The sequence below is a fragment of the Bacillus cereus group sp. MYBK222-1 genome (assembly GCF_051916425.1).
GTDB lineage: Bacteria > Bacillota > Bacilli > Bacillales > Bacillaceae_G > Bacillus_A > Bacillus_A paranthracis.
Genome location: NZ_JBQAGP010000006.1, coordinates 57672 through 173014 on the forward strand (window position 1 = coordinate 57672; position 115343 = coordinate 173014).

The window sequence follows — 115343 nt, forward strand, 5'->3', positions numbered from 1 at the left end:
AAGTGATCTGTTTGATAAAATTACGGAAACAACAGATGATTTATTTTCCAAGTTATTTATAAGTTATCCAGCTGCTAGTTAAATGCTAGCAGCTGTTTTTTTAGGGAAAGAATATATCTCTAAAGTATTGTTTAAACTTATAACTGTATATGTATACGGCATCATTGGTATTTCTTACATTGTTACATTATTGTCGAATAATAAATGATTGCTGCTTATTTTAAAGGAGTATAATAAAAATAGAGTGATAGATAATGAGATGGAACAACGAGGCTAATAGAATCAATGTTTTATATATTTACACTATTCTAAATATATAAACTTTAAAAATATGGTATGTTAGCGTTTTCATAACTTTTAAGTTATGCTAGAATAAGGACATAAGTTATTAATTATTACAAAAAGAAAAAAGACTTTCTTTTTTCTGTTAATTATAAGGGGGCATTTCATTATGCGTATTGGGGTACCAGCAGAAATTAAAAACAACGAAAACCGTGTGGCAATGACACCAGCAGGTGTTGTACATTTAATTCGTAACAATCACGAAGTATTCATTCAAAAGGGTGCAGGTTTAGGATCTGGTTTCACAGATGCTCAGTATGTTGAAGCGGGAGCGAAAATTGTTGATACAGCTGAAGAAGCTTGGAACATGGAAATGGTTATGAAAGTTAAGGAACCAATTGAAAGCGAATACAAACACTTCAGCGAAGGTTTAATTTTATTCACATACTTACACTTAGCTCCAGAACCAGAATTAACAAAAGCATTAATCGAAAAGAAAGTTGTTTCTATTGCATATGAAACAGTACAATTAGAAAACCGTTCTCTACCATTACTTGCACCTATGAGTGAAGTAGCTGGTCGTATGGCTGCACAAATTGGTGCACAATTCCTTGAGAAGAACAAAGGCGGTAAAGGAATTTTACTTGCAGGTGTTCCAGGGGTTAAACGTGGTAAAGTAACAATCATCGGTGGTGGACAAGCTGGTACAAATGCTGCTAAAATTGCAGTTGGACTAGGTGCGGATGTAACAATCATCGACTTAAGTGCAGAACGTCTTCGTCAATTAGATGACATTTTCGGAAACCAAGTAAAAACTTTAATGTCTAATCCGTACAATATTGCAGAAGCTGTAAAAGAGTCTGATCTTGTAATCGGTGCAGTATTAATCCCAGGTGCAAAAGCGCCAAAACTTGTAACAGAAGAAATGATTAAATCAATGGAACCAGGTTCTGTTGTTGTAGATATCGCGATTGACCAAGGTGGTATTTTCGAAACAACTGACCGTATTACAACTCATGATAACCCAACTTACGAAAAACACGGCGTTGTTCATTATGCAGTTGCAAACATGCCAGGTGCGGTTCCACGTACATCAACTCTTGCATTAACAAACGTAACAGTACCATACGCAGTACAAATTGCTAACAAAGGCTACAAAGAAGCTTGCTTAGGCAACTCTGCATTACTAAAAGGTATTAACACATTAGATGGCTATGTAACATTCGAAGCAGTTGCAGAAGCTCACGGTGTAGAGTACAAAGGTGCTAAAGAATTATTAGAAGCAGAAACAGTATCTTGCTAATACAAGCATTATACAAAACAAAATCGAACAATATATAAACCAACATGATAAGAGCTAAGAGTGAATATCTCTTAGCTCTTCTTGGCAAAAGGGGGCATACATCGTGGCCAACCTATTTAAAAAGAAATCCGTTACGCAATTGTTAGGGGAAAGTAAAAGTAAAACTTTAACGAAAACGCTAGGGGCATTTGACCTAACAATGCTAGGGATTGGTGCGATAATTGGTACAGGAGTACTAGTATTAACAGGATTAGTAGCAGCAAGAGATGCTGGTCCAGCAGTTATCTTTTCATTCATGATTGCAGCGATTGTTTGTGGATTTGCAGCGTTGTGTTATGCAGAAGTTGCATCTACACTTCCGGTTTCAGGTAGTGTGTACACATATTCATATGCGACAATTGGTGAGTTTATTGCCCATCTAATGGGATGGACATTACTATCTGTATATGTCGTAACAACTGCCGCAGTAGCTGGTGGATGGACAGGTTATTTTAATAACTTAGTGAGTGGATTCGGATTAGAAATTCCAACAGAGTTGTTAAAGATTCCATCACAAGGTGGGATCGTGAATTTACCAGCAGTAGTCATTACATTAGTTTTAACTTGGTTACTATCAAGAGGTACGAAAGAAAGTAAGCGTGTGAATAACATAATGGTATTAATTAAAATTGGTATTGTTATTTTATTCATTGCAGTTGGTGCGTTTTACGTACAACCAGAAAACTGGACACCATTTGCACCATACGGTATTAGCGGAATCTTTGCCGGCGGAGCAGCAGTATTCTTTGCTTTCTTAGGATTTGATGCATTAGCAACTTCTGCTGAAGAAGTAAAAAATCCACAACGTGATTTACCGATTGGTATTATTGCTTCATTAGTTATTTGTACAATTATTTATGTTGTAGTATGTCTCGTTATGACAGGTATGGTTTCTTATAAAGAATTAGATGTACCAGAAGCTATGGCATATGTATTAGAAGTTGTAGGACAAGATAAAGTAGCGGGTGTAATCGCAGTTGGAGCTGTAATTGGTATTATGGCTGTAATCTTTGCTTACATTTATGCAACGACACGTGTATTCTTCGCGATGAGCCGTGACGGTTTATTACCAAAATCATTTGCGAAAATTAATAAGAAAACAGAAGCGCCAGTATTCTCAACTTGGTTAACAGGTATTGGTAGTGCTTTAATTGCTGGATTTATCGATTTAAAAGAATTGTCGAATTTAGCGAATATTGGAGCATTGTTAACATTTGCGATGGTAGGTGTGTCAGTTATTATTCTTCGTAAAACACATCCGAACTTAAAACGTGGCTTTATGGTACCACTTGTACCAACGCTACCGCTTATTTCAATCGCATGTTGTCTATTCTTAATGTTTAACCTACCATTAACAACATGGATCTACTTCGGTATTTGGTTAGCAATTGGAGTAGTTGTATACTTTGTTTATTCGAAAAAACATAGTCATTTAAAAGACGATGGAAGTTCGCAGGATAATTTAGAACAAGCTAATTAAAAGCTTAGTTAAAAGGGATATAAGTATAGTAAGCCTTGTGCGTCTAGGGAACGCGCAAGGCTTTTTCTTTTGTGTAAAGTGTATATTCTTTTTTGTATGAGAATGTAATGGATGCGGAAAATATGTGTAGATCTTTTTAAAATGTGAACGAAATGTTCAAAAAAATGTATGAGATTTCATTGACACATATGAATGGACGCTCATATAATAAAGGTATAAGATATATGAATGATTGTTCATATGTTCAAATAAAGAGGTGAGCTATAATGGCTGGAAATAAAGTAGAAACACCACAAGAGACATGTTCTCAAACGATAATTCATGAAGAAGTTGTTGATCAAGTAAAACAAACAATTCCAACGGATGAAAGTTTAAGTAAAGTAGCAGAATTATTTAAAGTATTAGGTGATCGTACACGTACAAGAATATTACATGCGTTATTTGAAGCTGAAATGTGTGTTTGTGATTTAGCGTATTTATTAGGAATGACACAATCATCTATTTCACATCAGCTTCGTGTGTTAAAGCAAGCGAAACTTGTAAAGAATCGTAAAGAAGGAAAGGTCGTTTATTATTCGTTAGCTGACCAACACGTAATTCATATCTTCGAGCAAGCGTTTGAACACGTAAACGAGGAAGAATAAATAGAACGCGAGGAGGGAGAACGATGGCTGAAGCATTAGTGAAAAAGAAACTGATGTTAGAAGGTTTAGATTGTGCAAACTGTGCAATGAAAATTGAAAAAGGCGTTGGGAATATAGAAGGAGTAAATTCTTGCTCTGTAAATTTCGCGACAAAAACAATGGTTTTAGAAACAGCGCAAAATAAAGAAAGCGAAGTTGTTACAGAAGCAAAACAACTCGTTACAAAATTAGAACCGCACATTAAAGTGCAAGAAGAAAAAAACACAAAAATGGCAAAAGAAGTGTTTATATTAGAAGGTTTAGATTGCGCAAATTGTGCGATGAAGATTGAAAATAAAGTTAAGGAAATGCCGACGGTTTCAGCAGCAACTGTTGATTTCGTATCAAAGAAATTACGAATTGAAGTAGCGAATAAAAGAGAATTAGAAACGACTGTAGCCAATATAACAAATGTCGTTCAAAAGTTAGAACCAGATGTGAAAGTTGTTCGTGAAGAAAAGGGTGGTCATGACCATGGACATAGTCACGATCATGGAGAAGCAAATGTGAAAAAAATGGTAGGACGATTAGTGGTTGGAGGAATTTTGACAGCAATTGCTGCATTAGCTGGCTTACCACAAATGATCACAATTCCGTTATTCGTCCTTGCGTATGTATTAATTGGTGGAGATATCGTTTGGAGAGCAGTAAGAAACATAACTCGTGGCCAAGTGTTTGATGAGAACTTCTTAATGGCAATTGCAACACTAGGAGCTTTCGCAATTCAACAATACCCAGAAGCGGTTGCAGTAATGTTATTCTATCAAGTAGGAGAACTATTCCAAAGTATTGCGGTAAACCGTTCTCGAAAATCAATTACTTCATTAATGGATATTCGTCCTGATTACGCGAATGTAAAGATTGGAAATGAAACGAAACAAGTATCACCAGAAGATGTACAAATCGGCGATTATATTATCGTGAAACCTGGTGAGAAAGTACCGTTAGACGGAAAAGTAGTTGAAGGAACATCAATGGTAGATACTTCAGCATTGACTGGTGAATCTGTACCACGTGAAGTTGAAATTGGAAATGATGTATTAAGTGGTTTTGTGAACCAAAATGGTGTATTAACAATTGAAGTTACAAAAGAATTTGGTGAATCAACTGTATCAAAAATTTTAGATTTAGTTCAAAATGCAAGCAGTAAAAAAGCGCCAACAGAAAACTTTATTACGAAGTTCGCGCGTTACTACACTCCAGTTGTAGTAATTACAGCAGCGATCATGGCGTTTATTCCACCACTTATTTTAGAAGGAGCTACATTCTCGGATTGGATTTATCGAGCTTTAGTGTTCTTAGTAATTTCTTGTCCGTGTGCGTTAGTTGTATCTATTCCTCTTGGATTCTTTGGAGGTATCGGTGGTGCATCTAAAAGTGGTGTGTTAGTAAAAGGGAGTAACTATTTAGAAGCTTTAAATGATGTGAAATATATTGTTTTTGATAAAACAGGCACATTAACAAAAGGTGTCTTCAAAGTTACAAAAATGGAACCGAGCGAAGGTATTACAAATGAAGAATTATTAGAGTATGCAGCATTTGCTGAAGTGTATTCTAACCATCCAATTGCACAATCGATTCGAAATGCATATGGAAAATCAGTTGATGAAAAAATAATCGATGATTATAACGAAATTTCTGGTCACGGTACAGTCGTAAAAGTACAAGGAAAAGAAATTTTTGCAGGTAATGCTAAATTAATGAGAAAAGAGAACATTACATTTAAGCAACCAGAAACAGTAGGTACATTAGTTCACGTTGCTGTAGATGGAAAATATGCAGGTTATATCGTTATCTCTGATGAAGTAAAAGAAGATTCAAAACAAGCAATTCAAAAATTAAAAGAACTAGGTATTAAGAAAACAGTCATGTTAACTGGTGATGCAAAACCAGTTGGTGAAGCTGTTGGTAAAGAGTTAGGTTTAGATGAAGTTCACGCAGAACTATTACCGCAACAAAAAGTAGAAGAGATTGAAAAAATTGATGCAGCAAAGCATGGAAAAGAAAAAGTTGCTTTCGTTGGTGATGGTATTAATGATACACCGGTATTAGCAAGAGCCGATGTTGGTATTGCAATGGGTGGTTTAGGATCAGATGCAGCAATTGAAGCAGCAGATATCGTTATTATGACTGATGAGCCTTCAAAAATTGCAACAGCTGTAAACATTGCAAAACGTACAAGACGCATTGTATGGCAAAATATTATCTTTGCATTAGGGGTAAAAGGATTAGTTTTACTACTTGGTGCTTTCGGTATTGCAACAATGTGGGAAGCGGTTTTCTCAGATGTTGGTGTGACACTACTGGCAGTGTTAAATGCAATGCGTGTACTACGAGTGAAAGATTTATAAAGTGAAACCTTAATCAGTGGGGGGCTTCATCCCCCGCTGATTATTAGCCTTCACCAATCGGGCTTTTACGGACAGTTGATCCCCCATCTAACGCCCTTGCTTTTGCTGAATTTTGGGGGTCTTACTGCCCGTTAATGCGGGATAAAAAAGAGGACGCAACCTGCGTCCTCTTTTTTAGGTTATTCTGTTGAAATTGACTCAATAAAATAATAACAAATATTATTTTAGAAATAAATAACGTAATATTAAAATTTACAAATAAAAAATATTTGTCTTGTTATTTTAATATATTTTTTACAAAGATATATAGCATTGAAGAAAACAGAGAAGGAGCAGCTTCTCTGTTTTATTTTTGTATATTTTTTTCAACTTGTTCTCGAACAGTTTGAATGTAATTCATTTTATGATCCCAGCATTCTTGACTTAAATCGACAGGGTACTCTTCAGGATTTAAAGTTCGCATATACTCTTCCCAAAATAACGCGAGACTCTGTTCATTGTATTTTTGAATATCCAATATGTCAGGTAGTTCATATGTTCTTTCACCGTTAACGAAAATGTCTTTATGCAGTTCGCGCGCTTCAAAGTTTGTTACAAATTTACTTATATACGTGTGAACAGGGTGAAACATTTTTAAGCGTTCTTCTTTTCCTGGTTCTTCACAATCTAATGCAATATAATCGCCTTCTGCATGATCATTAACTCGGTTGATAATGCGATAAATTCGTTTCAGTCCTGGAGTAGTAATTTTTTCAGGGTTAGATGAAATTTTAATTGTATCATTTAACTTTCCATCAGTATCTTCAATCGCAACGAGTTTATAAACAGCTCCTAAAGCTGGTTGCTCAAAGGACGTAATCAATTTTGTTCCAACGCCCCATACATCAATTTTTGCTCCTTGAGATTTTAAATGCATAATGGTGTATTCATCTAAATCGCTAGAAGCAATAATTTTTGTATTTGTAAACCCGGCTTCATCTAGTAGTTTTCTTGCCTTTTTAGATAAATAAGCCATATCACCACTATCGAGGCGAATGCCATAAAAATCGATGCGATCCCCGAACTCTTTTGCCACGCGAATTGCATTTGGAACACCAGATTTTAATGTGTCATATGTATCAACGAGAAAGACACACTTTTTATGAGTTTCAGCGTATTTCTTAAAAGCAACATATTCATCGCGATAAGCTTGAACAAAAGAGTGCGCATGTGTGCCGGCTACAGGTATCCCAAAGCGTTTTCCAGCCCGTACGTTACTCGTAGATGAGAAACCACCGATAAAGGCAGCACGTGTACCCCAAAGGGCTGCATCGAACTCGTGGGCACGTCTTGTTCCGAACTCTAAAAGTTCATCGTTATTTGCAGCGTGCTTCATACGAGCTGCTTTCGTTGCAATTAATGTTTGGTAATTCACAATGTTTAACAGGGCGGTTTCAATAATTTGTGCTTCCCCGAGCGGTGCATCGACACGTAATAAAGGCTCGTTATTAAAGACAACTTCACCTTCTTGCATACTTCGAATCGTCCCGGTGAATTTCATATTTTGTAAATACTGAAGAAATTCTTCTTCAAATTGTAATTCTGCTAAATAAGCGATATCGCTTTCGGTAAAGCTGAAGTTTTCTATGTACTCTACAATTTTTTCAAGGCCAGCAAAAACAGCATAACCGTTCTCGAATGGAAGTTTTCGAAAGTATAAATCAAACACCGAGCGGCGGTTATGAATACCATCTTTCCAATATGTATAAGCCATATTAATTTGATATAAATCTGTATGTAAGGCATAGCTATCGTCTTTATAATAAGTCATCGCGAAAACACCTCCATAATTTGGTTATAGTATACCAATTTTTCACGGATCGTAGCAAAGAATAGATATGAAAGTATAGTCAAGAGGGAAAAAAATGAAATATTGCATATTTTTTAGAAAATTAACATTTATCAATTTATATTTCTCAAGATTTTATGTATTATTAAAGTAATGGGGGTAAATGAGAATGGAGGAGGACAATGCAACAAACATTAGAAAAAATAGGCAAACAAGTCTTTTACAAACGGCTACAGCAAAAAATGACACAAGAAGAATTATGTCAGGGCATTTGTTCTGTCTCATACTTAAGTAAAATCGAAAATGGAAAAATCGAAGCATCAGAAGAGATTCTACAATTGCTCTGCGCAAGATTAGAAATTGCCGTGACGGATTTGAGAGATGTAGAAGAAGATGTGAAGGGGAAGCTGGATGAATGGTTAAATGCATTAGTTCATTTGGACAAGCCACAAGTAGAACGCATATATGAAGAATTACAAGGTGAAATGAAGCATGTTTTGGATTTTGAAATTATAAATTATTATAAACTGCTTTATACGCGTTATTTAATTATGAAAAGGGATATTGCTACACTTGAAGAAGAATTAGATAGATTGAAGAAGGTATATAAAAAGTATTCTCCATTTCAGAAGTTATTATATATGTATAGTAGAGGGTTATTGTGCTGTTTGCAATATAGATGGAAGGAGGGGCTAGATTACTTATTAAAAACAGAAGTAATGGCCAAGGAACAAGGTTATCATGAAACAGGCCTATATTATAATATAGCGCTTGTATATACTCATTTAGATATTCATCATCTTGCAATCCATTTTGTAAATATAGCATTAGAAGGCTTTCGTAGTGAATATAAGTTTAGAAACATAATTAACTGCCAAATACTTATTGCGGTAAGTTATACAGAAAAAGGTCAGTATGAAGAAGCTTTAAAAATGTATGAGAGTATTTTGAGAGAGTCCGCATCTTTTGCTGATAAGGATGTACTTTTAGCTATTACTTTAAGTAATATGGGAAGCATCTATTATAAAAAAGGCAAATATCAGCAAGCAAAAAAATATTATTTAGATAGTCTACAACTTCAAAAACAAATAGATTTAAATTATTTAGATACAATATATGAAATGGCAGTAGTATGCATTAAATTAGAAGAGTTAGAGGAGGCAAAGGCATTAATTGATAAGGGAATTGATGCAGCAAAACAAGAAGAGAGATTTAATGCAAAATTATACTTGCTTTTAATGCTTAGATATAAATATTTTGAAGAAGCGAAAGATTATAAAGCATTTTTGGAAAATGAGGCTATCCCATTGTATAAATCTGCGGGAAATAAAATAGAATTAAAGAAAGTATACATTGAACTAGCAGAACATTTTTCCAGTTTATCGAGATTTGAAGAAAGTAATCGATATTATAGGTTAGTTATTGATTTAATGAATGATAAGGAGGAATAAAAATGAAAAAGATGGTATTTGGAGCATTAGCATTTATAGTGACTCTTACAGTTGTTGGAGGAATACATCAGTATAGCAGTAAACCTGATATTGTTGGTCAAGAAGCTAAAACAGTTCAACAAATTAATTCATAATTAAAAACCCCTTTCCAACCGGAAAGGGGTTTTTTCAATATTTGTTCCTCAAAATTCTACAAAACTTGAGAAAAAAATTAATTGAATTTTTAGTATATTAATAGTGGAAACATAATGCTAATATGAAACTACTCTTTTTCAAAAAATAATTTATTAGGGGGAAGGTTCATGAAAAAGAAAAGTTTAGCATTAGTGTTAGCGACAGGAATGGCAGTTACAACGTTCGGAGGGACAGGCTCTGCATTTGCAGATTCTAAAAATGTGCTCTCTACGAAGAAGTACAATGAGACAGTACAGTCACCGGAGTTTGTTTCTGGGGATCTAACTGGGGCAACTGGTAAGAAAGCAGAATCTGTTGTGTTTGATTACTTAAACGCAGCAAAAGGTGATTACAAGTTAGGGGAAAAGAGTGCGCAAGATTCTTTCAAAGTGAAACAAGTGAAGAAAGATGCTGTAACTGATTCAACAGTATTACGTTTGCAACAAGTATATGAAGGAGTACCTGTATGGGGGTCTACGCAAGTAGCTCACGTAAGTAAAGATGGTTCTTTAAAAGTATTGTCTGGAACAGTTGCGCCTGATTTAGACAAAAAAGAAAAATTGAAAAATAAAAATAAGATCGAAGGCGCAAAAGCAATTGAAATTGCGCAAAAAGATTTAGGGATTACACCTAAATATGAGGTAGAACCAAAAGCGGACTTATATGTATATCAAAACGGTGAAGAAACAACATATGCATACGTTGTAAATTTAAACTTCTTAGACCCGAGTCCAGGAAACTACTACTATTTCATTGAAGCAGACAGCGGTAAAGTGTTAAATAAATATAATAAACTTGATCATGTAGCAAATGAAGATAAATCACCAGTTAAGCAAGAGGCACCTAAACAGGAAGCGAAACCAGCTGTAAAGCCTGTAACAGGAACAAATGCAGTGGGTACTGGTAAAGGTGTATTAGGAGATACGAAGTCGCTTAATACAACGTTATCTGGCTCATCTTACTACTTACAAGATAATACGCGCGGAGCAACGATTTTCACATATGATGCGAAAAATCGTACTACATTGCCAGGAACATTATGGGTAGATGCAGATAATGTTTTCAATGCAGCGTATGATGCAGCAGCGGTAGATGCTCATTACTATGCGGGTAAAACATATGATTACTATAAAGCTACTTTTAATAGAAACTCTATTAATGATGCAGGAGCGCCATTAAAATCAACAGTTCATTATGGAAGTAGATATAATAATGCGTTCTGGAATGGCTCTCAAATGGTATACGGAGATGGTGATGGTGTAACATTCACTTCATTGTCTGGTGGAATTGATGTAATTGGCCATGAATTAACGCATGCTGTTACAGAGTATAGCTCAGATTTAATCTATCAAAATGAATCAGGGGCATTAAATGAAGCTATTTCAGATGTTTTTGGTACTTTAGTAGAATTCTATGATAACCGTAACCCAGATTGGGAAATTGGTGAAGATATTTATACGCCTGGTAAAGCAGGAGATGCGCTTCGCTCTATGAGTGATCCAACGAAATATGGTGATCCAGATCATTATTCTAAGCGTTACACTGGTACTAGTGATAACGGTGGGGTTCATACGAACAGTGGTATTATTAACAAACAAGCTTATTTATTAGCAAATGGAGGTACGCATTACGGTGTAACTGTAACTGGTATTGGTAAAGATAAGCTAGGTGCAATTTATTACCGTGCAAACACACAATATTTCACGCAATCTACTACATTTAGTCAAGCGCGTGCTGGTGCAGTACAAGCTGCAGCTGATTTATATGGTGCGAACTCTGCTGAAGTAAATGCAGTTAAGCAATCATTTAGTGCTGTTGGTATTAACTAACGATCTAAAGGATAGCTATTAATAAAATACCTCAAAAATAAAGAAGGAGCATAGGCTCCTTCTTTATTTTTTTCTCCATTTTTTCCACAAATAAAACAATCCAATAGCGCCCGCGATTGTTACAATCCACTTCGCTTCATTTGTTCCGTTCATGACATGATAAGCAGAATATACCTCGATTAATAATGCCGGTATTTTACCTATTGTACTGGCAATACTGAAGGATAGTAATGACATTTTGCCTAGAGCTGCAAATAAAGTCACGATACTAGACGGAATGAAAGGAATGAGGCGGAACGATAGGACGAGTAGAAAGGCCTCTCTACCTTCTACATAAAGTAGGCGTTCTACCTTTGGATACTTATTTACTTTGCTGTGAGTGAATTTCTGAAGGCCTATACGATAAATATAAAACGAGATAATAGCCCCTAATGCCTCACCTGCGATCGAAATAAGGGTTCCGTTTGTTACACCAAAGAGCTGTATGTTAATAGCGGTCAAAAAAATACTAGGGATAACACCTAAAAGGCTAATGACTATGTTGATTAAGATACTAAGTGGAATTGCGATTGAATAATAGTCTGTTAAGAAGTTTTGAATTGTTTCAGCCATTGTTTAAAATCCTTTATCTTTTTTTTGCATTACACCATATTTCCATTGTGTAGGCAAGTACAAATTTACATAATGTAGAAAAACGTTAAAAAACACCATTATTATACCTTATATGGGTATTAGGTATATGAAGTAAGGGGTATATTTTACTTTTTAAAAAAATACAAATAAAACCTTTATTTAAAAGGTTAATAGATGATTTTAGGGGGAGGTTTAACTCGGGAAATAATCATAAAAACATAGGGGTATATTTATGTAAGGGCGAAAATAGCGGTTTTATGAAAAACGGGTGGTAATTTGGCAAAATAGATGAGGAATTTGAAAAATGTGTATGTTTTTTCGATGTGAAATTGACTTTTAGTGAAGTTACGATAATAATCATGAAAGAGGTGATATGATGAAACGAATAAGTAGTCTTTTCGTGAGTAGTTTATTGGCACTCATGCTGATCTTAAGTGGATGTGCAGGAAAAGAACAAAAAACAGAGAAACAAACAGGGAATCAATCGGCATCAGTAGAAAAAATTAGTGATAATATTTTAGACGAAATGGAAGGACCACCTAAAAATGGTCATACGATTGAAAGACATGTAGGCAAATCAGAAGAAGATTTGAAGAATCGCTTGAAGACAGATAAAGTATCAGCAGCAAGTACATACTATGACAAGGAAACGGCAACGAAAGCTGTAAAAGATAGTTTGAAGCAGCATGATAAGGAAATTCAAGATTGGTTAAAAAATTCTAAAGAGGCTCGTCTCGTATTAAATACAACACATTCATTCCCGGTTGGAAAAACGGTAATAAAGAAAAATATGAATGTAAAAGACAAGTTAGTCAAAACTGTTACTGTTTTAGCGAGAGATAAGTCAGGGGATTTAGGATATAAGATCATTACTTCTTATCCATCTGATAAATAAGAAGGGGGAGTAAATATGTATACGACATTACAATATTTTTTCAAATCGTATTGTACGTTAAGTATCCATGAAGATGAAATAGTAGGCGTGATGGAAGAGTTTATAGAGCAAGAAGACGAAGAAATTGTTTTGAAATTACGCGATGAATTATTATATATGAAGAAAAAGGATGCTTGGGAAGAGGCGTGCGTACTAGCTGCGAAGCAAGGAAATCGTATGTGGTCGTTAGAAGAAACGAAAGACCATCTTGCAACCTTTTTATTATTATTGCAAAAGAAAAAGGCGTGAGTAGATCACGCCTTTTTGTTTGATAGTGTCTTATTGTTTTGGAGCGCTTTTATATACGCTTTTTGAAATTTGTCCATTAGATATTACTTCACCGTTTTGTGTAACTTTTTTATATGTAACTGCTGTTATTTTATCATTAGTCCTACTAATTACTTGAGAAGAAACTTCAACATTTTTACCAGTATTTGTGCCGAAAATACGTGTAGTAATACTACCTCCATTTGAAAATGCTTGAATATAAATATGATTGCCTGTATTATTTTTAAATTTTAAATCTGGACCATAATCTGCTACTGCTGCATCTTGCCCAAGTGGTAAATAATTTACGGGCATAGAATGGTTGCTTCGAGAAACAATTCCTAAATCTGCTCTTAAAGCTGCGCTATATAAAGTACTACTCACTTGGCAAACGCCTCCGCCTGCACTTTGTATAACTTTCCCTTGTGAATATACAGCTGCGGATTTATAACCATGAGCAGCATCCGTTACGCCAACGCGGCCATTAAAACTAAATGTTTCATCAGGTGCGACAATCACTCCACTTAAAGTATTAGCTGACTTATTTACGTTAAAGGATTGATTCCCATTACGGCCAGCCATTGGAGTTGAATATTCAGCAATTACTTCTTTAATCCCCATTTTCTGTATATCTTCTGTAGAACGTTCAGGCTTTAATAGTGTAACGGGTAATGTAACATCAGATGTGCCAGAAGTAATGGCTTGCCGCGTTAAATCAGTTAACTTTTCTTTATCGATTTTTTCTCCATTTTGGCTCTGGCTAATATTTACTGTAGTGCCTTCAATACTTAATTCTGCATTAACAGGATTTTTTAATGTTTCATTATATTTATCCTTCATAAAGCTTTCATAAGCAGTTGTATTTAATTGAGGTGTTAATTTATAGTCACGTTTTAATTCGCCGTTCTCAGCTTGTTTCCGCATTTTGTAACGATTTATTGCGTTGCCTTCTTGTTCTTTAAAGATTTTGTCGATAATATCTTTTTCTTTATAATTTATCCCTAAATCTTTCCATGTGTAAGTTTGTTTATCGTTTTGGAATATGTACGTAAGTGATTTTTGATCTAATTCAGTGATTTTTTGATTAATAATAGCTTGAATATCTTTTTTATTTTTTCCATCGAGAGAAATACCTTCAAATGTAGTATTGGGTAATGCAGTAGTATCTAATTGATTATTTAGTTTGGATACATATTGATATCCGCCAACACCGCCAACACAAAGTAATATGCCTCCAGCAATTGCAGAACCGATCAGTATTTTACTTAGCTTCATTTATTTCCCCCCAGAAATTTTTGTATAAATATATGTATTACATTTTTTGTATAAAAATGATGAAAATAACATTATGTACGTACTAGTATACTATTATTTTCACTGTATGTGTAATGTTTTTATAAAATATGTTACACTGTTGTAATAATTGTCTCTTTTTGTCACAATGTGTACGAGAAATATGTTGAAAATTATAATAAAAAGGCTGTCTAGAAAGTTCTAGCAGCCTTTTTATTATAATTTTTTATGTTCATTTTTATTCGTAACACCGAGATGTTCTTGTAGTGTTGTCGAAATATTATCGACGCTTTTTTCGTTTGGAACGTAATAATAAATACCACCTATATATTTATCAGTACCTTCTACTTGCAATTTGTCCATTTTTAAGTTTGAACCCATTGAATTTTTCGCAATTGTCATCATATCATCAAAAGTTAAATTTGTTTTTAAGTCTTTATCAACAGCGTCTAATAAACCACCGATTTTATTAATGGAATTCAGAGATAATGCCTTTTCAGCAATAGCTTCTAAAACAAGCTGTTGTCGTTGACCGCGCATATAATCACTATCGATATGACGAGTTCTTGCTAGTGCCAGTGCTTCTTCTCCATTTAAATGTTGACGTCCCTTTTTAAGGTGAACTGCATCTGCTTCATCTTTACTATTTTGTTCTGTGAACTCCACTGGAACATCTACAGTAATGCCACCAAGGGAATCAACAATTTTGATAAAGGATTTAAAGTTGAATTTTACATAGTAATCAACTGGAACATCTAAAAATTTCTCAACTGTATCAATCGTGCTGTCTACACCACCGAATACGTGCGCATGTGTAATTTTATCGTATTTATCACGTGATTTAATATAGACACGTGAATCACGTGGAATACTGACAAGCTTAACAGATTTATCGTTTTTATTAATGGTTGCAAGTAATAGTGCATCTGTACGAGTTGCTTTCCCATAATTTTTGTCCCTAATATCACTTTCATCAACACCCATAATAAGTACGGAAATGTTGTCAGTCATAGGTTTAACGGCTTTTTCACGTTTGCTGGATTTGTCTCCGCGACCAAGTTCAGAATAGGCATTACTTAGAATTGATTTTGCTTTACTGTATATATGGAAGGAGTAGCCTCCTGCTCCAAGTGCTATAATCAGTAATGGAATAAGAAGGAACCAAAGTAGACGTTTTTTCTTTGAGCGTCCCTTTTTGGCTCGAGTATCTTTGTGCATATCGGATTTCATCATTTTTTCTCCTTTAAAACTATCAAAGTATATACATCTAGAAGCGCATTTAAACACATAAAAAATATTGTACGCTAAATAAAAGCGATTGTACATGTATAAAAAATAGATGTCTTGATTATTTATAAAGACATCTATTCGTTATTGTATACAAAAGATAGGGATAAGAAAATGATAAAATTTTACCTAATTACAACATAATGCTTACGATAATTGCAGATAAAATGCTAACGAGAGTCGCTCCGTATAGTAATTTAAGGCCAAATCTGGCAACGACGTTTCCTTGTTCTTCGTTTAATCCTTTTACCGCACCTGAAATAATGCCGATAGAAGAAAAGTTGGCAAAAGAGACGAGGAAGACAGAAATAATACCAACTGTACGAGGAGAAAGGCTATTAGAAATTTTACTAAGATCCATCATTGCTACAAATTCATTCGTTACAAGCTTCGTTGCCATAATGCTACCAGCCGCGACAATTTCAGAACTTGGTACACCAATAAGAAATGCAATTGGTGCAAAGACGTAGCCGATTAATTGCTGGAAAGTAATGCCGAATATAATGAGGAATAGATCATTAATGCAGCTCATTAATGCGACGAATCCGATAAGCATAGCACCGACAACGATAGCTACTCGAAAGCCATCTAGAATGTATTCTCCAAGCATTTCAAAAAAGCTTTGCTTTTCGCCTTTTATTTCTAAAATATCTTCATCATCTTTCACGTCGTAGGGGTTAATAATCAGTACGATAATAAAACCGCTAAATAAATTGAGAACGAGTGCGGTTACTACATATTTAGGTTCGATCATTGTCATATAGGCACCTACGATAGACATAGATACAGTTGACATAGCAGATGCGCAAAGTGTATAAAGACGGTGTTTTGGAATTTGAGCTAATTGTTTTTTGACCGTAATAAAAACTTCTGATTGGCCGACAATGGCAGATGCGATAGCATTGTAAGATTCTAATTTCCCAAGACCATTTATTTTACTGAGGAAGTAACCGATCCAACGAATGAAAAATGGTAGTATTTTGAAATGTTGCAGTATACCGATCAAGACGGAAATGAAGACAATTGGTAATAAGACAGTAAGGAAAAAGGGCATTTCACCTTTATTGGCAAGGCCGCCAAATACGAAGTTTATACCATCAGCAGCATACTCGAGTAGCTTTGTAAACAAACTGGAGATGAACCGAATAAGTATGAGACCGATTTCTGTATTCAATAATAAATAGGTTAAAATTAACTGTATAAGAAGCATGATGAAAATAGGTTTAAATTTAATATGCTTCTTATTGTTACTAGCGATATAAGCAAGGAAGAAGACGACGATAAGTCCTAAGAAAAAGGTAATAAATTTCATAGTAAGCCCCCTAAAAGAGATATTCTGCTATATATGTTTTTCATTTCAAGGGAGAATATGCATCTTTGGTAAAGAAAGGAATAGAGAGAGTATGAATATATGTAGAGTACACCACGTTGCAATTATTTGTTCAAATTATGATGTGTCAAAAGATTTTTATACTAGGATATTAGGTTTTGAAGAGGTAAAAGAGGTATATAGAAAGGAACGAGATTCTTATAAGTTAGATTTATGTGTAGGGGGAGAGTATCAAATTGAATTATTTTCATTCCCAAGTCCGCCTGAGCGCCCGAGTTTTCCAGAAGCGTCTGGACTTAGGCATTTAGCATTTGCTGTTACAAATATAGAAGAAGCCGTGCAACATTTAAGTCAATGTGGTGTTGAAACTGAGGCGATACGTATTGATGAGATAACCGGGAAAAAATTTGTTTTTTTCCAAGATCCGGATGGTTTACCTTTAGAATTGTATGAGGTTTGAAATTGGTGAATTTTATATAGGGTTGCTTTTGAGTAAATGAAGAAACTAAAGTGAAACTTCTTTTTTAAAGGAGGTGTCACTTTAGCTAAGAAAGCTAAAGGATATATGTGGATATTTTAAAATTACTGATGGTAGTCATTCTTATTGCATTAACAGGTTTTTTTGTAGCTGTTGAGTTTGCAATTATTAAGGTGCGTAGCAGTCGTATTGACCAACTCGTTAGTGAGAAACGACGAGGAGCATTGGCAGCAAAAAAAGTAACTTCAAATTTAGATGAATATTTATCAGCATGTCAGTTAGGTATTACCATTACCGCTTTAGGGCTTGGGTGGTTAGGCGAGCCGACTATAAAACATTTACTAGAGCCGTTGTTTTTAAAACTACACCTATCTTCTGCAATTGCAAGTACCGTTTCATTTATTATTGCTTTTGCAGTTATTACGTTTTTACATGTTGTTATTGGTGAACTTGCTCCTAAGACGTTCGCCATACAAAGAGCAGAGCAAGTTAGCTTATTATTATCGAAACCACTTATTTATTTTTACCGAGTAATGTATCCGTTTATTTGGGCTTTAAATGGTTCAGCAAGGCTTGTAACAGGGTTATTCGGATTACATCCGGCTTCTGAACATGAAGTTGCTCATTCGGAAGAAGAATTACGATTAATCTTATCTGAGAGTTATGAGAGCGGAGAGATTAATCAAAGGGAATTTAAATATGTAAATAATATTTTTGAATTTGATAATAGAGTGGCAAAGGAAATTATGGTGCCTCGTACGGAAGTTGTAGGTTTATATGAGGACGAACCATTTGAAACACATATTAAAATAATCGCACAAGAAAAATATACGAGGTATCCTGTATTTGGTGAAGATAAAGATGAAATCATTGGAATGGTTAATGTAAAGGATTTATTTATTCGTTATATGGATGGTAATCGGGACGAGGAGTGCTCGATTATGCCATATACAAGGCCGGTCATTGAAGTGCTAGAAAATATTCCAATTCATGATTTACTATTACAAATGCAAAGAAAACACATTCCATTAGCTGTGTTGTATGATGAATATGGTGGTACAGCTGGGATTGTTACATTAGAAGATATTTTAGAAGAAATTGTTGGGGAAATTCGAGATGAATACGATGAAGATGAACACCCGCCTATAGAGCATATAAGTGAAGGGTGTAAAATTGTAGAGGGGAAAGTGCTTATTAGTGAAGTAAATGATTTATTTGGCATACACTTAATCGCTGATGATGTAGATACAATTGGTGGATGGATTATGGTACAAAAGCAAATCGTTGCTGAAGGAGATATTATTGAAAAACACGGCTTTTCTTTTAAAGTTCTGGAAAAAGATATGCATCAAATTAAACGAGTGGAAATAAAGAAGGGAGAAGAATGATTTTCTATAAAAGGTATATATAGAAAATTAAATGTTTGCGCTTTCAAAAAAGGTACTATATAGTGAAGGTGGACACTGAAAAATTCTTCTGAATGATACTCGTATTTTTAGAGGGCGAATTTTTTAAATAGGGATTTAGAATGAAAAGTATAGGTGATGAAAATGATAGCAACGAAGGATATACGTATAGAAAAAGATTTTTTAGGTGAAAAGGAAGTACCAAGTAGAGCTTATTACGGTGTACAAACATTACGTGCGGTAGAAAACTTCCCGATTACAGGATATCGCATCCATCCGTCACTCATTACGGCAATGGCAATTGTGAAAAAAGCGGCGGCACTTGCAAATATCGATACTGGTTACTTGGCGAAAGACATTGGACATGAAATTGCGGAGGCAGCGCAAGAAATTGTTGATGGGAAATTCCATGATCAATTTATCGTAGATCCAATTCAGGGCGGTGCTGGAACTTCTATTAATATGAATACAAACGAAGTAATTGCTAATCGAGCGTTAGAACGTATGGGATATGAAAAAGGCGAGTATGCAAAAATTAGCCCAAATACGCATGTAAACATGGCTCAGTCAACGAATGATGCGTTCCCAACGGGAATTCATATTGCAACTCTTATGATGTTAGAAGAACTTCTTATTACAATGGAAGAACTTCATGCTGCTTTCCGTGCAAAAGCAAACGAGTTCGATCACGTCATTAAAATGGGACGTACGCATTTACAAGATGCTGTTCCGATTCGTCTTGGACAAGAATTTGAAGCGTATAGCAGAGTGCTTGCGCGTGATATAAAAAGAATTAAACAATCTCGCCAACATTTATATGAAGTGAATATGGGGGCGACAGCTGTTGGTACGGGATTAAATGCAAACCCTACCTACATTGAACAAGTGGTTAAACACTTACGAACATTTAGCGGATTCCCACTTGTTGGTGCAGAGCATTTAGTTGATGCAACACAAAATACAGATGCATACACAGAAGTATCTGCAGCGTTAAAAGTATGTATGATGAATATGTCTAAAATTGCGAACGACCTTCGTATTATGGCATCTGGTCCACGTGTTGGATTGGCGGAAATTCAATTACCAGCTCGTCAGCCAGGTTCATCTATTATGCCAGGTAAAGTAAATCCTGTTATGGCAGAAGTAATTAATCAAGTCGCTTTCCAAGTAATTGGTAATGATCATACAATTTGCTTAGCGTCAGAAGCAGGACAACTGGAGCTCAACGTAATGGAGCCTGTGCTTGTATTTAATTTAATTCAATCTATTAGTATTATGAATAACGGATTCCGTGTATTCCGTGAATATTGTATTAAAGGAATTACAGCAAATGAAGAACTGCTGAAACAATATGTTGAGAAAAGTGTTGGAATTATTACAGCAGTTAACCCTCATATTGGTTATGAAGCAGCATCACGTATTGCACGTGAAGCAATTGAAACAGGAAAATCTGTTCGGGAGTTATGTTTAGAACATGGTGTACTGACAGAAGAAGAATTGGATATTATTTTAGATCCATTCGAAATGACGCATCCTGAAATTGCTGGAGCTTCTTTACTAAAGAATAAGAAGATGTAATGTAAGAAACACCGATCCATTTGGATCGGTGTTTTATTTTAAAAGATATTAAATACAGCGTTTAATTGAAGTAAGCTAATGATAGCTAAGAAGATTAGACTGTATTTCATTGCTGTTTTAAATAAGGCAGATTCTTTACCAACTAGTCCAACTGCTGCACAAGCAACTGCTACAGATTGAGGTGAAACCATTTTTGCCATTGTACCACCTACTACGTTTAAGGCAACAAGAGTAGAAGGAACGATGTTTAATTGATCTGCAGTTACTGCTTGAAGCGGTGCGAATAATGAACCACTTGATACTACTGATCCTGTAATGAATACGCCGATCCATCCTAAGATTGGAGAAAGAATTGGGAATGCATTACCAGTAGAAGAGAATGCAAGTCCAAGTGTAGATGACATACCAGAGTAGTTTTCTACGTAAGCTAACGCGATAACGCTACAGATTGTATATACTGGAGCTTTTAGCTCTTTCATTGTTTCAACCATTAATTCTTTAACCATTTTACCTTTAACGCGGTACACGATAAGTGAAACGATAATTGCTAATACAATTGCAGTAGTTGTAGATGAGAATACATCAAATTTGAAAACAGCTGCGAAAGGTGTATCAGCTTTTGTAATTGGTGTAGTTTTCATAACAGCATTATGAAGACCAGGGAATTGAATGTTAAATACTAAGTTTGCTAGTGCACCATCCGGAGCAAATAACGCTTTAATTGGTTTTAAATTAAAGATTGTTACGAATGCAGTTAAGAATACGAATGGAGACCAAGCATATAAAATTTGATTGAATGTATGAGCTTCTTTTTCTTCTGGTTTTTCTTCTTTAGTAGAAGATTTTGGCTGCCAAACACGTAAGAATAATGCAAGAGAGATCATACTTACAACGGCTGCGAAAATATTAGTAAGTTCTGCACCTAAGAAGTAAGTTACAACGAACTGAGTAATTGCGAAAGAAATACCACTTACAAGAATACCTTGCCAAGTTTCTTTAATACCTTTAATTCCATCGACCATTGAAACAAGTAAGAAAGGTAATACAATACTAATGAATGGTAGAATAAGAACAGTTTGACGACCGATAGTTAATGCATCAAGTTCAGTTAATTGTGCTGGTACTGTAACTGGGATACCCATAGCACCCATAGCACCACCAGCGATGTTTGCTACTAAACAAATACCTGCTGCTTTTAATGGGTTAAAGCCCATACCTACAAGTAGTGCAGCTGTAATAGCAACTGGAACCCCTAGACCAGCTGCGCCTTCTAAGAAAGCACCGAAAGAATAAGCGATTAATAATACTTGTAAGCGTTGATCATTTGTAATGCTTGAAATGCTATCACGAATGATGTTGAATTGCTCTGTTTTAACAGTTAATTTGTAAAGGAAAATTGCTGCGATAACAATAGTACAAATTGGATAAAATCCAGATAAAATACCGAATCCGGCAGATGCTACAGCTACTGTTGCTGGCATTTTATAAACGAATATAGCAAGAATAATAGCGACAATCACACTGTAAAGACCAGCGATATAACTTTTCATTTTCAGTCCCATTAAACAAATGATGAAGCAAAAAATTGGAAGTGCTGCGATTAGAGCAGATAACCAAATATTGTTTAATGGGTCATAAATTTGTGTCCAAGTACTCATAATAATGACAACTCCTATCTATTTTATGTGAAGAAATTCACATTATTTGTGAAACTATTCACAATCAACTTACATGCTTAGTATATTCTCCTTCAACACTATTGTCAACGTAAAAAAGTATAATTATTCCATAATAGTGTTAAAAGAAATGCTTTGTTCATAAAGTAGACAAAAAGCCCACCCAAATCTATTTGAGTGGGTGAGATAAATTATTTGCATATTCTTTTCTTTCAGTTGTTTATACATTATTGATACTACAGCTCTATAGTAGAGACCGTCTTTGTATCGAATATAGAGCTGCAGAATGTACCGTTTGTCCTATTTGATCAAGTCAGGGGTGGGACAGTAAATGTACTTAATAGGAAGTGTTCCATCATAGTTCAAGCGATTGAATATTAATTAAAAAGCAATAAGTTAAAATTTAATGTTATGATATCTCTTTTTACTGAAAATTCCTTTTAGCATAACAAAGAGGTTAAATATAACCCCAAAACGTTACGATAGGTTATCAATTATAGACGGTATTTTACAATATAATTACTGTACGTTGCAATGAGGTGAAAATATAACAAAAAGCTTGATAAAACAACGTTTGTAAGCAAAGTATTCATAGTCCTTACTTTTGCTTTTTCGTTATATCATATAGTATAATATTCAAAATCAGCAAGGAATTTTTCCTGAATTCTTTCCTGATAAAGGTGGAAAAATTTTTCAGCTTTATAGGTTGATAAAGTTATGTCGTAACAGGAAATATAAGAACAGATATATAAATAAATAAAAAGAAAATAAAAACGAAAATGAGGGGAACTTTATGAGCCAAAATCAATTCGAATGTCATATTTCAGAAGAAGATGTACAAATGTTAAGAGCGTTAGCGCATCCGTTACGTCTACGTCTAGTAATGGAACTAATGCAACGTGGAACATGTAATGTAACACAATTACAGGAAGTGCTAGAAATTCCACAATCAACAGTTTCGCAACATTTAACAAAATTAAAACAAAATAAAGTAGTACGCTTTGAAAGACGAGGATTAGAAGTGTATTATCAAATTCATAATGATAAAGTAAGTGAAGTTGTAAAAACATTATTTTCTTAAAATTTGAATATTATGGAAAAAGACGTGTGGGACCTACGTCTTTTTTTATTTGTTAGAAGGTGATATGAGAAAGAATGTTAATATGTAAGGAAAAAAGGCTAACCATTAAAATGTTGCTATATGGAATATATTCTAAAAGGAAAAGAAAAGATAGAAAGGAGTGTAATAAGTCAAAGGAGGGATAGTAGAATGGATGTAAAACGTGTGAAACAAATTTTATCTTCTTCAAGTAGAATCGACGTTACATATGAAGGTGTACCAGTATGGATTGAGAGCTGTGACGAGCAGAGTGGGGTTGCTCAAGTGTATGATGTATCTAATCCTGGAGAAAGCGTCCACGTGAACGTGACGGCTTTAGAGGAGAAGTAATAGAAAAGACGCTTCTGATTTTAGAAGCGTCTGTTTTTGTATTATTCCATCATACTCGCAACTTTTTTAGAGAAGAGAAGGAGTACAAGTCCTAAGACGATAACGATAATGCCAATACTTGCAAATACTTCAAGGTATCCTAATGATTGTGTAAAGGAAGCAAGTTTACCAGCTAACCAGTTAGCCATACCTGAACCAGCTAACCATACACCCATTAGTAATGATGCTAATTTAACAGGTGCAATTGCACTTACCATTGATAGACCGATTGGTGATAAGAATAGTTCTCCAATTGTATGGAACATATAAGTGATAACGATGAATAATAAGTTTGCTTTAACAGTTATATCAGCTTCACTACTTCCAGTTTTTAGAACCGCTAATGTTAAAACAAGGTAACCTATACCTAGTAAAATCATACCAAATGCCATTTTTGTTGGTATTTTTAAATCGCCACGCTTTGATTTAGAAAGTTTTAACCATAGCATAGATACGAATGGTGCAAGTAGTACGATGAACGCTGGATTAACGGATTGGAACCAAGATGTTGGGATTTCCCATCCAAAAATTGTACGATCAACAAATTTATCTGTATAAAGTGTTAAAGAACTACCAGCTTGTTCAAAGCCTGCCCAGAAGAATACTACGAAACAAGTTAAAATTACAATTGCCCAAGTGCGGTTTTTTTCTTGTTTTGTTAAAGGTTTCTTTTCGACTGCAGGTTGATTTTTTGTTTTTTTACCAACAACTGTTGTTCCTGCTGTACCAAGATAGCGAGGAGCTAATAAGTTGAAAACAATTTGTCCAATAATCATACCGATACAAGCTGCTAAGAATCCGTATTTATATCCCATAACCATAACGCCATCAACGCTTGTTTTAAAGAAATCTTCTGCTAAAAATCCACAAATAAGTGGAGCGAAGAAAGCACCTACGTTAATACCCATATAGAAGATAGTAAATGCACTGTCACGACGTGAATCATTTTCACTATACAATTCACCTAACAGTGTAGAAATATTTGGTTTGAAGAACCCATTACCAATAACTAATAGTATTAATCCTAGAAATAGTCCTGTTTTTGTATTCATTGAGAATAGTACAAAGTTGCCGATTGCCATAATAATTCCGCCGAGAGTAATGGCATGACGTCTTGTAATATAATGATCCGTTAGCCATCCACCTATAATTGGCATGAAATATACTGCCGCTGTAAAAGTACCATATAATTGCACTGCAAACGCCTTATCAAATCCTAACCCGCCACTAACCGCAGCAGTCGTTAAGTAAAGAACTAAAAGGCCACGCATTCCATAATAACTAAATCTTTCCCACATTTCTGTTAAGAACAACAAGTACAATCCTGGTGGATGTTTTTTTGGTGATTGTTGCTCTCCAGCTTTGTCTAATTTTAAAGCTGCATCCATTTTTGTTTCCCCCTAATCCTGTATAACGGATATTTATGTAATCATTTTAATTTACAAAATATTTAGAAGTCAATAGAATTATATGGAAATAGAAAGAAAATTTCTAAAAAAGTTCTATTTTACTTCGACCGTTACTGTATTTTGCCCTGAAAACAAGATGATAAGCGTTTTCAAATGTAATAATTGAATTCTAAAAGAAAATAAAATAGTGATTAATCAGAAAATTTAGATTAAAATATTTATTCTGATATAGAGAAAATATATTCTATTTACTTTTATAATATAACATATTGGGAATAAAAATACAAAATGAAATAATGTGACATTTAAGTGAATTGAAAAATAACCAGCTCCATAGAAGGGGAGCTGGTTAGGGAAATACTATTTAACAAAGCGTTTTTCGATATCATCTAATAGTAGGTTAGCAGCCATTACACCGCCAGCAGTATTCCAAATCACATCGTCAACTTTGTATGCTTTATTATTTTTCACTGCATTTAAATTTTTAAATAGTGGATCATTGATATATTCTTTTTCTAATTCAGAGCCTTTTTTCTCATTTCCTTTATCGAATGTGAAGTAGAACAATACATCGCCATCCATTGCAGAAATACGTTCTTTAGATACGTTACGCTCTGCGAAGTCATCTTTATTTTGATCGCCAGGACGTTTAAATCCAAGTTCTTTTAAAATAACACCAGAGAATGTATCACCATGATAAATACGAACATCACCAGGCATGAAGCGAACCATAGAGATTTCTTGATTTACTTTATCACCTAGTTTGGCTTTTAAATCTTTCATACGTTTATCGTAATCAGCTAAAACCTTTTGTCCTTCTTTTTCTTTATTTAATGCTTTCGCATAAAACTTGAAGTTATCTTTCCATTCACCACGTAATGTTTCAGAGAACACAGTAGGTGCAATTGCTTTTAGTTGCTCGTACACTTTTTCGTGACGCATTTTGTTACCTATAATTAAGTCTGGTTTTAAAGAAGCGATTGTTTCTACGTTCACTTGTCCTTCATCACCAACAACTTTTACATCTTTCATTTTATCTTTAATATGTGGATACCATGGATCACCAGTCCAAGATTTTACAGCCCCAACTGGTTTAACACCTAATTCAAGTAAAGCTTCAGTACCTTCATTTGTTAAAATGACTACACGTTTTGGATTAGCAGGAACTTCTGTTTTACCCATTGCATGTTCCACAGGAATCATTTCTTTTTTCGTACCTTCTTTTGATTCTTCTTTCGTATTTGATTTTCCACAAGCACTTAAAAGTAGTGAAAAGGCTAATAAAAATACAAATACTGTAAACGATTTCTTTCGCATGAAATTCATTATGTACCCCCTACATAGTGAGAATTTTTTTCAATAGCAAGCATGATATTAAGCCTTTATCTTTAGATTGTCAATACATACGGTTGAAAATAATTCTCATTTCCGTTGACAATGAGAATTAAGTTGAAATACACTTACAACGTATCATTATACATTGAAGGGGAAACGCTGCATGTTATTAAAAACAAATCGAGCAAAATGGATTGGATTATTTGTTGGGATCATTGCAGTCATTACTTGTATTTGGGGCAGTATTATTTTCGGATATACAAATACGAGTTGGAAATTAGCGTTAGATGCTTTTTTCCATTTTAATGGGTCCAATGAACATATTATTATTCAAAATGTGCGTCTACCAAGGGCATTAATTGCAGCGAGTGTTGGTGCTAGTTTAGCCATTGCAGGTTGTCTTATGCAAACTTTAACGAAAAATCCACTTGCTTCTCCAGATTTTATTGGATTAAATTCAGGTGCTGCTTTCTTCATAGTTGTAGCAATTGTTATTTTTTCCGTGACATCATTATCAGCTTTCACGTGGATTGCCTTCTTAGGGGCAGCAATTGCAGCTGTACTTGTATTTGCTTCTAGCTCTTTAGGAAAAGAGGGGACAACGCCTCTTAAATTAACGTTAGCAGGAGTGGCAATTAGTGCGTTATTTTCATCATTAACACAAGGATTACTTGTTTTAAATGAAAAGGCGCTTGAAGAAGTATTATTTTGGCTTGCCGGATCTGTGCAAGGAAGAAAGTTAGAAATGTTACAATCAGTATTCCCGTATTTATTAATAGGCTGGATTGCATCTATTATGATGGCAGGGAAAGTAAATACATTGATGATGGGAGAAGACGTTGCAAAAGGACTTGGTCAAAGAACGATTTTAATGAAATCATTCGTACTACTTATTATTGTCCTGTTATCCGGTGGTTCAGTTGCGGTCGCAGGTCCTATTGGGTTTATTGGTATTGTTACCCCGCATTTTGCCAGATTTCTTGTTGGAGTAGATCATAGGTGGAGAGTACCGTATAGCGGCTTATTAGGTGCAATACTATTGATCTTAGCTGATATCGCAGCAAGATATGTCATTATGCCACAAGAAGTACCAGTAGGGGTTATGACAGCATTTATTGGTGCGCCGTTCTTTATTTATATTGCACGTAAGAGAGGGCTTAGCAAATGAAGAAGTATATTCCGTTTCGTATAGGAAAAGGCGGGCTCTCGTTTTTAATGTACAAACGAGCTTGTCTCGTCTTATTCAGTTTACTAGTTGTTTTAATAGGATTGTTTTTTGCGAGTGCAGGTATGGGAGACATGAAAATTGCTCCTTATGATGTATGGCAAGCGATTACTGGAAATGGCGATGCGATGTCTAATATGGTTGTAAATAAGTTTCGTATGCCTCGTATTTTAATTGCTATCCTTGTAGGAATCGCACTTGCTGTAGCAGGATGTATTTTACAAGGGCTCGTTCGAAATCCACTTGCTTCTCCGGATATCATCGGGATTACAGGTGGTGCAAGTGTTGCAGTGGTATTATTTTTAGCTATATTTAGTGATAAAAATAATGCGCTAACTGTAAGCATTCATTATATGCCGTTAGCAGCTTTTATTGGGGCAACGATTGTAGCACTTTTTGTATATTTATTTGCATGGAGAAATGACGGATTATCACCGATTAGTCTTGTTTTAATTGGTGTTGGTTTTTGGGCATTAACGAAAGCGGCAACGACTTTGTTTATGTTGTTAGCGCCAATTTACCAAGCGAGTCAAGCGAATGTATGGATTACAGGCACTGTTTACGGGTCTTCATGGCAAAACGTCATGGTACTTGCGCCGTGGGTTCTTATTTTAACGGTAATATCATTTATAGCTGCTAGACATTTAAATGCGCAAGAGCTAGGGGATGATATTGCGGTAGGGCTTGGTGTTCCTTTAACAAAGTCACGCATATTTATGTTATTACTTAGTACAGCTTTAATTGGTGGAGCAGTTGCCTTTGCTGGTGGAATTGGATTTGTCGGTTTAATGGCACCTCATATTTCACGAAGACTAGTTGGTTCTTTATACGGTGCATTACTCCCGGTTGCGGCTATTGTCGGTGCGATTTTAGTACTTGCTGCAGATTTAATTGGGCGTACAGTTTTCACCCCACTTGAAATTCCAGCAGGGGTATTTACATCAGCAATTGGTGCACCTTATTTTATTTATTTACTTTATAAAAGTCGGAATTCATAAAGGAAGATGAATATGCAAAAAGCATTGGAGACGAAACGTTTGACGTTGTCTTACGGTGAAACAATTATTATTGATGAGTTAAATTTAGAAATTCCAAAAGGTGAAATTACCATCTTTATCGGTTCTAACGGTTGCGGGAAATCGACCTTATTACGTTCACTAGCTAGATTATTAAAACCAACAGCTGGTGACATTTTGTTAGATAATCAAGCCATTCAAAATATGCAAACGAAGCAAATCGCTCGTCAAATGGCAATTTTACCGCAAGGACCGCAAGCGCCAGAAGGGCTTACAGTATTGCAACTTGTAAAGCAAGGACGTTATCCGTATCAAACATGGCTGAAGCAATGGTCAGAAAAAGATGAGGAAATGGTACAGAAAGCACTTGCAGCAACAGGTATGACAGAATTTGCTGAGCGTGATGTGCATGCTCTTTCAGGTGGACAACGACAACGTGCTTGGATTGCAATGACGCTTGCGCAAGATACAGATATTATTTTATTGGATGAGCCTACTACCTATTTAGATATGACTCACCAAATTGAAGTGCTAGATTTATTATTCGAATTAAATGAAACAGAACAAAGAACAATTGTTATGGTACTACACGATTTAAATTTGGCCTGCCGTTATGCAGACAATATTGTAGCCATTCAAGATAAACAAATATATGCACAAGGTAAGCCAGAAGAAGTAGTAGATGAGAAGCTAGTACGTGATGTATTCCGAATGGAATGTCAAATTAGTACGGATCCGTTATTTGGGACGCCACTTTGTATTCCGCATGGAAAAGGAAGACGTGTACGTAAAGAAGTTGCTCATGCAATGAGATAAAGAAAAAGACGATGAGGAAATCATCGTCTTTTTTATTTTCGGCAAGAGAATAAGAGAAAGAGGGGAATACGTAAACGACGTTCATATTCTTCCGCGCTTTGAAAATAAGTTTGATCTGGTGTAGCTTCTTTTAAATTTGTAATTGTAAATCCAGCTTGTTGTAATAGTGTAAAATATTCTTCCGTTGTACGATGATATTTAATAACTTCTTGATCAATCCAAGGTTCAACCCGTTTGCCTAGTTTAAAGTAATCATCGACAAGCCAACTCGTTCTTTTTCCGCTCGTTTGCAAGCTTTCAAATGAAGAGGTAATAATAGGGTGTTGAACGCTAAAAGTAAAGGTTCCATTTGTCTTTAAAGTTTCGTACACATTTTGAAAAATGATAGTAAGATGTTCGATATAATGTAAGGCGAGTCTAGATGTTACTAAATCAAAAGTAGAAGGAGGGTATGTGTAGTCTTTGAGGTTTAAAAAATGAACGGCGCCATTTTTGTTCTCTAGTTGTTTTTTAGCTTTTTCATACATAAGTTCGGAGCCTTCAATACCGGTGTAAGAGTGGCAGTCTTTTTCTAATAATTCCTTGCCAAATTTTGCGTCCCCACAGCCTAAATCGAGAATTTTCTTTCCTTTCACATCACCAATGAGTTGAAAGAAGGCTGGTTTTTCAAGTGATTCATTTGGGCTATTTTCTCGGTATCTTCGTTTCATATATTGTTCAAAAAACGCTTCGTTATCATATACATCAGATTCAGTAAATGCCATGATTGAAGCCCCCTTACATATTTTTTTTATTCTACCAAATATGAAAAGTAAATGATAGATTTCTTGTAATGAATCATATATAATCTAGAATTGTAAGCGGTTACTTTAAACTATTTTTCTATAATAAATTCTGAAAACGTGTTAAGCTAGTAGAGGGATTATTAGAACTATTAAGACAATAATTCGCTTACATGAACGATGGGAGGCTTCACGATGTCTAGTAAAACACTTGCGAAATTTTTAGAAGAAAATTTAGAGGATTTAAAATCAAAGGGGCTTTATAACGTAATTGATCCGCTCGAAAGTTCAAATGGACCGATCATTACAATTGGCGGAAAAGAATATATTAACTTATCTTCAAACAACTATCTTGGATTAGCAACAGATAGCCGTTTGCAAGAAGCTGCAATTGGTGCAATTCATAAGTACGGCGTTGGAGCAGGAGCGGTTCGTACAATTAACGGTACTTTAGATTTGCATATTAAATTAGAAGAAACAATTGCAAAGTTTAAACATACAGAAGCAGCAATTGCTTATCAATCAGGATTTAATTGTAATATGGCAGCGATTTCAGCTGTTATGGATAAAAATGATGCGATTCTTTCAGACGAGTTAAACCATGCTTCTATTATTGATGGTAGTCGTCTATCAAAAGCAAAAATTATTGTTTATAAACATTCTGATATGGAAGATTTACGCCAAAAAGCAATCGCAGCGAAAGAATCAGGACTTTACAATAAATTAATGGTAATTACAGACGGTGTCTTTTCAATGGATGGAGATGTTGCAAAACTACCAGAAATTGTTGAGATTGCGGAAGAATTAGATTTAATGACATACGTAGATGATGCACACGGTTCAGGTGTACTTGGTAAAGGGGCAGGAACTGTAAAGCACTTTGGTCTGTCTGATAAAGTTGATTTCCAAATTGGTACATTATCAAAAGCAATTGGGGTAATTGGTGGATATGTAGCAGGGAAACAAAACTTAATTGACTGGTTAAAAGTTCGTTCACGTCCATTCTTATTCTCTACAGCATTAACACCAGCTGATGCTGCAGCTTGCATGAGATCAATTGAAATCTTAATGGAAAGCACAGAGTTGCACGATCGTTTATGGGAAAATGGTCGCTATTTAAAACAAGGGTTAAAAGAACTTGGCTTTAACATCGGAGAAAGTGAAACGCCAATTACACCTTGTATTATTGGTGACGAAGTATTAACACAAGAATTTAGTAAACGTCTAAATGAAGAAGGCGTATATGCAAAATCTATCGTGTTCCCAACTGTAGCTAAAGGAACAGGACGTGTTCGTAATATGCCAACAGCAGCTCATACGAAAGAAATGTTAGATGAAGCAATTCGTAAGTATGAAAAAGTAGGGAAAGAAATGGGCATCATTTAAGTAACGACATCTTTTGAATAGCTTGCAAATGAGGAGTGGGGAAAATGAAAAAAATTCTAGTAACCGGTTCTTTAGGGCAAATTGGTTCTGAACTAGTAATGAAACTTCGTGATGTATACGGCGCATCAAATGTTATTGCAACAGATATTCGTGAAACAGATAGTGAAGTAGTAACGTCTGGTCCATTTGAAACGTTAGATGTAACAGATGGACAAAAACTACATGATATCGCAAAGCGCAATGAAGTAGATACAATTATTCATTTAGCAGCTTTACTTTCAGCAACAGCAGAAAAAAATCCGTTATTTGCATGGAATTTAAATATGGGCGGACTTGTAAATGCATTAGAAGCAGCTCGTGAATTAAACTGTAAGTTTTTCACGCCAAGTTCTATCGGTGCATTCGGTCCATCAACACCGAAAGATAATACACCACAAGATACAATTCAACGTCCTACTACGATGTATGGGGTAAACAAAGTAGCAGGGGAATTATTATGTGATTATTATCATCAAAAATTTGGCGTTGATACGCGCGGTGTACGTTTCCCAGGTTTAATTTCTTACGTAGCTCCTCCAGGAGGCGGAACAACTGACTATGCAGTTGAAATTTATTATGAGGCGATTAAAAAAGGCACATACACCTCATACATTGCAGAAGGAACATACATGGATATGATGTACATGCCAGATGCTTTACAAGCGATCATTTCATTAATGGAAGCTGATCCAAGTAAGTTAGTGCATAGAAATGCATTTAATATTACAGCAATGAGCTTTGAGCCAGAGCAAATCGCAGCATCAATTCGTAAACACATTCCGACGTTTACAATGGACTACGCTGTAGATCCAGCTCGTCAAACAATCGCTGATAGTTGGCCAAACTCTATTGATGCAACAGCAGCAATGAAAGAGTGGGGCTTTAAAGCAGAATACGATTTAGACAAAATGACAACGGACATGTTGGCTAAGTTAAAAAAAAAGCTCACAGCTGAGTTAGTGATGAATTAATAGGAAGAGTCGATTCTTAGGAATCGACTCTTTTTATTTGTATTTTAGGAATATACAAATAATTACAAGTGTGATAGAATGAGTTAATTTGTGTGTAAAGGGGAGACAGGGAATGGAGAAATGGGAGTTAGCAAAGGAAATTTACAATACGTCACGTTTAACGGGAACATTTAAACTTCGATCAGGACAAGTATCAAATCAATACTTTGATAAGTACTTATTTGAATCTAATCCAGCATTGTTAGTAGAAATTGCTAAGCAATTGAAAGAGCTCATTCCTCCTGAGACAGAAGTGCTGGCAGGTTTAGAGATGGGAGGAATCCCAGTAGCAACAGCATTATCTTTACAAACGGGTATACCAGTTGTATTTGTAAGAAAAGAAGCGAAGAAGTACGGTACATGTAAGTTAGCAGAAGGCGTTAATATTACTGAGAAAAATGTTTGTGTTGTTGAAGATGTTATTACGACAGGTGGTCAAATATTATTAAGCACGAAAGATTTAAGAGAACTAGGTGCGAAGGTACATCATGTTTTAGGCGTAATTGAACGAACAAAAGAGGGAAGAGAAAACTTATTAGAAGATGGCTTACAGCTACATTCTTTATTTACAATGGATGAGTTAATTGAAGGAGAAAAGGAACATGCAAAGGGTTGATGTCGTATACGCACTAATACATGACGAAGAAACAGATAAAATATTAATGGTACATAATGTAGAACAAAATGTTTGGTCATTGCCGGGTGGGGCTGTTGAAAAGGGTGAAACGTTAGAGGAAGCTTTAGTAAGGGAAGTAAAAGAAGAGACAGGTTTAACTGCTGTGGCAGGTGGACTTGTTGCGATTAATGAAAAATTCTTTGAAGAGCCAGGGAATCATGCGCTATTATTTACATTTCGAGCGCATGTAGTAAAAGGTGAACTTGTTGCAGCAGATGAAGGAGAAATTTCCGCAATGGAGTGGGTGGACAGAGCAATTGCAAATGAACGATTCCCATTCTACGATGGAGGATTCGATTCATTATTAGAAGTAGCCATTCCATATAAGTTTCAACCAGAAACAAAGTGATTGAATAGAAAAAACAGGAGCGCAAAGCTCCTGTTTTTCTATTCAATCGTCTTCAGTAATAACTTTTTCAATAGTGGTTTAATCTTCAGACGTAAATCTTCAGCGTGATTTGCAACTAAGAAGTGATGGTTATAAATGTTCTTCATTAATTGATAAGTTGCTTCTTTCGCTTCGCCTTCTTCGATGAAAATTCCGATTACTTCCATACCACTTTTACGAGCAAGTTTGACAGCTTCATGCGTATCTAAAATACCGTCTTGTTGGTAGTCTAGCGCAGAAGGTTCACCGTCTGTGAAGACAAGTAAGAATTTATGCTTTTCTGGTCTTTTTGCAAGTTTTTCAGAAACGATCCGAATGATATATCCATCGCGATTATCTTCTTCTTCGCGAAGCTGCATAATTTCGGGACCAACGTTTGGTAACGTTGAGTTTTTATACGTTACAACTTCATGGATAACGTTCGGTTTATCTTCAGGTTTCGCACTAGAAGCATCTTCCCAAAATCCGCTAATAGCGTGCGGGATTTTTAAAGATTTTAACGCTTCATGGAATAGAACCACACTCTTTTTCGTTTCTTCCATCTTGTTATACATAGAACCAGAACAGTCTACTAACAGTTGGAATGCAACGTCAAGCTCTTGTGATTCTTGTCCTTTTTTATAAAACATGCGAGGCTGCTTTTCAGTATAAATACGAAGGAATTTCTTACGAAGTCTTCCGTAATATTTATCACTATTTGCATTCGTTTTATTTTCAATCGTTTTTTCGATAATTTTCTTTAATTCTTTTACATCTTTATTAACGACTGATTTGATAGCTTGGTAATCCTTTTTCTCATCAGGATTTGGTTTACGTGCTTCTTTAAATGTATGAGAAGCGCCAGTGTTATATTTACCATATGCACCATCATTTTGACTAGAAGCGTGAGAAGCTCTTGCTTCTTTTGTGTCAGCACCATCAAAGTTAGATTGTGTACTTTTTTGAGAAGTACCTTGTACAGAGCCAAGTGCTTGGTCGCCATCTTCTGATTCGCGAGCAGTGTCACCCATCATATTTGTTTTTGTTCCGCTTTCTAATTCAAAGCGTAAAAAGTTCTCGTTTTCATTGTTTTTATTTTCACGGTGCCATGTTGAGAAGCTTTCATCCATTTTGTTTTTATTTTCATCGTCATCTATGAGCTGCGTATCATCGTTTGCTAAATCTTCGACGCGACAGTTTTTTTCATCTGCAATGACAGATAAATAAAGCGGTGCATGCCCGAAATAGTTGTTCAGCATATCACTTTCAAGAAGCTCCTCTAAGCGATAGCGAATTTTCTCAACGATATACATAATATCTTCCGTATTACGAGCTTGGAATGTTTCATGCAAAATAGCTTCAATTTGCTCGAAATATTCATTATTAAACATTTCATATTTATCGCTCGTTAATGAAAGATAGCATAGACAAAATAGACGATCACCGTGATAGTTACGAACACGATTGATTTCATTTTGTGAGCTAAAGTAATTGCGATACATTTCTTTTCTTCTTTTAAAAACATGCTTTGTGCCAGGGCGTAAGTTTTTTACGATTTCCTCAACACGTAAATCTTCTAATAGAACAAATAATTGTGTTAAAAACTTTTTTAAGGGTGATTCTTGCAATTCAATTGCATAAGAACGAATTAAAGTCATGTCCGAGTAATGTTTATTACCAAGTGCTTTTAAAAACACTTCGCTTTTTAATCCGATTACTGTATCCTCTTCTTTTCGATCATCCCAAAAGTGACTAATGACAACCTTTTTTTCAATTTCGTCGTAGTATGCTTTATAGCCATACTCAAGGTAGGCATCATCTTCTTTGAGAAGGGCATACATTAAGTTTTCCATTTGTAGAAACAGCGACGCATCAATTTTTTTGTCACTAAAAATTTGTCTCATAAATTACCCCTCAAAGAAATAACTTTCTGCTAATTCACGGACAGTCATTTGTTCTGTTTCATCGTTTAATTTTGCGATAATACTACGTTCAATTGCACGCATAACGGGAATATATACACCTAAATCACATGCATCGATAATGCCACGAATACTTGCTGCTTCTTCACTTACGCGGCCATCACGAGCTAAAGGCATAAGATCGCTTGCAAATGCAACGAACTTTTCAATTGTTGCAGTGTCTTTTAGTTTTGATTCTGCTAATAATAGTTCTTTTAATGTATCACCTTGGATGTAGGGAACTTCAATAATAACGAAACGGTTTTTTAACGCTTCGTTTAGTTCACTTGTTCCAACGTAGCCTTCATTAATTGCTGCGATTACACGATACTCATCATCACCGTATACAACTTCTTGTGTAAACGGGTTTGTAATCATTTTACGGTAATCTAATGCACCGTGAAGAAGTGGTAACGTTTCAGGTTTTGCCATATTGATTTCATCAATATATAGGAAATGACCGTTCTTCATTGCTTTCATAAGAGGACCGTTAACGAATGTAACTTCAGATGCGCCATCTTTCGTTTGTAGTGTGTTGTATCCTAAAATACCTTCTACATCTAAATCGACAGAACAGTTAATGCTATGCATTGGTTTTTGGAATAAAGAAGAAAGAGTTTCAGCTAGTACGGTTTTACCACTACCAGTCGGCCCTTTTAATAGAATATTTTTGCCAAGAAGAAGTGCTGTAATGGCATCTTCGATAATGCTATTATCAGATGCTTTATATACTTTTGTACCGATTAAATGTGCATTTTCACCAGCTTCTTGTTTATTCTTTTCGTGAATTGTAGAAAGTTGCTGTTTTAAATCAGCATGTATATGAAATTGTTCTAACATGTATGTCCCACCTAACATTATTTTCATAAAGTAATACATCTTATGATAACTTGTTTTAATATGGTATGCAAAGAAAAGGAGAGGGGACAAATATAAAAGAAAAAGCAATCAATAGTACATTGATTGCTTATAGTAAAGGAGAAATGAGCCTCATAAAAGACTCTAATATTCGTTTTTTGATACTTCTCTTTTGGAAAGCGTTCCATTTAATTTCAGTAGAATGCTTAAAGTCATCTTCAAAATCACGTTTAATATCATGAACAGTTTCTGATTCATACAGTACGCTAATAATTTCGTAATTCAATTCAAAGCTGCGTACGTCCATATTTGCTGTTCCGATTGTTGCAATTTTATCATCAACAAGTACAATTTTTGCATGCATAAAGCCATCTTTATAACTATAAATGGAGGCACCAGCTTTTAAAAGTGGAGTGAAGTAGGACTGAGATGCTTGGTCACTAATAATACTATCACTTTTACCAGGATATAAAATGCGTACATCTATGCCAGATATTGCACTTAAACGTAATAATGTTAAAGTTTCTTGATCTGGAATAAAGTATGGTGTAGCAATCCAAATAGATTTTTTTGCCGAGCCCATAACAGCTAATAATGTATTGCGAATGCTCTTATCATCTGAGCTTGGCCCGCTTGCTACAATTTGCACGGCACCTTCTGCACTTGAAATTTCTTTACCTGGGAAGTATTGTCTATTCATAAATTGATCCCAAGAATAGGTTTTCAAACCACTAGATGCATAGAGCCAGTCCTCTAGAAAAATTGCTTGTAATTTATATAACGCTTTTCCTTCGATTTTTAAATGACTATCACGCCAAACGGGAAACTTTTTTGAACGGCCAAGATATTCATCACCGACGTTAAGTCCTCCAGTAAAACCGATTTCTCCATCTACAATGACGATTTTACGGTGGTTACGATAATTGACGGTTTCAAGTAACCAAGCTGAAAAAATAGGATCAAATTCAACAATTTCAATCCCAGCTTCTTTCATAGGTTTTAAAAAGCGTCTTCTTAACGTATTACTTCCTAATCCATCATAAAGGAAGCGTACAATAACACCAGCTTTTGCTTTGTTTATTAAAGCATCCCGAACTTTTGTACCAATCTCATCAGATTTATAAATATAGTATTGAATATGTATATGATGTTTTGCTTGCTCGATCGCTTGCAAAATTGCTGAAAATGTTTGATCTCCGTTTGTTAAAAGTTTTGTAGTTGTTCTATCTGCGGCAGGCCCGCCTCCAAATTTTTGTACAACTTCTGTTAAATGGGTAGAGCGTTCACTTAATGGGACTTTGAGTGATAACTCTAGTCGTTTTCCTTCTAATATTTCACGGAATAATTTTCTTTGTTCTTCTGAACGATGGAGATGCTTTTTTCTTCTCCAACGGCTACGCCCGAAAATAGAGTATAAAAGTACACCTACAACGGGAAGAAGTGCTAATACTAAAAACCACGCTAAGGTACTTTGCGGAGACCTATTTTCGATAAAAATAACGAATGAAATTCCTACAATTGTGATGGACCAGAGAACGCCGACAAATGTATATAACGAAATATACGATGTATTTAATAGGAAAAGAACGATAGATACAATTGTAAATATTAATAGTAATTGGACAATAGGTTTCTTCATTTCTATATAATTCCTCTAATCTTTCTTCAATATAGACTTCCTAAATAGCGGATGTAATGTGACATTTTTATCCCACTTTAATGGGCAGTAAGCCCCCCACTGATTAAAGTTTCACTTTATTATAAAGTGTTTTCTGTTTTTTACAAAATGTAGGTATTTCCCCCATACTTTCCGCATTTGTCCTACATACAGTGTATTGTTACGTTTTTAAAGAGAAAAGGAAGGTGAATAAAATGTATGGTCGTCCAATTGGAGGATTTGGTCACGGAGGTTTTCATGGTGGTTTTGGACATTCACCATTTTTTGGTGGAGGTTTCTTTCCAGGGTTTGTAGCAGGAGCATTACTCAGCCCTGGATTTGGTTATGGCGGATATGGTTATCCGTATTACTCGGATTATTCTTATTATACAGGTTACCAACAAGATCCATATTATTCTTACAATACCTATTAAGATGAGAAAATGGAAAAGGAGAGGGGAAATATGAATTATATAGAAAATAACGGATTGTATTATCGTAATCATCATCATGGAGGGCACCATCATAACGGCGGACATCACCACCATGGTGGGCACAATCACCATGATCATCATCACCATCACGGAGGTGGATGGGGCTGGGGTGGCGGCTCATGGGGCGGTGGATTTTTCCCTGGAAGTTTTGCTGGAGGTGTGTTAGGTGGGCTTACAGCTGGCGCATTAACGGGTGCAGCAGGTGGAGGCTACTATCCAGCACCATACCCAGTAACTTATCCAGCGCCATATCCAGTACCATATCCAGCACCGTACCCAGTAACTTATTCAGCGCCATATCCAACACCATATCCGTATTAAACAAAAAAGAGGATATCCTCTTTTTTGTTTAATACAGTATTTATTTATAAAATTCTTCCAAAATCAAGGTGAAAATATGTTAATATTTTGTTATTATAATTCAAAAACTACTATTTATAATCGAAACGGTATTATATTGCTTTTTATTACAAATAATATTATGTTATTTTAATCGACATATTTCAAAACGTGATGTATGTAAAGAACGATTATTAGGAAATGAAATATCTCTATTTCTATGAAAAGAAACAAGTTGTGTTTTAGTCAGATAGGAAGCAAGGAGAGATGCGCATGCTAGAACAAAGAGGTCATGCATTATATGAATCTTCATTGCGAGATTTAAAGTTAGCATTAGATGAGTCTTCAATTGTTGCGATTACAGACCGAAAGGGTCTTATTACATATGTAAATGATAAGTTTTGTGAAATCTCCAAATATACACGAGAAGAGTTAATAGGGAAAGATCATCGTATTTTAAATTCAGGACATCATCCGAAAACATTTTTTCAAATGCTATGGAAGCGTATTTTGAGCGGAAAAGTATGGAGAGGGGAGATTCGAAATCAAGCAAAAGATGGTACATATTATTGGGTTAAAACAACAATTGTTCCATTTTTAAATGAAAAAGGAGAGCCATATCAATTTATTGCGATCCGAAATGATATTAGTAGTAGGAAAGAAGCAGAACAGAGGTTACGGTTAAGCGAAAGTCGTTATAGGGAGCTTGCGTATCATGATGCTTTAACGAGTTTACCGAACCGTTTACAATTAATAACGACTGTTAACGAATTAATTGCAGATAAAAGAGAGTTTGGTATGATTTATTTTGATTTGGATCGTTTTAAATTAGTAAACGATACGCTAGGTCATATGATAGGAGATTTACTTTTAAGCGAAGTTGCTTCACGGTTGCATTATGTGCTAGGAGAGAAAGATGTTCTGGCTAGGCTGGGTGGCGACGAATTTGTGTTGTTAACAAAAAATCATACACAAGATGAGATGAGGCAGCTAGCGACATCTGTGTTGTCATGCTTTCAGGCGCCATTTATACTTGAAGGTCATGAAGTATACATTTCAGCTAGTCTAGGACTGTGCTCATATCCGCAAGATGGACAAGATGTAGAAACTCTATTGAAGAATTCAGATTTAGCTATGTATAGTGCGAAAGAACAAGGAAGAAATGCAGCGTGTTTCTTTACAGATGAGTTACGTGCGAAAATAAATCGTAGAATGAAAATTGAATTTGCTTTGCAAAAGGCAATTCGTGATGAAGAGTTAGATGTGGCACTGCAGCCTATTATTGATTTGAAAACGAAGAAATATACTGGTATTGAAGCTTTAGCGCGTTGTTCGACAGAAGAAGGACCTATTTCGCCAGACGAATTTATTCCAGTAGCTGAAGAATCTGGACTTATTATAAAATTAGGAGACTGGGTATTAGAAAAGTCATGTCGCTTGTTTAAAACATTGCCAGAGTATGAAGAAGGACTAAAGTTATCTGTGAATTTATCCATACAACAATTAATGCAAAAGCGTTTTATTTTATCTGTACGTAGCATTTTAAGGAGAACTGGATTTCCTGCAAATCGTTTAATTTTAGAAATAACGGAAAGCATTGCTGTTCGTCATTTTGATTATATTATTGCTACATTACAAGAATTAAGAAATATGGGTATTTTAATTGCTTTAGATGATTTCGGAACGGGTTATTCTTCCTTATATTATTTAAAACAACTACCGCTGGATATAGTAAAAATTGATCGTAATTTTATTCGTGAATTTCATTATGATCATGCACAGCCAGAGCGAACGATTGTAAAATCTGTTATTGAAATTGCCCATAGCTTACATTTAGCAGTAGTTGCTGAAGGGGTAGAGACAGTAGAGCAAGAAAGCTTATTAAAATCGATGGGCTGTGATTATGTACAAGGATTTTATTATGCAAAACCTTTATCTGTAGCAGAGTTAAAGGAAAAGTTAATTATAGACTTCTAATAAAAAAGAGAAGCCAGAAGCTTCTCCTTTTTTAATTCATTTTTTGTGAGTCTTTCATTAGTACAGGATAAAGAATAAGACCTAATACGAACAATCCGATTCCTAAGAAGAACGTTTTTAAATCAGCAGTTCCCGTTTTGATAACCCAAATAGAATATATGAATGCTAATGTAGTAATGATGCCGTCCTTTATTCGAGAGCCAGGCATTATATCATACGTTTCTCCTGTAATAACTAATTTGAATTGGTACAGTGTAGAAACAAGGTATGGAATTAAATAAGCTAATGTTGCTACAACGATAGCGAAATTATAAGCTTCTGATACGGTACCAGAAATCGTTGAGAATAAGAAAATTTGCGTCATCACATTTGTAATAAATAATGATTTTGAAGGACTACCTTTTTTATTTGTTTTCGCGAAAAATTTAGGGAAAAGCCCATTTTTTGCTGCCTGATAAGGAACCTCTGAACTAACAACGATCCAGCCAACTGTAGATCCAAATAAAGATACAAGTGCAAGTAAAGCCATTATATATGCGCCTTTATTGCCAATTGCTAAATTTAATGCGTCTACTAATGGTTTTTGAGACTCTTTTAAAGCATCTTGCGGGAGAGCGCCCATTGTAAGTAGAGTAATTGACATGTAAATAAGAAGAGCGATAATTAATCCGAAAATAGTCGCTTTTTTTACATCGCGCTGAGATTTTGCACGATTAGAAAGCATGACAGCCGATTCAATACCGATAAATGCCCAAAGTGTTGCAATAGCAGCTGAATTGATTTGTCCACCTAACGAAATTGATTGTCCTGCTTCATTCATAAATGTTTGCCCGTCTCCGAAATTAGAGGCATTGAAAATGAATAATGTGATTACAATAAACATTGTAAATCCGATAATTTTTGCAATAGTAGCAAGAAGATTCATATTTCCAGCACGATCAATATTTTGAGAAAGAATATATTGAATTCCCCATAACATAAGGCTACATACGAGGAACGTTAACCCTTTTCCAAGTTCTAGTGAAAATCCGTTCGTTGAAAAGAGAATTTGCTTACTTTGTAAAACTGGAAAGAATGTTGATAAATATCCAGCAAAGGAAATAATAACAGATGCTGTTGCAGCCCAGTTCGCAGCCCAATATCCCCATGCCATACTATAGCCTGCAACTTTACCCGCTTTTTTTGAAGGGAACATCGCTTGAGCATAGCTTTGTGGTCCCGCTTTTAATTCTGGTTTTCGGATTGCTAAATTTCCAAATACGAGTGCAATCATAAATACGCCAAGTCCTGTAATACTCCATGCAAGTGTAGAACCCATTGGACCTGATACTTGTGCTAAATTTGCTGGGAGCATAAATACGCCACCGCCAACCATATTCCCGATAACAAAAGCTGTTAAAACCCATAATCCCCATTTTTTCGTTTCCATTTTTGTTAACTCCTTTGTAGTAATATTTGCTTAAACATCATTTTTTACTAGCTTTTTGGCAATAAAAAAAGAGCCATGTAGATAAAAAATACCTACATGGCTCTTCGCCAAAGCGTAGGTACAACGGGAATAACCCTTGTACCTACGCGTAATTTTTCCGCTAGGTTTCAAGGGTTACGTATGATGATGATGTTTTTGTGCAAATGTAACTACAATTGTTGTATAAGTAAGCATAGTTCTTTGCTCCCTTTCTCCTCTGATTTTGAAGTTAGTATACTACATGTTTTTTTGAATGAAAAGAAAAATATAAAAATTTTTATAAAAATACGTTTTAGAGATTAAATATTTACCTTTATTTTTCCTATACTGGAAAATAAGTGAGAGATTGGCAGAAGAGTGTAGCATGGTATAATACATATAGAACTAGAAGGTGACAAGGGGCTATTGTAGATGATGAGTAAGTATGAACAAATTTATACAGAAATCAGTAATTCTATTGATAATAGGCAATTAAAAGAGGGATGCAAAATCCCATCAGAAACTGAATTAATGAAGCAATATGAAGCGAGCCGCGGTACTGTAAGAAAAGCTGTAGATTTATTACAAGAACGTGGATATGTTCAAAAAATACATGGAAAAGGTGTTTTTGTTTTAAAGCGAAAAAATATTGAATTCAACTTTGGTGGTATTGTAAGTTTCCAAGAAGAAAATGAACGTTTAGGACGCCATTGTATTACAGAAGTCGTGGAAATGGAGAAAGTAAAAGCGACAAAAGAGGTTGCAAAGCTATTAAATGTGAAAGAGAAAACAGACATAGATCATATTAAACGCGTACGAAATATTGATGGAGAAAAAGTAATTTTGGATATTAATCATTTTGTATCGGAATATATTCCTGGATTAACGAGTGAGATTGCAGCGGGGTCCATTTATAAATATATTGAGAAAGAACTAGGTCTTCATATTAGTTACTCACAGAGAGTAATTGAAGTGCAACCATGTACAGAGGACGATAGAAAGTATTTAGATTTAAATGGAACAGATTATGTTGTTGTCGTGAAAAACTTTACGCATTTGTATGATGGAAGTCAGTTCGAATATACAGAATCCCGCCACCGCTTAGATATTTTTCATTTTTCGGATGTGGCGCGGAGAAAATAAGGAGATGGAACGTAATGTTTCATCTCTTTTTTTATAAAAAAATGACAAACTCGTATATACGAGTGTTGACTAACTTATATATACGAGTTAATATGTAATTGTAAACGGTATCAAAAAAGAAAAGAGGGACGGGAATATGGGGAAAGACTATCGTAAAACAGCAGAGGAAGTGTTGCAGTATATTGGCGGGAAAGACAATATTGAACAAGCTGCGCACTGTGTAACGAGACTCCGTATCGCTTTAAAGGATGAAAGTAATATAGATAACGATAAATTGCAGTCTGTTTCATTAGTGAAGGGAGCGTTTCATAACGCTGGGGTATTTCAAATTGTAATTGGTCCAGGAGATGTTGATCGAGTATATGCTGAATTGATAACGCTTGCAGGTATGAAGGAAGCGACAGTAGCTGATGTAAAAGATTCTGGAAACCAAAAGTTAAATCCAGCTCAAAAGTTTGTAAAAGTATTTTCAGATGTATTTATGCCGATATTACCAGCAATCGTAACAGCTGGTTTATTAATGGGTATTAATAATCTATTAGGCGCAAAGGACTTATTTTTTGATGGAAAAAATTTATTAGATGTGTATCCAAACTTAGGCGGGCTTTGGGATTTAATTAATATGATGGCGAATACAGCATTCGTATTCTTACCGGCACTTGTCGGGTGGTCAGCAACAAAACGTTTTGGTGGTAGTCCAATACTAGGGATTGTTATGGGATTAATGCTTGTGCATCCGGCCTTATTAAATGCCTGGGACTATGGAAAAGCAGCGACTGGTTTAGATGGTCAAAAGATTGAGTACTTCAATATTTTAGGGCTGTTCCAAATTGAGAAGGTAGGATATCAAGGACAAATTTTACCTGTTTTAGTAGCAGCATTTGTATTAAGTAAAGTAGAAATCTTTTTAAAGAAACATGTACCAAATGCAATTCAATTATTAGTTGTACCAATTACAACAATCGTTGTGACAGGTGTATTAGCATTAGGGATTATTGGTCCGGTTACACGTCATATTGGAGATTTATTAACAGTAGGATTAGTAGGTGTATATGAAACAGTACCAGTAGTTGGAGCAGTATTATTTGGAGCATTGTATGCACCACTTGTAATTACAGGTATGCATCATATGTTTATTGCTATTGATTTACAATTAATTGCACAACACGGTGGTACATTCATTTGGCCGATGATTGCTCTTTCTAACATTGCGCAAGGTAGTGCGGCACTTGCGATGTTCTGGATTTCTAAAAATCAAAATGATAAAAGTATGGCATCGACATCAGCAATCTCGGCATATTTCGGTATTACAGAGCCAGCTATGTTTGGTGTAAACTTACGAAATAAATTCCCGTTCTATGCAGCGATTATCGGATCGGCTGTGGCGGCGATATTCATTACATTAAATGGTGTATTAGCACCTGCTATCGGAATTGGTGGATTACCAGCATTTATTTCTATCATTCCGAAATCGATTCCAATGTTTATTGTCGGAATGGTTATCGCAATTGTAATTCCATTTACGTTAACGTGGTTATTTGCAAAACGAGTAAAACAGAAGTAGGAGGAAGTTAAACATGAAGGATTGGCATAAAAGTGTAGTTTATCAAATTTATCCGAAGAGCTTTAATAGCTATTACAATAAAGAAACCGGTGATATAAAAGGGGTTACAGAAAAACTAGATTACTTAAAAGAACTCGGAGTAGATTATATTTGGTTAACACCGATATACCAATCGCCACAAAATGATAATGGATACGATGTAAGTGATTACTACAATATTGATCCATCTTACGGAACGATGGAAGAGTTTGAAGAGCTTTTAGAAGAAGCAAAAGCACGTAACATTGAAATTATGCTTGATATCGTTGTAAATCATAGTTCGACGGAGCATAAGTGGTTTAAAGAAGCGAAGGAAGATAAAAATAGTCCATATCGTAATTACTATATTTGGCGTGATGAAAAAAATAATTGGCAATCTAAGTTTGGTGGGTCTGCTTGGAAATATGATGAGAAGACAGAGCAATATTATTTACATCTATTTGATGAGACACAAGCAGATTTAAACTGGGAAAATGAAAAACTTCGTGAAGAAGTATATGATATGATGCGCTTTTGGCTTGATAAAGGGGTAACTGGATTCCGATTAGATGTTATTAATTTAATTTCAAAAGATCAACAGTTTTTAAATGATAATGGAAGTACGGCGACAAGCGATGGCCGTAAATATTATACAGATGGCCCACGTGTTCATGAATATTTACAAGAAATGAACCGAAATGTTTTTGAAGGGAAAGATGTAATTACAGTTGGAGAAATGTCATCTACGACAATTGATAATTGTATTAAATATTCAAACCCTGAGCGTAATGAATTAAGTATGACGTTTAGTTTCCATCATTTAAAAGTTGATTATCCGAATGGTGATAAGTGGACGAAGGCTGATTTTGATTTTATTAAATTAAAAGAGATTATGTCTAATTGGCAAATTGAAATGCAAAAGGGCGGGGGATGGAATGCGTTATTCTGGTGTAATCATGACCAGCCTCGTATTGTGTCACGCTTCGGTAATGATGAGAAGTATAGAAATGAATCTGCAAAAATGTTAGCAACGGCTATGCATATGTTGCAAGGAACGCCTTATATTTATCAAGGCGAAGAAATCGGTATGACGAATCCTAATTTTGAGTCTATTGAACAATATCGTGATGTGGAATCGTTAAATATATATGATATAAAGTTGGAAGAAGGATTATCAAAAGAAGAGATTATCGGGATTTTAAAACAAAAATCTCGTGACAACTCCCGTACTCCAATGCAGTGGAATGAAGAGATGAACAGTGGCTTTACAACAAGTACACCTTGGATTTCAGTGGCTGAAAACTTTAAAGAAATAAACGTAGAGAAGGCATTAGAAGATAAAGAGTCTGTATTTTATCATTATAAAGAGTTAATAGAACTTAGAAAAACGTATGATGTAATTACAGAAGGAGAATATGCTATTTTGGATGAAAATGATCCTAAAATTTGGGCATATACTCGTACTACAGAAAGTGAAGTGCTACTTGTTATCAATAACTTCTATGGAGAGGAAATAACGTACTCTGTACCAGCGCACGTTCAATTAGATGGAATGCAACAAGAAGTATTACTGTCGAATTATAAAGATTCCAGCAAGGATATTACAAACCTTGACTTAAGACCATATGAATCAATTGTATATCGATATACGAAATAAAAGGTTGTATGCCTGCGTGGCATACAACCTTTTATTTTAAGACACCACTATACAAAATGCTTACTTCTACCTCAGGCTTAAATTTTACTTTTGCATAATCTTTATTCCAATTTTTTTTCTTCCATAGGTCAGGATGATAAGCGATAAGATGTCTACCAATTCCGAAAGCATCACAATTTGCCTTTTGTAACTTTTTCGTTATTTTTTTCGCTTCTTTCGTGAGCTGTTTGGATAGTTCCTTATTTAGTTTTTTTCTTTCATCCATTTTGTAAAGATTATCTCTCGGAGCTTCAAGGGCTATAACTTTTAATTGAAGCTTAATGTGGGCATAAACATTTCCTTTTTTATCTGTTGTTATTTTTAAGTCTCGTTTTAATTTCCGATTGCTCACTTCCATTGTTAAATAGTCAGATGTCTTCTCGGATTCATCGCTAGTAAGTTTTTGGGTTATACGGGCACTTGTTCCCATTTTTCCAGTTAATAATACGAATAAAACAGATTGTTTTAAAGGTAAATGCCCGGTCAATTTATCATTGTTAAATAAAGCTAATCCGTTTGTAATTACTTCTTTTCCTTTTATTTTTATAGAAGGGAGGGTAAAGTCTTTACCCGGATCTAACATTTTTGTAGCAGCTGTTTCTAAAGTTTCTTTTGGAAATACACTCATATCTTCTAAGCTTTTCACTTTTTTCTTTAGAAAATCTCCAATTAGTAAATTTCCTACTTTCTTTTTTTCTAGTATCTCGGATGTTTCACCATCTACTGCAATAAGTTTTACTAAAGCAGTTGGGTTTGTTGGGTCCCGAAAGCTGACATCTAAATAAGGTAGTATACCTTTTTTTAAAATTTTGGTTCCTAGTAATTGAACACCATATTTAAAATAACGAATATTTCCAGTCACATTTTTTTTCAGTGCATCGCTTGTATCTCTTATGTTATGCCCGGTTGCTGAATGTATTTCATTCTCGAATGAAGATTGTTCGCCGCTTGAACTTTTTACGAGCTCAATTGTTTGCTGGAGTTGATTCTCTTCCGTAATATCAGATCCAATACTATAAGCTAACCTTGCTTCCCTTAATGGTTCTTGATCCCAACAGCCAGCAAGGAATGCACTAGTGCATAATACAAAAAGTAATTTAACTCTTTTTTTGAACATACTGTTCTCCTTTCTTATTTCTTATTACTGAATAAAGTAGAAATAAAAGAGGGAGGACAACGATGAAAATATAGGTGAACTTATCTGTGAAAGTTGCAATCACTTTTAATTCTTCAGGTGTATCGATAAATAGGGCTATACTAAAAGCAATAATACCAACGATTGGGACAGCCTTTTTATGATTACCAAGATTGAATATATGTCCAATTCCTATAGAAGCAGCGCAGTAATAACTAGCGATAGAAGCTACAACTGTTATCATCCAAATTGGTATGAATAGTAAATCAGTTCGGTCTATAATCCCGATATGCAAGGATCGTAATAAGTAAGCAACTGGTTCTGGAATAAGCTCAATTTGTTTTGGACTAAATACGATAAAGCAAATCCAAACAGTAAAAGTATAAAAAAGGGTTACAAATCCATTCGCGATAGAAATTGCCTTTAGTTTTGCGACAGAACTGCCATTTACTTTTGGAAAAGCGATAAGAATGATTTCAAAACCATACATGGCTGTAATTGTTTCCTTGGATGCTTGAATTATATTCCACCAGCCGGCTTCTGTAATGGGAAAAATATAAGAGAAATCAGCTCGGGAAAGCCCTAGGGCAATTAAAAGAGCCATTGGTAAAATGAGAATAGAGGCCATGACATAAAATCGTACGATGACTTTAAAAGTGTTATAAGCTACATAACAACAAGCTATTGTAAATAGTATGAGAATGGCATACCAAGGAGTTGCTTGTAATATCCACACTTTAATGACATTACAAGCATTCAACATAACCGTCATACCAATAAGGGTAAAATAAAAAACATAAGCAAAACCTAATAGTTTTCCAAACTTATTCCCAAATAGCATACAAACACTTTCATACATATCTGCATCAGGGAATCGTTTTAAGAAAAGCCACATAAGTAAAATAATAAGCTGAATCGCAAGCCCGGCGATGAGCGCGGAAATCCACCCACCGCCTTTTGCTATTGGGTGAAGACGGTTAGGCAGGGAAAGTATACCCACTCCAATTTGGCATTGAATAACGAAAAAGGTAAATTGAACTAGCGAAATTTTACTTTGCGTGTTTGTCACCGTCCTCATCCTCTCTCGTTACATGTTGGCGCTGCATTTTTTTCGGTTTTGGATCATGTGGTCGTTCCCAAAATGACCAAATTGGTAGTCTGACAAAAGAATCTTTCATATCTTTAATCCGCATTGGTGCAACAGGAGAAAGATATGGTGTATGAAAAGAATGAAGCTGACATAAATGAACGAAAGTTATAATGAGACCGAACGATATTCCTACATATCCGAATAGGGCAGCAAGGAGCATTAATGGAAATCGAAGAATCCGAACTGCTGAACTCATATCGTTTGATGGAACGAGAAAAGATGAGATTGCAGTTAAAGCTACAACGATAATCATTGTGTAAGAAACGAGTCCGGCTTTTACAATTGCATCACCAATTACTAAACCGCCTACAATACCGATTGTTTGTCCAACTCTGCTCGGCAAGCGAATACCAGCTTCCCGTAATAACTCGAAAATTAGCTCCATTAAGAGAGCTTCAAAAATAGGAGGAAGTGGTACTTTCTCTAATGAAGCTTTAATTGTATACACAAGTTCGAGTGGCAATACATCAGGATGAAAGGCTACGGTTGCGATATATATAGCTGGTAAGAGAAAAGCAATCAAGAAACTCACTAATCGAATCATTCGGACGAAAGAACCGACAATCCAGCGGTTATTATAATCATCTGGTGATTGATAGAAAGCGAATAATGTAACAGGAACGATGAGCGCTGTTGGATCTCCATCAGATAAAATAGCAACTCGTCCTTCCATTAAATTTGCTGCGACTCTATCTGGACGCTCTGTATTTAATTGCTGCGGAAATGGTGAGAAAGACGTATCCTCTATAAATTCTTGTATATATCCCGGAGGCATAAGTGCATCTGTCTTAATCGTTTCTAACCTTCTTTTTACTTCTGTAACTAAATCGTCATTCGCTATGTTTTGCATATAAGCAATTGCCACTTTCGTATGCATTTCTTCACCAAGTGTGAAATATTTAACGACGATATTTGGACTTTTTATGAGTTTACGAATGGAAGCTAAATTGGTTGCTAAATCTTCTACAAAACCAGTATGTGGTCCACGTACAATGCCTTCATTATCAGGCTCTGCTATATCTCTCTTTAAAGATAAAGCTGTTTCGAAAATACAAAAACTGTCGACTTGTTCATGAAAATATAATGATTTGCCTTGTAATAAAAGTTGCACACCGTAATTTAAATTTGTTTCTTTCTTCATACTTAATGTGGCAAAAGCTTTATCTAAAGACAAATCCGACCGAGTTAATAAAGGCTCAAGAGCTAATTGGTGAATTAAATTTAAATCTGCTAAAGATTCGATATATAAGATTGTTCCTTTTCCGTTTTGAAATGGGACATCTAATTTTTTTATATCATCTGAGTGACATAGCTTATTTTCAATGTAATTAATATTTTCCGGAAGTGATGGAAACATATGCTTTTTGTTATTATCTTGTTGTGAGTGCTTCTGTTCGGTCATAATTTCCATCTCCTTTACATTGAAATTATTTCTGTTAATTTTTGTTTTTTGTGAGAAAATTATGCTTGGATTTTTTAGAAAAGTAGGGAAATGGAAAGAACGTATATATTTGCGATATTAATATATATCTTTTGTACTATAGGAGAGTAAATCTAGCGGGATGCATAATTACATCATTTGATGAATAGGAAATTTAAGAAAAACGATTTATAATACTAGTATTGTGTCTTGCCTTTTTAGGTACAGTACACAGCCGGTGATTGGCTAGTGGATGTTCTTCCATTTTGCCAGTGCCGGTTTTTTATTGGATAATAGGGAAAATGAAGTTTTTATAAAGAAAGAAGGGGTTGTTTTGAAGGATGTAAATTCTATCTTTATGAGAGAAAAGATTGCTAGTTCTTATCTTTATTTTATTTCTTTTCTTGGTTTGGTTACTATAACTATATCTTTACTTGAAATTAAAATCCCTTCTCATCCAACAATACTAATAATGTTGTTACTATTTATGGGGATTGCAGAGTATTTTCCTGTAAGATTTTGGAGAGGAACTAGCTCGCTTACTTTTCCGATCATTTACGCTATGAGTTGGCAGTTTGGAATCCATATAACTATTACTGCTATTGTATTCGTAACGCTAATTATTCACCTGCATCGTCGTTCACCGATACAAAGAATGTTATTTAATAGTACTCAGCATGCACTTAGTTTGATTTTGGCCGAATGGTTTTCAAACAAATGTATGTCCTTATTACTTAATAAGATAGTTATGCCAGTTCTATATGAAAATTTAATATCTTTGTTATTATTTTGCGTGTTTTTTTGTTTTTTCAACAATCGTTTTTACGATTTGTTGATGATACTTCTTCCACAGCCATATTCAATATATCAGTGGTATAAAAAAACTGTAACGGTATTTCTTTGCGAAACTTTTGGTTTCTCTTATGCGGCCCTGATGCATGTATTAATTAGTATATATAGTGTGGAAATAAACGAGATTACAGTACTGTTTTTCTTTTTTCCACTTGTAGCAGCTTCAGTTATTAGTTCTTTTTCTGTACGGATAAGGATGGAGAAGGAACGATTATATGAGTTATTTCTTATTACGACCGAAATTAGTCGAGGATTAACTGGAGGAAACTTGAAACATATTAAACAAGCACTTAAAGGTTTTTTTGGCATACAAGCATATGTAATATGGACAAAAGATGATGGGAACTGGAGTATTCTATTAAAAGATGGGAAAGTGCGCTCTTATATTTCTGATGATTCAGAAATATCAAGGGCGTTTGAGGAACTTTCTAAAAATCTTGTATTTAATGATTGGAAAATTGGTACGGCTCCTGGAGATGAAATATTTGATAGTGTTATACGCTCACTTGTATATTTTCCTCTTATAGTAAATGATGAATTAGTCGGAATGTTTGTTGCAGGGAAAAGTAGAAATGCGGGTTTCTTTCCGGAAGATGTACAGTCGTTAGCTACATTTTCTAACCAATTAGCTAACGTTGTTAAAACAAGGATATTGATTTCTGAACAGAAAAAAAGAATGATTTTAGAAGAAAGAAATAGAATTGCCCGTGAAATTCACGATGGTATTGCGCAAACATTAGCGGGGGTAATATTCCAACTAGAATCCGCACGGAAAAAATACCATGATAAACCAAAAGATATGCAGCAAGTAGTTGAGAAAAGCATAAAAGATTTAAGAGGAAGTCTAGGAGAAGTTCGCTATTCTATTTATGCTTTAAAACCATATCCGACACAACAATTAGGTCTTAAGCAGGCAATAGCAAGTAAAATAAAATCTTTAAAACGAGAATATGAATTAGACATTACCTATCATGAAAGAGGTCATGCACGTGCGCTTAGTTTTTCAAAAGAAAGAGTTATATTTGATACATTACAAGAGAGTTTGCAAAACATTGTAAAACATGCACAAGCAAAAAAGGCTGATGTTTTACTCAGTTATCAAAGTGAACACGTTCTTTTAAGGATTAAGGATAATGGAGTTGGCTTTTCACTATTTGAGTCTATGGTTAAAACAAAGAATGAGCCACATTATGGTATATTACATATGAATGAACAAGCTGACCAATTAGGGGCTAGTTTACAGATTGATAGTTCTATAGGAAAGGGGACAGAAATTACACTGTTAATTCCAGATTCACAAACAAGGGGTGCGTAAAATGATTAAAATATTAGTAGTAGATGATCATGCTTTTTTACGGGATGCAATTCGGAGCATACTAGAAGATGAATCTGATATGAAAGTGGTTGGAGAAGCTAGCTCTGGGGATGAAGTATTGGGAAAAGTAGAAGAATGCGGACCAGATTGTATTTTGATGGATATTAACCTGCCAGGGAAAAATGGGATTGAAGCTACAGAGTTAGTGAAAAAAATTTATCCGAGTTGCCGAGTACTTGTGTTTACAATGTATGAACATGATGAGTATTTAATGGATGCACTTCAGGCCGGTGCTGATGGTTATTTATTGAAGGATTCCTCATCAGAGCAGGTAGTAGCAGCAATTCGAATGTTATATCGAGGTGATTCAGTTATTCATCCGCGTATGACTAAAAAATTAATTACATATCATCAGCAAAAAATGAAAGTAGAATCAAATGAAAATGAACTGACGGAACGTGAAAAGGAAATTCTCTTTGAACTAGTAAAAGGACTTAGTAATAAAGAAATTGCTGAAGTTTTATATATTAGTGATAAAACAGTTAAAATACACATCAATAAAATTTTTAAAAAACTAAATGTGAAAAGTCGATCGCAAGCAGTGATTTATGCAGTTCGAAATCAATTGGTTCCGCTAGATTAAATAAGAAATTTATCAAAGAACTATCGTGTCGATTTATTCTGTATCACAAAGAATAAATGACAAGATAGTTCTTTTGTACTATGTAGGCATAGAATAATTAGAGAAAAGATACTCCTTTTGTTTAATTTTCAGAATAATCAAAATGTGAAATAATAAAAATAGAATTATATTTTAATATTGTTAATAATTCATTTCATGAAAATCTTTTGTTGGAAATAAATGATGGGGGGCTCTTATAAAAAGAGTAAAGTGAGTGGTTAGCTATATGAGGTATGGGGATGGTAGTAGTGTTGGAATCTTTCATGATACAAAAGATTAAGATTGATAGAGTTTCCGATGCTACATGGGAATGTAAGAATCAATTTGTTTCAAAAATAATATGAATAATGGGGAGATGCAATATGAAACGAGGGAAATTTGGAAAGGTTCTTATTGGAACGTTAACAGTTGGAATGTTATTGTCTCAAGGGATTCCATATAACGTATTAGCGGAAGAGGTAAATACATCTACTTTAACTGGAATTGATGATGCAGATGCTATCTTAAAAGGCCTTACAAAGGAACAACGTAATGCCTTAAAAACGTTAGATACAAAACCAGGTTTTGTTATTTCGCCAGGTATCAATACAGCAAGTCCTAATAATGTAAATGTGATTATAGAATTTAAGCAAGCGCCTAGCAAAATTGAGGTATTAAAACAAGCGGCTAAAGGGAAAAAGATAGCTCTTTCAAATGCGGAACAAAAGGTAGAGGCATCACATAAAGGATTTAAAGCAGAGTTTGAACAGCTTCAAAAGAATAAAGAGAAAGGGACAAATGTAAAATCTGCAAAAATAACAAGAGAGTATAAGAATGCTTTTAATGGTGTAGCGATTTCTTTACCAGCAAATATGATCGAAGACTTAGTTCGTACCGGTATCGTTAAGCGCGTATGGGAAGATCATGAGGTTAAAATTGATTTGCCGAAAGAAACAGCTAAGACTGCTGTTGAACCAAAAATGGTAGATAGTGTACCGCAAATTGGTGTGGACAAGCTGCATGATGAAAAAATAACAGGTAAAGGAATTAAGGTAGGTGTACTGGACACAGGTATTGATTACAACCACCCGGATTTGAAAGATGCATATAAAGGATATCGTGCAAAACAAGGTGAAGATCCAAGTAAAGTAGATCCGAACTCAATAAAAGGATGGGACTTTGTGAATAATGATGCTGATCCAATGGAGACAACGTATAAGGATTGGCAAAATTCTGGAGGATATCCTGAAATTTATGAGGGAAGTGCATATTATACATCCCATGGTACGCATGTAGCCGGGACAATTGCTGCAGACAAACAGAATAGTGTGGATTATGCAGTGAAGGGCGTTGCTCCAGATGTAGATTTATATTCATATCGCGTACTAGGTCCGTATGGAAGTGGACAAACAAGCGGTATTCTTGCTGCGATTGATAAAGCAGTGAAAGACGATATGGATGTTATCAATTTATCACTAGGAGCGTCTATTAATGATCCTTTATATCCTACTTCTGTTGCAGTGAACAATGCGATGTTAGCTGGTGTTGTTACAGTAGTAGCAGCTGGTAATAGTGGTCCGGAAGAAGGTACGATAGGATCACCTAGTGCAGCGGCACTTCCCATTACAGTTGGAGCCAGTGACGCTGCAATGAATATTCCAACGTTTTCCGCCGATGCAGGTGATGTACATGTAGATAAGATGATGCTACTTGGAAAAAGCTTTACTGATAAGATTGAAGATTTGAAAGGACAATCCTTATCGGTTGTATATGCAGGACTTGGGAAATCAGATGATTTTACAGGGAAAGATGTAAAAGGGAAGTTAGCTCTTATCCAACGTGGTGAGATTACATTTGATGAAAAAATTAAAAATGCTAAGGAAGCAGGCGCAAAGGCGGTAATTGTATACAACAATGTAGATGGGGAAATTACAAGTTATCTTGGGGAAAGTACTTCATCTATTCCATCGTTCCGCTTAACAAAAGTAGATGGTGAGAAATTGCAAGCAAAAGCTGTACAAGGAGATGTGTCGTTAGCATTTGGAGAACTTAGTAATATAAAAACAGAGGGAGATCATTTGGCTGATTTCAGCTCCCGTGGTCCTGCAACTAAAACAGATGATATTAAGCCAGATATTGTAGCACCAGGTGTGTCTATTTTCTCAACTGTTCCTGAATATATTAATGATCCAAAAGATGGAGAAAATTATCCGGTAGCGTATGGACGTCTGTCAGGTACATCTATGGCAACTCCTCATACTGCAGGGGTAGCGGCACTTATTTTACAAGAACATCCAAACTATAGTCCATTTGAAGTAAAAGAAGCACTTATGAATACCGCAGTTGACTTAAAAGAAGAGCGTTCTGTATTTGAGGTGGGTTCTGGACGAATTGATGCATATCGTGCAGTTCATGCAGATACATCTATCGAGGTTATCGATAAAACATCAAACGTTGTAGATGATGAAGAAGTAGAAATTGAAGAAAAAACAGGTTCTATTGCGTTTGGATATAAAAATCAAATTGAAAATGGGCCTATTAAAGATAGTCGAAAAGTCTTAATTAAGAACAGCAGTAAAACTGATGGAAAAGAGTTTAAATTAGAAGTAGAGTTTTCATCTACAAGTGTAGGTGTGCAAGATGCAGCGAAGAATGGTGTGAAGCTAAATGTACCAGATTCTATTAAAGTAGCTCCTAGTACATCAGAGGAAATTAGCCCTGAAATTATCATTCCAGAAAACGCTGAATTTGGTAGATATGAGGGCTATATTCATATTTCAAATAAAAACAATGAAAAAGAAGTGTATCAAGTACCATTTGCAGTTAAATTCACAGAAAAAGGGATTGCATCTGTAGATTTACTGAGAGATGCAATGGCAACAGATGCATCTAAATTCCATCCGTTTATGGAGAGACCAAGTTCGCCTTTGACATTTAAACTAAATAGTCCTCTTGAAACTATTGATGCAGTTGTGAAGGACCGAAAGACAGGAAAGGCATTAGGAGTCGTTGGTACACTTAATGCAAGTAGTCTAACACCGAATATTGAATATATGATGTTTTCTGGTATGGGAGGGTATGTACTTCCATTCACAGGAGATCCAGCTCATCCAATTGGGGATAAACCTGTTATGTTGCCTGATGGAGATTACGAATTGAACTTCGTTGGATATGATAAAGAAGGAAAATCGTATACAAAAGGCGATAGCATTATCATTGATAATGTTATACCGGAAATGAAATTTAAGGATGTACAACCTGGTATACATGAAGTAAATGATTCTATGTTTAAAGAAGAAGACGGCCAACGTGCATTATGGGTGCATGGTAATATTTATGATTCTACAGTAGATGCATTAAAAGCAAAAGGCTTGCAGTATAGTCAAAAAGCGAACCAAATTGTATATTATCAAAACTCAGCCTTTCCATCAGGTTGGCTGAATACAATTCAAGCAAATGGTGATTTTAAATTTGGAGTACTTCCAGAGGAAATAAATGAGCCGTTAAATTTAAAATTATTTGGATATGATCTTGCAACTGCAGGGAATATGGCAACTGGATATAAAGATTACGTCTTTGTAAAGGAAGGGACAGAATACGCTGTTCCAAGTTATGACAAAGATAAAATCAAATTAGGAGAGAAAATTACGTTAACTTTGAATCTTAATAATGTAAAACAGCTTATGTCAGGTACATTTGAAATTCCTTATTATAAGCAGCTCTTTAAATTTACAGATGTGAAACCAAATCCAGCACTTACGGAATATGTAAAACAACATGGACTGAACCTTAAATTAGAAGATCCGAAGATAAGTGAAGAAGGAGCTTGGGAAAACAAGGTGAAAGTTGGGGCATCATTAGAAGGAAAAGAATTTAAAGGATTAGATGGAGATACACCATTTTTAGATGTTACATTCGAGATGACGAACGATGAATACTTTAATGATTTAACTGCATTTGGAGTAGAGAAGTTCTCTTATACAAAAGCTGGTGCATCAGAAGGCATTGAGATTCCTGCGTTTAAAGATAAATCTTTTGCTATTGTTTCGAAACATTCAACGATTACAGGATATATTGGCCCGGAAGCTTTCTTGAATGAAGAGGGGTATTTAGGTAAGAAAGACTATACAAAACTAGGAGCAAAAGTGTACGCAGTTGGCAAGGATGGAAAGAAATATACAGGAACGATTGGTGATAACGGGCAATTTGAAATTCATAGTGTCCCAGTAAGCGATAAAGAATATGATATTTTCGTAGAAATGTCAGGTCATTTAAATAGTAAATTAACAACAAAAATAGGGAAGGTGCAAGATGGTGAATTAGTGGGACAAAACTTTAGAGCTGACATGGATGATAACCTTGCAGGTGATGTAAATGGAGATAAAATGGTAGACATTCAAGATGCTAGAATAGCAGCTTTATCGTATGGAAAAGGAAAAGTATCTGTAAAAGATGGAGATATAAATCAAGATGGTGTTGTAGATGAAACAGATATTCGTTTTATTGAGAAAAACTTCTTGAAAAAGAGTTCAGATGCTAAAGAAAATCAGAAACCGAAAGAAAATGTAGGTCCGGTGACATTAGATAAAATCTTACGCTCTATTGGCTTAGAACCCAAAAAATAAGTGGGCAAAATTCTAGAGTAAATAATGCAATCAGACAATGAATAGTAAATGAAATGAGATTGGCTAACAAATAACCGGTAATAATTTACGGTAACATTACCGGTTATTTTAAAAGTAATAGTCGTTTTGATACATGAAGTAACTAGTTTAAAGTTGGTTCACTTTCGCTGTGGGACAAGGTAGTTGCTTAAATTATTTTGTGGGATGGAAATAAGGTTTGTAGTTTGAACTTTGAACTTTAAAAATAGGGTGACTTGTGAAATGAGTATTAAGAAAAAACTTGGTATGGGTGTTGTAACTGCAGCACTTGGCTTATCTTTAATTGGCGGGGGAACATATGCGTATTTTAGTGATAAGGAAGTGTCACAAAACACTTTTGCAGCGGGGACTTTAGATTTGAGTGTGAATCCTGAAGTTGTTATTAATGTCGATAATATTAAACCAGGTGATGAAATGGAGCGTGGTTTTCAATTAGTAAACAAAGGAACTTTAGCAATAGGAGATGTGAAACTCCTGACAGATTACAGTGTAATCGATGCTAAAGGAGATAATGGAAATGCTGATTTTGGTGATCATATCCGCGTTGATTTCTTGTGGAATTTGGATAAAAATGAGGTTCCAATTTGGTCTACTACATTATCTGAATTAAAGGTATCTACGCAAAATGGAAGTATTCCTGATCTTGTACAAAAAGGTGTTGTAGACCGAGAAGGAAATGGACTTGCTCCTGGTGATGATGATACTTTCTATGTAATGTTCACATTTGTAGATAATAATGCAGAGCAAAATGTATTTCAAGGAGATTCATTAAAATTAAATTGGACTTTCAATTCAATGCAGACAAAAGGTGAAGAGAAATAAAAATAAATGTTATATACGAGAATCAATTGATAAATAAAACTTTTAATAATGTAAAGGTTGATTTAGTGAATCAACCTTTTTTTATTTTTAGATTTTTTATAGTATTCATAGCAGTACTTCTAATATGTATGGTGAATTGAATAGAGGATATATGGAAGTGATGGAAACATATGCTTTTGGTTTTTACTCTTTTGTTGTTCTTTTTGCGAGAAATTTATGCTTGGACTATTTTTGAAAAAGTAGCTTGAAAGTTACGTTACGTCATCTTTTATACTATAGAAAATAGGATATAGGGGATGATATAGGTGACTTTGAGGTATATGTGGGGATGGAAAGAAATTTTATATTTATTAGTTTTCGTATTTCTTATTGTCCCAGTAACAGTTGAATCTCTTTTATATGAATATGCTTTAAAGATAATAGGGAACTCATTATATGCTGGAGTATTAATGGGATTTATAATGGCGGTGATATTTACTACTGTAGTTTATCTTTTTTGTATAAAAAGATATCAACTGTCTTGGAAAGATATTGGAATTCGAAAACTTTCATGGAAAGATTTTTTATGGGCAGTTATAGCATTGATTACCTTAATTGTAGTTAGTATTGCTGTATTAATGATAATGGAGAAAATGGGTATTTCTTTTGAAAATAGTAAAACGGAGACGGTCCAAAATGATAAATCAATATATTCGTTCTGTATCGCGGTAATTGGAGCAGCAGTTATATCACCAATTTATGAAGAGATTTTATATCGAGGTGTTTTTTATACATTTTTTCGTGATAAATATGGTATATGGGGTGGAGTGCTTGTAAGTTCTATAATATTTACTGTTGTTCATATTCCCACATATAACACATTACCAGTGAATTTTTTAAGTGGAGTAGTATTTGCTTGGTTATATGAGAAAACAAATTCTATTTTATCAGCTATGATTGCCCACGCATTATTCAATTTCATAGCAGTACTTTTAACATTTATGTCGAATTAAGAAGATATATAGGAGGGATACATATGGAAATAGCTGTAGAACGTGTTTTTACGAAAGAGATTTTAAAAAGAGCAGCGAGTTTGTTTCGTGTAACAGTGGAAGACAAGCCGCTTGGAGATTTTGAGAATTATATTTTTAAGGCGAAGGGTGATAATGATGAAGACTATGTATTACGTTTAACGCATTCGTCGCATCGCTCTAAAAAAGAAGTCGAGGCTGAACTAGATTTTTTACGATATGTTGCAGAGAACGGAGCAAAGGTAGCAGGCCCCCTGTACTCAACGTTTCAAAATCTTGTAGAAGAAATCGGAGCAGAGGATGAAACTTTCTTTTTCGTTTCCTTATTTACATATGCAAAAGGTGAGCAAGTAAAAGGAGAGGAATCGCCTTATTGGGGAGACGCTTACTTTGAAGCATGGGGAAAAGCGATTGGACAACTGCATCGTCTAACAATGAACTATCCTAAAACGGATCATCGTGATACGTGGGAAGAAGATGAGAGTGGGATTGTTAATGAATTAGAGGATAATCAAGTGAAAAAGATTGCTGCGGTATTAATGGATGAGATAAAGGCTCTTCCAATTGAAAGAGAAACATTCGGCCTTATGCATGGGGATATTCATCCAGGTAATTTTCATTATGATGGAAAAGAGCTAACAATCTTTGATTTTGATGATGCGGCTTATAATTACTTTATACACGATTTAGCAATGGTTCTTTATTACTCTGTTCTATTTACAACGTGGACAGCGGAAGAGAAGACAGACTTTGCTCGTAAACAGTTACAAGTGTTACGGAAAGGCTATGAGTATGAGCACAGACTGGCGGATAGCTGGTATGAATCATTACCACTATTTTTACGTTTGCGTGACATAGGTCTATACGGTACGCTCCAAAAGAAATTTAAAGGGAAAGATATGCCAGATAATTTCCGAAAGTTATCAGAAGAGCTATACGAAAGAATTATAAAAAAAGAAGCAATTGTGAATATATAATACATTCTGTTCAAAACAAAGTATATAAAACAAATATATACTTTGTTTTTTTATACAAAAATATGTTTGTTTTATTAAAATAATATTGTCATAGATTCGGTATACACTTATAATTTTTATATATTCTGAATATTCTTGATAAAAAGGAGGGGGAATATTGGAAGCTTTCGTAAATTGGTTAAATAATATTGTTTGGAGTCCAGCACTTGTTTATTTATGTTTAGGAGCAGGTTTATATTTTTCTATTCGAACGAGGTTTTTACAAGTAAGGCACGTAGGAGAAATGGTGAAGCTGACATTTAAAGGAGAAAAATCAGAGGCTGGTGTTTCTTCATTCCAAGCGTTAGCACTTTCGTTATCAGGGCGCGTTGGGACAGGGAATATCGCTGGGGTAGCTACAGCGGTTGCCTTCGGTGGACCAGGGGCTGTATTTTGGATGTGGGCAGTAGCCTTTTTAGGAGCAGGATCAGCTTATGTAGAATCAACACTCGCGCAAATCTATAAGACAAAGCATCAAGGACAGTTTCGCGGTGGACCTGCTTATTACATTGAAAAAGGTTTAGGGGTTAAATGGTATGCATTAGTATTCGTTGCAGCGACAATCCTTGCAACTGGGCTTTTATTACCAGGCGTGCAAGCAAATAGTATTGCTGTAAGTTTAGAGACAGCTTTTGGAATTAATACTACTCTATCAGGGGCTTTATTAGTTGTTGTATTGGCTCTTATCATCTTCGGTGGAGTAAAACGAATTGTTAACGTAGCGCAAGTTGTCGTACCGTTTATGGCTGTTGGGTATATTTTAGTAGCTTGTGTTATTGTCGCTATGAATATTGAAAAACTGCCAGAAGCATTTATGTTAATTATAAGAAGTGCGTTTGCATTAGAAGCAGCATTTGGTGGTATTATCGGTTTAGCAATTTCTTGGGGAGTAAAGCGTGGTATTTATTCTAATGAAGCAGGGCAAGGAACTGGACCACATGCAGCAGCAGCAGCAGAAGTATCACATCCAGCTAAGCAAGGCTTAGTGCAAGCATTTTCCGTTTACATTGATACATTATTTGTTTGTTCAGCAACAGCATTTATGATGATTATTACAGGCATGTATAACGTATTTGATGCAAGCGGAAAAAACTTTATCGTAAATAAATTAAATGGTGCACAGCCAGGACCGGGATATACACAGGCAGCAGTAGAATCTGTTTTCCCTGGATTTGGAAACGGTTTCGTTGCAATCTCGTTACTATTCTTTGCATTTACAACAATTATGGCGTATTACTACATTGCAGAAACGAATATCGCGTACTTAAACCGTGATAAAGACCGCCCTTGGCTGTCTATGGTACTAAAGTTTGTCTTTTTAGGAGCTGTATTCTACGGTTGTATCAAAACAGCAGCAACGGCTTGGGCTTTAGGCGATATCGGTGTAGGAATTATGGCATGGGTAAATATCATTGCGATTTTACTATTACAAAAACCTGCATTAGTTGCATTAAAGGATTATGAAAAGCAGAAAAAAGAAGGAAAAGATCCAGTATTCGATCCAGGGCCATTAGGAATTAAAAATGCTGATTTCTGGGAGCATGAATACGGAAAAGATAAGAAAGAAGAAGTATCGTAATGGAATAGAGATGAAAAAGCAAAGGGGAAACCCCTTTGCTTTTTTTATGGGTGAAATGAGGATCAAAGTTATTTTTTTGCTTATTTTTGAATATAAAAAGAATGTACATGCTTTGTTAGGGGAAGGGGGGAGTATGTTGATAGAGTTTCGTAATGTAAATAAATATTATGGTAACTTTCAAGTTTTAAAAGATATTAATGTACAAGTGAAAAAAGGTGAAGTGGTAGTAGTTGTTGGGCCTTCAGGATCAGGAAAAAGCACGTTGCTTCGGTGTATAAACCAGTTAGAGTCAATTACAGATGGAGAGTTAATTGTACAAAATACGGAGGTACACAATGCGAAAACAGATATGAATGAATTACGCCGAAATATCGGAATGGTCTTTCAACATTTTTATTTATATCCACATAAAACGGTTCTTCAAAATATTACACTAGCACCTATTAAAGTAAATAAAATTTCAAAAGAGGAAGCAGAGAAAACGGCGATGTTTTATTTAGAGAAAGTAGGAATTCCGGAGAAGGCCAGTGTATATCCACATCAATTATCTGGTGGACAACAGCAAAGGGTGGCAATTGCTAGAGGACTTGCGATGCAGCCGGAAATTATGCTATTCGATGAGCCTACGTCTGCTCTTGATCCAGAGATGATCGGGGAAGTACTTGATGTTATGAAAACGCTAGCTAAAGAAGGGATGACGATGGTCGTTGTCACGCATGAAATGGGATTCGCGCGGGAGGTAGCCGATCGGATTTTATTTATGGATGATGGCAAAATCATTGAGGATACAACACCGGCGCAATTTTTTGCAAGTCCTGAACAAGAAAGAGCGCGTCTATTTTTAAGCCGAGTGTTAAACCATTAAAGGAGGAGTTTTATGCTTAAAATGAAAAAGTTGTTTACGTTAATCGTATTTTCATGTCTATTCGTACTTGTCGTTGCTGGGTGCGGAAGTAAAAAAGATGAGGCAAAAGAAACGAATACGAAGCAAGGCGGGGCTGTTGAGCAAATTAAGAAGCGCGGGAAATTAGTAGTTGGGGTGAAGAATGATACGAACTTATTTGGATTGAAAAACCCTTCAACAGGGCAGGTAGAAGGATTTGATGTTGATGTTGCAAAGGCGCTTGCGAAAAAAATTCTTGGAGATGAAAAGAAATTAGAATTAAAAGAGGTAACGTCTAAAACGCGTATTCCACTCCTGAAAAATGGTGACATTGATGCAATTATTGCAACGATGACAATTACAGAAGAACGTAAAAAAGAGGTCGATTTTTCAGATGTATACTTTAAAGCAGGGCAATCGTTACTCGTGAAAAAAGGAAGCGATATTAAAAGTATTGATGATGTGAAAAAGGGCGTAAAAGTGTTAGCAGTAAAAGGTTCAACATCGACAAATAACATTCGCCAAAAATCACCGGAAGCGACTGTATTAGAATTTGAAAATTACAGTGAGGCATTTACAGCGTTAAAAGCAGGAAAAGGTGATGTGTTAACGACAGATAATGCAATTCTTTACGGTATGGCAAAACAAGATTCGAATTATGAAGTTGTCGGGAAAATTTTCACGGATGAGCCGTACGGAATTGCAGTGCAAAAAGGTGCAGATGATTTAACGAAAGAGATTAATAATTTAATTAAAGACATGAAAGCAAGCGGAGAGTATGACAAATTATATGAGAAATGGATTGGGCAGAAACCAGAGAAGTAAAGTGATAAATAGTAAAAGTGAGAGGATGAGAGTACTCATCCTCTTCTTGTAAAGAAAGAGGGGAGAATATGTGCCTGATTTTTCTATATTAACGAATAACATTGATATGTATTTAGAGGGTTTTAAATATACAGTGTTGTCTAGTGTAATCGCATTAATAGGCAGTTTTATTTTAGGGGTAGTATTGGCGGTAATGCGTATTGCACCAATTCGCATTTTAAATTGGTTGGGAGCTGCTATTGTAGAATTTGTAAGAAATATTCCGCTCGTATTAATTGCATTCATATTCTATTTCGCTTTACCTGTAGTAGGAATTACTTTAAATGGTTTTGTAGCAGGAACAGTTACGCTTACCGTATATACTGCAGCGTTTATTGCGGAAGTCATTCGCGCTGGTATTTTATCCGTTGCAAAAGGTCAAATGGAAGCAGCACGTTCCTCAGGATTAACGTATGTACAGGGAATGTATTATATTGTTTTACCCCAGGCGATGAAAATCGTAATCCCTCCTTTAGGAAATCAATTTCTCAATTTAGTAAAAAACTCTTCTATACTCGGAATTATTGCTGGTGCTGATTTAATGTATCAAGGAGATTTAATTTCAACGAAGACGTTTGTTACGTTCGATGTGTATATATTTGTCGGGATGTTTTATTTAATATTAACAATTCCGCTCAGTATGCTAGTGCGTTATTTAGAAAAACGCTTAGCAAAGGAGGCGGTGTAAATGGATTTTAAGGGAGCAATTACAGGAGATCATATTCTCTTTTTATTAAAAGGATTACTCATCACATTAGAGGTAGCACTCGTAGCGATTGTACTTAGCTTTATTATCGGTAGTGTAATAGGGATTGTACGGTACACAAAAATACCCGTCTTCTCACAAATATTAGGAGTTATCGTTGAAGTAATTCGAAACTTACCACTACTTTTAATTATATTTTTCACATATTTTGCACTTCCAGAAGCAGGCTTGAAATTAGAAATTATAACAGCCGTAATTGTCGCTTTAACAATATTTGAAGCTGCAATGATATCTGAAATTGTTCGAAGTGGCCTATTATCTATTGAAAAAGGACAGATTGAGGCTGCAAGATCTTCAGGATTAACGTATGTGCAAGCACTTTGGCACATTATTTTACCACAAGCATTAAGAAGAATGGTCCCGCCACTTGTCAGTCAGTTTATTTCATTGCTGAAAGATACAGCGCTAGCAGTCGTTATATCACTCCCAGAGCTTATGCATAATGCTCAAATTATTAGCGGACAAAATGTAAATTATATGATTCCAACGTTTATAGTAGTAGCTTGTATGTACTTTATTGTAAACTATAGTTTATCAATTTTATCGAGAAGGTTAGAACTCCGTTAACCCTTACAATATATGTAAGGGTTTTTCCTTGTTTCTCCTTATTTTCCTCTAAATAGAATCTAAATCTTGCAATAATTCAATTTTTTATATTATTTTATCAGAAAAGTTTTAATTTTATATAGAAAATGTAATCGCTTTCGTGTATATTTTTATTATCAGAAAATTTTAACAAGATATAGGGGTATTGGTAGGGGGAGGATTTAGATGCAGCAACCAACGAATGAGAAATTACATCGTACGATGAAGAGTAGACATTTATTTATGATCGCACTAGGTGGTGTAATCGGAACTGGTTTTTTCTTAGGTTCAGGTTACACCATTAATCAGGCTGGACCAGGGGGAGCCATCCTTTCATATTTAGTAGGCGGATTTATTATGTATTTAACAATGCTTTGTCTTGGAGAGTTAACGGTAGCGATGCCAGTTTCAGGTTCTTTCCAAAAGTATGCGACGAAGTTTATTGGACCAGGAACGGGCTTTATGATCGGCTGGCTCTATTGGCTTGGCTGGGCAGTAACAGTAGGATTAGAATTAACGTCAATCGGTTTAATGATGAAAAGATGGTTTCCGAATGTTGATGTTTGGGTATGGTGTCTTGTATTCGGTGTTATTTTATATGCTTCAAACGCAATTTCGGCGAAAAGTTATGCTGAATTAGAATTTTGGTTCTCTAGTATTAAAGTAGTTACCATTCTTGCCTTTGTAGTTCTTGGTGGTAGTGCGTTACTAGGGTTTATATCATATGACGGAAAAGAAGCAGCACCTCTTTTCTCTAACTTTGTAAGCGAAGGTGGATTATTCCCGAATGGACTAGCTGCCGTATTACTTACAATGATTACAGTGAACTTCTCGTTCCAAGGAACAGAGTTAATCGGGATTGCAGCGGGAGAAAGCGAAGAGCCTGAAAAAACAATTCCACGTGCAATCCGTAATACAGTATGGCGCATTATGTTATTCTTCATTTTAACAATGACGATTTTAGTAGGATTAATTTCTTGGAAAGAAGCAGGGGTAATTGAAAGTCCATTTGTAGTTGTATTTGATAAAATCGGTATTCCATACGCAGCTGATATAATGAACTTCGTTATTATTACAGCGTTACTATCTGTAGCGAATTCAGGATTATATGCGGCAACTCGTATACTATGGTCACTTGCAAATGAAGGAATGGCACCAAAGTCTTTCCAGAAAGTAAATAAGCGTGGTATTCCAATTACAGCGCTAGTCGTAACAATTGCTGTAGCTGCTTTATCTTTATTAACAAGTTTCCTTGCAGAAGATACAGTATACATGTACTTATTATCTATAGCTGGTTTATCAGCTGTTTCAAGTTGGATCATTATTGCCCTGTCGCAATTGCGCTTTAGAAGTCAGTATATAAAAGGCGGAGGAAAGTTAGAGGACTTAAAATATAAAACACCGTTATATCCAATTGTTCCTATTTTAGCTTTAATTACAAATAGTATCGTTGTTATTAGTTTAGCGTTTATTCCAGAACAAAGAATGGCGTTATATTGTGGTATTCCATTTATCATTTTCTGCTACATATATTATTATATAAATAAGAAACGGCAGAAACCGATGAAGGTGGAGACAACAAATGAAACTAACCATCAAACAAGATGATATTGAGGCAGATTTATCGTATGGTCAATTAGCGATTGGAAAAGAAAACGGGTATTCACCGTTACAATTACTTATTTCTTCAATCGCAGGATGTAGTGCAATTGTCTTTCGAACAATTTTAGAAAAGAAACGTATTCCATACGATACGTTTACAATTGAAACGGAAATTGGTAGAAGTGATGCTTTATCAAAACCAGTTGAAAGTGTTCATTTGCATTATAAAATTAAAGCACAAAACATTACAGAAGAGCAGTTGGACAAGGCGTTGCAGCTTGCAGTGAAAAATTGCACAATTGTTCAATCTGTAAAGGATAGTATAAAAGTTACGGAAACAATTGAGCTAATAAAGTAAAACAGAAAAACGTGAGAATACGGCTCTCACGTTTTTCTGTTTTAGAGAGGGGGGGAAGTATGATGGAATGTTTAGGATGTAAATTAGCAAACGAAGAGGAGAAAATTTACAGAGTATACGAAGATGAGTATGTAACATGTTTTTTAGATCATGCACCTTTCTATCCAGGACATACTTTAATTGTGCCAAAACAGCATGTTGTAGAAGTAGATGAATTAGATGATGTTGTAGCAAAATCCATTATGGATGCTTCTAAGCTTATTGCAAAAGCGATTAAGGCATTATATAAACCAGATGGAGTTACAGTTTGTCAAAATGGTGGAGTATTTAACGAGTTAACACATTACCATATGCATGTCGTACCAAGATATAAAGAGCGCTCGTTTGCTGAATTTTATACGGTACAATCGGGAGAAAAGCAGAATCATAATTTTGAAGAGACTAAGCGCTTATTAAAAGGGGCGATAGAGCAAATACTGCTTAATGAAAAAGTGTAAGAGGGATGTTTTAAAGAAGTTTTCAGGAAAATTCTAATAAACAAAAGCCCAATTTCTCAGTTAAAATAGAGAAATTGGGCTTTTGTTTATTCTATTATTAAATTTTATCTATAAAAAGATTTTGCAGTGTCACAAAGTATGGTGCTCATTCGTTATATAGAGTGAGAGGAGGAATTATATGAAAGTTACAAACAACGATTATGAAAAGATGGAAGAGCTATATGAGTTGTATGAACAAAAGATTTATTATGTAGCTTATTCTATTTTAAATAATATTCAGCAGGCAGAAGATGCAGTTCAAGAGACGTTTATTACTCTTTATAAGAACTTGGAAAAGCTCCATAGCTTGAGTACTGAAGAGCTTAAACGATACATTTTGAGGGTTGCGAAAAACAAGGCGATTGATAGCTACCGGAAAAATAGACGACATGAAACATTTTTAGAAGAATATGAAAGAGAATCAGCAGAAGCAGTAGATGAAAATATTGAAGAGTGGGAAAAACGTGTAATGTCCGAGGTTCAAATTGATGCATTGTTAAAAGAGTTAAATGAATCTAACAAACAGGTGTTTAAGTATAAAGTCTTCTATAACTTAACGTATCAAGAAATTTCAAGCGTCATGGGGATAACGGAGGCTAATGTCCGAAAGCAGTTTGAGCGTGCTCGAAAAAGAGTCCAAAATATGATAGGAGGTATACAACATGACGAATTCAAAGAACTCCAAAGAAATATATGAACTTGCTGAAAAAATTGCTTTAGATGATTTTGATAAACTCGAAGAACAACATGAATTTTCACATACATATACGCGCAAAAAGAAATTGTTTATGGAAGAAATGAAGCTGAAAGACGAGAAGCCACAGAAAAAGCGTAAAAAACATCGTATGTTAATCGCTGCTGCTTGCTTATTGATTGGTATGCCGACAACCGTTTTTGGTGCAGTGAAAGTCTATAATATGATTGTCCAAAAACAAAATTACGAAGTAAATGTTTCGGTATCAAACAAGGACTCAAAAAAGAGTGATAAGTGGTATAAGTTGAAAATAGGTAAATTGCCAGAAAATATGGAAGCAATTGATGATAGTGCTATGAAATATTCATTTAAAGATAACTACGCAATGGGGGGATTTTCATTCGTTCTTTGGAGAGTAGGAGGGAATTCAGATTTTCCAACTCTGTACTCGAAAAGTTATGAAGAAAAAGAGATAAATGGTAAGAAGGCAGTAATTGTTCATAGAGAAAATGGTAATAAAGATTTAATGTTTAATAGAGTAATTTTTCTCTATTTTGAGGAAGAAGGAATTATGTTACAAAGTTATATTGGAAATGATATAAACGAAGAACAAATGATAGATGTGCTAGGGAGCATTTCACTTGAGCCCACGTCAAAAGAAAAGTCATCATATATAAGCGATTATGATAAAAAGTATTTTAGCCAAGAAAGTAAAACAACTAAGGTAATTCCTTTGAAGAAGGATAGCAAACGACTATTTCATATAGGGCAAAAGGTTCCAGTAACGATATCTATGGATAACAGCCAAATTGAATATGTGATAGAAAAAGTTGAAGTCTTTGATTCAATCAAAGATTTTAAACAAGAGAACTTTAATGAACTTGGCCTAGAGATATTAAGCAAGAATCAAGCTTTGGATCAAGAGGGACAATTGATACCATATAGACGCGATGTATATAAACTTGGAAATGGTAAAGATTCAATTCATAAATTAGTAGAAACAAAATTAATTAATCCTAAGTTTGTTTACTTAAAAACAACAGTAAAAAATATTGGTAAAAAGTCGACAGAAGAAATCTATATGCATCCATCTATAAAACAGCTTAAATTTGAAGGTAATGCATGGAACTACGCTAAAGAAGATGGAATCGCAGAAAAAAATATTATGACAGGCGAAGTTGATTATTTAGAGCCTCATGGAGATGGAAAAAGCTTCTACAATATTGGTAGTATCCGACCAGGAGAAACGGTGAAGGTTAACTTAGGTTATTTTGTAGATGAGGATAAACTAGATTCAATCTTTTTGGATGCTTTCAATTACAGAGGGACTGGCGACACTGAAAATATGAATGCGAAACATCGTTGGTGGATTGATATTCGTCAATAGTAACAAAGAGACTAAAAAGCTGCTTACATCTAGCAGCTTTTTTCGTCTTCATACATATGTAAAATTTCTTTCGCACGTATACGTAAACCATCTATTAATTCTTTCGGTTCTAACACTTTTGCATCTTTTCCAAGTCTATAAAATAAAGGGATAATAAAGTTTATTTCACCTTTATCAATTGTTGAATGTATATATCCTGTCCCGTCCTCGTTTACTACAACGAATTCTTCAAGGTAAGGCACGCTTTTACATTGGCGCACACCTTCTTTTGTCAGTAAAACATGTAACTGCGTAGGAATGTGTACGACGTTAGAGCTAGAGTCAAACCATTCTGCTAAATTCATGAATGTACTTTCATTTTTTTCCGTTGATAATATAGAAAGAATACGATCAACGCGATACAGTAATACTTTTTTTCTACTGAAGTCATAGGATGGTAAGTACCATAGTCCGTCATGAGCATATACACCGATAGGATGAACATGTTTTGTTTTTATCCCCGATTTAGATTCATATTGAAATTGTAAATTTTTATTTTCAATAGCCGCAGTTAGTACTTCGTTTAAAAGAGGTGTATCAATTGTACGCTTCGGATTCCAAAAGGCGATGTAAGAACGTATTTTATCAACTTTCACTTTCGCATCATGTTGTAGGGAGCTATACAGTTTATGTGTAACGGAATTGATTTCTGTGTTAAAAGGCAAGTCTCGATAGTAACTTAAAGATTGAAAAGCAAAAAAGATGGAGACTGCTTCTTCTTCCGTAAATAAGATAGGTGGAATGACTCTATTCGTTAATACTTTATAGCCGCCGTTACGACCTTGTTCTGCGTAAATGGGCAACCCCATATCACTTAAATCTAAAATGTATCTATGGACAGTACGAACGGAGATATTAAATTCATCAGCTATTTCTTGCGCTGTAAATGTCTTTTTGGCAGAAGCAAATATAAGAATATCTAATAAGCGTTTAGCTTTTGACAAATGTATCACCTTTTTTCTTTTTAACATGACATAAATTGTCATGTTTTATTGTTAGTATATTGTTTACATCATATGTTATCAAGATGATTATCAAGATGAGATGCAAGGAGGAAAAGATATGTCACGTGAAATAGTTTTATTTATTGCGGCGAGCTTAGATGGATATATTGCGAAAGAAAATGATGATTTAGAGTGGTTAATGGAAACAGAAGGAGAGGGAGATAACGGTTATACAGAAATGTATGAAACAATTGATACGATAATCATGGGAAAAAGAACGTACGATTATGTAGTAGAGCATATGGAAACATTCCCGTATGTAGATAAAAAATGTTATGTTTTCTCTAACTCAGAAAAAGGTTCGAACGAACACGTGGAGTTTGTAAATGAAGATGTAGTGGAGTTTACAAAAAGGTTGAAAGAGCAAGAAGGATCTAAAATATGGATGGTCGGTGGAGGGAGTCTACTGAGAGAGTTCTTTAAGAATAATCTAATTGATGAATATGTTGTTACGATTACACCGCATATATTAGGTTCTGGAGTTCCGTTATTTCAAGACAAGAACCCAGAAATTCATTTAACTTTAACGGATACGAAACGTTTTGGGCAATTTGTAAACTTATATTATAAAGTAAAATGATAAAGAAACACGACTACTGATGGTAGTCGTGTTTTTGTATAGATGGCAATGAAATAATAAAGCAAGATCCGTGATCAACTTCGCTCGTTACAGTAATATTCCCACCGTGCAGCTCTACAATTTCTTTCACGATAGATAATCCTAAACCAGTTCCGCCTGTAGCTCGTGATCTCGCTTTATCAACTCGATAAAAGCGGTCGAAAATGTGAGGGAGGTCTTTAAGCGGAATACCTTCGCCTTCATCTTCAATTGCAATGGAAATACTTTTATGTTCTTCTGTAACAGAAATGTTTATATGAGAATGCTCTTTTGAATGTCTATAAGCGTTATTTAAAATATTCACCACAACTTGTTCGAATCGTTGTTCATCTAAGTTTACTAGCAGTGTAGGAGGACAAGAGAAAGAAACTGTAATGTACCTTTCTTTATACATGGCGTTTACTTTTTCACATATACGCGTAAGGAAGGTGTGTAAATGCACTTCCTTTACTTGAATAGAAAAGTTATGTTGTTCCATTTGTGCAAGGGAGAACAAATCTTGAACTAAGTTTGTGATGTAATCAGACTCATCTTTTATAATAGATAAATACCGCAAACGTTGCTTGGGAGATGTGGTTTCTTTTAAAGCAATGTCAGCGTAACCTCTTACGTATGTCAAAGGTGTTCGTAATTCATGAGCAACACTTGCCAGAAATTCACTTCGCTCTGTTTTCATATAATGTAAATCATTTGCGAGTGTTTGAATAGATGATGCTAGTTCACCAATTTCATCATTTCGAGTAGTCGTTAATGAAACTGATAAATCTCCTTTACTCATTTTTTCAGTGGCATGTTTCATGTGTAACAATGGTTTTGTTAATAACCGAGATAAAAGAAAAATGGTAATGACTGTGAGTAGAAACGTGATGGCACCAGCGATAATGAATTGTTTTGTTAATCCATTCACCAACTTTTCAATGGATTCTGTCCCAAGAAACATATACACATACCCCTCATGTTTTCCAGCTACTATGATGGGACTAACCGTACATATATAATTAGATGTTTTCCAGTGATTCTCTATAATTGCTCCGTCATGATCTGTCCGTGTTTGCATCTTTTCAATATGCTTTTTTATAGTAGTATTTATTTCATTGGATTTAGCTAGTACTTCCTTATTTGCATTTGTAATAACAACAGTGGTTTCGGCTTCGGATTCCATTAGTGCAACATGAGAGATTGTTTGCTTATCAAAATACTTTTCAAGGACATCTCTGTGACTATTTCCGCGCTTTAATAAAGCTGTCATTTCTTCATTTACTCTATTGTTGACAAGACTATAATAAAGCGAGACAAATAGAACACTTTCGATTAAAAGTGTAACAATCAAAAAATAAAATCCGAGCTGAATAGAAATTCGCTTCATTGCTTTGCTCCTTAATCTAAAGTATCAACCCATCGATAGCCAACTCCGTACACAGTTTTTAAATGATCATCAATAGGGAAATTTACTTTTCGTAATTTATCACGCAAATTACGAATATGTGAATCGACAGTTCTATCTTCTGTATTTGTATTTAATCCCCAAATTCGTTCAATGAGCTGATCACGGTTCAATACGTAGTTCACATGACGTAAAAATAATCCGAGTAAAGAGAATTCAATTGGTGTAAGAAGAAGTTCTTCGTTATAGACAGAAACGAAATGCTTTGCCTCATCCCATAAAATGCCGTGATATTGGATTTGCGTCCGTTGATTCGTTCGCCTTAAAACAGCTTCAATTCTCGCGAAAAGCTCTTCTTCATGGAAAGGTTTCGTTACGTAATCATCTGCTCCGATTTTTAATCCTTGGACGACATCTACCGTTTGATCACGAGCTGTTACCATAATGATAGGAACGTTACTAAATGAGCGGATTTTTTTACACGTTTCCCATCCGTCCATCTTTGGCATCATAATATCCAGTAAAATAAATTTAAAGTTTTGATTTTCTATATGTGAAATCGCTTCTTCTCCGGATCGTGCACATATGCAGTTATATCCAATTGGAGTAAGATAAAGCGTTAATAATTCAAGCATTCTCGGTTCATCGTCTACGAGCAGTATATCAATCATAGAGAGCCCTCCATATATAATCTTTACTTAAATTGTAATGCAAAATCATGAAGAAATGGTGCAGATTGTAATGCGTCTGCATAATTTCTTCAGAATTGCTTGTTATTGTAAAGTTGAAATTCCATTTTAGGTAATCATATTGGCTCGAAAATGATTTATACGGAGGCGGTATAGTGAAAAAAATGACCCGAGTTTTTGGGATAACAATAATTACAGCAGTTGGTCTTGCGGCGTGTGGACAAACAAATGCAGATCATAAAAATCATGAATCTAAAGAAGCGAAGAAAACAGAGCAGAAGGAAATGAAAATGAATCAGGAGGTAACTGCGCCGAAAGAAATGAACAAAGGGGCATCAAATGATTTATTAACGATAAGTTTAAAAAATGTAACGAGATTAAACACAAATGATCCTCTTCAAATGGCAGTATTAACTTCGCAGACGATATGGCCAGCAACACATAAAGAGAATCAGCCAGGCGCTGTTATTTTAGTACCAGCAAAAGACTGGCAATTAGGTATTGCAAGTGCAGACCTTATTCATCATCCGAATAACGGACCGATTCTATTTATAGAAAAAGAAAAGGTACCCGAAATGACATTAAAAGAAATAAAACGATTAAATCCGCTCGGAACGAAAGATGGAACACAAATTATGGTGATGGGGGATGTCGATGCATCTATCCTTGAGCAATTAAAAGAGTATAAAGTAAAGCAAATAAAAGAAACGGATCCAGCTACATTTGCTAAAGATGTGGATAAAGAATATGCCGATATAACAGGTAGTTATCCGAATAGTGTTATTATCGGCTCATCTGAAGAGGAAGGGCATTTATATACAACACCAGCTGTAAACTGGATTTCTCATATGCCAGAACCACTACTTTATACAGAAAAGAATAAAGTGCCAGAAGCGACGATAGAGGCATTAAAGATGCGAAAAGATAAAGCAAATATATATGTACTAGGACCAGAAAAAATCATTTCAAAAGAAGTAGAAAAAGAGTTAAGCAAATACGGGAAAGTAACGCGTATTAGTGGAGAGACTCCAGTAGAGAATTCTATTGCATTTGCAAAGTTTAAAGATGAAAAAACAAAATTTGGATGGGGGTTCACAAAACCAGGTCACGGTGTATCATTTGTTTCAAGCAAAACACCAGACTTAGCAGTTGCAGGAGCACCATTTTCACATATGGGTAAACATGCCCCCGTTATCTTATTAGAGGAAGGAAAAGCTTCACAACCAGTGTATGATTTCCTTGCTACTATTCAACCGAAGTTTAAAGATGACCCAACACTTGGCCCGTATAACCACGGCTTCCTATTAGGAAGTACGAGTGATATTTCATTTGAAACACAAGGAATATTAGATGAGAGATTAGAGATTGTGCAAGAAAGTGGTCAAGGGCACGGTGGGCACTAATAAAAGGAGCAAAGGCGCTACTAAGGTAGGGTCTTTTTCTTTAGGAAACTTTTACATAGCACAAAATCCTCTACTCGTTATATAATAACCTTCGTGCAGTCGGCCTTGATTTTCTTACGGAGAAAATCAAATGATAAAAGAGTAGAGGAGTGGTATTTTGTTTCAGACGATAAAAAATGATTGGTTCTCCAACGTGAAAGGGGATGTGCTATCAGGAATAGTTGTTGCTTTAGCGTTAATCCCTGAAGCAATTGCTTTCTCTGTTATTGCAGGCGTGGATCCGACCGTTGGGTTGTACGCAGCCTTTTGTATTGCCGTTACCATTTCATTTGTTGGTGGACGAACTGGAATGATTTCAGCTGCAACAGGTGCAATGGCATTGTTAATGGTAACGCTTGTTAAAGATCATGGTTTGCAATATTTATTTGCTACAACAATATTAACAGGTATTGTCCAAATTATTTTTGGCGTGTTCAAACTGAGCTCATTTATGAAGTTTGTTCCGAAATCTGTTATGAGTGGTTTTTTAAATTCACTTGGAATTTTAGTTTTTACAGCACAATTGCCACATTTTAAAAATGCAACTTGGCAAATGTACGCGCTTGTCGCATTAGGACTTGTAATTATATATGTATTTCCACGTATTACGACGGCTGTCCCATCGACACTTATTTCCATTATTATTGTGACAAGTATTGCAATTATGAGCGGATTACAGTTAAAAACAGTAGGGGATATGGGAAGTTTGCCGAAAGAATTACCGTTCTTTAGTATTCCAGACGTGCCTTTTACACTTGAGACATTAGGGATTATTTTACCGTACGCAGTTATGCTTGCAATTATCGGTTTACTAGAGTCTTTATTAACAGCTTCAGTTTTAGATGATATGACGCATACGGAAAGTAATAAACATAAAGAAGCACGTGGGCAAGGTATTGCAAACATTGTTGCTGGTTTCTTCGGAGGAATGGCAGGATGTGCAATGATTGGACAATCTGTTATTAATATTAAATCAGGTGGACGCGGTCGTTTATCGACGTTTGTAGCGGGCGGATTTTTAATCGTATTACTATTCGTTTTAGGGGACTATGTTGTTCATATTCCGATGGCAGCTTTAGTTGCAGTTATGATTATGGTTTCAATCGGAACATTTGATTGGAACTCTGTAACAACGATTCATAAAGTACCAAAAGGGAATGCATTTGTTATGATCGTAACAGTTGTGATTGTCTTAATTACACATAATTTAGCATTAGGTGTAATTATCGGAACAGTAATTAGTGCGGTTTTATTTGCATTCAATATGGCAAAGATTCACGTGAAACATTTATATATTGAAAATAAGAAAATATACGAAATTCACGGTCAACTTTTCTTTGCGTCTACGGCAGACTTTATAAATGCTTTTTCATTTGATGAAGATGTAAAAGAAATTGAGATGAATTTTACTCATGCACATGTATGGGATGATTCAGCAGTGGCATCAATTGATAAAGTTATCATGAAGTATGAACAAAGTGGCGTGAAAGTAAGTATAACGGGATTAAATGAACGTAGTGCAAAACTTGTTACTAATTTAGCTACTTATAATAAAAGAATTGCTAGTTAGAAGCCTCCTTTTTAGGGGGCTTTATTATATAATACGAGTAGGATAACGAAAAGGGGATTCAGCATATGTATAAACAAATTATATTAGCATGTGACGGTTCTGAACATGCACTTCGAGCAGCGGAACATGCAACATATATTGCGAAATGTAGCGAAGAAGCAAATGTTGAAGTTGTGTACGTAGTAGATAATAGAACAGCAAAATCAGATATTATACAAGGTCAAACAGATTTAGAAACAATAACGGCTAGTCGAAAAGATAAATTGAAAGAGATTGAAGGTTTATTAAAGAAAGAGAACATTTCTTATAAAATTACGATATTACATGGCGATCCAGGAGATACAATTGTTCAATACGTAAATACAGGAGATATAGATCTTGTTATTGCTGGGAGTAGAGGGTTAAATACATTGCAAGAAATGGTGCTTGGTAGTGTCAGTCATAAAATAGCAAAGCGTGTGAAATGTCCGGTGATGATTATTAAATAAATTGAGTGAAATATTTTGTAGTGTAAGCAAGACCTTGATATAATTCGAGGTCTTTTTTGACGTATAAAAGGGGCGAGTGTGGACATAATAGATACATAAGTTTTAGAAAATATTAACTTACAAATTTGTAAGTTTTTTGTCAGAAAAATCGATGTTATGAAAATTATTCCATTGGTAAAATAAAAATAACGAAGGGGAGATAGGGAGGATGAAAAAGATGAAAGCACTTCAAAATTTATCATATAGCCAAGGTGTCGGTCTTATTTGTTTAGGGGGATTTGCTGCATCTGTTACATTAGCTGTTGTAATAAAGATGATTCATCAAATCTTTTAATTTTAGAGTGGGGAAGGAATTGGTTGTTATTAATAGCACTAAAAAGGTTGTAAATAAAAAATAGCTCCTGGCATGTATATAGATGCTAGGAGCTATTTTTATGATTATTTTTCTACTTCTGGCTTCTCACTTGTTACAGTAACGTCTTTCCAATGTGAAGTTATTTGATTCACTTCAGCATTGACATCAAAATCTTTTACGCGCTTATTAACACCTGTTAAATCAAATGTGTAATGAATTGGAATCATCGGTGCTTCGTCATGAATTAATTTTTGCCATTTATCGTATACTTCTTTACGATATTTTTCATCAGTAGCTTTTTCTGATAATCCTGCATCTAATAACTTCGTATTTTCATCATTTACCCAGCGCTGATAGTTAAAACCAGCATTTTTACCCCATAGACCAGAAAGGTCAGGATCAGAACCAGTGTTCCAAGCACCAGAGAAAATATCAACCTTTGGATCATCTTTTTTAATCATTTCACGCATAGCATTAAATTCATGTAAGCGTCCATCAACAAGTTCTACTTTTAAGCCGATATCCTTCCAAGATTGAATATAGAATTTAGCCAGTGGTTCACTTGTTTCACTACCGTTACTAGCTAGGAAGTTAATTTTAAATTCATTACCTTTTGGATCTTCACGGAATCCATCACCATTTTTATCTTTATAGCCAGCTTCATCTAATAGTTTTTTCGCTTTATCTACATCTAAGTTATATGAACCAACATCGTTATTATGGTACTTTGGCATAGATGGTGGAATTGGAGAGTTAGCTGGAACGCGAAGGCCGTGATATACTTTCTCTGCCAATTTTTCTCTATCAATTGCATGTGCCATCGCTTGACGTAAACGAACGTCTTTGAATTTATCTTTATCCATTACAGCTTCGTTCTTTGCTTTGTCCATATGTCCAAATTTAAATCCGATATAAGTGTAAGCAAGGTCAGTTTTACCAATTAGTTGTGTATTTTTTAATTTACTTACGTTCGGATATTGATCAGCAGTAATTGCTGCAATATCAATATCACCTTTTTTCAGAGATGCACTAACAATAGATGGATTTACAACTTTTAACGTTACATTTTTTAACTTTGGTTTACCAGCCCAATAATCATCGAAGCGCTCATACTCAACTGATTCACCAGGAACGATTTTCTTCACTTTAAATGGTCCGAATCCAATTGGATTTTGACGGATCTTATCAGATTCAGCTAGTTTTTCAATTGGTACATCGCCTAAATATTTTTTAGGTGTAGGATATGTCCAAATACCAGTTTTCAGTGAAGGGTTTACTTCTTTATAAGTAATGGAAATTGTTTTTGGATCGACTACTTTAATACCAGAAATTTTGTCAGCTTTTCCAGTATGATATTCTTCCATACCTTCAATCATTTGCATTTGTGTATCGTAACGGATACCTGTATATTTACTATTACCAATAATTAAGTAAGAATATTCCAAATCCTCAGCTGTTACAGGATTACCGTCGTGCCATTTTACATTATCTTTAACCTTAATAGTAATTGTTTTTTTATCTTCAGAAATTGTATACGTTGCAGCACCGTCATTTGTAATTTCCCAGTTTTTATCTGTAGCTAATAATTGTTCATCAAAGAAATCCATAATTTCTGAATCTGGAGCAACTTCATATAGTACTCTACTTAAAACACCAGCAAAAGGTGAATTTGAAACGAGTCCATATGTTAATGATCCGTCTTTAATCTCTTTAGCATCATTTTTTACAGCAGCACTAAATTTATTTGTTTCTACTTTTTTCGTATTTGTTTTTTTGCTACCGCTATCAGCACCCCCACATGCAGATAGTAATAATGTTGAAGCAGCAAGTGTACTTAATACTTTGTACAGTTTTGGTTTTTTCATAACTTCTCCACCCCTTATCCTTTTCTTTGTCTCGCATCAGCCGCACGTTTTAACGCTTGACCAATAAAATTTATACACAGCATCAACACTAAAATCATGATTGATGCGGGTAACCAAATCCACCATTTTTCTTGCAATACATCTGGGTTTGTTGCATAACTTACAAGTGTACCAAGACTCGGTGTGCTTTCTGGTAGACCGAAGCCTAAGTAAGTCAAACTAGATTCAATTCCGATGTTACCAGCAAGATTTAATGTAATATTTACGATAATAATAGAGCTCAAATTAGGTAATATTTGCTGGAAGATAATCTTCCAATTTGGTGTTCCTAACGTTTTAGATGCAGATACGTAATCAAGTTCTTTCTCAGTTAATACTTTAGAGCGTATAAGTCTTGCTTTTCCGACCCATAAGAAAGCGGTCATTATGAGAATAAATGTAGTAATATTGAAAGTTGGAACGAGTGAGATAAATACGATAACAATCATTAAGAATGGTAAAATCATCATAAAGTCGATAAAACGCATGATGATGTTATCGACAACTCCTCCAAAATAGCCAGCAATTAGTCCCATTGTAAGACCGATAAGAGTTGATAAAAGAGTGATGGCTAAACCAACTGTAAAGGAATTACGTGTACCAATAATTAATTGTCCGAAAATATCACGGCCTCCATAATCAGTTCCTAGCCAATGTTCAGCAGAAGGAGGATCATAAATGGCGAACAGATCGACTCGAACGATATCTTCTTGTTTCATAATAAATGAAGTTGTATAAACGGCTATTAATATTAAAGCTAAAAAGAATAGGGAAAACATTGCTAGTTTATCTTTACGAAATTCTCGCCACATAATGGAGAAACCAGAAGGGCTCTTTTCGTAATGAATGACCTCAGTTTGTTTTTCAGGATTTGCTAACATAACGTTTCTTCACCTCCATTAATCAATACGAATACGTGGATCAACGATGCTTAGAATAATATCGGAAAGAAGAGTCCCGAGTAGCGTTGCGAATCCAGTAAATAATACAAGAGCAGTTACGACACTGAAATCACGTTGAGTGATAGATTGGAAAAATAGTTGTCCAATTCCTGGGTAGCCGAAAATATTTTCTAGAATAATAGAGCCACCAACTAAACCTGTAATTTCATATCCTAAAAATGCTGCAATTGGTAAAAATGAATTTCGTAAAATATGTCTGGAATATACTTTAGATTCTGGTACACCTTTTGCTTTTACTGTGCGTACAAAATCTTTATGTTTCGTATCAATAATTTCACTTCGTAAATATTGTACAGTTCCTACAGTGCCAATTAATGCCCCAGATAAAGCTGGTAAAATCATATGATTTAATTTACTTAAATAGTAATCAAATGATCCGGCTGCCACTTGTGGATCAACGCTACCACTCGTAGGGAAGATCGGGTATAAAAAGCCGAATAAGAATAACATTACTAATCCGAAAATAAATAGGGGTGTACCAAATCCTAAAAAGTTATAGAGTGTAATGAGTCGGTCAGCCCACGTATCATTCCAACGCCCACTTATAACGCCAAGTGGAATGGCGATTAAATAAGTAAGAATAAGAATTAGAAGAGCTAACAGCACTGTATTACCAAGGCGTTCCCCAATAATATCTGTTACTTGTATTTTATGTGCGTAAGAAATACCGAAATCTCCTTGTACGGCGTTTGAAATCCACCTTACATATTGTGTGGGAATAGGATCATTTAACCCAAGTTTCTCACGTTGTTCTTCAATTACTTTTGGATCGGCTTTTGGGTTTGCTAGTTCAGCGCCACTTAATGCATCACCTGGCATTGCTTTAGCAAGTGTAAAGACGAGTACGCTTAATACGAATAATTGCGGTATCATAACTAAAATCCGGCGTAATATAAATTTCCACATGTTTTATCACTCCCTTATGGTAATGCCACCCGGTGAGTTGGCGAGATTGGTTTTAAATCGTAAGCACGTCCATTTTCATTGAAATAATTTTCGTATGATTTTTCGTACTCAGTGCTTACTTCACGACGCAATTTACGCTGTTGTTCGCGGTTTTCCGGACGAATATCAGGAATAGCTGATATTAGGCGCTTCGTATAGATGTGCTGTGGGTTATTATAAATTTCAGCACTAGTTGCTTCTTCCACAATGCGTCCGCGATACATAACACCGATACGGTCACACATATGGCGAATTACACCTAAATCATGACTAATAAATAAGTATGTTAGTCCGAGTTCAGATTGTAAATCTTGTAAGAAGTTTAAAACTTGCGCTTGTACTGACACATCAAGTGCAGATACAGGTTCATCTGCGATAATAAGCTTCGGCTTTAGTGTAAGTGCGCGTGCAATACCAATCCGCTGTCTTTGTCCACCGGAAAATTCATGTGGGTATTTATAAATAGACTCTGGATTTAAGCCAACTTTATCAAGATAATCTTGAACAGCTCTACGCTCTTCATCAGGTGAGAGTTTCTCAAAATTCCGAAGTGGTTCAGCGATAATATCCATAACACGTTTCTTCGGGTTTAAGGATGAATAAGGATCTTGAAAAATCATCTGAATATCTTTTCGCTGTTCTCTTAGTTCTGAGCGACTTAATTTTGTTAAATCTCTATTATTAAAATGAATGCTACCGCCTGTTGCTTTTGTTAAGTGCATAATTGCTTTTCCAGTTGTTGATTTGCCGCTCCCAGATTCCCCAACGATTCCGTACGTTTCGCCAGGTTGTAGTTCGAAGCTTACGCCATCAACAGCACGAACGTAATCTAATGTACGACCGAAAACACCACCTTTAATTGGAAAGTGTACTTTTAAATCTTCTACTTTAAGCAGTGCCATGAGTTACGTCATCTCCTTTCTTATCTTGGAAGTTAAAATGTTTGTAGCAAGTGCAACGTACCCAATGGTCTGGTTTTACTTCATGTAAAACGGGATTTTCCTCGTGCTGATCAGGTCTAATCCATGGAATTCGAGCTTGGAAGCGGCAACCTGTGCGAGGCATCTTCGCTAACGAAGGAACCACCCCTTGAATTACATGCAATTTTTCTTTTTCAGCATACGCAGATGGAATGGAGTTTAATAGAGAACGAGTATATGGGTGAAGAGGGTTGTTAAAAATCTCTTCAACTTTTCCTGTTTCTACAACTTGTCCAGCGTACATAACGACGATACGATCGGCTGTTTCTGCGACAACACTTAAATCGTGAGTAATTAAAATAATGCCCATTTTCGTTTGTTCTTGAATAGATTTTAGTAAGTCTAAAATTTGTGCTTGGATGGTTACGTCAAGAGCCGTTGTTGGCTCATCTGCAATAATAAGTGCTGGGTTACAAGCAATTGCAATTGCGATAACAATTCTTTGTCTCATTCCGCCAGATAATTCGTGTGGGTATTGTTTATATGTAAGTTCTGGTTTTGGAATACCAACTTGATGAAGTAGTTCTAAGGTGCGTTCTTTCTTTTCAACTTTTGAAAGGCTTGTGTGGTAGTCTAAATTTTCTTCGATTTGTTTTCCAACTGTCATAAGAGGATCGAGTGCTGTAAGAGGTTCTTGGAAAATCATACCGATGTTTGATCCGCGTACTTTATTCATCTCTGCGGCTGACATCGTTAGTAAATCCTTATCTCTATAGTTAAGCTGCCCTTGTAATTTTGTATTTGCTTCATTATGCAGTCGCATAATGGAAAGGGCAAGTGCACTTTTTCCGCAACCTGATTCACCAACTATCGCGACAATTTCATTTTCATGGACAGTTAACGAAACATCATCAACTGCGGCATGATATTGATCTTGTATGCGAAAGGAAGTCTGTAAGTTTTCAATGCGAAGAAGTGGATTCTTCATGGCTATCCCTCCATCTTTCTGAAAAGACTAAATATTTTGTATGTTGTTGTTATTTTAATATAAATTGACAATGTTTGACAAGCATAAGTTGAGAAAATATTCAAAAATCTTTTTATATAGAGATTGGATGCATGTATATAAGTAGTTGAAGCACTTTGAAAACGCTAACATGTATAAGAGAGAGAAATAAATCTTTTGTAAGAAAAAAGTATTATATGTAGAAAAAAGAGAGACGTTCTGGAAAGAACAGTCTCTCTTTTTTTGATAAGAATAATATTAGTGCTTAAGCTTGCTTTTGTTTTGGAGATCCTGTCTTTAAAGTAAGAGCAAGGAAGAACATTGCAAGTACACAAGATACAAGTAATAAGATGAATCCGCCATCCCATCCGAATGCATCGACGATAAAGCCCATAGCAGCACTAGCGAAAGCTGCTCCGCCTAAGTAACCGAAGAAGCCAGTTAATCCAGCTGCAGTTCCAGCCGCTTTCTTTGGTGCTAAGTCAAGAGCGTGTAGACCAATTAACATAACAGGTCCGTAAATTAAAAATCCAATTGCAACAAGTGCGATACTATCAACCATTGGATTACCAGGAGGGTTTAGCCAGTATACAAGAACGGCGATAAATACACCAACCATGAATAAAATACCAGCAGGTGCGCGGCGTCCTTTAAATAGTTTATCACTCATCCAGCCGCAAAGAAGTGTACCTGGAATACCAGCCCATTCATATAGAGCATAAGCTGTACGTGAGCTACTATGAGTAAAGCTTTTTTCTTCTACTAAATAAGTAGGAGCCCAGTCTACAACACCGTAACGTACGAAATAAACAAAAACGTTCGCAATAGCGATGTACCATAAAAATTTATTGTTTAGTACGTATGTAAATAAAATTTCCTTTACTGAAAGTTCGCGTTCGCGATCTTGTACTTTTTCATCTGGTGGATATTCTCCAGTATGTTCTTCAATAGAAGGTAATCCGCAAGATTGAGGTGTATCTCTCATCGTAATTAATACATAAATACCAACTAAAATTGAAAGAATACCTGGGAAGTAAAAAATACTTTTCCAGTCATTTGCAAAGAAATATAACCCTAATGTTACAAGGGAAGGCATAAGTGCGCCACCGACATTATGAGCGACGTTCCAAATAGACATTTTTGTACCACGTTCACTAATAGAGAACCAGTGAACCATTGTACGACCACAAGGAGGCCATCCCATCCCTTGTACCCATCCATTTAAAAACTGAAGTACAAACATAAGTATAATGCTCGTTGTAATGAAAGAAAATGAGCCGAAAATAATATTAATGATACCTGATAAAAATAGCCCAGCTGCTAAAAAGTAGCGAGGATTACAACGATCGGATACGATACCCATAAGAAATTTACTTAATCCGTAAGCGATAGAAACTGCTGAAAGGATAACCCCAAGTTCCCCTTTACTAAAGCCTTGTTCAATTAAGTATGGCATTGCTAGTGAAAAGTTTTTTCGAACAAAGTAATAACCTGCATAGCCGATGAAGATACCTAAAAATACTTGTAAACGTAGTTTACGGTATTCACTATCAACGCGGTCAGCTGGTAAGCGTTCCGCGTGGGGCGCAGGTTTAAAGAATTGTGTAAAAAACATAAAATGAAAATCCTCCCCAAATTAATTCGAAGTGTCGTGAGTCAGAGAGAATATAAAAAGGCCATGAAATATAAAAAAGTTTCCTTTTTTATGATTCATAGCCGTGTACTCCGATTCTCCGTGACTGTCAATATTAACTTCGTCGAAAATTATACAACTTTGTGACAAAAATGTAAACGTTTTTATAAATAAAAACGTTGACGGATTTTATTCGTCGGATTAATATTTAAATACATTAAATATTTTATTGTTTAAATAAGAGGTGGATAACATGCCAAATGATATGATGCATATCGATAAAATTCAAGCTCTTGCCTTTTCGATTGGAAAGAAAATGCAGACGGAGTTATTAGAACAAATGCAAGCAACAGGACTTACACCACCGCAGTTTTATATTTTAAAGATTTTAGATCATTATGGAGCTTCAAGGGCGACAAAATTAGCAAAAAAGATGTATGTAAAGCCTAGTGCAATTACAGTGATGATCGATCGCTTAATTGACCAAGAGCTTGTAGAGCGTTATCACGACAAAGAGGACCGTCGTGTTGTCGTCATTGAGTTAACCAAAAAGGGGAAAGCTAGAGTAGAAGAGGCAATGACCGCTCGTAATGAGCACATTGCAAAATATTTCTCACATTTAGAATTACAAGAAAGAGAAGATTTGTTACGCCTCTTTGAGAAGTTAGAAACAATTATTTGCGGGACACAAGAGAAAAAAGAGAATAACTAAGAGGAATTGAGGAGATTACATGGAGCAACAAGAAAATATAAATAGAAAGTTGTTGTTAATCGGTTTAATCATTGCGATGCTATTTGCTGCCTTAGATGGAACAATCGTTGGTACAGCAATGCCACGTATCGTCGGTGAACTAGGCGGATTAAGCTTAATGACGTGGTTAACAACAGCTTATATGTTAACATCAACGACAGTTGTACCAATCGCAGGTAAATTAGCGGATTTACTTGGCCGTCGTAACGTATATATAACAGGGCTAGTTATCTTTATGGTTGGCTCAGCATTATGTGGTATGGCAAATGGTATGACAGAATTAATTATTTTCCGTGGTATTCAAGGTCTTGGTGGCGGTATTATGATGCCAATGGCTATGATTATTATCGGAGATATGTTCACGGGGAAAGAACGTGCGAAATGGCAAGGTATTTTTGGTGCGTTATACGGTCTTGCTTCTGTAATTGGACCACAAGTGGGTGGTTGGATTGTAGATGCAGTGAACTGGAGATGGGTATTCTACATTAACTTGCCAGTTGGTATTTTAGCAACAATCTTTATTGCAATGGGGTTAAAATCACATAAACAAACAGGACCAATTAAAATTGATATCGCTGGGATCTTTACGATGATTCTCGGTGTTGTCAGTTTATTACTTGCATTAACGTTTGGTGGAAAAGATTACGCATGGGATTCTTGGCAAATTATCGGGTTATTTGCATTAGCTTTAATTGGTATCGTTAGCTTTGTTATCGTTGAAACGAAAGCGGAAGAACCAATTTTACCGATGCATTTCTTTAAAAATCGTACATTTACATTACTAAATGCGATTGGATTCTTTATGAGTATTGGAATGTTCGGTGCGATTATGTTCGTACCATTCTTCATGCAAGGAATTGTAGGAGTAAGTGCTGCTGAATCAGGAACAATTATGACGCCAATGATGATTACAATGATTGTGATGAGTATTATTGGCGGGCAACTTGTATTAAAAGTTGGTGTAAAACCACAAATTATTACAGGAATGCTTATAATGGCTGGAGGGTTCTGGTTATTAACAACGATGGATATGCACACAACTAAATTGACTGCTACTTCTTATATGATGGTTATCGGTTTAGGAATGGGTCTTGTAATGCCGACATTAACATTAGCGTTACAAGAAAGCTTCCCGAAAAAGGATCTTGGTGTCGTAACATCATCAAGTCAGTTCTTCCGTCAAATCGGCGGAACATTTGGTATTACAATTTTAGGATCAATCATGAATAACACTTCAGGTACAACGTTAACAAAAAATTTAGTACCTGTATTAGATACATTCCCAAAAGAAGCGGGACAAATGGTAACGAAATTTAAAGATATGATTCATACAGATCCGCAAGGCTTATATTCAATGTTATTTAGTCCAGAGGCATTAAAACAAATGCCAGAAGCATTCGCTAATAGCATTGTACCAATTTTGAAAAACTCTTTAGTAGACTCACTTCATACTGTATTCTTAACAGGATTAGTATTTATCGTAGTAGGCGCTATCTTTACGATTTTCTTACAGAAGATTAAACTGTCAGATCGTAAAAAAGATGCTGAAGAGCCAGCTACAGAGGAAAAAGAACAAACTGTATCCTATTCGTAATGAAAAAGCATCGCCTTATGGCGGTGCTTTTTTGAGTATAACCTTAAAAGCTTTTTCGTGAGAAATGATTGACGTATTTCTAGAAATACGTTATATTATTTTCTGTAAACGGTTACATGAAATGGAGAGGAAAGAAAATGAGTACGATTAAAGACGTTGCAAAATTAGCGGGAGTATCTGTTGCGACCGTTTCCAGAGTGTTAAATAAAAATGGATATGTTCATGAAGATACTTTAAAGAAAGTAGAACGAGCGATTGAGATGCTAGACTATAAGCCTAGTACAGTAGCGCGTTCACTGTATAATAAAAAATCTCGTTTAATTGGCTTAGTTGTTCCAAATATCGTGAATCCATTCTTTCCAGAAGTTGCACGTGCCGTAGAAGATGTAGCGCATAAGCAAGGGTATACAGTTGTACTTTGTAACTCTGATGAAAGTTTAGAGAAAGAAAAGCAATATATTGATGTACTTAGGCAAAATAATGTAGATGGATTTATTGTAGCGACAAATCCACAAAATAGTGTGAATTACATGAACTTGTCAGTACCAGTCGTTGCAATTGACCGTATGTTTAATGAGCGTATACCTGCTGTGTATGCAGATAACTATGCGGGAAGTCAGGTAGCGACAAAGTTATTAATAGATAAGGGCTGTAAACATATTGCACATATTCGTGGACCGCGTGACGTAAGCACAGCAAATGAACGTTTTGAAGGCTTTGTAGACGTTATTACGCAAAATAATCTTTCTTATATGATTGCAGAGAGTACATTTGATCCAGCTAATAGTGAGCGTGTAGCGGTGGAACTATTAGAACAATACCCGCATATTGATGGAATTGTTGCTGGGAATGATTTAATTGCAATAGGTATCGTAAAGGCTGCGCTTCAAAAGGGGATTTCTATTCCGGATGATTTACAAATTATCGGATTCGATGGAATTTCTTTAACAGAGATGATGTATCCATCTATTACAACTGTTGCACAGCCAATTTATGAAATGGGGAAAATTGCAACAGAACTGCTGTTAGAGCAGATGGAAGGAAACGTATTAGAAGAGAAACATTATCGTTTACCGATTGAAATTATAGAACGAAATACAACGAAGTAAGGAGATGAAATAGATGCCAAATATTGCAGTAGTAGGTAGTATTTCAATGGACTTAGTGGCCGTTTCAAAAAAACGTCCGAAAGCAGGGGAAACAGTAATTGGTGAAGCATTTCATACAATTCCAGGAGGGAAAGGAGCTAACCAGGCGGTTGCTGCAGCTAGATTAGGCGCAAATGTAGCGATGGTTGGAGCGGTAGGAGACGATAATTATGGAACTGTAGTTAGAAAAAATTTAGAGAACGAACGCGTTTTTATCGACTATGTGGTACCGGTTACAGATGCGGCGACAGGAATTGCTCATATCGTTTTAGCAGAAGAGGATAACAGTATTGTTGTCGTGCAAGGAGCGAATGCTCTTGTCAATGAGTCGGTTGTAAATCGTTCAAAAGATCTTCTTATAAAAGCTGATATGGTTGTGCTTCAACTAGAGATTCCGCTTGAAACAGTAAAATATGTATTAGCTATTTGTGAGGAACACAAAATCCCGGTTATGTTAAACCCAGCGCCAGCACAAGTGTTATCAGAAGATATTTTAGAAAAGGCAACTTATATTACGCCAAATGAACATGAGTGTCGCATCGTATTAGATGATTTCACATCACCAATTGAAGAGTTACTGGCTAAATATCCAAACAAACTATTGATGACAGAAGGTTCTAACGGTGTACGTTTCCATAATGGTACAGAGATTGTACATGTTCCTAGCATTGCTGTTGATGTAGTAGATACGACTGGAGCTGGTGATACATTTAATGGTGCATTAGCAGTTGCGCTTTCTGAAGGAGAAACACTTCAAAAAGCAATTCGTTTTGCGAATATTGCTGGTGGTCTTTCTGTAACGAAACTTGGGGCGCAAGGCGGTATGCCAACGAGAGATAGAGTACGTGAAGTGCAGGTGATTGTCGGATGAAGAAGCACGGCGTATTAAATAGTGAGATTGCATCAATCCTTGCTTCACTTGGGCATACGGATACGATTGTAATTGCTGATTGCGGTTTACCAATTCCTGACGGAGTAAAAAGAATTGATTTAGCTGTTGAAATAGGAAAACCTAGCTTTTTAGATGTATTGCAAGTGGTAGCTGATGATATGGCAATTGAAAAAGTGACGTTAGCAGAAGAGGTTATTAACAATAATGCGGAAATAAATAAAGAGATTGAGCTGAAATTAGTAGAGCCAGCGTTTGAATATGTATCTCATGAACAATTTAAAGAGCATACAAAGAAAGCGAAGGCCATTATTCGTACAGGCGAGGCTACGCCTTATGCCAATGTAATTTTACATGCAGGCGTGATTTTTTAATAAAGGGAAGTGATGGGAATGCGTATTGAAATGAAAAATATTTCAAAGGCGTTCAATGGAAATCCTGTTTTGAAGAATGCACAATTTATGATTGAAACAGGAGAAGTCCATGCATTGATGGGGGAAAATGGAGCGGGTAAATCAACGCTCATGAAGATTTTAACAGGTGTATACAAAAGAGATGGTGGAACGATCACGATTGATGGACAAGAACGAACTTTTAAAAATGCGAAAGAAGCTGAAGAGTACGGTATTGCATTTATACATCAAGAATTGAACATATTACCGAATTTAACAGTAGCTGAAAATATGTTTCTCGGTAAAGAGTTAATGTATGGGAAGACAGGTATTTTACGTACGCGCCAAATGAACGCGATTGCGCAGCAGCAACTAGCAGAGTTAGGATTACATGTAAAAGGAGCTATGTTGGCAGGAGAGTTATCGGTTGGACAACAGCAAATTATCGAAATTGCGAAAGCACTAATGACAAATGCAAGCGTTATTATTATGGATGAGCCTACTGCGGCACTGACGGATCGTGAAATCGAAACGCTCTTTACAGTAATCAATAAGTTACGTAAAGAAGGTGTTTCATTCGTGTACATTTCGCATCGTATGGAAGAGATTTTCTCAATATGTGATGCTATTACGATTTTGCGTGATGGAGAATACGTGGGAAAGAGATTAATTCCAGAAACATCATTTGATGAAGTAGTGAGTATGATGGTGGGGCGCAGCATTGGTGAACGTTACCCAGAACGAAATAGTCAAATTGGCGATGTGATTTTTGAGATGCGTAATGGAACGAAAAAAGGGAAGTTTGAAAATGTATCGTTTCAGGTGAGAAAAGGTGAAATCCTTGGTGTTGCTGGTTTGATGGGAGCTGGCCGTACAGATATTATGAAAGCGATATTTGGATACGAACCTTTAGATTCTGGCCAAATTTTTATAAATGGACAAGAAGTAAAGATTGATAGTCCGATAGATGCGATTAGACAAAGAATCGCTTTCATTACAGAGGATAGAAAATCTGAAGGATTAGTGTTAGATTTCTCAATTCGGGAAAATTTGGCTTTAACGAATTTAGAAAGTCTTTCAAAGGGGAGTGTCGTAAGTAACGAACTAGAACAACAGTTTACGGCGGACATGATGAAGCTTCTTAATGTGAAAGCATCTAGTGGAGAGCAAGCGGTAAAATCTCTTTCTGGTGGAAATCAGCAAAAGGTTGTAATTGCAAAATGGCTAGGTATCCACCCGCAGTTACTCATTTTAGATGAGCCAACAAGGGGTGTTGATGTTGGAGCAAAAAAAGAAATTTACTCTATTATGAATAAGCTTACCGAAGAAGGAGATGCCGTTATTATGGTATCATCTGAGCTTCCAGAAGTTTTAGGGATGAGTGATCGCGTTCTTGTTATTCATGAAGGAAAAGTCGGCGGCATTTTAGAGAAAGATGAGGCATCACAAGAGTCTATTATGGCACTAGCTACAGGGGGAGAGTAAGGATGGCTAAGAAGGGGAATGTATTACAACAACTTGGGTCTTTAATTGGACTAGCGCTAATTATTGTAGTAATTACGGCTTTAAATCCAGCGTTTATTGAAATTCCAAATTTATTTAATATACTGCGTCAAGTATCGATTAATGCGCTTATTGCATTCGGAATGACCTTTGTAATTTTAACAGGGGGTATTGACTTATCGGTAGGTTCTATTTTAGCATTATCAAGTGCACTTGTTGCTGGAATGATGGCAAGTGGCATGGACCCGTTCCTTGCGATGGCAGTTGGATTATTAGCTGGTCTTGTAATGGGAATTGTAAACGGTATCATCATAGCGAAGGGAAAAGTAGCTCCATTTATTGCGACTTTAGCAACAATGACTATTTTTCGCGGGTTGACGCTTGTTTATATGGACGGACGTCCGATCACTGGTCTTGGTGATCATTTAATGTTCCAAATGTTTGGCCGCGGTTATTTTCTTGGTATTCCAGTACCAGCTGTTACAATGATGATTGCTTTCGCAGTGCTGTACTTCATTTTGAAGAAAACGACATTTGGTCGCCGTACATTTGCAATTGGTGGAAATGAAGAAGCAGCAGCATTATCAGGTATTAATGTTACGAGAATTAAAGTAATGATTTACGGTCTTTCCGGAATTTTGGCAGCGCTTGCAGGTATTGTCTTAACATCACGACTAGATTCTGCACAGCCGACTGCAGGTACTTCTTACGAATTAGATGCAATTGCAGCAGTTGTATTAGGTGGAACTAGTCTTTCTGGGGGAAGAGGATGGATTGTTGGTACATTCATCGGTGTACTTATTATCGGTGTACTAAATAATGGTTTAAATTTATTAGGTGTATCTTCTTTCTTCCAACAAGTTGTAAAAGGACTTGTAATCTTACTAGCTGTATTAATTGATCGCCGAAAAGAAGCGTAATGGAGGGACAGTTCATGAAGAAATGGTTACTTATACTCGTTGCATGTATTATGGTCATTACTGCTGGTTGTTCAATGGAACCACCAGAATGGGCAAAGGATTCTAGCGATAAAGGTCGAAATAAAACTATTAAAGTTGGATTCTCTGTTTCAACTTTAAATAATCCCTTCTTTGTAACTTTGAAAAAAGGTGCAGAAAAGAAAGCGAAAGATAGTGGCATCGAATTGATTGCTGTTGATGCACAAAATGATGCAGCAAAGCAAACAAATGATGTTGAAGATTTAATTCAAAAAGGTGTCGATGTAGTTGTTATTAATCCAACTGATTCAGATGCTGTTGCTTCAGCAGTAAGTGCAGCAAATGCAGCGAATGTTCCTGTTATTACAGTAGACCGCGTTGCAAATTCAGGTAAAGTTGTTTCTCACATTGCCTCTAATAACATTGAAGGTGGTCAAATGGCTAGTGATTACATTCGTGAATTAGTTGGCGAAGGAGCAAACGTTGCTGAATTAGAAGGAATCCCTGGATCTTCTGCTGCTCGTGAGCGTGGGAAAGGATTCCATAACGTAGCGGATAAATCTTTAAAAGTAGTTGCTAAACAAGCGGCTGATTTTGATAGAGCAAAAGGATTATCTGTTATGGAAAACATTTTGCAAGCGAATAGCGACATTAAAGCGGTGTTTGCCCATAACGACGAAATGGCATTAGGGGCACTTGAAGCATTGAAGTCTGCTGGAAAAACAGATGTAGTCGTTGTTGGATTTGATGCAACTGAAGATGCTGTAAAAGCGGTTCAAGATGGGCGTATGGCTGCAACAGTTGCTCAAAAACCGGAATTAATCGGAGAGAAGGCGATGCAAACAGCAAAAGAGATCACGCAAGGTAAAAAAGTGGACAAATCTATTCCGATTGAATTAGAGCTTATTAAGAAAAATAAATAAATATAAAATGAAAATTAGGAAGGAAGAATAACAAATGAAATTCTTTATTGATACAGCAAACATTAACGAAATTAAAGAGGCAAATGCATTAGGCGTATTAGCTGGAGTAACGACAAATCCATCACTTGTAGCAAAAGAAGGCGTAGACTTCCACGAGCGCATTCGTGAAATTTGCAACGTTGTAGAAGGACCTGTAAGTGCAGAAGTAATTAGCTTAGAAGCAGATAAAATGATCGAAGAAGGAAAAGAGTTAGCGAAAATTGCTCCAAACGTTGTTGTAAAGGTTCCGATGACAACAGAAGGTTTAAAAGCAGTAAAAGCGTTCTCTGACTTAGGAATTCGTACAAACGTTACATTAGTGTTCTCAGCAGTTCAAGCATTACTTGCAGCTCGTGCTGGTGCAACATACGTTTCACCATTCTTAGGTCGCTTAGATGATATCGGTCATAACGGTATGGACTTAATTCGCCAAATCGCAGAAATCTTTGCAATTCATGGCATCGAAACAGAAATTATCGCAGCATCTGTACGTCACAGTGTTCACGTAACTGACGCAGCATTAAATGGTGCACATATTGCAACAATCCCAGCAAACGTAATTGCTTCATTAGTGAAGCATCCACTAACAGATCAAGGAATTGAGAAATTCTTAGCTGATTGGGAAAAAACACAAGAGAAATAATAGAAAATCAAGAATCCTAGTTTAAGTGACTAGGATTCTTTTTTTGTATTTAAAAGAATTTTCATGCAATTTTGCATATTGTCTTTTAAATTTGTTATATAAACTATTTAATATATACAAATCACTCTTTATTTTTCATATTTTGATATAGACAGATAGAGAGTCTGACCAGAAAACTGGAGGGCATGATTCTATAACAGAAAGCTTAATGTTTATAGAATTATGCCTTTTTATCCCGCATTAACGGTCAGTAAGACTCCCACCTCAAAATTCAGCTGGGGCAAAGAAGTTAGGTGGGGAATCAACTGCCCGTAAATGCCCGATTGGTTCAACTAATAATCAGTGGGGATGAACAAACTCCCCACTGATTAAAGTTTCACTTTATATAGGGAGGGCAGAAAGTAGAGCTTTTGATTTAAATGCACTTATTTATCCCACTTTATCTGAATTTTAAGTTTTATAAAAGGAGAGAAATGAAATGAGAAGAAAAGCGCCATTTAAAGTGTTATCGTCATTAGCAATTGCGGCAATTATCGGATGCACATCTGTAATGAGTGCCCCATTAGTATACGCAGAAACACCAGCAAAAGAGAAAGAAAATGTGTCTACAACACCAATTGATTACAATTTAATTCAAGAAGATCGTCTAGCGGAAGCTCTGAAAGAAAGAGGAGAAATTAATCCAGCATCTTCTAAAGAAGAGACGAAAAAGGCTGTAGAGAAATATATTGAAAAGAAACAAGGGGACCAGGCAAATAAAGAAATTCTTCCAGCTGATACTGCTAAAGAGGCATCTGATTTCGTGAAAAAAATAAAAGAGAAAAAAATGGAAGAAAAGGAAAAGGTAAAGAAACCTGAAAAAAACGTTAGCCCTGAGCAAAAGCCTGAACCAAATAAAAAACAATTGAATGGGCAAGTTCCAACATCTAAAGCAAAGCAAGCGCCGTATAAGGGATCTGTTCGAACGGATAAGGTATTAGTGTTACTTGTTGAATTTAGTGATTATAAACATAATAATATTGATCAAACACCAGGGTATATGTATTCGAATGACTTTAGTAGAGAGCATTATCAAAAGATGTTATTTGGTAATGAACCATATACGTTATTTGATGGTTCGAAAGTAAAAACATTTAAACAATATTACGAAGAGCAGTCTGGCGGTAGTTATACGACAGATGGATATGTAACGGAGTGGCTAACAGTTCCAGGAAAAGCATCTGATTACGGTGCTGATGGTAGCAGTGGTCATGATAACAAAGGTCCAAAAGGCGCACGTGATTTAGTGAAAGAAGCTTTACATGCAGCTGCTGAGAAAGGGTTAGATTTATCTCAGTTTGATCAGTTTGATAGATATGATACAAACGGGGATGGGAATCAAAATGAACCTGACGGTGTAATTGATCATTTAATGGTAATCCATGCTGGTGTTGGTCAAGAAGCTGGTGGAGGTAAATTAGGTGATGATGCCATTTGGTCACATCGTTCAAAATTAGCAATAGATCCAGTAGCAATTGAAGGGACAAAATCAAAGGTAGATTACTTTGGTGGCAAAGTAGCAGCACATGATTACACAATTGAACCAGAAGATGGAGCAGTAGGTGTATTTGCGCATGAATTTGGACATGATCTTGGCTTACCAGATGAATATGATACGAAATATACTGGAACTGGTTCACCTGTCGAAGCTTGGTCATTAATGAGTGGAGGTAGTTGGACAGGGAAAATTGCAGGAACAGAGCCAACTAGTTTTTCACCACAAAATAAAGATTTCTTACAAAAGAATATGGGGGGCAACTGGGCAAAAATTTTAGAAGTAGATTACGATAAAATTAAGCGTGGGGTAGGAGTTCCTACATATATTGATCAAAGTGTTACGAAATCAAATCGTCCAGGTGTTGTACGTGTTAACTTACCAGGCAAAAGTGTTGAAACAATTAAACCGGAGTTTGGAAAGCATGCATATTATAGTACAAGAGGCGATGATATGCATACAACATTAGAAACACCGTTCTTTGATTTAACAAAAGGAACAAATGCAAAGTTTGATTATAAAGCAAATTATGAGTTAGAAGCAGAGTGCGATTTTGTTGAAGTGCATGCAGTAACAGAAGATGGAACGAAAACATTAATTGATAGACTTGGAGAAAAAGTAGTCCAAGGAGATAAAGATACAACAGATGGGAAATGGATTGATAAGTCATACGATTTAAGTCAATTTAAAGGGAAAAAGGTAAAACTGCAATTCGATTATATTACAGATCCAGCAGTAACGTATAAAGGTTTCGCGATGGATAATGTAAATGTAACAGTTGATGGACAAGTAGTGTTTTCTGATGATGCAGAAGGAACATCAAAAATGCAGTTAAATGGATTCGTTGTTTCTGATGGAACAGAGAAAAAAGCTCATTATTACTACTTAGAGTGGAGAAACTATGCGGGATCAGATAATGGTTTAAAAGCAGGAAAAGGTCCAGTGTATAATACAGGTCTTGTCGTTTGGTATGCAGATGATAGCTTTAAAGATAACTGGGTTGGGGTGCATCCAGGTGAAGGATTCCTTGGTGTTGTAGATTCGCATCCAGAGGCACTTGTTGGCAATTTAAACGGAAAACCAACTTACGGTAATACAGGTATGCAAATTGCAGACGCTGCATTTTCATTTGATCAAACACCAGCATGGAGTGTAAATTCATTAACACGTGGACAGTTTAACTATTCTGGATTACAAGGTGTTACAACTTTTGATGATTCAAAAGTATATAGTAATAAACAAATTGCAGACGCAGGAAGAAAAGTTCCGAACCTTGGACTTAAATTCCAAGTTGTTGGACAGGCAGAGGATAAATCAGCAGGCGCTGTTTGGATTAAACGTTAATAACAGAAAAGCACATTCTTCATATGAAGAATGTGCTTTTGAATTTGTACAGTAAGTTATTATTTTAGCTTATGTAATACAAGTGTCTGTTTATATGTAGTGTATCAAATTATGTAGGGAAAGGAAATATTTCCGAGGAAATTGTCGAAGTATCGTTGGTATTGATAAACTTTTTTTGTAAAAGAAGAAATGTAGTATTGCCTTTACCATTCAATTTATTTACATTGTTACTTAGCTACACACAAAAGTAATATATTCGGCAATAAAAAAGCGCTATTGGATAGTGCTCTTTTTTATGGATAGAAAGGAGTGAGTTACATGAAAGAAGTAATTGAATGTCCACAGTGTGAAGGGAATATTACTGCACAACATATTATGGAGCTCCCGCATCCTTTTTCATTCAAGTGTCCACACTGTAAGGTGGGGCTAAAAGAAATGAGGATCACACCATGCTTAATATTAGCGGCAATTTGTATCATTCCACTGTTTATTATAATTGGAGAGAGTATTAAGGAATTGCTAGTAAAATATTTTTCTATTATAGACGATGTCCCAACTGTATTTATTTTCTTCTTATTTTGTTATCCATTGTATTATCTCTATGAAAAATATAATGCCATATTGTTTATTAAATACGGCTTATTGAAAGTTAAAAGTTGAATAGAAGTTTATCATTAAAAAAAGACAATGATGGAATTATCCTATCATTGTCTTTTTTACTTTGTCTCTGCCTTTTACTTTGCTTCTTACGTAAATCATTCCGGCAAATGTTAATAAGAATGCAGTTCCAATAACGAAGCTGACGCTAGGGGATGCCCCGATTGCTCCAACTGTAAAGGATCCAGCAACAACGCCTAATGAGAAGAAAGCATAAAACAATCCGAATGCTTTTCCGCGTTTATCATCTGTCGTATTTTCAACAAGTAATGCATTTATTGATGGGAAAAGGATAGCGAATCCAACGCCATAAATCATCATAACGATAAAGAGCATACCTTTTGTTGCGAATAATCCAAGTAAAGATAATGCTAATGCCATTACTGTAATACCGATTAGCATTAGTTTTGAACGATTAAATCGATCGTAAATACGATTTGTTGGCAGTAAGAAGAAGAGGATAGCGGTAATGCCGAATACACTTAACATCATGCCTGTTGTAGATGCTTTAAGTGCTAATGCCTCAACTTTCACTGGTAACATATAAGTGACAATTCCTTGTGAAAACATGAGTGTGAAAGCACCAATATATGCCTGTAATAACGGCTCTGATTTCAATAATTCAAACATATCTTCTTTGTTCATCATTTGTGTTCTTGAAGTATCTTTTCTTGATACGTTATTTGGTAAGAAGAAGAGCGATACAATCGTACCGAGAACCATTAAAATAGAGATGGTAATGAACACCCACTCTATACCAGCAGTTGCTTTCATAATACCGCTGAAAGCAGGTCCTACAATTGCCGCTGTTCCAACAGCAGCACCAGACAGAGCCATTGCCTTACCTTGTCTTGCTGCATTTGTTTGTTTGGATAAAAACGTAAAGGCAGCAGGAATTAAAAATCCATCACTAAAGCCATGCATAAAGCGCACAACTAATAGTTGTTCACCACTTTGAACAACAGTGTATAACAAGACTATGAAACTCGTAAGTCCCATGCTTATATAAAGTATTTTTTTTGCACCAAATTTATCGACAGCAGCGCCAGCAATAATATTACCGATCATATTAGCGAATGAGTACATGCCGACAACTAGCCCAATAATAAGAGGGGATCCTCCAAGACTTTGAGCGAATGTACTCATAATAGGTAATTGTGAAAATGTATCTAGAAACGCTACGATAACAATAAAGTAAATAAAATATTTCAAGCGATATTCACCTCTCCTATGCTATTATGGCATAATGCGAATTTCAACCGCAATGAAATTGAATTAACAGATGTGGAAAAAAGTACAAAGTGACAAAATATTGAACGTTATTTGTTAAAAATTAGTGGAAATGAGATTGTTTTTTTGAAATATATGGATAGAAGTATTATAATAGATTTGTAAACTTCACCAGGTTAAGTATATACATAGAGAGGGATGTATAAAATGAAAGCATTACTTTGGCATAATCAACGTGATGTAAGAGTAGAAGAAGTACCAGAACCAACTGTAAAACCAGGAGCAGTTAAGATTAAAGTGAAATGGTGTGGTATCTGCGGGACAGACCTGCATGAATATTTAGCAGGACCTATTTTTATTCCCACAGAAGAGCATCCATTAACACATGTAAAAGCACCGGTTATTTTAGGTCATGAGTTTAGCGGTGAGGTAGTTGAAATCGGTGAAGGCGTTACATCTCATAAAGTGGGAGACCGCGTCGTTGTAGAACCAATTTATTCTTGTGGTAAATGTGAAGCTTGTAAACATGGACATTACAATGTTTGTGAACAACTTGTTTTCCACGGTCTTGGCGGAGAAGGCGGCGGTTTCTCTGAATATACAGTAGTACCAGAAGATATGGTTCACCATATTCCAGATGAAATGACGTATGAACAAGGTGCACTTGTAGAACCAGCAGCTGTAGCAGTTCATGCAGTACGTCAAAGTAAATTAAAAGAAGGGGAAGCTGTAGCAGTATTTGGTTGTGGTCCAATTGGACTTCTTGTTATCCAAGCAGCTAAAGCAGCAGGAGCAACTCCTGTTATTGCAGTCGAGCTTTCTAAAGAACGTCAAGAGTTAGCAAAATTAGCAGGTGCGGATTACGTATTAAATCCAGCTACTCAAGATGTATTAGCAGAAATTCGTAACTTAACAAATGGTTTAGGTGTAAATGTGAGCTTTGAAGTAACAGGTGTTGAAGTTGTACTTCGTCAAGCAATTGAAAGTACAAGTTTCGAAGGACAAACTGTAATTGTTAGTGTATGGGAAAAAGACGCAACAATTACTCCAAACAATCTTGTACTAAAAGAAAAAGAAGTGGTTGGTATTTTAGGATACCGTCATATCTTCCCAGCTGTTATTAAATTAATTAGCTCTGGTCAAATTCAAGCAGAGAAATTAATTACGAAAAAAATCACAGTAGATCAAGTTGTTGAAGAAGGATTTGAAGCACTTGTAAAAGATAAAACACAAGTGAAAATTCTTGTTTCACCTAAATAATATAGAATAGTAAAAAGTAGCTCTTTTCTAGAAATAGAAGAGGGCTACTTTTTTTCTGTACAGAAAGGTGATAGACTTTCCTGTAACTACAGGTATTTTGTTTGGAAGGGGAAGTCTCATGCTTTCATTTATGTTGACATTGAAACGAATGCTAAAAGCTTGTTTACGAGCGTGGAAAGATAAAGAATTTCAAGTATTATTCGTATTAACATTTTTAACATTAACATCTGGTACGATTTTTTATAGTACAGTTGAAGAATTACGTCCTCTTGACGCTTTGTATTTTAGCGTTGTGACGCTGACGACTGTCGGTGATGCGAATTTTAGCCCGCAAACTGATTTTGGGAAGATATTTACAATCTTATACATATTTATTGGGATTGGATTAGTATTTGGATTTATTCATAAGTTGGCAGTTAATGTACAACTGCCGAGTATATTATCGAATAGAAAAAAAGAGTAAAGCATGTGGGTGCTTTACTCTTTTTTTACATTAGTTTAGATAAGCCTTAATAATAGTTTATTAAAATGAAAGTGTATTCATTCATTATATTCACTGTGTATAAAGTTATAATGATATGAACATTTGCATATTTTGATTTAGTAATAGAAATTTCATGAAAGGTGGGATATTCTAGTCATAGGTTAACCGGACGACATCATAGGATCCTAACAAAAAGTTTACAATAATTCGATTATAAAATGGAGGATTTCAGATGAAAAAGAAAATACTTGCTTTAGCAGCAGCTATTACAGTAGTAGCTCCTTTACAAAGCGTTGCATTTGCTCATGAAAACGATGGGGGAAGTAAAATAAAAATAGTTCACCGCTGGTCTGCTGAAGATAAACATAAAGAAGGTGTAAATTCTCATTTATGGATTGTAAACCGTGCGATTGATATTATGTCTCGCAATACAACACTTGTAAAACAAGATCGAGTTGCACAATTAAATGAATGGCGTACGGAGTTAGAGAACGGTATTTATGCTGCTGACTACGAAAATCCTTATTATGATAATAGCACATTTGCTTCACATTTCTATGATCCAGACAATGGAAAAACATATATTCCATTTGCAAAGCAGGCAAAAGAAACTGGAGCTAAATATTTTAAATTAGCTGGTGAATCATACAAAAATAAAGATATGAAACAAGCATTCTTCTATTTAGGATTATCTCTTCATTATTTAGGAGATGTAAACCAACCGATGCATGCGGCAAACTTTACAAATCTTTCGTATCCACAAGGATTCCATTCTAAATATGAAAACTTTGTAGATACGATAAAAGATAATTATAAAGTAACGGATGGAAATGGATATTGGAATTGGAAAGGTACAAATCCAGAAGATTGGATCCATGGAGCGGCAGTAGTGGCGAAACAAGATTACTCTGGAATTGTAAATGATAATACGAAAGATTGGTTCGTAAAAGCAGCTGTGTCACAAGAATATGCAGATAAATGGCGCGCTGAAGTTACGCCAATGACAGGTAAGCGATTAATGGATGCACAACGTGTTACTGCTGGATACATTCAGCTTTGGTTTGATACGTACGGAGATCGTTAAGTATTTAAAAAAGGTCAAATCTCACAATAGAGTATTTGACCTTTTTATCAATTTAGCCAAGAAGACTCCTTCCTCAAGGAGCGTGAAGGGCGTAGCCCAGCGAGTAGGTGGGAGATGAATTGGCTTCGAACAAGAGATGGCAGGAAGTCATCTTAATTGTTCGACATATGTAAAGTGTTACCGGATAATTTGTCATAATCACTTAACTAACTATCGAATGTGCGTTTGGTATATAATGGAAATATATCGAAATGGAGGTGAAATGAAGGATGATCAATAAAGCGTATAAATTTCGTATCTATCCAAATAAAGCACAAGCGATCCTGATCAATAAAACGATTGGTTGTTCTCGTTTTGTATTCAATCACTTCCTATCTCTATGGGATAATGCATACAAAGAAACAGGAAAAGGTTTGACATATGGTACATGCTCTGCCAAACTTCCTGCCATGAAGAAAGAGTTTGTTTGGCTAAAAGAAGTGGATAGTATTGCTATTCAATCGTCTGTTCGCAACCTTGTGGATGCTTATACACGCTTTTTTAAAAAACAAAACAGTGCCCCGCGTTTCAAATCTAAAAAGAACAACGTACAATCTTATACCACAAAACAAACAAATGAAAACATTGCTGTTGTCGGAAACAAAATGAAATTGCCGAAACTAGGTCTTGTTCGATTTGCCAAAAGTCGTGAAGTAAAGGGACGTATTTTAAATGCTACGGTTAGACGGAACCCTTCTGGCAGATACTTTGTGTCATTGTTAGTTGAAACAGAAGTGCAAGAACTTCCGAAAACACATTCTTATATTGGAATGGATGTAGGATTAAAAGATTTCGCCATTTTGTCAGATGGAACAACCTATAAAAACCCTAAATTTTTTCGCTCATTGGAAGAGAAGTTGGCAAAAGCACAGCGCGTTCTTTCTAGAAGAATGAAAGGATCTTCTCGCTGGAATAAACAACGAGTAAGGGTAGCTAGAATTCATGAATACATAGCTAATGCTAGAAAAGATTACTTGGACAAAATCTCAACTGAAATCATCAAAAACCACGATGTTATCGGTATAGAAGATTTGCAAGTATCGAATATGTTAAAAAATCATAAGTTAGCAAAAGCGATTAGTGAAGTATCTTGGTCACAATTTAGAACGTTGCTAGAATACAAGGCAAAATGGTATGGAAAACAAGTCATTCTGGTATCCAAAACATTTGCTTCAAGCCAATTATGTTCTTGTTGTGGGTATCAAAATAAAGACGTTAAGAATCTAAATCTTCGTGAATGGGATTGTCCTGAGTGCAATTGTCATCACGACAGAGATATTAACGCAAGTATCAATCTTAAAAATGAAGCTTTAAGGCTTCTAACCGTAGGAACTACGGGGATAGCCTAATGAATTAGAAGCCATTAGGCTTCTGTACTTAGGAATCTCCCACTTCAAACAGTCCGTAAGGACGTTAAGTGGTGAGTAGTTCAATACTATACACATGGAGGTATGGAACGTGAAAGGTAAATTGCTAAAAGGTGTACTTAGCTTTGGGATTGGTTTAGGAGTTTTATACGGAGGATCCTCAGCTCAAGCAGATACGTCTACAGATCAAAACAATACTTTGAAAGTGATGACGCATAACGTGTACATGCTATCAACTAACTTATATCCGAATTGGGGACAAAGTGAGCGTGCTGATTTAATTGGGGCGGCAGATTATATTAAGAATCAAGACGTTGTTATATTAAATGAAGTGTTTGATAATAGTGCTTCAGATCGCCTTTTAGGAAATTTGAAGAAAGAATACCCAAATCAAACAGCTGTATTAGGTCGTAGCAACGGAAATGAATGGGATAAAACGTTAGGTAGCTATTCATCTGCAACTCCTGAAGATGGAGGCGTTGCAATCGTTAGCAAATGGCCGATCGTTGAAAAGGTTCAATATGTATTTGCAAATGGATGTGGACCAGATAATTTATCGAATAAAGGATTTGTATACACGAAAATTAAGAAAAATGATCGTTTCGTTCATGTAATTGGGACGCATTTGCAGGCTGAAGATAGTATGTGCGGAAAAACTTCACCTGCATCTGTACGTACAAACCAGTTAAAAGAAATTCAAGATTTTATTAAAAATAAAAATATACCAAATGACGAGTACGTCCTATTTGGTGGTGATATGAATGTGAATAAAATAAATGCTGAGAACAATAGTGACTCAGAATACGCATCAATGTTCAAAACATTGCACGCTTCTATTCCATCTTATACAGGACATACAGCAACTTGGGATGCGACGACAAACAGTATTGCAAAATATAATTTCCCTGATAGCCCTGCCGAGTATTTAGATTATATTATTGCAAGTAAAGACCATGCGAACCCGTCATTTGTAGAGAATAAAGTGTTACAACCGAAATCTCCACAGTGGACTGTTACATCATGGCTCAAAAAATATACGTATGATGATTATTCTGATCATTATCCAGTAGCAGCAACTATTTCTATGAAGTAGTCCTAAAAAAGTTTCTTCTTAAATAGGAAGAAACTTTTTTATTTTGTAGAGGAGATTCCAACTTTCTTTCCAATATGTATAAGACATATAGAGAAGAGGAGAGAAAAAATGTGGATCGAGGAATTTTTAAAGAAGTTCCATTACCGTGTGCATTTTTGGATGAAGTAGCTTTAGATAGAAATATTCAATTGATTATAGAATTAAGTGGCAATAAGAAGATTCGTATAGCGAGTAAATCGTTACGTTCTGTTCCGGTTATGCAAAAGATTTTAGCTGCAAATGAACGATTTCAAGGTATTATGTGTTTTTCACCTAGGGAAGTTTTGTTTTTAATTGAACAAGGATTCAATGATTTATTGCTCGGATATCCTGCTTATGATGATAGGGCGTTACATGAAATAAGTTTGCTAACAAAGCAAGGGCTCATTATAACTTGTATGGTGGATTGTGAAGAGCATATTGTTTATTTAGAAAAAATTGCTGAGAAATCTAAAGGATGTTTTCGTGTTTGCTTAGATATTGATATGAGTAGTCGTTTTTTTAAGTTTCATTTTGGGGTCAAAAGATCACCGGTAAAAGATGTGCAAGGTACTTTGAAAATAGTAAAAAGGTTGAAAGAATCATTATTTTTAATACTAGATGGTGTAATGGGATATGAAGCCCAAATTGCTGGGGTAGGAGATCGCATACCGAATCAACGAGTGAAAAGTAAAGTGATTTCACATTTAAAGAAGAAATCAGTGTTAGAAGTTAAAGAAAGAAGAGGACATATCGTAAAAGAAATACAAAATCTAGGTATTGAACTAAGGTTCGTAAATGGGGGAGGCACAGGAAGTATAAAAACAACTGAGCAAGATCATTCAGTTTCAGAGATTACAATAGGTTCGGCTTTTTATGCCCCGAAGCTGTTTGATTATTATAAAGAGGTGCAATTTCATCCAGCTGTCGGGTTTGCTTTACCAGTTGTGCGTAAACCAGCCCCAACAATTTACACTTGTCTAGGTGGTGGATATATTGCCTCAGGCGCAATTGGGAAAGATAAAGAACCTGAGATTTGGAGGCCGAATGGTGCAAAACTATTAGCTTTAGAAGGCGCTGGTGAAGTGCAAACACCGATTTTTTATAACGGTGAGGAACGAGTAGAGATAGGAGATTCTATCTTATTTCGTCATAGTAAAGCTGGCGAATTATGTGAGCGGTTTCCGTTTTTATATCGTGTGAAAGAAGGAGAGATTGTTGGGGAGTATTCAACATATCGGGGGGATGGCCAATGCTTTCTATAAAGGGACAAAAATGGAGAAATTGGACAGGGAATGTAGAAGGAACACCGCATTATACGATGTATCCAGAAAGTATACAAGATGTAGTAGAAGTTATAGAGCTTGCGCGAAAGAAAGGGAAGAAAATTCGTGTTGTCGGTTCAGGACACTCGTTTACACCTCTTGTGCAAACGGAAGAAATTTTAGTTTCTTTAGATGAATTGAAGGGAATTGTGAATATTGATACGGAAGAAATGGTTGCCGAAGTATGGGCAGGAACAAAGTTACATGAGCTAGGGAAGTTACTTGAGGAAAAAGGTTATGCGCAAGAAAATTTAGGGGATATTGATTCGCAATCTATCGCAGGAGCAATTAGTACGGGGACGCATGGAACGGGTATTACCTTTGGAAGTTTATCAACACAAGTTATAGAGATTACGGCAGTTTTATCTACAGGTGAGACTATAGTTTGTTCGGAAACGGAGAATGTAGAATATTGGAGGGCCTTTCAGTTGTCACTTGGGATGCTAGGTATCATTGTAAGGATAAAATTGAAAGTTATCAGGGCGTATTCACTTGTGTATGAAAGTGAAAAACAAGCATTATCTACTGTAATGAACAAATTAGAAGAATATAAGAAGAATCGCCACTTTGAATTCTTTGTTTTTCCTTATTCAGATGAAGTGCAAGTGAAAGTTACAAACGAAACAACGGGTAAAAAAAGTGATTTGAAATGGCATAAACTAAAGGTAGAGTTACTAGAAAATAAGATGTTTTCTTTGTTATCTAAAGGATGCAAATGGTTTCCTTCTATAAGTAAAGGAGTAAGTCGATTATCGGCTAAAGCTGTACCGAATACAAAAATAATTGGTCCGAGTTATGAAGTATTTGCTACATCGCGTGCGGTTCCATTTTATGAAATGGAGTATAGTGTTCCTTCAAAGTATATGCAGGCCGTTGTAGAAGAAATTTCAAACCTTATTGAAAAGAAAAAGTATAAAGTGCACTTCCCAATTGAATGCCGTTATGTGAAAAGGGATGATATATGGCTCAGTCCAGCGTATGGAAGAGATTCTGCGTATATAGCTGTTCATATGTATAAAGGTATGAAGTATGCTGCTTATTTTGGTGAGGTGGAGAAAATTTTTCTAAAGTATGAAGGACGCCCGCATTGGGGAAAAATGCATACGTTAACGTACGAAAAATTACAAAATATATATCCAGAATTGCATTCGTTTCTAAAGGTGAGGAAATTATTAGATGAAGCAGAAATGTTTTCAAATCCTTACACAGAAAAGTTATTTACGATTATGAAAAAAAGCTGACAAAGTATTACTTGTCAGCTTTTTTTAGTACGATCGCATTTCTTGTTTGACTAATTCGCTCGTAAAATAGTAACTTATCACGACTAAATACATGTAATAAAACATGAATAATAAATAGACCGTTAATTACGAGTTGGAATAATAATATAACTATTAATACTAAAGGTTCTTTAAGATTTAAGATAGAGCTACTAGAAAGAATATAATTGATTCCACCTAAAACGAAATAGAATATACCATAACGGATGAATAGTTCCTTCAACGTAATACGATCTGATTGTCCTTTCACGTAAATACGAAGCAATGCTTTACCGATTGTCTTTCCATTCGTAAAGTATGGAATGATAATAAAGTAAATAAAGATCGAACACGTTATGAAAATGAGTTCGTATATGTTCGTGTAAGATTGAATATTAGAAACAAAGAAAGAATTTCCTTTGTTTTTAATGACAGGTACAACGATGGATAAGAAAATCCAATCAATTTGCATCGCGATAAAGCGACGAACGAATCCGACTGGTTTCGTTTCCAAATCAATATGACTATCTAATTCGCTTGCTTTCGGAAGGAAGTACGTAAAAATTGGTGCAATGATAAAGCCGATTACGCCGCCTAATGTATTTAAAAACAGATCATCTATATCAAATAAGCGGTACGCACAATTGTATATACCGTATAGTCCAGTCACTTGTGTTAGCTCGAAAAAGAGTGAAAGACAAAAAGAAATACAAATTGTTTGTAAGAAACTACGTCGGAAATAATACCGTAAGTAAATACCGAATGGAACGGTTAATAGAACGTTAAATGCTACTTGTAAAAACGCAGATTCTTTTAATAGGTAGAAATAAGTAGCTGGTTTCGTTAAAATTGCCGAAGTACGATTACTAATTTCTTGTATGAAATAAAATGGTGATAGTTGCATGTGCTGCGTATTAGCCGGTTGTAGGCTACAAGTATCATATGTTTGTGGCAACGGCAAAATCACAAGAAAATAGGCATTTAATAAGTAAAGCAATAATGAGTATAAAATAAATGAACGCCATTTATTTAAATAACCATACTTTCGATAATTAAATATTAAAAAAGGGATTAATAGAAACATTGCTAAAAAAGGAAATAAAATAAATGCTGTTTTTACAGGGAATAAATATGCAGTCAAAATGAAGCTCCTTTCAATGAAAATTCGTTTACCATTATAACGTTAAAAGAACCTTAAAACAAAATTAAAATATTTTGAAATAGAAAAAATTATAAATTTTAATAGAATTAAGTTATACTAAATTTAATATAAGGATATTATGATTATTATAAGTTGAAAGAGGGAACAAGATATGCGATATGAGCTTTTTTCTGTAAGTGGGAATCATATTACAACTTTTGAAAGTGCGTGGCGTTTTCAAGAGGGAGAACAGATTTTTGTTCATGATGATCAAATAAAACGAAATTTTATTATTATCCGCCTAACGCATGATGTATTTCAACAAAATAAACATGTTATTCGTTTGTATTGTCAAGAAAAGAAAGTATATGCATAAAAAAACGAGTCGTTCTAGTGTAATAGAATGACTCGCTTTTTGATTTGTAAGTTTCACCTTATAAGAAAATAAGAGTAAGTACACCTACGATAATGCAATAGAAAGAGAAATATTTTAAATTTCCTTTTGCCATAATGTTCATAAACCATTTTAATGAAATATACGTCATGATAAATGTTGCGATAAATGCAACGATATATGGTACGAATAGTGTATCTAGATTTGGATCTTTTGCAATGTCTGTAATACTTAATAATAAACCACCTAAGCTAACAGGTATATATAGTAAGAATGAGAAACGAAGAGCCGTTTCCTGCTTCATACCAAGTAACATCGCTGCTACGATTGTTGCACCTGATCGGCTTATCCCAGGAATTAGTGCGCAAGCTTGTGCTAGGCCAACAATGATTGCATCTTTCATAGAAAGGTCGCCATCATTTTTACGTCCACGCAAGTTTCTAATAATCCAAAGACCGACAGCGGTAATAAGAAGGGAAATCCCAACCATTTTCACACCTTTTAAGTATTGATCGATGTAATCTTTAAATAAAACACCAATAACACCTGCTGGAATGGTCGCAATAACAAGGTAAATAATAAAGAAGAAATCTGATTTTGCATCTTCTGCTCTTGTAAATATATAAGATAGACCATTCTTCGTTAGACGAATTAAATCATTTCTATAAATAAGTAATACAGCTAATAATGAAGCTGAATTAACAAGTAGTTCAAAGCTAAACCCTTCGATTTTTAGTCCTAGCAAATGCTGTGCTAAAACGAGGTGACCGCTTGAAGAAATCGGAATCGGTTCTGTTAGTCCTTGGAACAGACCAAGAATTAAATATTTTAAAATGTAGTAAAATTGTTCCATAATAACCTCCTTGTTTAATAGTCGAAAGAAACAACTTGTCCATTATAACAAAGATACGGATGAATATTGAGAAGAAATAAATATTCGAAATATAATAAAAATCCCTTATAGCAGTATAAGGGATTTTTATTGTTAACGAGAAACTGCTGTTTCTTCAAGACTTTTCGTTAATTGAACATCGACTTTCTCAGCATCATGAATGTGATTCATAATAGTAGTATTTAACTTTTGGAACATTTGTTGTGTAGTAGCGAATTCTCGTAATATATCATCATTACAAGACTTTTGGTTTTCAATAGCTTTAATAACATTAGTAGCACCGTTTTGTAACGTTTGAATCATAATTAAAATATTTTCAATTCTAGCGTTTGTATCGGCACTCATTTCTACACCTTCATCGACTAAATGCAAATTATCTTTTGTATTATCGTATGCTTTTTCAATTTCTTCTTGAATTTTTTTCGTTAAGTTGCCAATGTTTTTTGTACTTTCAGCTGTACTTTCAGCTAATTTTCTTACTTCATTGGCAACGACAGCGAATCCTTTACCGTGTTCACCAGCACGTGCAGCTTCAATGCTTGCATTTAAAGCAAGTAAATTTGTTTGTGCTGCAATGTTTTGAATGACTTCTACAATTTGCTCGATTTCTTTTGAGCGTTCACTTAAATGATTCATACTATTAGACGTACGTTGAGATTGTTCGCCTAATTTGTTAATTACAATAAGTAAACGGTGAACAGATTCTTTTCCTTCATTAGAGCAGTCAATGATTTCTTCAATAGATTGAATTAAGCTTTGTTCTTTTTGTAACATTTCATTATTTAATTCATTGGAATGTGTAGTGCGTGTTGAAACATTTTCGAAACATGAGCTTAATTGTTGAACTAAATTTTGAAGTGTATTGTGCTGGTTATTTACAAGTTGATGCTCTTGAACAACGCTTTGTACACGATCGTGGATAGAAGAAATAGTCTCTTGTTGTTCGATATCCTTTTGTTTTAATTCTGCTTCTAGTTCTTGTATACGACTTTCTAATTGATCAATTTTATGTTGGAGTGATTTCTTTTGAGTAAACATATATTTATTTCAACCGCCTTTAGAAGTTATATTTTCTCTATATTTGGATTTTAGCATCTTTTATAATTTTTAAATATAGGAATTGTTAAATATTTAAGAATCTATTACATTTTATGCATAATTCCCTTTTTTTCGTCATGAAAAATAAACTGTATTTAATGGTATTGTAAACAAACTGTAAAATAAATCATGTATAACTGTATAAGAAGGGAGTCGGATTATGAACTATTTTAAGCGAATCAGTAGTCTAGTATTAGCAGGAATTATAAGTCTTTCTAGTACAGTCGCTGTTAAAGCAGAGTCAAACGACGAGAAACTTAACAACATGCAACAGCAATTGCAGCAAAACGATGCAGAAATGCAAAAGAAAGAGCAAGAGAAGCAAGCTGTTAGTAAAGAAATTCAAGGTATCGAAAACGAACTACATAATTTAAATAATACAATTGCAAAAAATAAAGAGGATCAAGCTGCTATTCAACGTAAAATTGATGAAACACATAAGCAGATTGAACAAAAAAAGGAAGAAATTGTCGTTTTAGAGGATAAAGTCCTTGCTCGTAAAGATATTATGAGAAAACGTATGGTTTCTGTTCAAAACAGTTCAAATACAAGTTTAGTAGTAGAAGTTGTAGTAGAGTCAAAAAACTTTGCAGATTTCTTACAACGTATGAACGCAGTTTCTACTATTTTAGAAGCTGATAAAGAAATTTTACGTCTACAGGAACAAGATCTTCGTCAAATTGAAGCAGACAAGAAAACAATTGACGAAAAAGAAGCATCTTTAGTAGTAGACAAACAAAAATTAGCAAAAGCACAAGCTGATTTGCAAGATAACTTGAAAAAGCGTCAAGCTAACTTACAAACAGTTCAAGCTAAATATAATCAGGTTGCAAGCCAACTTAATTTAGCTGCAGAAGAAAAGGCTAAAATCGAATCAAACATGAAGGCAGTACAAGAAACGATTGCTCGTGAGCAAGAAGCAGCAAGAATTGCAGCAGAAGAGCGTGCAAAAGCGGAGGCAGCTGCAAAGGCTGAGCAAGAAGCTTTAGCGAAAGCGCAAGCGGAAATTGCTGAAAAGCAAAAGCAAGCAAAAGCTAGTAAACCAGCTGAACCAGTTACTAATAATAATTCGAAGGTAGAACCTCCACAACCTAAACCATCTCCTAAGCCAACTGCTGGTGGGAAAGAAATTTATGTAGAAGCTACAGCTTATACAGCTGATCCAGGGGAAAATGGTTATGCACCAGGTCAACAAGTATTCTCTGCATGGGGACCAGGTGGTAAAGGTTATAATCTAACTGCAAACCCAGGAATGAAATTAATTGCTGTAGATCCAAATGTTATTCCATTAGGTAAAACTGTAAATGTTGAAGGTTATGGAGTCGCAATTGCAGCAGATACTGGTGGAGCGATTAAAGGTAACAGAATTGATGTGTTAATGCCTGATAAAGGGTCTTCTAGTCAATGGGGAAGAAAAATCGTTAAAGTTACAATTTTAAACTAACACGTAATCCAACTTTACAATACGTAGAGTTGGATTTTTTTATAAAAACAATGTTAAGTTGAGTTTACATTTTGTTAAGGGTAGCATACAATGATGGTGAGAGGTGGTAAATTTGACCATTTTAAATAGAGTGAAGGAATTAAGAGCTCGGTTTAATTTTTCGCAAAGTGTATTAGCAGAAAAGGTTGGAGTGACGAGACAAACAATCGCGGCAATTGAAAAAGGGGATTATGTTCCGTCATTGTTATTAGCGCTTACGATTTGCGATGTGTTCGAGCTCAAGATGGAAGATGTGTTTGTTTTAAATAAGGAGGGGGAAGAGGATGAATAGACTTGTATTTTCCTATATGTTGAATGTACTTTTAATGGTATTAGCAGGTTGGGCATTTATTGAGTTGTATTATTTTACTATCGAAGTTGCTAATTTTATTCAAACGAAGAGGGTACCATTTGAAGTTTCGGTGAGTTTAATGCCAATAGGATTGCTTTTAATATTTGGTATTGTATCGACTGTTCTTTATAAAATTCAAAAGAAAAAATATAAAGAGCTATCATATTGGATGTTTCCACTGTTATTTCCTCAAGAAGACGAGCGGGAAAAGGCGATTACAGAAAAGGCTTGTCGTACTACATTTATGTCACTATGGTACGTGTTGCCTTGTGCGGTTGGTTTTTTAACGCTTTCTCCAATTGCTAATCTATATGTTCCTGCATATCCAATATATATTGCATTTAGTATTTTCTTTATTCAAATGACAATTTTCCACGTATCTTTATATCGAAATAAAATCGCTTAAAAAGAAACCTTCTTGCATCAGCAAGAAGGTTTCTTTTCAGCTTACACTTGTACATATAGCAATATTATCTTATCATTTTAAATAGAGTAAGATTTTGTAACGGAAAGGAATTGTATATGAATAAGCAAAGAATTTATAGTATAGTAGCAATCCTCCTATTTGTTGTAGGTGGTGTATTAATCGGCAAACCATTTTATGATGGATATCAAGCTGAAAAGAAACAGACTGAAAATGTACAGGCTGTTCAAAAAATGGATTATGAAAAACATGAGACAGAATTTGTAGATGCTTCGAAAATTAATCAACCAGACTTGGCAGAAGTAGCGAACGCATCTTTAGATAAGAAACAAGTAATTGGTCGTATTTCGATTCCGAGTGTTTCATTAGAACTTCCTGTTTTAAAGTCTTCTACTGAGAAAAACCTATTATCAGGTGCAGCAACAGTAAAAGAAAATCAAGTAATGGGAAAAGGGAATTATGCATTAGCAGGACATAACATGTCTAAAAAAGGTGTTTTATTTAGTGATATAGCGTCTCTAAAAAAAGGCGATAAAATTTATTTGTATGATAATGAAAACGAATATGAATATGCGGTTACTGGTGTATCTGAAGTAACTCCTGATAAATGGGAGGTTGTTGAAGATCATGGGAAAGATGAGATAACACTTATTACATGTGTATCTGTAAAAGATAATTCTAAACGTTATGTTGTTGCTGGTGATTTAGTAGGAACGAAGGCGAAGAAATAAAAAAGAAGGTCAACTCTCTAAAGAGTTGACCTTCTTTTTTACTAATGTTGAGAAATAATAGAATATTTTAGTTGGTATTTAAGTATTTTTCTATTTATGTATAATAAAGTTAGAATTCAAGATTTTGGGAGGAACAAGAGTGAAACAACAGGTGAAGAAACTTCTTTTAACAACAAGTGTAGCGTTATTGGTAGCTCCAATTTCAGCCTATGCGCATCCAGGACGTACAGATGCTAATGGGGGACATACGTGTCGTACAAATTGTGAAAAATGGGGATTGCAGTACGGGGAATATCATTATCACAATAAGCCAGCTTCTAGTAGTGGTGCAACAAGTCCAGCTCCTAGTCAAAATAATAATGGTGCTGTAGAAGCTGAAAGACAAGCAGAAGCACAGCGCAATGCTGAGGCTGAAAAACAACGTGCTGCAGAGGCGCAGCGTAAAGCTGAAGAAGAGAGACAACGTGTAGCGGAGGAACAAAGAAAAGCAGAGGCAGAGAGACAACGTGTAGCTGAAGAACAAAGAAAAGCGGAAGAAGCACGTAAGCAAGAGGAAGCACAACGTCAAGCTGATATGGAAAAAGGACAGCTTGAGGGACAAAAAAATGGAGAGATTGATTTTAAAGCAGGGAAAAATGATGCAGAATCACATTTAGCTGGAAAATCAGATACATATAAAGAAGCATTCAAAATTGCTTATGCTGCATCTTGGTCTTTAGAAGAGCAGAAGAAAACGAATTTTGAAAAAGGAAAAGAGCAAGGTTTAGCACAAGAGACGATGGAAGATAGTCAAATTGCTCCAGAGTTTAAGCCGAATTTTGCAGAAGGTTTCCAAGTAGGGAATAAAGAAAGAACAGAAAAAATTGAAAAAGAGCAAGCTGAACTAGGGGAAAAGGCAGGTAAGGAATTAGCCGGAAAGAACCCCGTAAATAGAGAGAAAGATGTGTACGTGAAGGCGTATGAAACAGCTTATGAAAAGGGTTATAAATCTACAAAAAAAGCAGTAGAAAAGGCTGGCTATAAGTATGCATTTGAAAACTATGATTTGAAAGTTCCTGCTAAATATGAAAAAAATGAATCGTTAAAGAAGTGGTTTATTGAAGGATTTAAATCAAATAAAAAAGCAGCAGAAATTAGAGAAGAAGGATATAAAAAAGGAGACAGTTGGCTTGCATTCTTCTATAAGAATTTTGTGCCAAGTGAATATAAAGAACATAAAAATCTGTACGAACAAGCGATAGAAAAAGGTAAGAATGCATAAAAAAGATGAGGGATTTCCCCTCATCTTTTTTAATCCATCCATTTCACTAACTTCTTAGAAATTAGTAATAAAACGCAGCCTAATACAATTGCTACAGCGCCAATTACTGTAAATACTTCAGCATATCCAAGTGAAGTTGTGAAGCTTGCAAGTTGTCCACCTAAAATGTTAGCGATTCCTGAGCTTGCTAACCATACTCCCATTAATAAAGAAGCAAGTTTTACTGGGGCAAGCGCACTAACCATTGATAGTCCAACAGGTGATAAGAATAGCTCACCTAACGTATGGAAAAGATACGTAAAGACGATAAATAGTAAGTTTGCTTTTTCTGTAATGTTATGTTCATCACTACCTGTTTTTAATGTAGCAATAACGAGAATGATATAACCGATACCGAGCAAGATCATACCAAGTCCCATTTTAGTTGGGATTTTTAAATCCCCGCGCTTGCGAGTTGCAAGTTTTGCCCATAATGCCGAAATAACTGGAGCAAGTAAAATAATAAATAATGGATTGACCGATTGGAACCAAGATGTTGGAACTTCCCATCCGAACACAGAGCGGTCTACAAATTTGTTTGTATATAATGTTAATGAACTACCAGCTTGTTCAAAGCCAGCCCAGAAGAAGACAACGAAGCATGTTAAAATGACGATAACTGCAGTACGTTGTTTTTCTTTTTTTGTTAAAGGTGTATCTCCTACTGATGGTTGTCCATCTGTTGTTTGTAAATCGCGAGTTGGTTTTTTACCGATATCACCAAGGAAGCGATTGGATAGTGTTGTAAA

Annotated in this window: 102 protein-coding genes and 1 pseudogene (2 of these 103 cut by a window edge); 73 read left to right on the plus strand and 30 right to left on the minus strand. The window is 35.4% G+C overall.

The window, feature by feature from the left end:
- The 5 genes from ACTFR9_RS21790 to ACTFR9_RS21810 all read left to right on the plus strand — a co-directional run.
- A protein-coding gene (locus ACTFR9_RS21790) for a glycerophosphoryl diester phosphodiesterase membrane domain-containing protein (protein ID WP_001164743.1) crosses the window boundary here: on the plus strand, positions 1 to 82 show its 3' end. The gene continues 1790 nt to the left of window position 1, outside the view; the window shows 82 of its 1872 coding nt (coding positions 1791-1872); its start codon lies beyond the left edge, outside the window; it ends in the stop codon at positions 80 to 82.
- Positions 83 to 451: 369 nt separating this feature from the next.
- Positions 452 to 1585 carry an alanine dehydrogenase gene (gene ald, locus ACTFR9_RS21795; RefSeq protein WP_001219742.1) on the plus strand — a complete coding sequence of 378 codons (1134 nt, stop codon included), beginning with the start codon at positions 452 to 454 and terminating at the stop codon, positions 1583 to 1585.
- Positions 1586 to 1688: 103 nt separating this feature from the next.
- Positions 1689 to 3104 (plus strand): amino acid permease, encoded by a 1416-nt coding sequence (locus ACTFR9_RS21800; protein WP_001284877.1) that lies wholly within the window; start codon positions 1689 to 1691, stop codon positions 3102 to 3104.
- A 266-nt stretch (positions 3105 to 3370) separates the two neighbouring features.
- Entirely contained in the window at positions 3371 to 3748 is a 378-nt protein-coding gene (locus ACTFR9_RS21805) for an ArsR/SmtB family transcription factor (RefSeq protein ID WP_000918377.1), read from the plus strand.
- A gap of 23 nt (positions 3749 to 3771) precedes the next feature.
- The gene (locus ACTFR9_RS21810; RefSeq protein WP_000796589.1) at positions 3772 to 6138 is read left to right on the plus strand and encodes a heavy metal translocating P-type ATPase; all 2367 of its coding nucleotides are present in this window, start codon (positions 3772 to 3774) and stop codon (positions 6136 to 6138) included.
- A gap of 346 nt (positions 6139 to 6484) precedes the next feature.
- On the opposite strand, the gene ACTFR9_RS21815 is transcribed toward ACTFR9_RS21810, so the two are convergent.
- On the minus strand, positions 6485 to 7948 hold the full coding sequence (locus tag ACTFR9_RS21815; protein ID WP_000222900.1) for a nicotinate phosphoribosyltransferase: 1464 nt from the start codon (positions 7946 to 7948) through the stop codon (positions 6485 to 6487).
- Positions 7949 to 8148: 200 nt separating this feature from the next.
- Between ACTFR9_RS21815 and ACTFR9_RS21820 the strand changes: the two genes are divergently transcribed.
- The 3 genes from ACTFR9_RS21820 (at position 8149) to ACTFR9_RS21830 (ending at position 11420) form a co-directional block, all read left to right on the plus strand.
- Entirely contained in the window at positions 8149 to 9417 is a 1269-nt protein-coding gene (locus tag ACTFR9_RS21820) for a helix-turn-helix transcriptional regulator (RefSeq protein ID WP_001187929.1), read from the plus strand.
- A 2-nt stretch (positions 9418 to 9419) separates the two neighbouring features.
- Positions 9420 to 9551, plus strand: a complete 132-nt coding sequence (nprX, locus tag ACTFR9_RS21825) for a quorum-signaling peptide NprX (RefSeq protein WP_000738909.1) — start codon at positions 9420 to 9422, stop codon at positions 9549 to 9551.
- A gap of 168 nt (positions 9552 to 9719) precedes the next feature.
- On the plus strand, positions 9720 to 11420 hold the full coding sequence (locus ACTFR9_RS21830) for a M4 family metallopeptidase (protein WP_000730398.1): 1701 nt from the start codon (positions 9720 to 9722) through the stop codon (positions 11418 to 11420).
- Between the two features lie 63 nt (positions 11421 to 11483).
- Here ACTFR9_RS21830 and ACTFR9_RS21835 read toward each other — a convergent pair whose 3' ends face one another.
- Entirely contained in the window at positions 11484 to 12032 is a 549-nt protein-coding gene (locus ACTFR9_RS21835; RefSeq protein ID WP_000852211.1) for a TVP38/TMEM64 family protein, read from the minus strand.
- Between the two features lie 397 nt (positions 12033 to 12429).
- Between ACTFR9_RS21835 and ACTFR9_RS21840 the strand changes: the two genes are divergently transcribed.
- A complete protein-coding gene (locus ACTFR9_RS21840) occupies positions 12430 to 12948 on the plus strand; it encodes an RNase A-like domain-containing lipoprotein (RefSeq protein WP_000822717.1) in 519 nt (172 codons plus the stop codon).
- 15 nt (positions 12949 to 12963) lie between these two features.
- On the plus strand, positions 12964 to 13236 hold the full coding sequence (locus tag ACTFR9_RS21845) for a hypothetical protein (RefSeq protein ID WP_000288788.1): 273 nt from the start codon (positions 12964 to 12966) through the stop codon (positions 13234 to 13236).
- A 30-nt stretch (positions 13237 to 13266) separates the two neighbouring features.
- Here ACTFR9_RS21845 and ACTFR9_RS21850 read toward each other — a convergent pair whose 3' ends face one another.
- The 3 genes from ACTFR9_RS21850 to ACTFR9_RS21860 form a co-directional block, all read right to left on the minus strand.
- Positions 13267 to 14529: a VanW family protein gene (locus tag ACTFR9_RS21850; protein ID WP_000777346.1), complete on the minus strand. Its 1263-nt coding sequence runs from the start codon at positions 14527 to 14529 to the stop codon at positions 13267 to 13269.
- Between the two features lie 234 nt (positions 14530 to 14763).
- Positions 14764 to 15777 (minus strand): LCP family protein, encoded by a 1014-nt coding sequence (locus ACTFR9_RS21855; RefSeq protein WP_000834033.1) that lies wholly within the window; start codon positions 15775 to 15777, stop codon positions 14764 to 14766.
- Positions 15778 to 15967: 190 nt separating this feature from the next.
- On the minus strand, positions 15968 to 17146 hold the full coding sequence (locus ACTFR9_RS21860) for a NupC/NupG family nucleoside CNT transporter (protein ID WP_000668836.1): 1179 nt from the start codon (positions 17144 to 17146) through the stop codon (positions 15968 to 15970).
- Positions 17147 to 17237: 91 nt separating this feature from the next.
- On the opposite strand from ACTFR9_RS21860, the gene gloA2 reads away from it, so the two are divergent.
- The 3 genes from gloA2 to aspA all read left to right on the plus strand — a co-directional run bounded on the left by gloA2 (position 17238) and on the right by aspA (position 20626).
- Entirely contained in the window at positions 17238 to 17624 is a 387-nt protein-coding gene (gloA2, locus tag ACTFR9_RS21865; RefSeq protein ID WP_229136710.1) for an SMU1112c/YaeR family gloxylase I-like metalloprotein, read from the plus strand.
- 107 nt (positions 17625 to 17731) lie between these two features.
- The gene (locus tag ACTFR9_RS21870; protein WP_000353305.1) at positions 17732 to 19030 is read left to right on the plus strand and encodes a hemolysin family protein; all 1299 of its coding nucleotides are present in this window, start codon (positions 17732 to 17734) and stop codon (positions 19028 to 19030) included.
- Positions 19031 to 19192: 162 nt separating this feature from the next.
- Positions 19193 to 20626: an aspartate ammonia-lyase gene (gene aspA, locus ACTFR9_RS21875; protein WP_000562151.1), complete on the plus strand. Its 1434-nt coding sequence runs from the start codon at positions 19193 to 19195 to the stop codon at positions 20624 to 20626.
- A 38-nt stretch (positions 20627 to 20664) separates the two neighbouring features.
- On the opposite strand, the gene ACTFR9_RS21880 is transcribed toward aspA, so the two are convergent.
- Positions 20665 to 22284 carry an L-lactate permease gene (locus ACTFR9_RS21880; RefSeq protein ID WP_073536212.1) on the minus strand — a complete coding sequence of 540 codons (1620 nt, stop codon included), beginning with the start codon at positions 22282 to 22284 and terminating at the stop codon, positions 20665 to 20667.
- Positions 22285 to 23095: 811 nt separating this feature from the next.
- Here ACTFR9_RS21880 and ACTFR9_RS21885 point away from each other — a divergent pair.
- Together ACTFR9_RS21885 and ACTFR9_RS21890 are read left to right on the plus strand one after the other, a co-directional pair.
- Positions 23096 to 23383: an ArsR/SmtB family transcription factor gene (locus ACTFR9_RS21885; RefSeq protein ID WP_000081427.1), complete on the plus strand. Its 288-nt coding sequence runs from the start codon at positions 23096 to 23098 to the stop codon at positions 23381 to 23383.
- Positions 23384 to 23572: 189 nt separating this feature from the next.
- Positions 23573 to 23752, plus strand: coding sequence for an acid-soluble spore protein H (locus ACTFR9_RS21890; RefSeq protein ID WP_000382683.1), 180 nt, complete (start codon positions 23573 to 23575; stop codon positions 23750 to 23752).
- 41 nt (positions 23753 to 23793) lie between these two features.
- On the opposite strand, the gene ACTFR9_RS21895 is transcribed toward ACTFR9_RS21890, so the two are convergent.
- A complete protein-coding gene (locus ACTFR9_RS21895) occupies positions 23794 to 25179 on the minus strand; it encodes a peptide MFS transporter (RefSeq protein WP_000338322.1) in 1386 nt (461 codons plus the stop codon).
- 381 nt (positions 25180 to 25560) lie between these two features.
- Positions 25561 to 26526: an ABC transporter substrate-binding protein gene (locus tag ACTFR9_RS21900; RefSeq protein ID WP_001010266.1), complete on the minus strand. Its 966-nt coding sequence runs from the start codon at positions 26524 to 26526 to the stop codon at positions 25561 to 25563.
- Between the two features lie 172 nt (positions 26527 to 26698).
- Here ACTFR9_RS21900 and ACTFR9_RS21905 point away from each other — a divergent pair, with 172 nt between their 5' ends.
- From ACTFR9_RS21905 to ACTFR9_RS21915, 3 genes are read left to right on the plus strand one after another with little or no spacing between them, the layout of a single operon-like run.
- Positions 26699 to 27703 carry a FecCD family ABC transporter permease gene (locus ACTFR9_RS21905; RefSeq protein WP_000925219.1) on the plus strand — a complete coding sequence of 335 codons (1005 nt, stop codon included), beginning with the start codon at positions 26699 to 26701 and terminating at the stop codon, positions 27701 to 27703.
- Complete coding sequence (locus ACTFR9_RS21910) at positions 27700 to 28758, plus strand: FecCD family ABC transporter permease (protein ID WP_000760066.1); 1059 nt, start codon at positions 27700 to 27702, stop codon at positions 28756 to 28758. The genes ACTFR9_RS21905 and ACTFR9_RS21910 overlap by 4 nt, the downstream gene beginning before the upstream one ends.
- Positions 28759 to 28770: 12 nt before the next feature.
- The gene (locus ACTFR9_RS21915) at positions 28771 to 29592 is read left to right on the plus strand and encodes an ABC transporter ATP-binding protein (protein WP_061131300.1); all 822 of its coding nucleotides are present in this window, start codon (positions 28771 to 28773) and stop codon (positions 29590 to 29592) included.
- A 32-nt stretch (positions 29593 to 29624) separates the two neighbouring features.
- Here ACTFR9_RS21915 and ACTFR9_RS21920 read toward each other — a convergent pair whose 3' ends face one another.
- Positions 29625 to 30356 (minus strand): class I SAM-dependent DNA methyltransferase, encoded by a 732-nt coding sequence (locus tag ACTFR9_RS21920; RefSeq protein WP_061185382.1) that lies wholly within the window; start codon positions 30354 to 30356, stop codon positions 29625 to 29627.
- A 213-nt stretch (positions 30357 to 30569) separates the two neighbouring features.
- On the opposite strand from ACTFR9_RS21920, the gene ACTFR9_RS21925 reads away from it, so the two are divergent.
- The 4 genes from ACTFR9_RS21925 (at position 30570) to ACTFR9_RS21940 (ending at position 33834) form a co-directional block, all read left to right on the plus strand.
- On the plus strand, positions 30570 to 31760 hold the full coding sequence (locus ACTFR9_RS21925; protein WP_000095906.1) for a glycine C-acetyltransferase: 1191 nt from the start codon (positions 30570 to 30572) through the stop codon (positions 31758 to 31760).
- Between the two features lie 44 nt (positions 31761 to 31804).
- Entirely contained in the window at positions 31805 to 32770 is a 966-nt protein-coding gene (locus ACTFR9_RS21930; protein ID WP_000723139.1) for an L-threonine 3-dehydrogenase, read from the plus strand.
- A gap of 112 nt (positions 32771 to 32882) precedes the next feature.
- Positions 32883 to 33425 carry an orotate phosphoribosyltransferase gene (gene pyrE / locus ACTFR9_RS21935; RefSeq protein WP_000417029.1) on the plus strand — a complete coding sequence of 181 codons (543 nt, stop codon included), beginning with the start codon at positions 32883 to 32885 and terminating at the stop codon, positions 33423 to 33425.
- Entirely contained in the window at positions 33412 to 33834 is a 423-nt protein-coding gene (locus ACTFR9_RS21940; RefSeq protein ID WP_001189954.1) for an NUDIX hydrolase, read from the plus strand. The genes pyrE and ACTFR9_RS21940 overlap by 14 nt, the downstream gene beginning before the upstream one ends.
- Before the next feature lie 38 nt (positions 33835 to 33872).
- Here the strand turns inward: ACTFR9_RS21940 and ACTFR9_RS21945 are convergent, their stop codons facing one another.
- The 3 genes from ACTFR9_RS21945 to ACTFR9_RS21955 all read right to left on the minus strand — a co-directional run bounded on the left by ACTFR9_RS21945 (position 33873) and on the right by ACTFR9_RS21955 (position 38310).
- Positions 33873 to 35756 (minus strand): vWA domain-containing protein, encoded by a 1884-nt coding sequence (locus ACTFR9_RS21945; protein WP_001248871.1) that lies wholly within the window; start codon positions 35754 to 35756, stop codon positions 33873 to 33875.
- Between the two features lie 3 nt (positions 35757 to 35759).
- Entirely contained in the window at positions 35760 to 36653 is an 894-nt protein-coding gene (locus ACTFR9_RS21950) for an ATP-binding protein (RefSeq protein ID WP_048558065.1), read from the minus strand.
- Positions 36654 to 36780: 127 nt separating this feature from the next.
- A complete protein-coding gene (locus tag ACTFR9_RS21955) occupies positions 36781 to 38310 on the minus strand; it encodes a cardiolipin synthase (protein WP_000743044.1) in 1530 nt (509 codons plus the stop codon).
- 233 nt (positions 38311 to 38543) lie between these two features.
- Here ACTFR9_RS21955 and ACTFR9_RS21960 point away from each other — a divergent pair, with 233 nt between their 5' ends.
- The 3 genes from ACTFR9_RS21960 to ACTFR9_RS21970 all read left to right on the plus strand — a co-directional run bounded on the left by ACTFR9_RS21960 (position 38544) and on the right by ACTFR9_RS21970 (position 41138).
- Positions 38544 to 38762 (plus strand): hypothetical protein, encoded by a 219-nt coding sequence (locus ACTFR9_RS21960; protein WP_000274348.1) that lies wholly within the window; start codon positions 38544 to 38546, stop codon positions 38760 to 38762.
- A gap of 30 nt (positions 38763 to 38792) precedes the next feature.
- A complete protein-coding gene (locus ACTFR9_RS21965) occupies positions 38793 to 39143 on the plus strand; it encodes a hypothetical protein (protein ID WP_001106393.1) in 351 nt (116 codons plus the stop codon).
- A gap of 291 nt (positions 39144 to 39434) precedes the next feature.
- Entirely contained in the window at positions 39435 to 41138 is a 1704-nt protein-coding gene (locus tag ACTFR9_RS21970) for a putative bifunctional diguanylate cyclase/phosphodiesterase (RefSeq protein WP_073541558.1), read from the plus strand.
- Positions 41139 to 41169: 31 nt separating this feature from the next.
- Here the strand turns inward: ACTFR9_RS21970 and ACTFR9_RS21975 are convergent, their stop codons facing one another.
- Complete coding sequence (locus tag ACTFR9_RS21975; protein ID WP_000448454.1) at positions 41170 to 42567, minus strand: amino acid permease; 1398 nt, start codon at positions 42565 to 42567, stop codon at positions 41170 to 41172.
- 450 nt (positions 42568 to 43017) lie between these two features.
- Here ACTFR9_RS21975 and treR point away from each other — a divergent pair, with 450 nt between their 5' ends.
- From treR to treC, 3 genes are all read left to right on the plus strand, one after another.
- Positions 43018 to 43728: a trehalose operon repressor gene (gene treR, locus ACTFR9_RS21980; protein WP_000987250.1), complete on the plus strand. Its 711-nt coding sequence runs from the start codon at positions 43018 to 43020 to the stop codon at positions 43726 to 43728.
- A gap of 136 nt (positions 43729 to 43864) precedes the next feature.
- On the plus strand, positions 43865 to 45292 hold the full coding sequence (treP, locus tag ACTFR9_RS21985) for a PTS system trehalose-specific EIIBC component (RefSeq protein ID WP_163262802.1): 1428 nt from the start codon (positions 43865 to 43867) through the stop codon (positions 45290 to 45292).
- A gap of 13 nt (positions 45293 to 45305) precedes the next feature.
- Positions 45306 to 46967 carry an alpha,alpha-phosphotrehalase gene (gene treC / locus ACTFR9_RS21990; protein ID WP_000656099.1) on the plus strand — a complete coding sequence of 554 codons (1662 nt, stop codon included), beginning with the start codon at positions 45306 to 45308 and terminating at the stop codon, positions 46965 to 46967.
- Between the two features lie 31 nt (positions 46968 to 46998).
- Here the strand turns inward: treC and gerKC are convergent, their stop codons facing one another.
- The 3 genes from gerKC to gerKA are packed head-to-tail and all read right to left on the minus strand — an operon-like array spanning position 46999 to position 50693.
- A complete protein-coding gene (gene gerKC, locus ACTFR9_RS21995) occupies positions 46999 to 48123 on the minus strand; it encodes a spore germination protein GerKC (RefSeq protein ID WP_000474039.1) in 1125 nt (374 codons plus the stop codon).
- A complete protein-coding gene (locus ACTFR9_RS22000; RefSeq protein ID WP_000185779.1) occupies positions 48104 to 49210 on the minus strand; it encodes a GerAB/ArcD/ProY family transporter in 1107 nt (368 codons plus the stop codon). Before ACTFR9_RS22000 ends, gerKC begins: the two co-directional genes overlap by 20 nt.
- Positions 49191 to 50693 carry a spore germination protein GerKA gene (gerKA, locus tag ACTFR9_RS22005; RefSeq protein WP_000139275.1) on the minus strand — a complete coding sequence of 501 codons (1503 nt, stop codon included), beginning with the start codon at positions 50691 to 50693 and terminating at the stop codon, positions 49191 to 49193. The genes ACTFR9_RS22000 and gerKA overlap by 20 nt, the downstream gene beginning before the upstream one ends.
- A 352-nt stretch (positions 50694 to 51045) precedes the next feature.
- Between gerKA and ACTFR9_RS22010 the strand changes: the two genes are divergently transcribed.
- From ACTFR9_RS22010 to ACTFR9_RS22085, 16 genes are all read left to right on the plus strand, one after another.
- Positions 51046 to 52878, plus strand: coding sequence for a GAF domain-containing sensor histidine kinase (locus ACTFR9_RS22010; RefSeq protein ID WP_163262804.1), 1833 nt, complete (start codon positions 51046 to 51048; stop codon positions 52876 to 52878).
- 1 nt (position 52879) lies between these two features.
- Positions 52880 to 53521 (plus strand): response regulator, encoded by a 642-nt coding sequence (locus tag ACTFR9_RS22015; protein ID WP_000590668.1) that lies wholly within the window; start codon positions 52880 to 52882, stop codon positions 53519 to 53521.
- Positions 53522 to 53922: 401 nt separating this feature from the next.
- The gene (locus ACTFR9_RS22020; RefSeq protein WP_163262806.1) at positions 53923 to 58164 is read left to right on the plus strand and encodes a S8 family serine peptidase; all 4242 of its coding nucleotides are present in this window, start codon (positions 53923 to 53925) and stop codon (positions 58162 to 58164) included.
- Between the two features lie 261 nt (positions 58165 to 58425).
- Positions 58426 to 59025 carry a TasA family protein gene (locus tag ACTFR9_RS22025; RefSeq protein WP_000023366.1) on the plus strand — a complete coding sequence of 200 codons (600 nt, stop codon included), beginning with the start codon at positions 58426 to 58428 and terminating at the stop codon, positions 59023 to 59025.
- A 305-nt stretch (positions 59026 to 59330) separates the two neighbouring features.
- Positions 59331 to 60017 (plus strand): CPBP family intramembrane glutamic endopeptidase, encoded by a 687-nt coding sequence (locus ACTFR9_RS22030; protein ID WP_073541555.1) that lies wholly within the window; start codon positions 59331 to 59333, stop codon positions 60015 to 60017.
- Positions 60018 to 60040: 23 nt separating this feature from the next.
- Positions 60041 to 61012, plus strand: coding sequence for a phosphotransferase enzyme family protein (locus ACTFR9_RS22035; protein ID WP_073541554.1), 972 nt, complete (start codon positions 60041 to 60043; stop codon positions 61010 to 61012).
- A 157-nt stretch (positions 61013 to 61169) separates the two neighbouring features.
- Positions 61170 to 62630, plus strand: coding sequence for an alanine/glycine:cation symporter family protein (locus ACTFR9_RS22040; protein ID WP_000387151.1), 1461 nt, complete (start codon positions 61170 to 61172; stop codon positions 62628 to 62630).
- A 136-nt stretch (positions 62631 to 62766) separates the two neighbouring features.
- Positions 62767 to 63495, plus strand: coding sequence for an amino acid ABC transporter ATP-binding protein (locus ACTFR9_RS22045; protein ID WP_074564835.1), 729 nt, complete (start codon positions 62767 to 62769; stop codon positions 63493 to 63495).
- Between the two features lie 12 nt (positions 63496 to 63507).
- Entirely contained in the window at positions 63508 to 64338 is an 831-nt protein-coding gene (gene glnH / locus ACTFR9_RS22050) for a glutamine ABC transporter substrate-binding protein GlnH (protein WP_000916479.1), read from the plus strand.
- Positions 64339 to 64408: 70 nt separating this feature from the next.
- Positions 64409 to 65065 carry an amino acid ABC transporter permease gene (locus tag ACTFR9_RS22055; protein ID WP_001112659.1) on the plus strand — a complete coding sequence of 219 codons (657 nt, stop codon included), beginning with the start codon at positions 64409 to 64411 and terminating at the stop codon, positions 65063 to 65065.
- The gene (locus ACTFR9_RS22060; protein ID WP_000345989.1) at positions 65066 to 65710 is read left to right on the plus strand and encodes an amino acid ABC transporter permease; all 645 of its coding nucleotides are present in this window, start codon (positions 65066 to 65068) and stop codon (positions 65708 to 65710) included. It begins immediately after the preceding gene.
- Positions 65711 to 65914: 204 nt separating this feature from the next.
- Positions 65915 to 67336, plus strand: coding sequence for an amino acid permease (locus ACTFR9_RS22065; RefSeq protein ID WP_109630468.1), 1422 nt, complete (start codon positions 65915 to 65917; stop codon positions 67334 to 67336).
- Positions 67311 to 67688, plus strand: a complete 378-nt coding sequence (locus ACTFR9_RS22070) for an OsmC family protein (RefSeq protein ID WP_000778858.1) — start codon at positions 67311 to 67313, stop codon at positions 67686 to 67688. Before ACTFR9_RS22065 ends, ACTFR9_RS22070 begins: the two co-directional genes overlap by 26 nt.
- Before the next feature lie 59 nt (positions 67689 to 67747).
- Positions 67748 to 68185 (plus strand): HIT family protein, encoded by a 438-nt coding sequence (locus tag ACTFR9_RS22075; protein WP_000969618.1) that lies wholly within the window; start codon positions 67748 to 67750, stop codon positions 68183 to 68185.
- A gap of 178 nt (positions 68186 to 68363) precedes the next feature.
- A complete protein-coding gene (locus tag ACTFR9_RS22080) occupies positions 68364 to 68921 on the plus strand; it encodes an RNA polymerase sigma factor (RefSeq protein WP_000869279.1) in 558 nt (185 codons plus the stop codon).
- Positions 68887 to 70305, plus strand: a complete 1419-nt coding sequence (locus tag ACTFR9_RS22085) for an ECF-type sigma factor negative effector (RefSeq protein WP_000185094.1) — start codon at positions 68887 to 68889, stop codon at positions 70303 to 70305. Before ACTFR9_RS22080 ends, ACTFR9_RS22085 begins: the two co-directional genes overlap by 35 nt.
- A gap of 29 nt (positions 70306 to 70334) precedes the next feature.
- Here ACTFR9_RS22085 and ACTFR9_RS22090 read toward each other — a convergent pair whose 3' ends face one another.
- A complete protein-coding gene (locus tag ACTFR9_RS22090) occupies positions 70335 to 71330 on the minus strand; it encodes a helix-turn-helix transcriptional regulator (protein ID WP_001996681.1) in 996 nt (331 codons plus the stop codon).
- 76 nt (positions 71331 to 71406) lie between these two features.
- Between ACTFR9_RS22090 and ACTFR9_RS22095 the strand changes: the two genes are divergently transcribed.
- Complete coding sequence (locus ACTFR9_RS22095; protein ID WP_000085793.1) at positions 71407 to 71928, plus strand: dihydrofolate reductase family protein; 522 nt, start codon at positions 71407 to 71409, stop codon at positions 71926 to 71928.
- Between the two features lie 13 nt (positions 71929 to 71941).
- On the opposite strand, the gene ACTFR9_RS22100 is transcribed toward ACTFR9_RS22095, so the two are convergent.
- Together ACTFR9_RS22100 and ACTFR9_RS22105 are read right to left on the minus strand one after the other, a co-directional pair.
- A complete protein-coding gene (locus ACTFR9_RS22100) occupies positions 71942 to 73333 on the minus strand; it encodes a sensor histidine kinase (protein ID WP_109630465.1) in 1392 nt (463 codons plus the stop codon).
- Between the two features lie 11 nt (positions 73334 to 73344).
- Positions 73345 to 74022: a response regulator transcription factor gene (locus ACTFR9_RS22105; protein WP_000565459.1), complete on the minus strand. Its 678-nt coding sequence runs from the start codon at positions 74020 to 74022 to the stop codon at positions 73345 to 73347.
- Between the two features lie 173 nt (positions 74023 to 74195).
- Here ACTFR9_RS22105 and ACTFR9_RS22110 point away from each other — a divergent pair, with 173 nt between their 5' ends.
- From ACTFR9_RS22110 to ACTFR9_RS22125, 4 genes are all read left to right on the plus strand, one after another.
- Positions 74196 to 75443, plus strand: a complete 1248-nt coding sequence (locus ACTFR9_RS22110) for a cell wall-binding repeat-containing protein (protein ID WP_109630462.1) — start codon at positions 74196 to 74198, stop codon at positions 75441 to 75443.
- A 157-nt stretch (positions 75444 to 75600) separates the two neighbouring features.
- Positions 75601 to 77052, plus strand: a complete 1452-nt coding sequence (locus tag ACTFR9_RS22115; protein ID WP_073536223.1) for a SulP family inorganic anion transporter — start codon at positions 75601 to 75603, stop codon at positions 77050 to 77052.
- A 65-nt stretch (positions 77053 to 77117) separates the two neighbouring features.
- The gene (locus ACTFR9_RS22120; protein ID WP_000277994.1) at positions 77118 to 77540 is read left to right on the plus strand and encodes a universal stress protein; all 423 of its coding nucleotides are present in this window, start codon (positions 77118 to 77120) and stop codon (positions 77538 to 77540) included.
- Between the two features lie 208 nt (positions 77541 to 77748).
- Positions 77749 to 77874, plus strand: coding sequence for a DUF4027 family protein (locus ACTFR9_RS22125; protein WP_000738299.1), 126 nt, complete (start codon positions 77749 to 77751; stop codon positions 77872 to 77874).
- A 104-nt stretch (positions 77875 to 77978) separates the two neighbouring features.
- Here ACTFR9_RS22125 and opp4A read toward each other — a convergent pair whose 3' ends face one another.
- The 6 genes from opp4A to glpT form a co-directional block, all read right to left on the minus strand.
- Positions 77979 to 79760, minus strand: a complete 1782-nt coding sequence (gene opp4A / locus ACTFR9_RS22130) for an oligopeptide ABC transporter substrate-binding protein (RefSeq protein WP_048558051.1) — start codon at positions 79758 to 79760, stop codon at positions 77979 to 77981.
- A 14-nt stretch (positions 79761 to 79774) separates the two neighbouring features.
- The gene (locus ACTFR9_RS22135) at positions 79775 to 80680 is read right to left on the minus strand and encodes an ABC transporter permease (RefSeq protein ID WP_000880733.1); all 906 of its coding nucleotides are present in this window, start codon (positions 80678 to 80680) and stop codon (positions 79775 to 79777) included.
- A gap of 18 nt (positions 80681 to 80698) precedes the next feature.
- Positions 80699 to 81667: an oligopeptide ABC transporter permease gene (gene opp4B, locus ACTFR9_RS22140; RefSeq protein WP_000265445.1), complete on the minus strand. Its 969-nt coding sequence runs from the start codon at positions 81665 to 81667 to the stop codon at positions 80699 to 80701.
- A gap of 14 nt (positions 81668 to 81681) precedes the next feature.
- Entirely contained in the window at positions 81682 to 82608 is a 927-nt protein-coding gene (locus tag ACTFR9_RS22145) for an ABC transporter ATP-binding protein (RefSeq protein ID WP_001196380.1), read from the minus strand.
- The gene (locus ACTFR9_RS22150; RefSeq protein ID WP_000795375.1) at positions 82595 to 83614 is read right to left on the minus strand and encodes an ABC transporter ATP-binding protein; all 1020 of its coding nucleotides are present in this window, start codon (positions 83612 to 83614) and stop codon (positions 82595 to 82597) included. The genes ACTFR9_RS22145 and ACTFR9_RS22150 overlap by 14 nt, the downstream gene beginning before the upstream one ends.
- A gap of 283 nt (positions 83615 to 83897) precedes the next feature.
- Entirely contained in the window at positions 83898 to 85247 is a 1350-nt protein-coding gene (glpT, locus tag ACTFR9_RS22155; RefSeq protein ID WP_000466372.1) for a glycerol-3-phosphate transporter, read from the minus strand.
- A gap of 271 nt (positions 85248 to 85518) precedes the next feature.
- Between glpT and ACTFR9_RS22160 the strand changes: the two genes are divergently transcribed.
- The 11 genes from ACTFR9_RS22160 (at position 85519) to ACTFR9_RS22210 (ending at position 97623) form a co-directional block, all read left to right on the plus strand.
- Entirely contained in the window at positions 85519 to 85977 is a 459-nt protein-coding gene (locus ACTFR9_RS22160) for a MarR family winged helix-turn-helix transcriptional regulator (RefSeq protein WP_001132356.1), read from the plus strand.
- 19 nt (positions 85978 to 85996) lie between these two features.
- Positions 85997 to 87610, plus strand: a complete 1614-nt coding sequence (locus ACTFR9_RS22165) for an MDR family MFS transporter (RefSeq protein WP_000437635.1) — start codon at positions 85997 to 85999, stop codon at positions 87608 to 87610.
- Between the two features lie 137 nt (positions 87611 to 87747).
- Entirely contained in the window at positions 87748 to 88719 is a 972-nt protein-coding gene (gene rbsR, locus ACTFR9_RS22170; RefSeq protein WP_000104044.1) for a ribose operon transcriptional repressor RbsR, read from the plus strand.
- A 13-nt stretch (positions 88720 to 88732) separates the two neighbouring features.
- Positions 88733 to 89629 carry a ribokinase gene (gene rbsK, locus ACTFR9_RS22175; protein ID WP_001132854.1) on the plus strand — a complete coding sequence of 299 codons (897 nt, stop codon included), beginning with the start codon at positions 88733 to 88735 and terminating at the stop codon, positions 89627 to 89629.
- Positions 89626 to 90021 (plus strand): D-ribose pyranase, encoded by a 396-nt coding sequence (gene rbsD, locus ACTFR9_RS22180; protein ID WP_000716155.1) that lies wholly within the window; start codon positions 89626 to 89628, stop codon positions 90019 to 90021. The genes rbsK and rbsD overlap by 4 nt, the downstream gene beginning before the upstream one ends.
- 18 nt (positions 90022 to 90039) lie before the next feature.
- A complete protein-coding gene (gene rbsA, locus ACTFR9_RS22185) occupies positions 90040 to 91524 on the plus strand; it encodes a ribose ABC transporter ATP-binding protein RbsA (protein WP_001217681.1) in 1485 nt (494 codons plus the stop codon).
- A gap of 2 nt (positions 91525 to 91526) precedes the next feature.
- A complete protein-coding gene (locus ACTFR9_RS22190; protein ID WP_001074633.1) occupies positions 91527 to 92462 on the plus strand; it encodes an ABC transporter permease subunit in 936 nt (311 codons plus the stop codon).
- A 14-nt stretch (positions 92463 to 92476) separates the two neighbouring features.
- Positions 92477 to 93403: a ribose ABC transporter substrate-binding protein RbsB gene (rbsB, locus tag ACTFR9_RS22195; protein ID WP_000758978.1), complete on the plus strand. Its 927-nt coding sequence runs from the start codon at positions 92477 to 92479 to the stop codon at positions 93401 to 93403.
- Between the two features lie 34 nt (positions 93404 to 93437).
- Complete coding sequence (gene fsa, locus ACTFR9_RS22200) at positions 93438 to 94085, plus strand: fructose-6-phosphate aldolase (protein WP_000667661.1); 648 nt, start codon at positions 93438 to 93440, stop codon at positions 94083 to 94085.
- 478 nt (positions 94086 to 94563) lie between these two features.
- The gene (inhA2, locus tag ACTFR9_RS22205; RefSeq protein ID WP_048558048.1) at positions 94564 to 96963 is read left to right on the plus strand and encodes a M6 family metalloprotease immune inhibitor InhA2; all 2400 of its coding nucleotides are present in this window, start codon (positions 94564 to 94566) and stop codon (positions 96961 to 96963) included.
- Between the two features lie 318 nt (positions 96964 to 97281).
- Positions 97282 to 97623, plus strand: a complete 342-nt coding sequence (locus ACTFR9_RS22210) for a hypothetical protein (protein WP_000665758.1) — start codon at positions 97282 to 97284, stop codon at positions 97621 to 97623.
- A 36-nt stretch (positions 97624 to 97659) separates the two neighbouring features.
- On the opposite strand, the gene ACTFR9_RS22215 is transcribed toward ACTFR9_RS22210, so the two are convergent.
- Positions 97660 to 98832: an MFS transporter gene (locus tag ACTFR9_RS22215; RefSeq protein ID WP_000873246.1), complete on the minus strand. Its 1173-nt coding sequence runs from the start codon at positions 98830 to 98832 to the stop codon at positions 97660 to 97662.
- 225 nt (positions 98833 to 99057) lie between these two features.
- Between ACTFR9_RS22215 and bdhA the strand changes: the two genes are divergently transcribed.
- From bdhA to ACTFR9_RS22250, 7 genes are all read left to right on the plus strand, one after another.
- On the plus strand, positions 99058 to 100110 hold the full coding sequence (gene bdhA / locus ACTFR9_RS22220) for a (R,R)-butanediol dehydrogenase (protein ID WP_000645822.1): 1053 nt from the start codon (positions 99058 to 99060) through the stop codon (positions 100108 to 100110).
- 118 nt (positions 100111 to 100228) lie between these two features.
- The gene (locus ACTFR9_RS22225; RefSeq protein ID WP_000948232.1) at positions 100229 to 100573 is read left to right on the plus strand and encodes a potassium channel family protein; all 345 of its coding nucleotides are present in this window, start codon (positions 100229 to 100231) and stop codon (positions 100571 to 100573) included.
- Positions 100574 to 100826: 253 nt separating this feature from the next.
- A complete protein-coding gene (gene cerA / locus ACTFR9_RS22230; protein WP_000726982.1) occupies positions 100827 to 101678 on the plus strand; it encodes a phospholipase CerA in 852 nt (283 codons plus the stop codon).
- A 269-nt stretch (positions 101679 to 101947) separates the two neighbouring features.
- Complete coding sequence (tnpB, locus tag ACTFR9_RS22235; protein ID WP_000608414.1) at positions 101948 to 103066, plus strand: IS200/IS605 family element RNA-guided endonuclease TnpB; 1119 nt, start codon at positions 101948 to 101950, stop codon at positions 103064 to 103066.
- A gap of 94 nt (positions 103067 to 103160) precedes the next feature.
- Entirely contained in the window at positions 103161 to 104177 is a 1017-nt protein-coding gene (sph, locus tag ACTFR9_RS22240; protein WP_001996694.1) for a sphingomyelinase C, read from the plus strand.
- A 110-nt stretch (positions 104178 to 104287) separates the two neighbouring features.
- Positions 104288 to 105460, plus strand: coding sequence for an amino acid deaminase/aldolase (locus tag ACTFR9_RS22245; protein WP_000373741.1), 1173 nt, complete (start codon positions 104288 to 104290; stop codon positions 105458 to 105460).
- Complete coding sequence (locus ACTFR9_RS22250; protein WP_000948917.1) at positions 105448 to 106761, plus strand: D-arabinono-1,4-lactone oxidase; 1314 nt, start codon at positions 105448 to 105450, stop codon at positions 106759 to 106761. Before ACTFR9_RS22245 ends, ACTFR9_RS22250 begins: the two co-directional genes overlap by 13 nt.
- A gap of 7 nt (positions 106762 to 106768) precedes the next feature.
- Here the strand turns inward: ACTFR9_RS22250 and ACTFR9_RS22255 are convergent, their stop codons facing one another.
- Positions 106769 to 107920, minus strand: a complete 1152-nt coding sequence (locus ACTFR9_RS22255) for a VanZ family protein (RefSeq protein WP_000128043.1) — start codon at positions 107918 to 107920, stop codon at positions 106769 to 106771.
- A 172-nt stretch (positions 107921 to 108092) separates the two neighbouring features.
- On the opposite strand from ACTFR9_RS22255, the gene ACTFR9_RS22260 reads away from it, so the two are divergent.
- A complete protein-coding gene (locus ACTFR9_RS22260) occupies positions 108093 to 108296 on the plus strand; it encodes a hypothetical protein (RefSeq protein WP_001268337.1) in 204 nt (67 codons plus the stop codon).
- 58 nt (positions 108297 to 108354) lie between these two features.
- On the opposite strand, the gene ACTFR9_RS22265 is transcribed toward ACTFR9_RS22260, so the two are convergent.
- Both ACTFR9_RS22265 and ACTFR9_RS22270 read right to left on the minus strand, forming a co-directional pair.
- Positions 108355 to 109167 (minus strand): undecaprenyl-diphosphate phosphatase, encoded by an 813-nt coding sequence (locus ACTFR9_RS22265; RefSeq protein WP_000434782.1) that lies wholly within the window; start codon positions 109165 to 109167, stop codon positions 108355 to 108357.
- Between the two features lie 132 nt (positions 109168 to 109299).
- Positions 109300 to 109833 (minus strand): annotated as a pseudogene (locus tag ACTFR9_RS22270) (methyl-accepting chemotaxis protein); the annotation flags it as partial.
- A gap of 631 nt (positions 109834 to 110464) precedes the next feature.
- Here ACTFR9_RS22270 and ACTFR9_RS22275 point away from each other — a divergent pair.
- The 5 genes from ACTFR9_RS22275 to ACTFR9_RS22295 all read left to right on the plus strand — a co-directional run bounded on the left by ACTFR9_RS22275 (position 110465) and on the right by ACTFR9_RS22295 (position 114555).
- Entirely contained in the window at positions 110465 to 111748 is a 1284-nt protein-coding gene (locus ACTFR9_RS22275) for a 3D domain-containing protein (RefSeq protein WP_001105826.1), read from the plus strand.
- Positions 111749 to 111860: 112 nt separating this feature from the next.
- Entirely contained in the window at positions 111861 to 112079 is a 219-nt protein-coding gene (locus tag ACTFR9_RS22280) for a helix-turn-helix transcriptional regulator (protein ID WP_000154009.1), read from the plus strand.
- A complete protein-coding gene (locus tag ACTFR9_RS22285; RefSeq protein ID WP_001081111.1) occupies positions 112072 to 112545 on the plus strand; it encodes a hypothetical protein in 474 nt (157 codons plus the stop codon). The genes ACTFR9_RS22280 and ACTFR9_RS22285 overlap by 8 nt, the downstream gene beginning before the upstream one ends.
- A gap of 116 nt (positions 112546 to 112661) precedes the next feature.
- On the plus strand, positions 112662 to 113294 hold the full coding sequence (locus tag ACTFR9_RS22290) for a class A sortase (protein WP_001041721.1): 633 nt from the start codon (positions 112662 to 112664) through the stop codon (positions 113292 to 113294).
- A gap of 139 nt (positions 113295 to 113433) precedes the next feature.
- The gene (locus ACTFR9_RS22295) at positions 113434 to 114555 is read left to right on the plus strand and encodes a YHYH domain-containing protein (protein ID WP_193635836.1); all 1122 of its coding nucleotides are present in this window, start codon (positions 113434 to 113436) and stop codon (positions 114553 to 114555) included.
- Between the two features lie 29 nt (positions 114556 to 114584).
- Here the strand turns inward: ACTFR9_RS22295 and ACTFR9_RS22300 are convergent, their stop codons facing one another.
- Positions 114585 to 115343: the 3' portion of a peptide MFS transporter gene (locus tag ACTFR9_RS22300; protein ID WP_000443153.1), read on the minus strand. The gene runs 627 nt beyond the window's last position; 759 of the gene's 1386 nt are visible here — the last part of the coding sequence; the start codon falls outside the window, past its right edge — the gene reads right to left on this strand; the stop codon is at positions 114585 to 114587.

Excerpts from the sequence above, each read along its gene's own strand:
- ald (WP_001219742.1), top strand. The coding sequence starts at position 452 with ATGCGTATTGGGGTACCAGCAGAAATTAAAAACAACGAAAACCGTGTG.
- ACTFR9_RS21805 (WP_000918377.1), top strand. The coding sequence starts at position 3,371 with ATGGCTGGAAATAAAGTAGAAACACCACAAGAGACATGTTCTCAAACG.
- ACTFR9_RS21810 (WP_000796589.1), top strand. The coding sequence starts at position 3,772 with ATGGCTGAAGCATTAGTGAAAAAGAAACTGATGTTAGAAGGTTTAGAT.
- ACTFR9_RS21815 (WP_000222900.1), bottom strand. The coding sequence starts at position 7,948 with ATGACTTATTATAAAGACGATAGCTATGCCTTACATACAGATTTATAT.
- ACTFR9_RS21820 (WP_001187929.1), top strand. The coding sequence starts at position 8,149 with ATGCAACAAACATTAGAAAAAATAGGCAAACAAGTCTTTTACAAACGG.
- nprX (WP_000738909.1), top strand. The coding sequence starts at position 9,420 with ATGAAAAAGATGGTATTTGGAGCATTAGCATTTATAGTGACTCTTACA.
- ACTFR9_RS21830 (WP_000730398.1), top strand. The coding sequence starts at position 9,720 with ATGAAAAAGAAAAGTTTAGCATTAGTGTTAGCGACAGGAATGGCAGTT.
- ACTFR9_RS21835 (WP_000852211.1), bottom strand. The coding sequence starts at position 12,032 with ATGGCTGAAACAATTCAAAACTTCTTAACAGACTATTATTCAATCGCA.
- ACTFR9_RS21840 (WP_000822717.1), top strand. The coding sequence starts at position 12,430 with ATGAAACGAATAAGTAGTCTTTTCGTGAGTAGTTTATTGGCACTCATG.
- ACTFR9_RS21845 (WP_000288788.1), top strand. The coding sequence starts at position 12,964 with ATGTATACGACATTACAATATTTTTTCAAATCGTATTGTACGTTAAGT.
- ACTFR9_RS21850 (WP_000777346.1), bottom strand. The coding sequence starts at position 14,529 with ATGAAGCTAAGTAAAATACTGATCGGTTCTGCAATTGCTGGAGGCATA.
- ACTFR9_RS21855 (WP_000834033.1), bottom strand. The coding sequence starts at position 15,777 with ATGAAATCCGATATGCACAAAGATACTCGAGCCAAAAAGGGACGCTCA.
- ACTFR9_RS21860 (WP_000668836.1), bottom strand. The coding sequence starts at position 17,146 with ATGAAATTTATTACCTTTTTCTTAGGACTTATCGTCGTCTTCTTCCTT.
- gloA2 (WP_229136710.1), top strand. The coding sequence starts at position 17,238 with ATGAATATATGTAGAGTACACCACGTTGCAATTATTTGTTCAAATTAT.
- aspA (WP_000562151.1), top strand. The coding sequence starts at position 19,193 with ATGATAGCAACGAAGGATATACGTATAGAAAAAGATTTTTTAGGTGAA.
- ACTFR9_RS21880 (WP_073536212.1), bottom strand. The coding sequence starts at position 22,284 with ATGAGTACTTGGACACAAATTTATGACCCATTAAACAATATTTGGTTA.
- ACTFR9_RS21885 (WP_000081427.1), top strand. The coding sequence starts at position 23,096 with ATGAGCCAAAATCAATTCGAATGTCATATTTCAGAAGAAGATGTACAA.
- ACTFR9_RS21890 (WP_000382683.1), top strand. The coding sequence starts at position 23,573 with ATGGATGTAAAACGTGTGAAACAAATTTTATCTTCTTCAAGTAGAATC.
- ACTFR9_RS21895 (WP_000338322.1), bottom strand. The coding sequence starts at position 25,179 with ATGGATGCAGCTTTAAAATTAGACAAAGCTGGAGAGCAACAATCACCA.
- ACTFR9_RS21900 (WP_001010266.1), bottom strand. The coding sequence starts at position 26,526 with ATGAATTTCATGCGAAAGAAATCGTTTACAGTATTTGTATTTTTATTA.
- ACTFR9_RS21905 (WP_000925219.1), top strand. The coding sequence starts at position 26,699 with ATGTTATTAAAAACAAATCGAGCAAAATGGATTGGATTATTTGTTGGG.
- ACTFR9_RS21910 (WP_000760066.1), top strand. The coding sequence starts at position 27,700 with ATGAAGAAGTATATTCCGTTTCGTATAGGAAAAGGCGGGCTCTCGTTT.
- ACTFR9_RS21915 (WP_061131300.1), top strand. The coding sequence starts at position 28,771 with ATGCAAAAAGCATTGGAGACGAAACGTTTGACGTTGTCTTACGGTGAA.
- ACTFR9_RS21920 (WP_061185382.1), bottom strand. The coding sequence starts at position 30,356 with ATGGCATTTACTGAATCTGATGTATATGATAACGAAGCGTTTTTTGAA.
- ACTFR9_RS21925 (WP_000095906.1), top strand. The coding sequence starts at position 30,570 with ATGTCTAGTAAAACACTTGCGAAATTTTTAGAAGAAAATTTAGAGGAT.
- ACTFR9_RS21930 (WP_000723139.1), top strand. The coding sequence starts at position 31,805 with ATGAAAAAAATTCTAGTAACCGGTTCTTTAGGGCAAATTGGTTCTGAA.
- pyrE (WP_000417029.1), top strand. The coding sequence starts at position 32,883 with ATGGAGAAATGGGAGTTAGCAAAGGAAATTTACAATACGTCACGTTTA.
- ACTFR9_RS21940 (WP_001189954.1), top strand. The coding sequence starts at position 33,412 with ATGCAAAGGGTTGATGTCGTATACGCACTAATACATGACGAAGAAACA.
- ACTFR9_RS21945 (WP_001248871.1), bottom strand. The coding sequence starts at position 35,756 with ATGAGACAAATTTTTAGTGACAAAAAAATTGATGCGTCGCTGTTTCTA.
- ACTFR9_RS21950 (WP_048558065.1), bottom strand. The coding sequence starts at position 36,653 with ATGTTAGAACAATTTCATATACATGCTGATTTAAAACAGCAACTTTCT.
- ACTFR9_RS21955 (WP_000743044.1), bottom strand. The coding sequence starts at position 38,310 with ATGAAGAAACCTATTGTCCAATTACTATTAATATTTACAATTGTATCT.
- ACTFR9_RS21960 (WP_000274348.1), top strand. The coding sequence starts at position 38,544 with ATGTATGGTCGTCCAATTGGAGGATTTGGTCACGGAGGTTTTCATGGT.
- ACTFR9_RS21965 (WP_001106393.1), top strand. The coding sequence starts at position 38,793 with ATGAATTATATAGAAAATAACGGATTGTATTATCGTAATCATCATCAT.
- ACTFR9_RS21970 (WP_073541558.1), top strand. The coding sequence starts at position 39,435 with ATGCTAGAACAAAGAGGTCATGCATTATATGAATCTTCATTGCGAGAT.
- ACTFR9_RS21975 (WP_000448454.1), bottom strand. The coding sequence starts at position 42,567 with ATGGAAACGAAAAAATGGGGATTATGGGTTTTAACAGCTTTTGTTATC.
- treR (WP_000987250.1), top strand. The coding sequence starts at position 43,018 with ATGATGAGTAAGTATGAACAAATTTATACAGAAATCAGTAATTCTATT.
- treP (WP_163262802.1), top strand. The coding sequence starts at position 43,865 with ATGGGGAAAGACTATCGTAAAACAGCAGAGGAAGTGTTGCAGTATATT.
- treC (WP_000656099.1), top strand. The coding sequence starts at position 45,306 with ATGAAGGATTGGCATAAAAGTGTAGTTTATCAAATTTATCCGAAGAGC.
- gerKC (WP_000474039.1), bottom strand. The coding sequence starts at position 48,123 with ATGTTCAAAAAAAGAGTTAAATTACTTTTTGTATTATGCACTAGTGCA.
- gerKA (WP_000139275.1), bottom strand. The coding sequence starts at position 50,693 with ATGACCGAACAGAAGCACTCACAACAAGATAATAACAAAAAGCATATG.
- ACTFR9_RS22015 (WP_000590668.1), top strand. The coding sequence starts at position 52,880 with ATGATTAAAATATTAGTAGTAGATGATCATGCTTTTTTACGGGATGCA.
- ACTFR9_RS22020 (WP_163262806.1), top strand. The coding sequence starts at position 53,923 with ATGAAACGAGGGAAATTTGGAAAGGTTCTTATTGGAACGTTAACAGTT.
- ACTFR9_RS22025 (WP_000023366.1), top strand. The coding sequence starts at position 58,426 with ATGAGTATTAAGAAAAAACTTGGTATGGGTGTTGTAACTGCAGCACTT.
- ACTFR9_RS22035 (WP_073541554.1), top strand. The coding sequence starts at position 60,041 with ATGGAAATAGCTGTAGAACGTGTTTTTACGAAAGAGATTTTAAAAAGA.
- glnH (WP_000916479.1), top strand. The coding sequence starts at position 63,508 with ATGCTTAAAATGAAAAAGTTGTTTACGTTAATCGTATTTTCATGTCTA.
- ACTFR9_RS22060 (WP_000345989.1), top strand. The coding sequence starts at position 65,066 with ATGGATTTTAAGGGAGCAATTACAGGAGATCATATTCTCTTTTTATTA.
- ACTFR9_RS22065 (WP_109630468.1), top strand. The coding sequence starts at position 65,915 with ATGCAGCAACCAACGAATGAGAAATTACATCGTACGATGAAGAGTAGA.
- ACTFR9_RS22070 (WP_000778858.1), top strand. The coding sequence starts at position 67,311 with ATGAAACTAACCATCAAACAAGATGATATTGAGGCAGATTTATCGTAT.
- ACTFR9_RS22075 (WP_000969618.1), top strand. The coding sequence starts at position 67,748 with ATGATGGAATGTTTAGGATGTAAATTAGCAAACGAAGAGGAGAAAATT.
- ACTFR9_RS22080 (WP_000869279.1), top strand. The coding sequence starts at position 68,364 with ATGAAAGTTACAAACAACGATTATGAAAAGATGGAAGAGCTATATGAG.
- ACTFR9_RS22085 (WP_000185094.1), top strand. The coding sequence starts at position 68,887 with ATGACGAATTCAAAGAACTCCAAAGAAATATATGAACTTGCTGAAAAA.
- ACTFR9_RS22090 (WP_001996681.1), bottom strand. The coding sequence starts at position 71,330 with ATGACAATTTATGTCATGTTAAAAAGAAAAAAGGTGATACATTTGTCA.
- ACTFR9_RS22095 (WP_000085793.1), top strand. The coding sequence starts at position 71,407 with ATGTCACGTGAAATAGTTTTATTTATTGCGGCGAGCTTAGATGGATAT.
- ACTFR9_RS22100 (WP_109630465.1), bottom strand. The coding sequence starts at position 73,333 with ATGAAGCGAATTTCTATTCAGCTCGGATTTTATTTTTTGATTGTTACA.
- ACTFR9_RS22105 (WP_000565459.1), bottom strand. The coding sequence starts at position 74,022 with ATGATTGATATACTGCTCGTAGACGATGAACCGAGAATGCTTGAATTA.
- ACTFR9_RS22120 (WP_000277994.1), top strand. The coding sequence starts at position 77,118 with ATGTATAAACAAATTATATTAGCATGTGACGGTTCTGAACATGCACTT.
- ACTFR9_RS22125 (WP_000738299.1), top strand. The coding sequence starts at position 77,749 with ATGAAAAAGATGAAAGCACTTCAAAATTTATCATATAGCCAAGGTGTC.
- opp4A (WP_048558051.1), bottom strand. The coding sequence starts at position 79,760 with ATGAAAAAACCAAAACTGTACAAAGTATTAAGTACACTTGCTGCTTCA.
- ACTFR9_RS22135 (WP_000880733.1), bottom strand. The coding sequence starts at position 80,680 with ATGTTAGCAAATCCTGAAAAACAAACTGAGGTCATTCATTACGAAAAG.
- opp4B (WP_000265445.1), bottom strand. The coding sequence starts at position 81,667 with ATGTGGAAATTTATATTACGCCGGATTTTAGTTATGATACCGCAATTA.
- ACTFR9_RS22145 (WP_001196380.1), bottom strand. The coding sequence starts at position 82,608 with ATGGCACTGCTTAAAGTAGAAGATTTAAAAGTACACTTTCCAATTAAA.
- ACTFR9_RS22150 (WP_000795375.1), bottom strand. The coding sequence starts at position 83,614 with ATGAAGAATCCACTTCTTCGCATTGAAAACTTACAGACTTCCTTTCGC.
- glpT (WP_000466372.1), bottom strand. The coding sequence starts at position 85,247 with ATGTTTTTTACACAATTCTTTAAACCTGCGCCCCACGCGGAACGCTTA.
- ACTFR9_RS22160 (WP_001132356.1), top strand. The coding sequence starts at position 85,519 with ATGCCAAATGATATGATGCATATCGATAAAATTCAAGCTCTTGCCTTT.
- ACTFR9_RS22165 (WP_000437635.1), top strand. The coding sequence starts at position 85,997 with ATGGAGCAACAAGAAAATATAAATAGAAAGTTGTTGTTAATCGGTTTA.
- rbsR (WP_000104044.1), top strand. The coding sequence starts at position 87,748 with ATGAGTACGATTAAAGACGTTGCAAAATTAGCGGGAGTATCTGTTGCG.
- rbsK (WP_001132854.1), top strand. The coding sequence starts at position 88,733 with ATGCCAAATATTGCAGTAGTAGGTAGTATTTCAATGGACTTAGTGGCC.
- rbsD (WP_000716155.1), top strand. The coding sequence starts at position 89,626 with ATGAAGAAGCACGGCGTATTAAATAGTGAGATTGCATCAATCCTTGCT.
- rbsA (WP_001217681.1), top strand. The coding sequence starts at position 90,040 with ATGCGTATTGAAATGAAAAATATTTCAAAGGCGTTCAATGGAAATCCT.
- ACTFR9_RS22190 (WP_001074633.1), top strand. The coding sequence starts at position 91,527 with ATGGCTAAGAAGGGGAATGTATTACAACAACTTGGGTCTTTAATTGGA.
- rbsB (WP_000758978.1), top strand. The coding sequence starts at position 92,477 with ATGAAGAAATGGTTACTTATACTCGTTGCATGTATTATGGTCATTACT.
- fsa (WP_000667661.1), top strand. The coding sequence starts at position 93,438 with ATGAAATTCTTTATTGATACAGCAAACATTAACGAAATTAAAGAGGCA.
- inhA2 (WP_048558048.1), top strand. The coding sequence starts at position 94,564 with ATGAGAAGAAAAGCGCCATTTAAAGTGTTATCGTCATTAGCAATTGCG.
- ACTFR9_RS22210 (WP_000665758.1), top strand. The coding sequence starts at position 97,282 with ATGAAAGAAGTAATTGAATGTCCACAGTGTGAAGGGAATATTACTGCA.
- bdhA (WP_000645822.1), top strand. The coding sequence starts at position 99,058 with ATGAAAGCATTACTTTGGCATAATCAACGTGATGTAAGAGTAGAAGAA.
- ACTFR9_RS22225 (WP_000948232.1), top strand. The coding sequence starts at position 100,229 with ATGCTTTCATTTATGTTGACATTGAAACGAATGCTAAAAGCTTGTTTA.
- cerA (WP_000726982.1), top strand. The coding sequence starts at position 100,827 with ATGAAAAAGAAAATACTTGCTTTAGCAGCAGCTATTACAGTAGTAGCT.
- tnpB (WP_000608414.1), top strand. The coding sequence starts at position 101,948 with ATGATCAATAAAGCGTATAAATTTCGTATCTATCCAAATAAAGCACAA.
- sph (WP_001996694.1), top strand. The coding sequence starts at position 103,161 with ATGGAGGTATGGAACGTGAAAGGTAAATTGCTAAAAGGTGTACTTAGC.
- ACTFR9_RS22250 (WP_000948917.1), top strand. The coding sequence starts at position 105,448 with ATGCTTTCTATAAAGGGACAAAAATGGAGAAATTGGACAGGGAATGTA.
- ACTFR9_RS22260 (WP_001268337.1), top strand. The coding sequence starts at position 108,093 with ATGCGATATGAGCTTTTTTCTGTAAGTGGGAATCATATTACAACTTTT.
- ACTFR9_RS22265 (WP_000434782.1), bottom strand. The coding sequence starts at position 109,167 with ATGGAACAATTTTACTACATTTTAAAATATTTAATTCTTGGTCTGTTC.
- ACTFR9_RS22275 (WP_001105826.1), top strand. The coding sequence starts at position 110,465 with ATGAACTATTTTAAGCGAATCAGTAGTCTAGTATTAGCAGGAATTATA.
- ACTFR9_RS22285 (WP_001081111.1), top strand. The coding sequence starts at position 112,072 with ATGAATAGACTTGTATTTTCCTATATGTTGAATGTACTTTTAATGGTA.
- ACTFR9_RS22290 (WP_001041721.1), top strand. The coding sequence starts at position 112,662 with ATGAATAAGCAAAGAATTTATAGTATAGTAGCAATCCTCCTATTTGTT.